The organism is Paenibacillus sp. MAEPY2 (genome assembly GCF_000499205.1).
In the GTDB taxonomy this organism is placed as follows: domain Bacteria; phylum Bacillota; class Bacilli; order Paenibacillales; family Paenibacillaceae; genus Paenibacillus; species Paenibacillus vandeheii.
Map to the genome: position 1 here is coordinate 1 of NZ_AWUK01000001.1, position 114,088 is coordinate 114,088.

Annotated in this window: 136 protein-coding genes and 2 pseudogenes (1 of these 138 cut by a window edge); 122 read left to right on the forward strand and 16 right to left on the reverse strand. The window is 44.6% G+C overall.

All coding sequences use genetic code 11. The features are described 5' to 3' along the window. The 4 genes from P364_RS0100005 to P364_RS0100020 form a co-directional block, all read left to right on the forward strand. On the forward strand, positions 1-709 hold a 709-nt coding region (locus P364_RS0100005), incomplete at its 5' end, for a DUF4935 domain-containing protein (protein ID WP_029880604.1). A gap of 143 nt (positions 710-852) precedes the next feature. After that, positions 853-1,629 carry a hypothetical protein gene (locus P364_RS0100010; RefSeq protein WP_024628127.1) on the forward strand — a complete coding sequence of 259 codons (777 nt, stop codon included), beginning with the start codon at positions 853-855 and terminating at the stop codon, positions 1,627-1,629. A 220-nt stretch (positions 1,630-1,849) separates the two neighbouring features. Then, the gene (locus P364_RS35965) at positions 1,850-2,443 is read left to right on the forward strand and encodes a restriction endonuclease (RefSeq protein WP_052016435.1); all 594 of its coding nucleotides are present in this window, start codon (positions 1,850-1,852) and stop codon (positions 2,441-2,443) included. A 145-nt stretch (positions 2,444-2,588) separates the two neighbouring features. Next, a complete protein-coding gene (locus tag P364_RS0100020) occupies positions 2,589-3,104 on the forward strand; it encodes a hypothetical protein (RefSeq protein ID WP_024628129.1) in 516 nt (171 codons plus the stop codon). Positions 3,105-3,279: 175 nt separating this feature from the next. On the opposite strand, the gene P364_RS0100025 is transcribed toward P364_RS0100020, so the two are convergent. Continuing rightward, entirely contained in the window at positions 3,280-3,531 is a 252-nt protein-coding gene (locus P364_RS0100025) for a helix-turn-helix domain-containing protein (RefSeq protein ID WP_024628130.1), read from the reverse strand. A 163-nt stretch (positions 3,532-3,694) separates the two neighbouring features. On the opposite strand from P364_RS0100025, the gene P364_RS0100030 reads away from it, so the two are divergent. Continuing rightward, complete coding sequence (locus P364_RS0100030) at positions 3,695-3,880, forward strand: hypothetical protein (protein WP_024628131.1); 186 nt, start codon at positions 3,695-3,697, stop codon at positions 3,878-3,880. A gap of 36 nt (positions 3,881-3,916) precedes the next feature. Then, complete coding sequence (locus P364_RS0100035; protein WP_024628132.1) at positions 3,917-4,243, forward strand: hypothetical protein; 327 nt, start codon at positions 3,917-3,919, stop codon at positions 4,241-4,243. 104 nt (positions 4,244-4,347) lie between these two features. On the opposite strand, the gene P364_RS0100040 is transcribed toward P364_RS0100035, so the two are convergent. The 3 genes from P364_RS0100040 to P364_RS0100050 form a co-directional block, all read right to left on the reverse strand. Then, on the reverse strand, positions 4,348-6,030 hold the full coding sequence (locus P364_RS0100040; RefSeq protein ID WP_024628133.1) for an ABC transporter substrate-binding protein: 1,683 nt from the start codon (positions 6,028-6,030) through the stop codon (positions 4,348-4,350). Positions 6,031-6,319: 289 nt separating this feature from the next. Next, positions 6,320-7,930 (reverse strand): response regulator transcription factor, encoded by a 1,611-nt coding sequence (locus P364_RS0100045; protein WP_024628134.1) that lies wholly within the window; start codon positions 7,928-7,930, stop codon positions 6,320-6,322. A gap of 230 nt (positions 7,931-8,160) precedes the next feature. Further along, on the reverse strand, positions 8,161-9,969 hold the full coding sequence (locus P364_RS0100050; protein WP_024628135.1) for a sensor histidine kinase: 1,809 nt from the start codon (positions 9,967-9,969) through the stop codon (positions 8,161-8,163). 275 nt (positions 9,970-10,244) lie between these two features. Between P364_RS0100050 and P364_RS0100055 the strand changes: the two genes are divergently transcribed. The 4 genes from P364_RS0100055 (at position 10,245) to P364_RS0100075 (ending at position 13,917) form a co-directional block, all read left to right on the forward strand. Then, positions 10,245-11,102 (forward strand): ABC transporter permease, encoded by an 858-nt coding sequence (locus tag P364_RS0100055; RefSeq protein ID WP_413379527.1) that lies wholly within the window; start codon positions 10,245-10,247, stop codon positions 11,100-11,102. A 15-nt stretch (positions 11,103-11,117) separates the two neighbouring features. After that, on the forward strand, positions 11,118-11,990 hold the full coding sequence (locus P364_RS0100060; RefSeq protein WP_024628137.1) for a carbohydrate ABC transporter permease: 873 nt from the start codon (positions 11,118-11,120) through the stop codon (positions 11,988-11,990). A 177-nt stretch (positions 11,991-12,167) separates the two neighbouring features. Next, positions 12,168-12,719 (forward strand): copper amine oxidase N-terminal domain-containing protein, encoded by a 552-nt coding sequence (locus P364_RS0100065; protein WP_024628138.1) that lies wholly within the window; start codon positions 12,168-12,170, stop codon positions 12,717-12,719. 556 nt (positions 12,720-13,275) lie between these two features. Next, positions 13,276-13,917, forward strand: coding sequence for a FusB/FusC family EF-G-binding protein (locus P364_RS0100075; protein ID WP_024628140.1), 642 nt, complete (start codon positions 13,276-13,278; stop codon positions 13,915-13,917). A gap of 102 nt (positions 13,918-14,019) precedes the next feature. Here P364_RS0100075 and P364_RS0100080 read toward each other — a convergent pair whose 3' ends face one another. Beyond that, positions 14,020-14,607, reverse strand: a complete 588-nt coding sequence (locus P364_RS0100080) for an NAD(P)H oxidoreductase (RefSeq protein ID WP_024628141.1) — start codon at positions 14,605-14,607, stop codon at positions 14,020-14,022. A 245-nt stretch (positions 14,608-14,852) separates the two neighbouring features. Between P364_RS0100080 and P364_RS0100085 the strand changes: the two genes are divergently transcribed. The 18 genes from P364_RS0100085 to P364_RS0100180 all read left to right on the forward strand — a co-directional run bounded on the left by P364_RS0100085 (position 14,853) and on the right by P364_RS0100180 (position 27,654). Next, a complete protein-coding gene (locus tag P364_RS0100085) occupies positions 14,853-15,251 on the forward strand; it encodes a winged helix-turn-helix transcriptional regulator (RefSeq protein ID WP_024628142.1) in 399 nt (132 codons plus the stop codon). Next, on the forward strand, positions 15,252-15,728 hold the full coding sequence (locus P364_RS0100090) for an NUDIX hydrolase (protein ID WP_152532653.1): 477 nt from the start codon (positions 15,252-15,254) through the stop codon (positions 15,726-15,728). Between the two features lie 556 nt (positions 15,729-16,284). Further along, positions 16,285-16,800: a hypothetical protein gene (locus P364_RS0100100; protein WP_024628144.1), complete on the forward strand. Its 516-nt coding sequence runs from the start codon at positions 16,285-16,287 to the stop codon at positions 16,798-16,800. Positions 16,801-16,874: 74 nt separating this feature from the next. After that, positions 16,875-17,738, forward strand: a complete 864-nt coding sequence (locus P364_RS0100105; protein ID WP_024628145.1) for a DUF4085 family protein — start codon at positions 16,875-16,877, stop codon at positions 17,736-17,738. Positions 17,739-17,760: 22 nt separating this feature from the next. Continuing rightward, positions 17,761-18,066, forward strand: a complete 306-nt coding sequence (locus P364_RS0100110; protein ID WP_024628146.1) for a hypothetical protein — start codon at positions 17,761-17,763, stop codon at positions 18,064-18,066. 86 nt (positions 18,067-18,152) lie between these two features. Continuing rightward, on the forward strand, positions 18,153-19,571 hold the full coding sequence (locus tag P364_RS38440) for an HAD-IIIA family hydrolase (protein WP_268870885.1): 1,419 nt from the start codon (positions 18,153-18,155) through the stop codon (positions 19,569-19,571). Positions 19,572-19,642: 71 nt separating this feature from the next. Continuing rightward, positions 19,643-20,206, forward strand: a complete 564-nt coding sequence (locus P364_RS0100125) for a MepB family protein (RefSeq protein WP_024628147.1) — start codon at positions 19,643-19,645, stop codon at positions 20,204-20,206. Between the two features lie 260 nt (positions 20,207-20,466). Further along, entirely contained in the window at positions 20,467-20,883 is a 417-nt protein-coding gene (locus P364_RS0100130) for a MerR family transcriptional regulator (protein ID WP_024628148.1), read from the forward strand. A gap of 25 nt (positions 20,884-20,908) precedes the next feature. Then, positions 20,909-21,880: an aldo/keto reductase gene (locus P364_RS0100135; RefSeq protein WP_024628149.1), complete on the forward strand. Its 972-nt coding sequence runs from the start codon at positions 20,909-20,911 to the stop codon at positions 21,878-21,880. Between the two features lie 404 nt (positions 21,881-22,284). After that, on the forward strand, positions 22,285-22,668 hold the full coding sequence (locus P364_RS0100140; RefSeq protein WP_024628150.1) for a hypothetical protein: 384 nt from the start codon (positions 22,285-22,287) through the stop codon (positions 22,666-22,668). 139 nt (positions 22,669-22,807) lie between these two features. After that, positions 22,808-23,848: a hypothetical protein gene (locus P364_RS35970; RefSeq protein WP_024628151.1), complete on the forward strand. Its 1,041-nt coding sequence runs from the start codon at positions 22,808-22,810 to the stop codon at positions 23,846-23,848. A gap of 16 nt (positions 23,849-23,864) precedes the next feature. Further along, entirely contained in the window at positions 23,865-24,371 is a 507-nt protein-coding gene (locus P364_RS0100150; RefSeq protein WP_024628152.1) for a DUF6985 domain-containing protein, read from the forward strand. 163 nt (positions 24,372-24,534) lie between these two features. Further along, on the forward strand, positions 24,535-24,924 hold the full coding sequence (locus tag P364_RS34940) for a hypothetical protein (RefSeq protein WP_328285941.1): 390 nt from the start codon (positions 24,535-24,537) through the stop codon (positions 24,922-24,924). A gap of 16 nt (positions 24,925-24,940) precedes the next feature. Continuing rightward, complete coding sequence (locus P364_RS0100160; protein WP_024628153.1) at positions 24,941-25,681, forward strand: ATP-grasp domain-containing protein; 741 nt, start codon at positions 24,941-24,943, stop codon at positions 25,679-25,681. 44 nt (positions 25,682-25,725) lie between these two features. Next, entirely contained in the window at positions 25,726-26,103 is a 378-nt protein-coding gene (locus P364_RS0100165) for a hypothetical protein (protein WP_024628154.1), read from the forward strand. 12 nt (positions 26,104-26,115) lie between these two features. Further along, a complete protein-coding gene (locus tag P364_RS0100170; RefSeq protein WP_024628155.1) occupies positions 26,116-26,403 on the forward strand; it encodes an SHOCT domain-containing protein in 288 nt (95 codons plus the stop codon). Between the two features lie 559 nt (positions 26,404-26,962). After that, on the forward strand, positions 26,963-27,175 hold the full coding sequence (locus P364_RS0100175; RefSeq protein WP_024628156.1) for a hypothetical protein: 213 nt from the start codon (positions 26,963-26,965) through the stop codon (positions 27,173-27,175). A gap of 62 nt (positions 27,176-27,237) precedes the next feature. Further along, positions 27,238-27,654 carry a hypothetical protein gene (locus P364_RS0100180; protein ID WP_024628157.1) on the forward strand — a complete coding sequence of 139 codons (417 nt, stop codon included), beginning with the start codon at positions 27,238-27,240 and terminating at the stop codon, positions 27,652-27,654. A 100-nt stretch (positions 27,655-27,754) separates the two neighbouring features. Here P364_RS0100180 and P364_RS0100185 read toward each other — a convergent pair whose 3' ends face one another. After that, a complete protein-coding gene (locus P364_RS0100185; RefSeq protein WP_024628158.1) occupies positions 27,755-28,723 on the reverse strand; it encodes a cation diffusion facilitator family transporter in 969 nt (322 codons plus the stop codon). A 304-nt stretch (positions 28,724-29,027) separates the two neighbouring features. On the opposite strand from P364_RS0100185, the gene P364_RS0100190 reads away from it, so the two are divergent. The 21 genes from P364_RS0100190 to P364_RS0100295 all read left to right on the forward strand — a co-directional run bounded on the left by P364_RS0100190 (position 29,028) and on the right by P364_RS0100295 (position 47,091). Further along, positions 29,028-29,705, forward strand: a complete 678-nt coding sequence (locus tag P364_RS0100190; RefSeq protein WP_024628159.1) for a response regulator transcription factor — start codon at positions 29,028-29,030, stop codon at positions 29,703-29,705. Continuing rightward, positions 29,702-31,078 carry a sensor histidine kinase gene (locus P364_RS0100195; protein WP_024628160.1) on the forward strand — a complete coding sequence of 459 codons (1,377 nt, stop codon included), beginning with the start codon at positions 29,702-29,704 and terminating at the stop codon, positions 31,076-31,078. Before P364_RS0100190 ends, P364_RS0100195 begins: the two co-directional genes overlap by 4 nt. Positions 31,079-31,144: 66 nt before the next feature. Then, complete coding sequence (locus P364_RS0100200; RefSeq protein WP_024628161.1) at positions 31,145-32,269, forward strand: ABC transporter permease; 1,125 nt, start codon at positions 31,145-31,147, stop codon at positions 32,267-32,269. Continuing rightward, on the forward strand, positions 32,266-32,943 hold the full coding sequence (locus P364_RS0100205) for an ABC transporter ATP-binding protein (protein WP_024628162.1): 678 nt from the start codon (positions 32,266-32,268) through the stop codon (positions 32,941-32,943). Before P364_RS0100200 ends, P364_RS0100205 begins: the two co-directional genes overlap by 4 nt. Positions 32,944-33,099: 156 nt before the next feature. Next, complete coding sequence (locus P364_RS0100210) at positions 33,100-33,642, forward strand: NUDIX hydrolase (protein WP_024628163.1); 543 nt, start codon at positions 33,100-33,102, stop codon at positions 33,640-33,642. Between the two features lie 116 nt (positions 33,643-33,758). Beyond that, positions 33,759-34,847, forward strand: coding sequence for an L-dopachrome tautomerase-related protein (locus tag P364_RS0100215; RefSeq protein WP_024628164.1), 1,089 nt, complete (start codon positions 33,759-33,761; stop codon positions 34,845-34,847). A 235-nt stretch (positions 34,848-35,082) separates the two neighbouring features. Beyond that, positions 35,083-35,634 (forward strand): hypothetical protein, encoded by a 552-nt coding sequence (locus tag P364_RS0100220; RefSeq protein WP_029880608.1) that lies wholly within the window; start codon positions 35,083-35,085, stop codon positions 35,632-35,634. Beyond that, positions 35,624-36,667, forward strand: a complete 1,044-nt coding sequence (locus tag P364_RS0100225) for an alpha/beta fold hydrolase (RefSeq protein ID WP_052016437.1) — start codon at positions 35,624-35,626, stop codon at positions 36,665-36,667. Before P364_RS0100220 ends, P364_RS0100225 begins: the two co-directional genes overlap by 11 nt. A 47-nt stretch (positions 36,668-36,714) precedes the next feature. Then, positions 36,715-37,218 (forward strand): GNAT family N-acetyltransferase, encoded by a 504-nt coding sequence (locus tag P364_RS0100230; RefSeq protein WP_029880610.1) that lies wholly within the window; start codon positions 36,715-36,717, stop codon positions 37,216-37,218. A gap of 61 nt (positions 37,219-37,279) precedes the next feature. Next, positions 37,280-38,257 (forward strand): GNAT family N-acetyltransferase, encoded by a 978-nt coding sequence (locus P364_RS36695; protein ID WP_081717878.1) that lies wholly within the window; start codon positions 37,280-37,282, stop codon positions 38,255-38,257. Between the two features lie 3 nt (positions 38,258-38,260). Beyond that, on the forward strand, positions 38,261-39,268 hold the full coding sequence (locus P364_RS0100245) for a phosphotransferase (protein ID WP_024628168.1): 1,008 nt from the start codon (positions 38,261-38,263) through the stop codon (positions 39,266-39,268). Between the two features lie 45 nt (positions 39,269-39,313). Next, the gene (locus P364_RS0100250; RefSeq protein WP_024628169.1) at positions 39,314-39,607 is read left to right on the forward strand and encodes an RNA polymerase alpha subunit C-terminal domain-containing protein; all 294 of its coding nucleotides are present in this window, start codon (positions 39,314-39,316) and stop codon (positions 39,605-39,607) included. A gap of 445 nt (positions 39,608-40,052) precedes the next feature. Then, a complete protein-coding gene (locus P364_RS0100255) occupies positions 40,053-40,559 on the forward strand; it encodes a DUF2569 domain-containing protein (protein WP_024628170.1) in 507 nt (168 codons plus the stop codon). A gap of 79 nt (positions 40,560-40,638) precedes the next feature. Next, positions 40,639-41,253, forward strand: a complete 615-nt coding sequence (locus tag P364_RS0100260) for a histidine phosphatase family protein (protein WP_024628171.1) — start codon at positions 40,639-40,641, stop codon at positions 41,251-41,253. Positions 41,254-41,489: 236 nt separating this feature from the next. After that, positions 41,490-42,146 (forward strand): pyridoxine/pyridoxamine 5'-phosphate oxidase, encoded by a 657-nt coding sequence (locus P364_RS0100265; RefSeq protein WP_024628172.1) that lies wholly within the window; start codon positions 41,490-41,492, stop codon positions 42,144-42,146. A 21-nt stretch (positions 42,147-42,167) separates the two neighbouring features. Further along, positions 42,168-42,476, forward strand: a complete 309-nt coding sequence (locus P364_RS0100270; protein ID WP_024628173.1) for a hypothetical protein — start codon at positions 42,168-42,170, stop codon at positions 42,474-42,476. A 68-nt stretch (positions 42,477-42,544) separates the two neighbouring features. Beyond that, a complete protein-coding gene (locus P364_RS0100275; RefSeq protein ID WP_024628174.1) occupies positions 42,545-43,114 on the forward strand; it encodes a GNAT family N-acetyltransferase in 570 nt (189 codons plus the stop codon). Between the two features lie 29 nt (positions 43,115-43,143). Beyond that, on the forward strand, positions 43,144-43,773 hold the full coding sequence (locus P364_RS0100280) for a hypothetical protein (protein WP_024628175.1): 630 nt from the start codon (positions 43,144-43,146) through the stop codon (positions 43,771-43,773). 125 nt (positions 43,774-43,898) lie between these two features. Further along, entirely contained in the window at positions 43,899-44,867 is a 969-nt protein-coding gene (locus P364_RS0100285; protein WP_024628176.1) for a radical SAM protein, read from the forward strand. Between the two features lie 206 nt (positions 44,868-45,073). Further along, positions 45,074-46,075, forward strand: coding sequence for a phosphodiester glycosidase family protein (locus P364_RS0100290; protein WP_024628177.1), 1,002 nt, complete (start codon positions 45,074-45,076; stop codon positions 46,073-46,075). A gap of 2 nt (positions 46,076-46,077) precedes the next feature. Continuing rightward, positions 46,078-47,091: a bifunctional glycosyltransferase family 2/GtrA family protein gene (locus P364_RS0100295; protein WP_024628178.1), complete on the forward strand. Its 1,014-nt coding sequence runs from the start codon at positions 46,078-46,080 to the stop codon at positions 47,089-47,091. Positions 47,092-47,433: 342 nt separating this feature from the next. Here the strand turns inward: P364_RS0100295 and P364_RS0100300 are convergent, their stop codons facing one another. From P364_RS0100300 to P364_RS0100310, 3 genes are read right to left on the reverse strand one after another with little or no spacing between them, the layout of a single operon-like run. Further along, positions 47,434-48,891: a PTS transporter subunit EIIC gene (locus P364_RS0100300; RefSeq protein WP_024628179.1), complete on the reverse strand. Its 1,458-nt coding sequence runs from the start codon at positions 48,889-48,891 to the stop codon at positions 47,434-47,436. 30 nt (positions 48,892-48,921) lie between these two features. Beyond that, positions 48,922-49,428, reverse strand: coding sequence for a PTS sugar transporter subunit IIA (locus P364_RS0100305; RefSeq protein ID WP_024628180.1), 507 nt, complete (start codon positions 49,426-49,428; stop codon positions 48,922-48,924). Then, entirely contained in the window at positions 49,425-50,309 is an 885-nt protein-coding gene (locus tag P364_RS0100310; RefSeq protein ID WP_024628181.1) for a PRD domain-containing protein, read from the reverse strand. The genes P364_RS0100305 and P364_RS0100310 overlap by 4 nt, the downstream gene beginning before the upstream one ends. Positions 50,310-50,575: 266 nt before the next feature. Here P364_RS0100310 and P364_RS0100315 point away from each other — a divergent pair, with 266 nt between their 5' ends. From P364_RS0100315 to P364_RS0100330, 4 genes are all read left to right on the forward strand, one after another. Further along, positions 50,576-51,133, forward strand: a complete 558-nt coding sequence (locus P364_RS0100315) for a glycerol-3-phosphate responsive antiterminator (protein WP_024628182.1) — start codon at positions 50,576-50,578, stop codon at positions 51,131-51,133. Between the two features lie 195 nt (positions 51,134-51,328). Continuing rightward, positions 51,329-52,150 (forward strand): MIP/aquaporin family protein, encoded by an 822-nt coding sequence (locus P364_RS0100320; protein WP_024628183.1) that lies wholly within the window; start codon positions 51,329-51,331, stop codon positions 52,148-52,150. Positions 52,151-52,186: 36 nt separating this feature from the next. Continuing rightward, positions 52,187-53,680 carry a glycerol kinase GlpK gene (gene glpK, locus P364_RS0100325; RefSeq protein WP_024628184.1) on the forward strand — a complete coding sequence of 498 codons (1,494 nt, stop codon included), beginning with the start codon at positions 52,187-52,189 and terminating at the stop codon, positions 53,678-53,680. 257 nt (positions 53,681-53,937) lie between these two features. Then, positions 53,938-55,575 carry a glycerol-3-phosphate dehydrogenase/oxidase gene (locus P364_RS0100330; RefSeq protein ID WP_236642162.1) on the forward strand — a complete coding sequence of 546 codons (1,638 nt, stop codon included), beginning with the start codon at positions 53,938-53,940 and terminating at the stop codon, positions 55,573-55,575. 278 nt (positions 55,576-55,853) lie between these two features. Here the strand turns inward: P364_RS0100330 and P364_RS36700 are convergent. Then, positions 55,854-56,153 (reverse strand): annotated as a pseudogene (locus tag P364_RS36700) (LrgB family protein); the annotation flags it as partial. Between the two features lie 172 nt (positions 56,154-56,325). On the opposite strand from P364_RS36700, the gene P364_RS0100335 reads away from it, so the two are divergent. From P364_RS0100335 to P364_RS0100570, 45 genes and pseudogenes are all read left to right on the forward strand, one after another. Beyond that, positions 56,326-56,754 carry a VOC family protein gene (locus tag P364_RS0100335; protein ID WP_024628186.1) on the forward strand — a complete coding sequence of 143 codons (429 nt, stop codon included), beginning with the start codon at positions 56,326-56,328 and terminating at the stop codon, positions 56,752-56,754. Positions 56,755-56,774: 20 nt separating this feature from the next. Next, positions 56,775-57,101: a DUF962 domain-containing protein gene (locus tag P364_RS0100340; RefSeq protein ID WP_024628187.1), complete on the forward strand. Its 327-nt coding sequence runs from the start codon at positions 56,775-56,777 to the stop codon at positions 57,099-57,101. Positions 57,102-57,142: 41 nt separating this feature from the next. Continuing rightward, positions 57,143-57,853, forward strand: coding sequence for an AAA family ATPase (locus P364_RS0100345; protein WP_024628188.1), 711 nt, complete (start codon positions 57,143-57,145; stop codon positions 57,851-57,853). A 31-nt stretch (positions 57,854-57,884) separates the two neighbouring features. Then, the gene (locus P364_RS0100350) at positions 57,885-58,370 is read left to right on the forward strand and encodes a DinB family protein (RefSeq protein WP_024628189.1); all 486 of its coding nucleotides are present in this window, start codon (positions 57,885-57,887) and stop codon (positions 58,368-58,370) included. Beyond that, complete coding sequence (locus P364_RS0100355; protein ID WP_024628190.1) at positions 58,367-58,855, forward strand: cysteine hydrolase family protein; 489 nt, start codon at positions 58,367-58,369, stop codon at positions 58,853-58,855. The genes P364_RS0100350 and P364_RS0100355 overlap by 4 nt, the downstream gene beginning before the upstream one ends. 204 nt (positions 58,856-59,059) lie before the next feature. Next, positions 59,060-59,575 carry a GNAT family N-acetyltransferase gene (locus P364_RS0100360; RefSeq protein ID WP_024628191.1) on the forward strand — a complete coding sequence of 172 codons (516 nt, stop codon included), beginning with the start codon at positions 59,060-59,062 and terminating at the stop codon, positions 59,573-59,575. A 32-nt stretch (positions 59,576-59,607) separates the two neighbouring features. Continuing rightward, positions 59,608-60,015, forward strand: coding sequence for a hypothetical protein (locus P364_RS0100365; RefSeq protein WP_024628192.1), 408 nt, complete (start codon positions 59,608-59,610; stop codon positions 60,013-60,015). Positions 60,016-60,087: 72 nt separating this feature from the next. Next, entirely contained in the window at positions 60,088-60,570 is a 483-nt protein-coding gene (locus P364_RS0100370; RefSeq protein WP_024628193.1) for a hypothetical protein, read from the forward strand. A gap of 77 nt (positions 60,571-60,647) precedes the next feature. After that, complete coding sequence (locus tag P364_RS0100375) at positions 60,648-61,112, forward strand: NUDIX domain-containing protein (protein WP_024628194.1); 465 nt, start codon at positions 60,648-60,650, stop codon at positions 61,110-61,112. Positions 61,113-61,148: 36 nt separating this feature from the next. Next, complete coding sequence (locus P364_RS0100380; protein WP_024628195.1) at positions 61,149-61,535, forward strand: hypothetical protein; 387 nt, start codon at positions 61,149-61,151, stop codon at positions 61,533-61,535. A gap of 62 nt (positions 61,536-61,597) precedes the next feature. After that, a complete protein-coding gene (locus P364_RS0100385; RefSeq protein ID WP_152532654.1) occupies positions 61,598-62,221 on the forward strand; it encodes a hypothetical protein in 624 nt (207 codons plus the stop codon). A gap of 375 nt (positions 62,222-62,596) precedes the next feature. After that, a complete protein-coding gene (locus P364_RS0100395) occupies positions 62,597-63,079 on the forward strand; it encodes a GNAT family N-acetyltransferase (RefSeq protein ID WP_024628198.1) in 483 nt (160 codons plus the stop codon). A gap of 93 nt (positions 63,080-63,172) precedes the next feature. Continuing rightward, complete coding sequence (locus P364_RS0100400; protein WP_024628199.1) at positions 63,173-63,676, forward strand: DUF4188 domain-containing protein; 504 nt, start codon at positions 63,173-63,175, stop codon at positions 63,674-63,676. A 58-nt stretch (positions 63,677-63,734) separates the two neighbouring features. Next, on the forward strand, positions 63,735-64,244 hold the full coding sequence (locus P364_RS0100405) for a hypothetical protein (RefSeq protein ID WP_024628200.1): 510 nt from the start codon (positions 63,735-63,737) through the stop codon (positions 64,242-64,244). Between the two features lie 186 nt (positions 64,245-64,430). Continuing rightward, the gene (locus tag P364_RS0100410; RefSeq protein ID WP_024628201.1) at positions 64,431-64,877 is read left to right on the forward strand and encodes a LytTR family DNA-binding domain-containing protein; all 447 of its coding nucleotides are present in this window, start codon (positions 64,431-64,433) and stop codon (positions 64,875-64,877) included. Further along, a complete protein-coding gene (locus P364_RS0100415; protein WP_024628202.1) occupies positions 64,874-65,284 on the forward strand; it encodes a hypothetical protein in 411 nt (136 codons plus the stop codon). Before P364_RS0100410 ends, P364_RS0100415 begins: the two co-directional genes overlap by 4 nt. 15 nt (positions 65,285-65,299) lie before the next feature. After that, entirely contained in the window at positions 65,300-65,719 is a 420-nt protein-coding gene (locus tag P364_RS0100420) for a hypothetical protein (RefSeq protein ID WP_024628203.1), read from the forward strand. Between the two features lie 14 nt (positions 65,720-65,733). Then, positions 65,734-66,090, forward strand: coding sequence for an immunity protein Imm33 domain-containing protein (locus tag P364_RS0100425; protein WP_236642159.1), 357 nt, complete (start codon positions 65,734-65,736; stop codon positions 66,088-66,090). 47 nt (positions 66,091-66,137) lie between these two features. Further along, a complete protein-coding gene (locus P364_RS0100430) occupies positions 66,138-66,497 on the forward strand; it encodes a hypothetical protein (protein WP_024628205.1) in 360 nt (119 codons plus the stop codon). Positions 66,498-66,731: 234 nt separating this feature from the next. After that, a complete protein-coding gene (locus tag P364_RS0100440) occupies positions 66,732-67,226 on the forward strand; it encodes an HAD family hydrolase (RefSeq protein WP_024628206.1) in 495 nt (164 codons plus the stop codon). After that, positions 67,223-67,750 (forward strand): hypothetical protein, encoded by a 528-nt coding sequence (locus P364_RS0100445; protein ID WP_024628207.1) that lies wholly within the window; start codon positions 67,223-67,225, stop codon positions 67,748-67,750. Before P364_RS0100440 ends, P364_RS0100445 begins: the two co-directional genes overlap by 4 nt. A 38-nt stretch (positions 67,751-67,788) precedes the next feature. Beyond that, positions 67,789-68,661 carry an adenylyl-sulfate kinase gene (locus P364_RS0100450; RefSeq protein WP_024628208.1) on the forward strand — a complete coding sequence of 291 codons (873 nt, stop codon included), beginning with the start codon at positions 67,789-67,791 and terminating at the stop codon, positions 68,659-68,661. After that, positions 68,658-69,017: a YcxB family protein gene (locus P364_RS0100455; protein WP_024628209.1), complete on the forward strand. Its 360-nt coding sequence runs from the start codon at positions 68,658-68,660 to the stop codon at positions 69,015-69,017. The genes P364_RS0100450 and P364_RS0100455 overlap by 4 nt, the downstream gene beginning before the upstream one ends. 79 nt (positions 69,018-69,096) lie before the next feature. Beyond that, a complete protein-coding gene (locus tag P364_RS0100460; protein WP_024628210.1) occupies positions 69,097-69,282 on the forward strand; it encodes a hypothetical protein in 186 nt (61 codons plus the stop codon). Positions 69,283-69,396: 114 nt separating this feature from the next. After that, positions 69,397-69,963 (forward strand): histidine phosphatase family protein, encoded by a 567-nt coding sequence (locus P364_RS0100470; RefSeq protein ID WP_024628211.1) that lies wholly within the window; start codon positions 69,397-69,399, stop codon positions 69,961-69,963. Positions 69,964-70,169: 206 nt separating this feature from the next. Further along, positions 70,170-70,364: a hypothetical protein gene (locus P364_RS35975; RefSeq protein WP_161634237.1), complete on the forward strand. Its 195-nt coding sequence runs from the start codon at positions 70,170-70,172 to the stop codon at positions 70,362-70,364. 32 nt (positions 70,365-70,396) lie between these two features. After that, on the forward strand, positions 70,397-71,035 hold the full coding sequence (locus P364_RS0100480; protein ID WP_024628213.1) for a Type 1 glutamine amidotransferase-like domain-containing protein: 639 nt from the start codon (positions 70,397-70,399) through the stop codon (positions 71,033-71,035). A 19-nt stretch (positions 71,036-71,054) separates the two neighbouring features. Then, positions 71,055-71,946, forward strand: a pseudogene (locus tag P364_RS34945) (PhzF family phenazine biosynthesis protein). 26 nt (positions 71,947-71,972) lie between these two features. Next, a complete protein-coding gene (locus P364_RS0100490) occupies positions 71,973-72,764 on the forward strand; it encodes an aminoglycoside adenylyltransferase domain-containing protein (RefSeq protein ID WP_024628214.1) in 792 nt (263 codons plus the stop codon). Between the two features lie 61 nt (positions 72,765-72,825). Next, complete coding sequence (locus P364_RS0100495) at positions 72,826-73,281, forward strand: GNAT family N-acetyltransferase (protein ID WP_024628215.1); 456 nt, start codon at positions 72,826-72,828, stop codon at positions 73,279-73,281. A gap of 58 nt (positions 73,282-73,339) precedes the next feature. After that, positions 73,340-74,143 (forward strand): inositol monophosphatase family protein, encoded by an 804-nt coding sequence (locus P364_RS0100500; protein ID WP_173405198.1) that lies wholly within the window; start codon positions 73,340-73,342, stop codon positions 74,141-74,143. Further along, entirely contained in the window at positions 74,143-74,994 is an 852-nt protein-coding gene (locus P364_RS0100505) for a GNAT family N-acetyltransferase (protein WP_024628217.1), read from the forward strand. The genes P364_RS0100500 and P364_RS0100505 overlap by 1 nt, the downstream gene beginning before the upstream one ends. A 28-nt stretch (positions 74,995-75,022) precedes the next feature. Next, a complete protein-coding gene (locus tag P364_RS0100510) occupies positions 75,023-75,625 on the forward strand; it encodes an HD domain-containing protein (protein WP_029880618.1) in 603 nt (200 codons plus the stop codon). Between the two features lie 46 nt (positions 75,626-75,671). Further along, positions 75,672-76,121 carry an NUDIX hydrolase gene (locus P364_RS0100515; protein WP_024628219.1) on the forward strand — a complete coding sequence of 150 codons (450 nt, stop codon included), beginning with the start codon at positions 75,672-75,674 and terminating at the stop codon, positions 76,119-76,121. A 243-nt stretch (positions 76,122-76,364) separates the two neighbouring features. Next, complete coding sequence (locus P364_RS37715) at positions 76,365-76,523, forward strand: hypothetical protein (RefSeq protein ID WP_173405199.1); 159 nt, start codon at positions 76,365-76,367, stop codon at positions 76,521-76,523. Positions 76,524-76,632: 109 nt separating this feature from the next. Beyond that, positions 76,633-77,409, forward strand: coding sequence for a hypothetical protein (locus P364_RS0100525; RefSeq protein WP_024628220.1), 777 nt, complete (start codon positions 76,633-76,635; stop codon positions 77,407-77,409). 64 nt (positions 77,410-77,473) lie between these two features. Next, positions 77,474-78,166, forward strand: coding sequence for a hypothetical protein (locus P364_RS0100530; protein ID WP_024628221.1), 693 nt, complete (start codon positions 77,474-77,476; stop codon positions 78,164-78,166). Between the two features lie 73 nt (positions 78,167-78,239). Further along, positions 78,240-78,668 (forward strand): hypothetical protein, encoded by a 429-nt coding sequence (locus P364_RS0100535; protein ID WP_024628222.1) that lies wholly within the window; start codon positions 78,240-78,242, stop codon positions 78,666-78,668. 297 nt (positions 78,669-78,965) lie between these two features. Next, positions 78,966-79,526, forward strand: a complete 561-nt coding sequence (locus P364_RS0100540; protein ID WP_024628223.1) for a GNAT family N-acetyltransferase — start codon at positions 78,966-78,968, stop codon at positions 79,524-79,526. Positions 79,527-79,639: 113 nt separating this feature from the next. After that, positions 79,640-80,140, forward strand: a complete 501-nt coding sequence (locus P364_RS0100545) for a PH domain-containing protein (RefSeq protein ID WP_029880619.1) — start codon at positions 79,640-79,642, stop codon at positions 80,138-80,140. Then, on the forward strand, positions 80,137-81,672 hold the full coding sequence (locus tag P364_RS0100550) for a PH domain-containing protein (RefSeq protein ID WP_024628225.1): 1,536 nt from the start codon (positions 80,137-80,139) through the stop codon (positions 81,670-81,672). The genes P364_RS0100545 and P364_RS0100550 overlap by 4 nt, the downstream gene beginning before the upstream one ends. Before the next feature lie 96 nt (positions 81,673-81,768). Then, positions 81,769-82,131: a DUF3139 domain-containing protein gene (locus P364_RS34950; RefSeq protein ID WP_024628226.1), complete on the forward strand. Its 363-nt coding sequence runs from the start codon at positions 81,769-81,771 to the stop codon at positions 82,129-82,131. Positions 82,132-82,142: 11 nt separating this feature from the next. Continuing rightward, on the forward strand, positions 82,143-82,922 hold the full coding sequence (locus P364_RS0100560; RefSeq protein WP_024628227.1) for a Cof-type HAD-IIB family hydrolase: 780 nt from the start codon (positions 82,143-82,145) through the stop codon (positions 82,920-82,922). A 103-nt stretch (positions 82,923-83,025) separates the two neighbouring features. Next, positions 83,026-83,196 carry a YHYH domain-containing protein gene (locus P364_RS37235; protein ID WP_094030689.1) on the forward strand — a complete coding sequence of 57 codons (171 nt, stop codon included), beginning with the start codon at positions 83,026-83,028 and terminating at the stop codon, positions 83,194-83,196. Between the two features lie 289 nt (positions 83,197-83,485). Continuing rightward, positions 83,486-84,148 (forward strand): HAD family hydrolase, encoded by a 663-nt coding sequence (locus tag P364_RS0100570; protein WP_024628228.1) that lies wholly within the window; start codon positions 83,486-83,488, stop codon positions 84,146-84,148. A 139-nt stretch (positions 84,149-84,287) separates the two neighbouring features. On the opposite strand, the gene P364_RS0100575 is transcribed toward P364_RS0100570, so the two are convergent. After that, the gene (locus P364_RS0100575; RefSeq protein ID WP_236642158.1) at positions 84,288-85,448 is read right to left on the reverse strand and encodes a glycosyltransferase family 4 protein; all 1,161 of its coding nucleotides are present in this window, start codon (positions 85,446-85,448) and stop codon (positions 84,288-84,290) included. Positions 85,449-85,690: 242 nt separating this feature from the next. Between P364_RS0100575 and P364_RS0100580 the strand changes: the two genes are divergently transcribed. From P364_RS0100580 to P364_RS0100590, 3 genes are read left to right on the forward strand one after another with little or no spacing between them, the layout of a single operon-like run. Further along, positions 85,691-86,260: a DMP19 family protein gene (locus tag P364_RS0100580; protein WP_024628230.1), complete on the forward strand. Its 570-nt coding sequence runs from the start codon at positions 85,691-85,693 to the stop codon at positions 86,258-86,260. Between the two features lie 25 nt (positions 86,261-86,285). Next, complete coding sequence (locus P364_RS0100585; protein ID WP_024628231.1) at positions 86,286-86,822, forward strand: AAA family ATPase; 537 nt, start codon at positions 86,286-86,288, stop codon at positions 86,820-86,822. 12 nt (positions 86,823-86,834) lie between these two features. Continuing rightward, complete coding sequence (locus tag P364_RS0100590) at positions 86,835-87,122, forward strand: hypothetical protein (RefSeq protein ID WP_024628232.1); 288 nt, start codon at positions 86,835-86,837, stop codon at positions 87,120-87,122. Positions 87,123-87,220: 98 nt separating this feature from the next. Here P364_RS0100590 and P364_RS0100595 read toward each other — a convergent pair whose 3' ends face one another. Next, positions 87,221-87,994 (reverse strand): sporulation protein, encoded by a 774-nt coding sequence (locus P364_RS0100595; protein ID WP_024628233.1) that lies wholly within the window; start codon positions 87,992-87,994, stop codon positions 87,221-87,223. Positions 87,995-88,221: 227 nt separating this feature from the next. Here P364_RS0100595 and P364_RS34955 point away from each other — a divergent pair, with 227 nt between their 5' ends. The 9 genes from P364_RS34955 (at position 88,222) to P364_RS0100645 (ending at position 94,092) form a co-directional block, all read left to right on the forward strand. Further along, complete coding sequence (locus tag P364_RS34955) at positions 88,222-88,737, forward strand: class I SAM-dependent methyltransferase (RefSeq protein ID WP_236642161.1); 516 nt, start codon at positions 88,222-88,224, stop codon at positions 88,735-88,737. A gap of 333 nt (positions 88,738-89,070) precedes the next feature. Further along, positions 89,071-89,610: a GNAT family N-acetyltransferase gene (locus tag P364_RS0100610; protein ID WP_024628234.1), complete on the forward strand. Its 540-nt coding sequence runs from the start codon at positions 89,071-89,073 to the stop codon at positions 89,608-89,610. Between the two features lie 49 nt (positions 89,611-89,659). Then, entirely contained in the window at positions 89,660-90,184 is a 525-nt protein-coding gene (locus tag P364_RS0100615) for a YfiT family bacillithiol transferase (RefSeq protein WP_024628235.1), read from the forward strand. A 36-nt stretch (positions 90,185-90,220) separates the two neighbouring features. Continuing rightward, positions 90,221-90,727, forward strand: a complete 507-nt coding sequence (locus P364_RS0100620) for a GNAT family N-acetyltransferase (protein ID WP_029880621.1) — start codon at positions 90,221-90,223, stop codon at positions 90,725-90,727. A gap of 257 nt (positions 90,728-90,984) precedes the next feature. Further along, on the forward strand, positions 90,985-91,704 hold the full coding sequence (locus P364_RS0100625) for a class I SAM-dependent methyltransferase (RefSeq protein ID WP_024628237.1): 720 nt from the start codon (positions 90,985-90,987) through the stop codon (positions 91,702-91,704). 142 nt (positions 91,705-91,846) lie between these two features. Then, positions 91,847-92,479 carry an SDR family NAD(P)-dependent oxidoreductase gene (locus P364_RS34960; RefSeq protein WP_236642157.1) on the forward strand — a complete coding sequence of 211 codons (633 nt, stop codon included), beginning with the start codon at positions 91,847-91,849 and terminating at the stop codon, positions 92,477-92,479. Between the two features lie 203 nt (positions 92,480-92,682). Beyond that, the gene (locus P364_RS0100635; RefSeq protein ID WP_024628238.1) at positions 92,683-93,168 is read left to right on the forward strand and encodes a GNAT family N-acetyltransferase; all 486 of its coding nucleotides are present in this window, start codon (positions 92,683-92,685) and stop codon (positions 93,166-93,168) included. Between the two features lie 19 nt (positions 93,169-93,187). Continuing rightward, on the forward strand, positions 93,188-93,613 hold the full coding sequence (locus P364_RS0100640; protein ID WP_024628239.1) for a GNAT family N-acetyltransferase: 426 nt from the start codon (positions 93,188-93,190) through the stop codon (positions 93,611-93,613). A 41-nt stretch (positions 93,614-93,654) separates the two neighbouring features. Then, positions 93,655-94,092, forward strand: a complete 438-nt coding sequence (locus P364_RS0100645; protein WP_024628240.1) for a GNAT family N-acetyltransferase — start codon at positions 93,655-93,657, stop codon at positions 94,090-94,092. 145 nt (positions 94,093-94,237) lie between these two features. Here P364_RS0100645 and P364_RS0100650 read toward each other — a convergent pair whose 3' ends face one another. From P364_RS0100650 to P364_RS0100660, 3 genes are read right to left on the reverse strand one after another with little or no spacing between them, the layout of a single operon-like run. Further along, on the reverse strand, positions 94,238-95,695 hold the full coding sequence (locus P364_RS0100650) for an erythromycin esterase family protein (protein ID WP_024628241.1): 1,458 nt from the start codon (positions 95,693-95,695) through the stop codon (positions 94,238-94,240). 60 nt (positions 95,696-95,755) lie between these two features. Then, positions 95,756-95,959 carry a helix-turn-helix transcriptional regulator gene (locus P364_RS0100655; protein ID WP_024628242.1) on the reverse strand — a complete coding sequence of 68 codons (204 nt, stop codon included), beginning with the start codon at positions 95,957-95,959 and terminating at the stop codon, positions 95,756-95,758. Between the two features lie 21 nt (positions 95,960-95,980). After that, positions 95,981-96,487: a DUF6773 family protein gene (locus tag P364_RS0100660; protein ID WP_024628243.1), complete on the reverse strand. Its 507-nt coding sequence runs from the start codon at positions 96,485-96,487 to the stop codon at positions 95,981-95,983. A gap of 295 nt (positions 96,488-96,782) precedes the next feature. On the opposite strand from P364_RS0100660, the gene P364_RS0100665 reads away from it, so the two are divergent. Together P364_RS0100665 and P364_RS0100670 are read left to right on the forward strand one after the other, a co-directional pair. Next, positions 96,783-98,003, forward strand: coding sequence for an RtcB family protein (locus P364_RS0100665; RefSeq protein ID WP_029880622.1), 1,221 nt, complete (start codon positions 96,783-96,785; stop codon positions 98,001-98,003). 213 nt (positions 98,004-98,216) lie between these two features. Beyond that, entirely contained in the window at positions 98,217-99,395 is a 1,179-nt protein-coding gene (locus tag P364_RS0100670; RefSeq protein WP_024628245.1) for a DUF4272 domain-containing protein, read from the forward strand. Positions 99,396-99,502: 107 nt separating this feature from the next. Here the strand turns inward: P364_RS0100670 and P364_RS0100675 are convergent, their stop codons facing one another. Further along, positions 99,503-100,543: a LacI family DNA-binding transcriptional regulator gene (locus P364_RS0100675; protein WP_236642156.1), complete on the reverse strand. Its 1,041-nt coding sequence runs from the start codon at positions 100,541-100,543 to the stop codon at positions 99,503-99,505. Positions 100,544-101,061: 518 nt separating this feature from the next. Between P364_RS0100675 and P364_RS0100680 the strand changes: the two genes are divergently transcribed. The 10 genes from P364_RS0100680 to P364_RS0100725 all read left to right on the forward strand — a co-directional run. After that, complete coding sequence (locus tag P364_RS0100680; RefSeq protein ID WP_029880623.1) at positions 101,062-102,444, forward strand: extracellular solute-binding protein; 1,383 nt, start codon at positions 101,062-101,064, stop codon at positions 102,442-102,444. 116 nt (positions 102,445-102,560) lie between these two features. Next, a complete protein-coding gene (locus P364_RS0100685) occupies positions 102,561-105,488 on the forward strand; it encodes an extracellular solute-binding protein (protein WP_024628248.1) in 2,928 nt (975 codons plus the stop codon). Between the two features lie 75 nt (positions 105,489-105,563). Then, on the forward strand, positions 105,564-106,475 hold the full coding sequence (locus P364_RS0100690) for a carbohydrate ABC transporter permease (protein WP_029880624.1): 912 nt from the start codon (positions 105,564-105,566) through the stop codon (positions 106,473-106,475). A 2-nt stretch (positions 106,476-106,477) separates the two neighbouring features. After that, entirely contained in the window at positions 106,478-107,341 is an 864-nt protein-coding gene (locus P364_RS0100695) for a carbohydrate ABC transporter permease (protein WP_024628250.1), read from the forward strand. A gap of 11 nt (positions 107,342-107,352) precedes the next feature. Beyond that, complete coding sequence (locus P364_RS0100700; RefSeq protein ID WP_024628251.1) at positions 107,353-108,819, forward strand: NHL repeat-containing protein; 1,467 nt, start codon at positions 107,353-107,355, stop codon at positions 108,817-108,819. After that, positions 108,800-109,420 (forward strand): YIP1 family protein, encoded by a 621-nt coding sequence (locus tag P364_RS0100705; protein WP_024628252.1) that lies wholly within the window; start codon positions 108,800-108,802, stop codon positions 109,418-109,420. Before P364_RS0100700 ends, P364_RS0100705 begins: the two co-directional genes overlap by 20 nt. A 14-nt stretch (positions 109,421-109,434) precedes the next feature. After that, entirely contained in the window at positions 109,435-112,020 is a 2,586-nt protein-coding gene (locus tag P364_RS0100710) for a DUF5696 domain-containing protein (protein WP_024628253.1), read from the forward strand. After that, a complete protein-coding gene (locus tag P364_RS0100715; RefSeq protein WP_024628254.1) occupies positions 112,017-112,916 on the forward strand; it encodes a carbohydrate ABC transporter permease in 900 nt (299 codons plus the stop codon). The genes P364_RS0100710 and P364_RS0100715 overlap by 4 nt, the downstream gene beginning before the upstream one ends. A 32-nt stretch (positions 112,917-112,948) precedes the next feature. Continuing rightward, positions 112,949-113,959, forward strand: coding sequence for a carbohydrate ABC transporter permease (locus P364_RS0100720; RefSeq protein ID WP_024628255.1), 1,011 nt, complete (start codon positions 112,949-112,951; stop codon positions 113,957-113,959). A gap of 103 nt (positions 113,960-114,062) precedes the next feature. Continuing rightward, positions 114,063-114,088, forward strand: partial view of a glycosyl hydrolase gene (locus tag P364_RS0100725; protein WP_081717880.1) — the start only. It continues 961 nt past the right edge of the window; the window shows 26 of its 987 coding nt (coding positions 1-26); the start codon lies at positions 114,063-114,065; its stop codon lies off the right edge, out of view.

Genomic DNA, 114,088 nt, shown 5'->3' on the forward strand with positions numbered 1-114,088 from the left:
AATAAAAGATGCAATTATTTGGAGTTCTTTTTTAAGTTATTTAGAAAAAAACAAAACATATGAGAAAATTATTTTTGTTTGTAATGATAATGACTTTATTAATTTAAGTACCAACACATTTCATGAAGATTTAATCGAGGATATCAAATTAAAAGGTATAGCTACAGAAATAATAATTCTAAGAAATATTCATGAGTTAGTTAAGTTTTTAATAAGCCCTAGTGTTCCATATAGTGAAGAGCAAGATTTTATTGCAAATGAAGTTAAAAGAGTTCTGAAGTACAAAAAGTTCTCCATTTTTGATCAGCTAAAGACTGTTCAAGTAGAAACCGACTCCATAATAACGCAGCTTATAAATACATATTTAGATAACGAGTTGGAAGGTGTATTGGAACTTGAATCAATAACTATTAATCCTAAAAATCAAATTGAATTTATGTATGAAGTGAAGTTTTTAGATGATAATCTTGCATATGTTTTCTTTACGGAAACTTACAATGCAGGTTTCCAATATATAATTTCATCTAAACATTATGATTCTAACTTAGAACATGGAAAAATAATCGAACAATTTGATATAGAGGGCTTCTATTATTATGTAATCAATGAGTCCCGAGATTGGAAATTTGATTTTGAAGTTGCATTTGATTGTAAGACAGGTGATGTGTTTGAAATTAACCGATTTAATGATGGAACACTGATTGAATAGAATAATAGTAGCATGGACATCAGATAACATAATATTTACGCATTGGACATCCGTCCTTGGTCTGGCATTCGCCAGGACACCCAGCGTACGCTGGGTCGAGAATATAGGAATGTTATCAGAAAAATCTAAGGGGAGGTCTTCGAATGAGATTAAAAATGAATTTACTTGAGAATGCATATGATTTTTTGAATTCTTCACTTTCCTACTACAGTTATGCTGAAGAAGATTTTAGAGCGTGGAAAATTGCTTTTATTAATATTGTACAGTCAATAGAGTTAATGACTAAAGAGAAACTTAGACGTTCAAACAAGTTTCTGATTTATGAAAATATAGATAATCTTAAAAATACTATTTCATTTTCATTGGCATTAGATAGAATGATTAACATTCTTGAGTTACCTCTTGAAAAGAATGACGTTCAAAAAATCAAAAAGGCTATAGCACTAAGAAACCAAATGATGCACTTTGAAGTGGATTTACCTGTTCAAGAACTAAAATCAAAGTATTCAGTGTTATTTGAGTTTGCAACTTCATTTCATTACAGATTTCTGGATGGTGAATTACATAATTTCATAGATGAAGGATTATGGGAAGAAGAAGCTGAATTGATGGCTTTCTTCAAACAAGATTTTTTTATTTATAACTCCGAAGAGGTACATCGATTATTCCCAAAAGATTTTATAGAATCAAAATATATTGAAGAATATCTGATAAAAGACGAAGCTTATCCTCGAATTAGATATGGTGAAGAGAAGTATGAAAGAGGATTAAGACATACTAGGGAAAAAACTTGTGCTGATTGTATGGTTAAACAAGGTGAATTTCATGTGCCGGGATGTGACTGGGAGCAATGCCCAAAATGTTTTGGACAAGCAATTGGATGTAGTTGCAATTTTGAGGAAGAAGAGATTGTAGGATGATTCTATAGAAGAGATTACATCTAACATAATATTCACGCATTGGGCATAAGCCCTTGGTCCGGCAGAAGAATTTCAGGAGCGCAGAGGCAGCCGGGCACATCCGACTAACTCGGACGTCGTGAATACGGGAACGTTATGTGAAAACCTATCAAGTGCTTTTTAAAGTCTGAAAAATAAAGTTGAATTTAAGTTGAAGGCCTCATAGAAATGAAAGTAGGTGATGGAAATAAACCCATACCGTAAATTTGTCGCTAGCATTTCAGCTACGGATTTTGAAAAATATTGTCTTGAAGTGTTAAAGGCTTATGCTGAGGCTGAAGATCTTAAGGATTTCTCAATACTTCATAACCAAAAAGTTCAGACCAACGATGGAGAGTATCAAATAGATATTATGGCTGAATTCATGGCCCTATCTGTAAGTTTTAAAGTTATTATTGAATGCAAGCGTTATACAAGACCTGTAGAACGTGAAAAAATCGTGGTTTTAGCGGATAAGGTACGAAGTATAGGAGCACATAAAGGAATATTAATTTCTACTTCTGGTTTTCAAAGCGGAGCAGCGGAATATGCAAAGCAGCATGGAATTGCTTTGATACAAATATTTGATAAGTTCGTTATGCATGTTCAAGCTTCTAGCGATCCTCAAGTGAACCCTATTCTCGCAGAGTTTATTGAACGATCGCCTGAGTTTTATGCCTACCAATGGAATACTAATTTAATCGATTTTCCTGATAAAAAGATATATCCGTCAGAAAGAATGTTGTTAAAAATAAGGAAGGAGATAATGAAAAGAATTCCTAAAAGCAGTGAGTAAAAAATAACTTTGGATAGAATTTTACATAACAAAATTTTCACGCTACGGACATTTGCCCTTGGTATAGCAATCGTCAGTCACCCAGCATATGCTGGGTAGTGAATACAGGAACGTTATGTGAAACCCCAGTGGAAGGAGAATGAAAATGGCTGAATTAGGAGAAGAAATAGTGAGAAATTTTCTAGAAAACAGAGGGTTTCAAGTGAATAAGATACCTGAATCTCAAAACAAAACACCTGATTTTGAAGTATATAAGAACGGTAAGTTAGTATTCTATTGTGAAGAAAAAACCTTGGATAAGGACGATTTTGAAGGTTGCAAAAATGATTCGACATACAATGCAATTACAAGACATTTTCATACAGCTGCAAAGCAATTTGAAAGTATTAATCCACATAATCAAGTACCCAATGTCCTAGCTATTGTTAATCTTGATACTATGAAGGATTGTCACGATTTATTTATTAGCTTGACTGGACATGCGTTATTAGAAAGCGGAAAGTATTTAAAAATCAGGAATGTCAATGATTATACTAAGAAAGATATGAATTATATAAATCTATGTTTGTGGTTTGATAAAGAGACATTTATTAAATACTTATGGAGAGATGACAAGGAAAACACAGATAGGAAAAATATTGAAATCCTATTTAACAATTAATTCTGAGATATCATAGAGATCACATCAATGTACGAAGGTCAAATCTAAAATTTGATTTAGTTGTTGCTGGTACGTTTGGAATTAAGTGAATATAATACTGATTCATGTTTTAAATGATAAGAAAAATGCTTAGAAGTACCAGCATTGATGGGAGTGGCGTGCGTGCAACCTTACTTTACTCTAATTCTTCCCCAAGCAAATACCCCACAGATACTTCTAAAGCTTTAGCAATCATCACCACTTCATAATCTTGAACAAGACGATATTGACCCTCCAGACGTGATAGACTAGTTTGACTGATATCCAAACCCAATGTTTGCAATCTGGCGAGGAATTCTCGTTGTTTGATGCCCTTACTTTTACGAATAGATACGACTCGGGAGCCGATGATATTTTTGTCACCAGGTGGTTCTTGTCTATGCTTCATTATGTACACCCCTCATTTCAACCAAATTGTATGAGAAATAATGGTTGTTTTAATGCGGATATCGAATTAAAATAAAATAAACCGATAATCGCATTAAAATGACTGCTCATTTCTAGCATTAACAAGACTTGGCGCAGTTTAGACCCATCTGAGAGGTGGATGTATGAGCCGGTTGCTTGACTTATTGGAAGAGGAACGGCGCAAGCTTAATCAGCTTGGAGAGGCATCCTTGAAGCAAGCGATTCCGTTGTGGGAGAACCCTGAGGTTCAGGAACAGAGCCGGAGGGTGGATGAACTGGTGGCACGAGTGAGTGAAATGAAGGCGAGACATAGCCGAGTTGCACGATGATGAGCGAGGTACATAATGCTTAGGGGAGGAGAAAAAATGGATTTTCCACCGTGGATGCAACGAGCGATTCAGGCAAGGCTGGAAGAGGTATCCGCCCAGATTGAGCAAGATCCTGAATTTTGTCGTGAACGTGGGGAAACAGACGAAGCGTTTGGAGCTTTGTTTGCAGGCAAGAATGTTGAGCAGACACCTGAATTTACCGAGTGGGAGAATCGTTACATTGTCAGCAAAGGCATAGAGAATGAGCGGTTGTACATGCAAGGACTGAGGGACGGTATTCAGCTCACAGTTTCCTTGCTGGGTCAGTCGATGTTGGAGGAGAGCCATACAAAGGCTCATCAAACCACTGACGCGAACCTATAAGCTAGGGGAAGCGATCTCAATCTCTACCTAAAAAAACAGCCGAAGCGTGTAACTATCGCTTCGGCTGTTTTTTTTAAACTCTCTACTTTTCCAAAATCCAATTCTTACTTCGCACTTACCGATTTAAACCAATCATTCACTTCTTGCGTGATCTGATCACCGCCATTGGATTTCCAGTTGGCGACGAATTGGTCAAAGGCATCAATCGGCAGTTGGCCGTAGATGATTTTGTTGAAGGTTTCCATTTCGGACTGGCGGAGCAGGTTCCATTTGGATACCATGGTTGGTGTGGCTGCGCCAGTGAAATAGTTTTGTTTACGGATGTCGATCTGGGACATAACGACTTTACCTGCATACCAGTTTTCCGGTTTACGGAATTCGGCCATTTGTTTCTCGTAAGGTGTTTCAGGCTTCTCGCCGTTGGCCAGCTTCACGAGTGTTTTCATGTACAGATCCGGGATACGTGCTGGGCCTGTCAGGAACGGGAATTCGTTGGAGAAGTCTTTGATCTTCTCTTTGTCACTGGTCGGTTGTCCGTCAATGATATCCCAGTCGTAACCTTTGGCGAAGCCGTATTCATACTCACTGCCCGCAGCCGGGTTAGCCAGGTTATCGAGCAGGTAGTTGTAGTACAGGAAGATGGCTTCTGGATGCTTCGCATCCTTGTTGATCATGATACTTGCGTTGACACCAGAGTTCTGCCACTTCGTACCAATCTTACCGTCTGGGCCAGCCGGAACAGGGTAAGCTTTATATTTTGAGCCAGGTACGTTCTTCAGCAGGTCAGGTGCAGGCCAGTCGGGTACCCAGTTTGCGCCAGGCAGAATGCCTGCTTGGCCTTTCGTCCAGCTTTCAGCGGATTTACCTTCGTCCCACAGGGCGGAGTCGGCGTGGATATAACCTTTGTTCATCCATTCAGCCAGCTTGGCAAGGGCTTGTTTCGCACCCGGGTTAACGGAGCCGTACTCCAGATTGCCGTTTGCGTCTTTGTTCCATTGCTCCTCGATTGTGCCGTATGCCCCGAACAACCAGTCGAGTTGGCCCATCCAGGTGTTGGTGTTATTTTTCAGCGAGATCGCCAGTGGGAATACTTTGTCTGGAGACAGACCGTCCGGGTTCTCGTTTTTGAATTTGTCCATGATGTTCTCAAGGTCTGCAATGGTTTTCGGAGCTTCCAGCTTCAGCTTCTCCATCCAGTCCTCTCGTAGCCAGAGCAGCGTATCGTCGTTATCGGTGTACTCCATGATCGGCATGTTGTATTTCTTGCCGTCCTTGGTGAACGGATACCACAGTTCAGGATGTGCTGCTGCGTGATCTTTCAGGGTCTGACTCGCGTACTTGTCGAACAACTCATCGATAGCGATGAATTGACCGGAGTCGATCAACTGATTGGTCAATACCGCATTGGTGGGTACGGTGACGAAATCTGGCAGCTTCTCGCCCGAAGCGATCGCCAGTTGCAGCTTTTGTCTGTATTGATCGTCATTGGCCGGATACCAGGTATCTTTATGCTTCATACCGAGCGTTTCCAGCATCCAGCGATCGTGAACGTTATTTTCTTTGGTATCCCCTTGCACGTATTTCTTCGGCATCAATACCGAACTGAATTCGATGGGTGGGTCGTATTTTCCTTTGGCAAAAGCAGCTTCTGCTTCAGCTGAACCGACGGTCGCCGGTGTATCATCTTTGGTACCATTGTCACTGGCTGTATCGCCACTGCCGCACGCAGTGATCGTGATGAGCGCGATAACCATGAGCAGTGACCACCATGTTTTGAATTTGATCATTGTTCAATCCCCCTACGATGTATGATCTTTACAAGTGTAACTGTACCAATTTGGACGGGAGGGCATCTATATGAGTTTGTTAGTTTCGATAGGACTCTATTAGTGCAAGTTCAAAAAATTCGGTTTTCAGTACCGAGAAGATGGGATAAAGCTAGAAATGGAGTAGCGGAGCGTAGGATGACTACGTGAGCAACGGACATTTCGGCTGAATCCCATATTCGATGCTGATCATGCCTTCAGGCATGATTCGTAATCAAAAGCGAAATTTTTGAACAACCTCTAAATTATGTTATTTATGCTGGTCTCGGTACTCTTGCGGTGTGACGCCGAACTGGCGCTTGAACACTTTAATAAAATAAGCAGGATCCATATATCCAATCTCCATGCTGATTTCATATACCTTTTTGGTGGTCGTAACCAGCTTGTGACAGGCTCGATCCATACGCAGGCGCGAGATATAATCACTGATGCCTTCGCCCGTTTCGATCTTATATATCTTGGACAAATGAGTCGGATGCAGATTAACATGGTCGGCCAGTACACGCAAAGAAACATCCAGATGCAGGTTCTTATCCGTAAAATCCTGAATCTTCTTCACATACTCGGAACGAATGTCCTTGATCTCGTTGGACGTGCCTTCCTTGAGTTTGCCAAGCACACTAAGCGACCATTTGCGCAGTTTACTGATGGTGGTGAAAGCTTCCCCGCTCTGTAACCACTCGATATCGTCACCCATTAAATTAGCCAAAGTTAGCCTGTTTCGGTGTGCGAGATTGGTGAACGAAGCCGTAATCAAAAAACCAGCCTCCATACAATGCTCCCACGATTCCGACCATTTCTCATCCAACTCCGCACAGACGGCTAGTATTTTTTCTTGTGCCGCATCCCATTGACCACTCTCTAATAGATGAATGAAGGTGGGTGGGGTATACAGGACATCCAGCGGACCTTGTGCCGACGGAGTTTCCACGTCGCTGACCCGCATGACGAATTCACGCTCGTCGCCGACAATTTGCCGGAAATAAGCAGAGGCTTGCCGAAAACGATCATATAGCTGATCTGGAAACGCGAACCATTCGGTGATGACGATGGAGAGGGAACCCTTCAGGAACTGCTTAACTTTGGACTGAAGTTGTACCGAAAGCTTCTCCAGTATGGTTTCTTTGCCAATGTCGGTATCGTTCTCTTTCAGTTGAAGCAGAAACACCAGATATCCATGCTCCTCCTTCACGCCCCACACTTCCATAAACTCACCCATAATCTCTTCCGCCATATTGATGACCGCATATTCGAGCAAGGTTTGATCATTATTGTCATATTGGCCGAATTCTTCTTCCATACGTACAAGCATTAATGCACAATCCCCGGCGTAGAAGGGCAGATCGTAATTGGCAAGTTTCCGTGCCCATTCGCTGGAGGCAATTCGATGTCCCTGTAAAGCCTCAAGCAATAGCCGACCCCGCAAATGCGGCAGATTCTCCCGCAGGGTAAACTGGGTTCGTTTCAGTGAGCTTACGAGTTCCCATTCGGTGTTTAATTGATCGATGGCCTTCTGAACGGCACCCATCAATTCATCGTCTGTGGGTGGCTTCAGCAAGTAATCAACGGCCTCGAACTGGATGGCTTTTTTGGCGTAATCGAATTCGGAATGTCCGGATAAAAGAATGCACTTTATTTTTTTGTCACGGACTCTGATCCGTTCGATCAGTTCAATACCAGTCATTTCAGGCATCTGAATATCCGAGATCACAATATCTATAGGGTGGGTATCGATCAGTTGAAGTGCTTCGTGTGCCGAGTATGCTTTATGCACCTGTTCGATCCCCAGCGTATGCCAGGGCTTAGTCATGGAAAGGTTATCTACCCAATGTGCTTCATCGTCTACGATGATCATTTGCATGTTGTTTGTCTCCCTTGGTGGTTGAACTAAGGCATATTCACACTTGCCACTCCGATGACAGAACAACCTTCCGATCGCTGTTACCCCCAGATTTTTGATTTACTTTTACAAAGGTGAAAATCTGGGGATAAAGGCGAACGCTCCGCTTCTTCAGGTTTTTTCTGTCCTCTACGTTCACGTGCAAATGGTTAGTTCAAAATTAAATCGTCAATTTATTGTTAGTATCGATATCATTTAGAATCGGTATTTCCTTTATCGGAATCAGTATCCTCTTTTGGGATCTCCCAGATCATCTCGGTTCGGAATCCGCCGAGAGGGGATGGGCCGAATAGAAGGTAGGATTGATTGCCGAATAAGTGCATGATTCGCTGATTCGTGTTCCATAGGCCACAGCCCATTTCCTCCTGCAGCGGCTGCTGCATTTTAAGATTCAAAGCCTCCAACTGATCCGGGTTCAAGCCGGGTCCATCGTCATCAATGTGAATTTTGCAGAACCCGTTCGAGCTCTCACCAGTAATTCGAATTTCACCGGATGAATAAGACTTCGCCACGCCATGAATGACCGAATTCTCCACAATGGGTTGCAGCATTAATCGTGGTACGGACTGGGCTAGCATATCCTCAGGGATGTCGATGTGGTATTCAATTCTGCCATTACGCAGCTTCTGGATATCCAAATAGTTAACGAGCAGATTGATTTCTTCCTTCAGAGAAGATGTTTCTCGCTCCACTCGTGTCGTATAACGATAGTAGGCACTAAGGTTATGCGCCATGGAGACGACGGCTTGCTCGTCCTTCATCTGGGCCATGTTGATGATATAGCCAAGACAATTATATAGAAAATGAGGATTGATCTGCGCCTGTAATTGTTTCAGCGTAGCTTCCTTGGCCCTGATTTTTTCCTGGAACACGTTCTCGATCAGGTCTTGAATCTGATGGGACATATCATTGAATCGATGGAACAAAAACGAGAACTCATTCTGATCCTTGCTATGCAGACGTACGGAATAATCTCCGCGCTGCACGCGGCGTAAGCCTTGGATCAGCTTTTTGATCGGATATTGAATGTTTCGATATAACAGGATTGAAGCGGAAATGCCCACCACGAACAGCAAAATCATAAAGAGATAGAACAAGTTCCGACTGAGCGATATCGGTTGAAGAATCTGATAGAGTGGTACCACGTCGACCAAATGCCAATCCAGATAGGAGGATTTCACCGAGCTAACGAGATACTTTTTCCCGTTCAGCTTGACGACATCCTGTGTGGTGTCCTCGGACGAGTGTTCATCCAGATAACGAATGAGTTCTTCGGATAGCTGCTTGTCTGCACTGCGGTTTAGAATGGGCGAATTTCCTTTGTGATAAAAGAAAGGATCACCTTGTCCACCTTCCTTATACGTATCCAGCATGTTCTGAATATTCTCATAACTGAAGCTGGCTTCGATCACCAGGTTGCTTCCCGTCAACATGCCCGGCTGGGCCAAGGAATCCGTAAAGAACCAGTAAAAGGATTTCATATCCTCTTTTGACTCGGCACCATCACCGTAAGTCCATTGTCCGCTCATATTTCGTTTCAGGTAATCCTCATCATACCCGGTTGTTCTATTATAGTTGGCAATGACATCTTGATTCTGCTGTGAATGCACAGCATATCGAGTAGGCCATATATCGGTAACCCCGGCTTGCAGCATCAGCTTTTCCTGAATGACATATCGGGTCTGCATCTTGTCATAACGATCATTCCAAATGTTCAAGCCATTGAATGCTCTGACATTGGGATCTCTTGTAAGAATAAGACTGAAATCCATCATCTGATTAATGCGGGAATCAATCTGACTGGATAAAAACGTGAGCTGCTTCGTATTGGAGACCTGTAGTTCTTTACTTACAACATCATAAGTGACATTGTTCGAATAGGTATACATGATAATAATGGGGATGAACAGGAGGATAATTAAGCAGTTTATTTTGGCAAACAGACTAAACCGGGATCTCGTCGTTTTTTCAAATAATGTTAAGCGCTTCCATATATTCATAAATGTCTCCTTTTAATACGTATGTGAACAACCTCTTCAGATGATATTCCTAACAAAACACTATGAAGCCTAACAATGTTATATAGTCAGACCTGAGAAATGCCTGATACTATTTATATCAGAGATCCCCATTACACACAAAAACTTTTTTTTGGGAACAGGAGCGCGCTATGGAGGCTAATATGGAAGCTAACCGGGTACCTCAAGCGGACATTGGGAGCAAGCCGAACAGAAAAACAAAAAAACGCTATAAACAACCATGGATTCTGCACTTAATGGTGTTGCCGGCGGCTATTATGGTCTTTATTTTTTCATACATTCCGATGTCCGGGATTTTGATGGCATTTCAAGATTATAAACCTGCACTTGGTTTTTTCGATTCCGAATGGGTCGGGCTGAAGCATTTCAGATATATGTGGGAAAATGATTATTTCTTGCAAATTACGTGGAATACGCTGTTTTTTGCCTGTTCCAAGATCATCATGAATCTCATTATTCCGTTTGTCTTCGCCTTATTGCTTAATGAGGTACGGAAGATGGCGCTGAAAAGAACGATTCAAACGCTCGTATATTTGCCGCACTTTTTGTCTTGGGTTACACTGTCAGGCATTCTGATCGACATTCTGGCCCAGACGGGTATTGTCAATCAGTTCCTGGTCTCGGTATTCGGCATCAAGCCGATCTTCTTTCTTGGGGATGGCAGCTGGTTCCGATTCACCATTATTGCGAGTGATGTCTGGAAAGAGTTTGGATTCAACACGATCATCTTCCTCGCGGCACTGTCCGGCATTAATCCGTCACTCTATGAAGCGGCTGAAGTGGATGGGGCGGGACGCTGGAAGCAAACGATGTATATTACCATCCCGGCACTTATTCCAATTGGGATCGTAATCGCAACCCTGGCACTGGGTAATGTGCTTAACGCTAACTTTGACCAGATCTTTAACTTATATAGTCCATTGATTTACCAGCAAGGGGATATTATCGATACGTTCGTATACAGAGAAGGTCTGCTAAGTGGGCAGTTCAGCTTCGCTACCGCGGTGAATCTGTTCAAATCGGTCATTAGCTTGATCCTGATTGTGATCTCCTACCGACTGGCTTACCGATTCGCTGGATACCGAATTTTCTAGAAAGGATGACGAGACATGTATCATAAAACGATGCCTTACCGCATATTCAGCATAATCAACAATGTGTTACTGACCATCCTTTCACTGCTCTGCTTGCTGCCATTGTATCACTTACTTATGGTATCGCTTAGCTCAACTGCACCTGCAAACGCTGGACTCGTTACGTTCTGGCCGATTGGTTTTACACTGGAGGCGTATGCCAAGACGTTTGCTAACAGCAATTTCCTTTCCTCCCTGTGGGTGTCCGTAGAGCGGACGGTACTGGGAACAGGGCTTGCGTTAATCGTCAATACGATTGCAGCATACGCGCTCTCCAAGGAGACGCGGGTGTTCCGTGCACGCAACATCTATCTATGGTATTTTGTCATCACGATGCTGTTCAGCGGTGGCCTCATTCCGGGGTATATCCTGATTCTGAAGCTGGGACTGATGAATACTTTGTTAGCATTGATCCTGCCGGGTTTGGTTGCGGTGTTCAACATTATTCTGCTGCTGAATTTCTTCCGTACCGTTCCCAAGGATCTGGAGGAAGCTGCATTTATCGATGGGGCAGGGCACTTGCAGACGTTTATCAAAATCTATCTGCCCGTCTCCGTACCTGTCATTGCAACGGTGTCCCTCTTCATGATGGTTGGGCATTGGAACTCGTACTTTGACGGGATCATCTACATCCGTGATGCGGAAAAGCTGCCACTGGCGACATTCATGCAGACGATCATCGTTCAGGCGGACATGTCGAAGCTCGATCCGGAAGCTGTAGCGAACCTGTCCAAGCGGACCATTCGGGCTTCACAGATCTTTATCAGTGCGCTGCCAATCCTGCTTGTGTATCCGTTCCTGCAACGTTATTTTGTAACCGGGATTGTGGTTGGGGCTGTGAAGGAGTAGTTGAATGTAGGGGTTAGAATAGGGTTTGTAAAATGGAGTCACTGAACTGGGGAAGGCCAGGGAGGAGGCTTCTTTTTTGTTATGGAATAGATGTATATTACCTTTAATTGAATAAAATGGTACTATGAGAGTTGATTAAGAGCATGAGTCATTTACCAATAGGAGGATGTGGACAAAGTGAAGAAGATTATGGTTGTTACCCTTGCTTTGACGTTTTTGAGCGTATTCATGACTTTTACAGCCACAAGCGCACCGAAAAAGATCAATATATTACTTAATGAAAAAGAACTAAAGACTCAAGCAGGCGCTGAAGCTCCCAAGAAATCAATTGAAGTTATGGTTAACTTGGAAACATTTCAATTAGTAGAGGCAAATGATTATATCATCTCTGACGGCCACATACTCGTTTCGCCAGCCTATATTACGAATGTACTAGATTTCGATGTGCCTGGTAAAGGGATATGGTGGGATAACGAAGCCAAAAGTGTAATATTTGCATATGTCGACAAAGATGATTATCCAAAACCAAGGTTAACTTTTAAGGTGGGGGAAAGCTCTTTTACCGAGTTCGACAAGCAAATTGAACTAAAGAGTAAAGTATTAATGGTAGATGGAAGAGTTTATTTGCCGTTAAGAGCAATTAGTGAAGCATATGGTAAGGAGGTTCATTGGGAATACAATAACAGCAAGAACATGGTTCGAATAACTGCGAAGAATAACTTGCCATGACTTTTATGCAGAACAACAGGTTTTAAAGGAAGTAATGTTTTAGTCTGAAAGAATGATTTCCAGGGAAGCTAGGAAGCAACCAGACACACTTAGCATTCACAGAATCGTTAATACAGGAACGTTAAGTGATTTCGTTAAGCTGAAGACATCCAGGCTCGATCTCAAATATGTTTTTACGTTTAACCAGATCGTTGGATACTTAGAGACATCAGTCGATATGGGATTATTGAATATGAGGTATGTAAAGATAAAGTATAATTTGTAGGCTATATTTCTGAAAAGTGGAGATCGGAACGAAGCCCGTTGCCCATACACTCCCAATCCTGTTATAATTCCGATATATCTATCGTATTGGGGGTTATGACGTGGCAATATGGATGATGCCGGATTGCTCGTTCGCTAGAAAGCCTTACGCAAAGCCTGAATAGGGGCGGACTTTGTGTAGGGCGCGACAAAATGAGATCGTATGCCCTGGAATCAACATCAACATCATGGTTCAACCCGCAGGCTTTGCACCTTACTTTATTTTCATAATAAAAATAAGGGGCTGAAAGCCATGCAAACACCATTTATTCATAATCATCAGTTCAATTATATTCAAAAACAAGCTGATTTCCTGCTTAAAACGCTGCGCTCGGTCGTGGACCCCAAAGTATTGGATACGGTCCGTTATACCGTCAGCACGAATGCCGTTGGCATCTTCAATGATCTGACGCCGGAACAAAAGCAACTGCTAGAGCAGTTATCCACGTATGAGAAGACACATGAGTTGCAGACCTATCTGAACCAGCTGGAAGCATATCTGATTCCATTTCCGCAAGTATCCGCGAAGCAGATTCAGAAGCTGTTTCCCAAGGTAAAGAAGCTCAAAGTGCCGGATCTGGAATCCATCGATTACGCACGTACAACTTATCTGAGATGGACCGACATTGCTACCGATCGCTTGTTCATCGTGTATCCGCACGAAGGCAGATTCCTCGGAATTGAGGGGCGGCTTACAGCCACGAACAAGAAAGGGTATTGCATGTTCTGTCATCGCCATCAGGAGCTCGGGTTCTTCAACGTGAAGACCAAGAGTTATACGCCGGACAACATTTCTTCCGTGGCCCAGTACGTATGCATGGATAACACAGCTTGTAACCATAGCATCACCGATACTAGTATGTTGGAGAAGTTTCTTCTCTCGACCGTAAAATAATTGAATCTAAACAAACAGGGTCGCTCTTTGGAGCGACCTTTTTGCTGTGTTCAAGCGGAATTGGGACGTCAGGTGTCATATCAATGTAGCACTATAAAGCCTTTATAGCATCGAAGGATCATTGGCGTAGTTCAGTCCCAGGTTATGCGCATGGTTCAGCAGTGCCTCATAATGCTCAGGCTTGGATTCCAACGTTTCATATAAAAACTCAACCCTGGATCGGGACACGCCGCAATAATCGGCAATTCCCACATTGAGCAGATTGGCGATTGATTCACCATAGTTGCGCTTCTGCATCTGTTGTTCCGTCACACCCGAAAGGGCGATCCACAATATTTGCTGATGAGGAAGTTTCTTCGCGCCGTAGGCAAACCCGTTGTTCATGACACGATCCACATAACCTTTCAACATGGCTGGCAGATGCCACCACCAAAGAGGAAACACAAAAGCCACAGCATCGTGCTTCTTCAATCGTTTCATTTCAGTTTCAACCTCAGGCGAGAACACCTGATTTTCTTGGGTATAGTCTGGTTCGTCTATCTCACGAAGAATCGGGTCGAATCCAATTCCGTGTAAATCCAATATCTCATAACCGTGACCAGCCTCGGTAAGACCTTTTGCAAAACGTTCAGCTACCTGGAAGGTCAAGGAATCTTTTCTCGGGTGGGATACTACAACGAGTACGTACATATTAACTTTCACTACCTTTCTGGATTGCAGTCTTGTAGCCATAATTCAATGGCTGATGCTATTATAAACAGGTATGAGAACATCTGGAAGTACGCACTTTGTTGTTCTATAGGAAGAATGAAGTGCCATAGGAACATCAAAGTACCCTAAATGGATGCCTCGAAATGAGCTTAATAATAGAAATAAGAACAGCAAAAAGATTATATTTTCATCTGGGATACAACCGGATATGGAGGGGTTCAAGAATGACAGAACATGGAGAAACGGGTGCTCCAAAGAAATATAAAGTAGGTGTGGAAGCGGCCCTGGAAGTGATGGGTGGGAAATGGAAGCCCTTAATCATTTATCACTTGATGACCGGACGTAAACGCACGTCAGAGCTTCGACGATTGATACCGGACATTACGCAGAAGATGCTGACAACACAGCTCAGAGGTCTGGAAAAGGACGAGATTGTGCAGCGCAAGGTATATTCGGAGGTTCCTCCCAAAGTGGAATATGAGTTAACGGACTACGGCTGGGGACTCAAGCCTGCGCTGGACCATCTATGTTATTGGGGAGAAGAGCATCTGGATAAAATCCATGGGGATAAATTTAAAGTTCTGGAAGACTTTGATTCCGAAGAGAAGGGGTCGGGAAGATGAATGGTGCGGAGCACGCGAAACAGGCAGTGCCCTTTCGTTGTGAAGGCGTGGCAGAAGAGCTTCGATCAATACCGCGTACTGATGCTGAAGCGGGCTGGCCGTATGTTGCACAATGAGTGGTGTTATGTGGGTGGCGGGATAGAAAAGGGCGAGAAGGCATGGGAAGCTGCACTCAGAGAAGTTCATGAGGAAACAGGCATTACGGAAGTGCGGTTATACTCTGCCAATCAATTTGAACAATATTACTCACCCACGGAGGATTATATCTATACCGCTCCCGTATTCGTAGGATATGTGGAAGAAAGCCAGCCTGTCCGGTTAAATCATGAACATACCGAGTACCAATGGATGACGTTTGACGAGGCCAAAGACAATGCGGCATTGCCCGGAATAGATGACATTTTGCATTTTGTTGAAAAGCATTTTGCCAGAAAAGCCCCTTCCGAGTGGCTTCGAATTAATAGAGAGAAAGATTAGGAGGTGGAACTCATCACATACAAGACGATTTATCCAAGAGCATGGTTGAGCCTATTATGTATGTTGGTCATTGAAGTCATACTTTTGAGGGATGGTATGTACGATAAAAATGGTATTCTGAGGTACTCCCTGATCGTAATAGTGACCTTTATTCTCGGTTATATCGTTTTTCTGATCTGGCGTTTATTGTTCACTAAACCCAGTATTACGCTGGAAAGCGATCATGTGATTTCTACGAAACATCAGAGATATGATGCATCTCAGATTGAGTGTGTTTATGTGAATTATAGGCGGATTGGCATCAAACTCTATGGTAAACGGTTAGTGCCGGTGGATTTATGCTTTTATTTCCAAAGAAATCAGGAGACCGAAGGATTAGAGGAGTTACATGAATGGGCAGCACGAAATCATAAAGATATGAAACACAAGTTCTTTCAAACCTTAGCGTAGACTTGTACGTTTATTTTATTGAGACCGTCATGTCTTGGGGATGATGAGGGCGTAATGTTGTTCACTTTTGCCGAAATAAAATTTAAGTTCTGGAGGTGTGCACACGTTGATAACAATAGAACAATTTCTAACAAGTGATTGGTATAAAAACGTTATTGCTGAGCTTATTCTGCTTAAACCTCACGTCAAGTTTGTTGAACATGGCAACTATGAAGCAGAGCTATTAATGGATTCCTTTAGAGAACGGAAATATGTTCTTGAAGGCATGGGCACTTCTCTTCCAACAGAAGAAGAATGCATCCAGTGGTTAATGGAGCAATACAACGAGGACAAAGCTAACATTATGTCTTATGTTGAGGCTCGCGTAACATTTAGTGAGCAATTAGACGATGATCCTGACGGGGAATTCCCAGAGGGGGAGGAGCCTGATGAAGGAGACCGATCTGAGGTTGTTGAGGTTTTAGGTTTTACAAGGTCTGTAATTGCTAACACGATCATTGAATATGATATGGTCAAAAATCATCCTAAACAATTAACAGCGTTTTTTAAACGCACACGAATTCCGGGTGCAGCTATGTTTTCATCACAAATTAAAAAGGTATATGCTTCGGTAGCAAAGTGATACAGCCGCTTACTTACATCTGCAAGCGGTGAATTTTAAATGTCTAATCCAGAACATCAGCAGGAGGGATGCTCATGAAATATCTAACGAAAGAATGGTATGAGCTTTGTCAGCAGACACATCTTCATTTTGGTTTAAGAGTACATAACGGAGCTTACGAGTTCGATGAGAATCTATTTTTGAAGCTGTATAAAAGAAAGGAAAAAGCGCATGTGAAGCAGGAACGAGAGATATATAATTTGGACCCACGTTTCATGCTCGAGCATGATGGACAGGTGCTCACTCGCGTAGACAAAGCTTTCGGTGAGGAAGAAGTGAAAGAAGAGGATCAGATCGTTTACCACATGCCTCCGGAAGAACGAGCGCATATCGAGAAACTCATTGCCGAATATGATGTCCGTCCTCCGTTTGATGAGAAGAAATGCAAGGAAGAGTACAAAGAATCGATGGAGTGGAATTTTCAATACAAGGCGGAGAATTTGCCAAAGGGATTCGTTGAACAAATTGCGGATATCCGTGTATTTACGTTGGGTTATTGCACGAGAGAAGTTATGCTACAGCTAAAGAAACAGAGTGCAGAAAATAGGAGAGAGATGGACCGCGTATCAACCGAATTCAGGGAAGTGATGATGGCACAGGATATCCCCGATGATATACATAGCCGGGTTCAATTTCATGATTGTACGGTAACGGAACTGCTAACGGGAGATGAAGTGGTTATTCGTTTTGACACTCGTGGGGGCTTTACCAATATAAATAAACTTACGCTGGTTGCACCCGAAATCATCAAGCAAGAGGGTGAGATTGTAGGCAGCTACTGGCTGTATCAAGAGCTGTATCGGATCGATAACGGATATGAGCTCAATGTTCTATTTGGTGGTGCGAATATGCCTGAGCTGATTGTTCGCTGTGCTGACATTCTCGGTGAGGAAGAATGAGAGAGAGCAAAAGGGGATGAATATGGAGGAAATAGAGATAGAATGGACCACCAGTACCTTTGGTTATTTATCTATTCCCGTATTTGTCGTGGGCATTGCGTGTTATTTTTTTTCTGATTTTCTATACAAAATATTTGTTCTGATGAGATATCGAGGAATAAAACCAAATCACGAGTTTGAAGATATCCCACCTAATAGTGATATCCCTAAACATATAGAAATAATATTAAAAGCACTAGGCACCATTATGGTTATCCTGGGGATAATATGGTTTTGGTTTTCAGAAGAGTTTTACGACTTATTATTTTTAAAAACAGCAACACCATAAGCAGCAAGATGATAGCAAGCATATTATCGATGAGAAAGTATAGATGAACGACACGACTTGAAATTTTTCTAAGAAAGGAACAGACCATGATGAAACCACAGGGGAACGTACAAGCTGTTTTTATAGACAGAGATGGAACAATCGGTGGTACAGGTCATTTTATTCATCCGAGAGATTTCAGATTATACCCAAATGCTCAAGAAGCATTTATGCGTTTGAAACGAGAAGGAATTATGGTACTGGCGTTTACGAATCAATACCGAATCTCACGTGGAGAAGCAAGTGTTGAGGATTTTGAAGAGCAATTTCGCGAGTACGGATTCGATCACTCCTATATATGTCCGCATGAGCAAGAATGCAGCTGCAGAAAGCCTAAACCCGGAATGTTATTACAGGCCTCAGAGGAACACGGTCTGGATTTATCCAAATGCATAGTTATTGGAGATGTAGGAGATACAGACATGCTTGCTGCCCATGCCGTAGGTGCGACAAAGATCATGGTAAGAACAGGCTGGGGAGAATCTTCATTAACCAAATTCAGAGACAAATGGACGGAGACCGAACCTGATTATATCGCAGAAGATATTTGGAATGCAGTACAATGGATCATTCATGGAAGGGAACTATATGAGGAGAACCATATGCTAATCAATCCAACGATTAATGAGATCAATAACTTATTCAAGATGCATCATATCAACGAAGAAATATCTGAAATTCAAAGTTTGTCAGGTACCACAGCTGGACGTGTTTATCGGTTGACTACGAGTCTGAATAAGCACTATATTCTGAAATCAGATGAACCCGAACAGATTCACATTGCCCAGCAGTTTTTGAATACGTATAAGAATTCGTCGTTATTGCCTGAAGTTTTGTTGACTGATCCCGACAACACTTATTTTATTTACACCTATATGGAAGGAACGACCCATTTCAACCGGGGACAAAAAAGAGACTGGTTAACTCGTTTGGTGAAAGAACTATTCAATACATATATGCGTTCTTCAGATACGAAATCATGGGGCAGAATAGAGTTCCCACAGAGAACCTGGAAAGAATTCAATCAGATCAGCATTCATGAAGCAAAGATGAATATCGGAAGTATTTTAACGACAGATGATTATAATCTGGTTCAATCCAAAGTGGATCGGCTGTTTCATGAGGAAGAAGAGAAGTTTCTTTTACATGGCGATACGGGGGTTCATAATTTTGTATATGATCAAAATGAACTCATCGGCGTTATTGACCCATCTCCAATGGTTGGACCTATCCTCTATGATTTCTTGTATGCTTTTAGCTCTTCGCCGGATGATATCAACACCGAAACATTATTTGCTACGTTCGAACTGTTAGAGCAAGTAGATATGGAAAAATCCAGATTGATAGAGGAAGCTCTGGTCCATCTATATTGCCGAATTGGGCTGAGTAACAAGCATCATCCTGATGATCTGCCTGAATACTTGAAGGCATGGCAGGAATGGAAGCGATTATGTCAGGAACTTTGAACTAGCAAACTTTTTACAGCTATCGCAAATGCCTTAGTTCAGACTATACAAGACAGGAGAGATATCACAAGTTGGATAACAAAAGTAGTTTGAATCGTCCGAATATTTGGACGACCCCAGATATATTTCATGGCGACTTACTTGCCAGTAAAGAACTCATCTATGACAGGTGTGGCTTTGTTTGCTCACAACCACATGAAGAAGCACAAAATGCTGAATACGGGGCGTATGTGTTCACCTTAAATTCTCTCTCCATTCGATTTCGCGTCGCCAAAACCACGCCAACCAAGATCGGACAATTTGTTACCCTGTGGCAGCGGAGTGAGGATAGATCGACACAGCCATATGACGTATCAGATCCATCAGATATGTATGTCATTAGTACGCCCACAGGCAGCCACTTTGGTCAATTTGTATTTCCAAAGCATGTATTGTTACAGCGAGATATCATATCGGATCAAGGCGAAGGTGGCAAGCGGGCCATACGTGTATATCCGCCTTGGGACAAGCCAACAAGTAAGCAGGCTCAAAAAACGCAACAGTGGCAACTGGAATACTTCATGGAAGTACCTTTTACCGAACCGTTGAACTGTGATCAGGCCCGGGTACTTTATGGCACCGAACAATTAAAGTAAGTGAAACAATTGCTCAGATTCTCCAAGTTCTTCTCCTCCGAATCCCAGCTTTTCACCGATCTTTTCTACATATCTCCTCTATTCGTTATTTCCCAGTACTGAAGCGTGTGCTATGTCCTCCATTTGTTAAAAATAGTGAACGTCAGTTCATTTAATTTTTTTTGAAATTTGTGCTTGCCTTAATGTGAACATTAAGCCTTAGGATGTAAAAGAACCGGCCAAATGCATCCCAAAATGAATATAAAGGAGGAGTCAGCATTATGGCTTTTTCGATAAAAGAAGCTTCGGAGCGGCTGGGTTGTCCTGCACATAAAATTCGTTACTACGAGAAGGAGGGACTGCTCCCTTACATTAGGCGGGATCAACATGGAAATCGGATGTTCGAGGAAGAACACCTCGATTGGATGAGATTGATGTCCTGTTTCCGGGCAACGGGTATGAAAGTATCTACACTGAAACATATGGTTAGTCTGGCACTGGACGGGGATTCAACCATTCCACAACGGAAAGCGATCCTTCACGAATATAAAGAAGAATTACATCGCCGCCAACTTGAAATTGCCGAAGCACTTGCAGCGGTAAATAACAAATTGACGATCTATGAAGACATAGAGACAGGAAAGCTTCCTTCAGAAAGCAAGTTGCTAGACCAAATGGAAAGCATCGGTAAAGACTAATATGAACGGATGGAGAGATGGAGAAATGAAGCAAAGAGTGCTGGGAAATAGCGATATAGTCGTATCTTCGATTGGATTGGGAATTATGGGCATGTCTCCGGGGATGTATGGAGAAACCAATGATGAGGAGTCAATAAAGACCATCCATCACGCGTTGGAGATTGGTGTTACACTGCTAGATACAGCAGATGTGTATGGTAATGGTCATAATGAAGAACTACTGGGGAAAGCGCTGATGGGTCGTCGCGATCAGGCCATTATTGCTACCAAATTTGCGTATACCCCGAACTATGAAACGTTGAATGGCCATCCGGATTACGTGAAAAAGGCTGTAGAAGCAAGTCTTCGCAGGCTGGACACCGACTATATTGATCTGTACTACCAACACAGGGTAGATCCTCAGATTCCGATTGAGGAAACCGTTGGTGCGATGGCTGACTTGGTTAAAGAGGGTAAGGTCCGCTGCCTTGGCTTGTCGGAAGCATCGGCTTCCACTTTACGCCGTGCACACGCCGTTCATCCGATTTCTGCGTTGCAGAGCGAATATTCCCTGTGGAGCCGGGATATTGAGGACGAGATTCTACCGACTGCGAGGGAATTAAATATTACTCATATTGCATACAGTCCATTAAGCAGAGGGTTTATCTCAGGTGAGATACGGAAATTCGAAGATTTGCATGTTAATGATCTGCGCAGATATATGCCGAGGTTCCAAGGAGACAATTTCGCCAAAAATATAGAAGTTGTGGATAAAATCAAAGAGATCGCGATGGAGAAGAGTTGTACGCCTGCACAATTGGCTTTAGCTTGGACTATGGCTAATTACGCATTGCCGATTCCGGGAACGAAACGAATCAAATATTTGGAGGAAAACGCGAACGCTGCAACGCTTGAACTAACGCCTGATGACTTAGCTCGCATTGAAAAGGTCAGTCCCCAAAATGAGGTGCATGGAACACGTTATATGAAAGAAATGATGACTCAGCTCAATGGGTAAATAATGTCCTTATAACTTGTTATCCGTAGCGAAGTAGTTGCTCAGTAAAATACAAATATTGAATACAAATAGAGACTCTCCTTTAGTGAAAGTCTCTATTTGTATTCATTTCCAATCGAGAGATACGAATGTTGATAGAGCGAGTGGATTCCATAGATCATATGAAGAAGCTACGATGTTTGCGAGGTGGTTAAAGAGTGTAGGACCATGTGGAATGTTGATAGTGGACAGGCAGGGGAGTCGAAAAGGCAAAAAAGAAAGTATGATTTAGAGGAATATCCTGTATAATTTAGAGAACAATCATGTCTGCATTTCTGTAGAGAATGAAGGATCTACGATTGGAAAATAAGGCATCCCTATTATGGGAGTGATTCTACTGCCACTTTGAATACTGGAGTGTGGTTATGATCGTATTAACGTCATCAATAGCATTTACCATCCTGATCCTAATCGTGATTCTCTTTCAGGTTGCTTTAGCAGTAGGTGTGCCGTGGGGAGAGTATGCCATGGGTGGGAAGTTTCCCGGGAAATACCCCCGATCCATGCGATTTGCCTGCTTGTTTCAGATTACCATTCTAGCCTTTATCGCTCTAGTTGTCCTGAGTAAATCAGGTCTGCTCTTGCTTGGATGGTCTACGTTTGCAGATACGGCGATTTGGTTTATTGTTGCGTATTTGGTGCTGGGTACGATATTAAACCTCATTACAAGAAGCGTATGGGAACGAAGAATCTGGGCTCCCGTAACTTTGCTCCTACTTTTAACCAGTGTAATCATAGCCATCTCATAACAATGTGCCGAAATGAAATGCACGACCTTACAGCCCTGGCATTTATGCCAAAGGGCTCTTTAATAGTTGTGGGTCGTCATTTATACTAATGGGAGTTTAGCCCATACATAGAAAAGATCAACGGAGAGGAGAGGCCACGATGTCGCCTATCTACTACTACCTAGCAGCAGGTGTATTGGTTGTTGCAGCATATTTATTTTGGCGTAAACTCAGGATTTTTCGTCCAGCAGGAAGCCGCAAGAAGCACACGAAGATTACCTATAGACGAAAAAAAGTGCCTATGAATCTTGGACTTCGTGAAGAAGTCTCCTATGAGCAAACCGTTCAACAATTGGAAAAGAGCTTCAATAAGCATTTTGCCAATAAACTCAAGATCCGAATTCAACAGGAATATCCCCATATGAAAACGTTGGAGTATCGTTGGAAACTGCTGGAGCTGAAGCGGTACTTCATTATGGCTTCTTTGCTAAAGCAGGTGCCGATGTTCAGCGAAGAGGTAGACGAGCTATGGCATGAAATGTTGATGTTTACCAAGTCATATGCAGACTTTTGTGCGGAATTTATGGGTTCCACGGTACATCATGAGCCGACCGTTACCCGCCGCGAAACGCCAGGAGCAAGAGCCTGGTTTGACTGGGTGTATTGCCAATTATTTGAGTTCACTCCCTATAGCTCCGCGATCTGGGGTGATTTCTTCAGCTATCCGTTATCCAGTGATATGCAGAAGCTGATCGCGCATGGCAATCAATCTGAACTGGTGAACCAACTCTTTCATGCTAGACGCATGCAGGAGGATCCTGAAGCTGCGGGGGTTATTACCTACTTGATTGAACGACTACAAAGGTCAGCAAGCCTGAGCGAGGAAGAGCTATCTCTTGAAACTTCGGGTGGGAGCGATGTGGCTCTCATCATGGCTAGTGCCATGGTGTATCACTCTATGCATCACGAGCCGACATATGGAGTGCATATGGGGCGTCTGGAGCAGGAGATTCTTCCACAGGAAAAGGCCGCCTATGGTGCTTCGTCAAGCAGTGGTTGTACGAGCAGTTCCAGCTGTTATGCAGATCATTGTACTGACAGCAGTGGCTCCTCAGGAGATTCCGGATCATCCTCTGGGTCATCATCCGATTCTTCCTGCAGCTCATCCAGCTGCTCATCTTGTGGCGGTGGTGGAGATTAATGAAGGAGGGAAAGGCATGACCGAGAGATTTCATTTGGAGCGTGTTGGCGCAGAAGATCCTGTAGATGAGAGTCGATTGTCCGGATTTGGGATGCTTGATTTGTTCCAATGCGAGGTTGAGTATCACTTTAGTACGGAAGGTATGAGTTTGGAAGAAGCAGAGTTATATATCCAGAACGTGCTGAATGACTTGCCGGATGAAACCATTAAAGACATATGCAAGCTAGCATGTGAATGGAAAACGGAGAAAATGTCGAGTGATACCGCGGACTATCCTGCTGGTTTGGCTGAAGCTGAGGGTAGGGACATTTTGGCGTTTATGTCGGTTGGTGAAGTTGAACTATATCGAAATCCTTACGACCCGAACGATAAGACCTTCGGAGCGATCCTGGGTGGAGGCACCGAATGGGACGCTGAAAATGGCATGGAAATCGTTATACACGGCGATAAGGTTCTTGAGTTGAGTGAGTATTTGGGCTACGGCGAATTTGCAATTTGGACTGAAACGAATGAAAACGAGTAAGTTCAGAAAGGATTAATAAGCATGGCGAACAGCGTATCAATGCCACGGAAAACAGAGTCTGTAATTTTAATCCATACGCATATCTAATGGGTTAACGTCAGTTTTTATAGAGGTGTTATCGATCAGTGGATCCATGTTTGCGAAGACGAATTGGGAGAGAGAGATGACGATCTGGTTGGCGCAGCAGGATCAGTCCATAGTTGGAATAGGGACGGTCGGTTTTGACATCGATGAGATGCCTTGGACTATAGACACTTTTGAAGAAGAAAAAGATTTTATGCTGCGCATGATCTCGAATGCAATCAAGGGAACAGGGTGGGAAAAATTAAGTTATGAACCACGTAAAGACTGGGTTATACACTGTTTGGAGCAATTTCGGCTAATTATTCATGCTTTTGATAAACAGAGTGTTGATATGAATAATTACCTGGAATGGTCCGAGATCGAAGAGGATGATGATCGACCGACTATTCCAAGAGGTTACCCGAAATGCGTAAAACATGAAATCTATTTGTCATGCCATGGTTGTATTTTATGTAACAATGGAAGTTAGTGAGGGGGGAAACTGAATGAGAGCCTATATCCAGACAGAAAAGAATGGCGATTTCTACAATGTAAATGCGTTTATTGCTAATGAAGGCTTCAGTACACTGGGATGGGAGACCATTAAGTTTTTTGACATACAAGAGATCGAGGATAACCATCCGGAAAGCTTGGTCGTTGGTGGAATTGGGAATGTAAGAGAGCGTCTTGAGCAATTGGGATTGGAAAGAAAACAAGGAGAAATAGATTATCCAGACGTCTTGGCAGGTTACCTGGGTAGAAAAGTATGGAGTACAACGATCCAGGAACTGTTTCAACATCAAGAGAATTGGCATGTGTTCATTAAGCCAAAAGATGTCACCAAAAAGTTTGCAGGAAAAGTGGTAAAAGAATACATAGATTTTATTGGACTGGTGGAAGAGAATGAGGATACAGGGATATGGTGTTCCGAAATCGTTGATTTCAAAACCGAGTGGCGCTGCTTTATTCGATATGGAGAAATTCTTGACATTAGACGCTATAAAGGGGTCTGGGATTCACAATTGGATACAAGCGTCATCGAAAGGGCAGTTAGCGATTTTAAGGATGCACCCGCTGCATATGGTATGGATTTTGGCATGGATCAGGAAGGAAACATGAAATTGGTAGAGATCAATGATGGCCATTCTTTAGGGACTTACGGAATAAGCCCTTTAAATTACGCGAAATTCCTCTCAGCCAGATGGGCAGAACTAACAGGGACTTCAGATTACCTAAGAGCCTTGTAGTCTAGAAATACCTAATCCTCATTTATCTAAAAGGAGGAGGGCTCATGAGAAACTCCAAGTTTACACCGTATTTAAGTTTTATTGGTTGTGGGTTAATTATCATGACACTGGCCATAAATCTTATTTTTAAATATGGAAGGGGATTGGATGAAGGTTCCCTTATGCTATTGTCGGTTGCCAATGCAGTGTCATTGTTTTTCACTTTAGTATGGGGATTGTTTGGGATTATTGAGTTGTATTTATTATTGAAATCGAATAAGAAACTTAAATCCCGATTGCATAATGGGAGGATCAGTAAAGAAGAGTTTATGAAATTAGCCAAAAATCATAAATTCAGTTTCGTTGTAAATATAAGTTATCTAGCTATGCTTTTAATTCAACTTGCATATGTCATTATGAATTGGGACGAGGTTAATGTTTAGGAGGAATTATAATTGAAAGCATTGTCGATCATTGGTATTGTGTTATTTACATTAACGTTTTTTATGATATTTGGACTAGGGCCAGAAGATCCTGATGGCGCAGCAATCTTTGGACTTTTCAGTATGCTGTACGCCATACCTTTCTCAATTGTAGTTTTGGTTAGAGCAAATAAATTAAAAAAACCACGTGTAAATGTTCACGAACAGCTTCTGCAATTAGGTGAGTTGAGAGAAAAAAATATCATTACTGAGTTTGAATTTGAGCAAAAGAAAGAGAAGCTGTTCTCTAAAATTAAGTAGTTCAGAGACAACTACATACCAAAATGGAGACTTACCTAAGATAAGAGTTATCAGGGAGGGTCTCCATTTTAATAATATCTTCGTTAATTAAATAATCTAAATCGACCTTACTCGTTCGTAATATTTATTGTTTCATCGATATTGGTCTTACCATCCCTTCCCAATGCCTGCACAACCATGTGGTGATGCAAAGACTTACCCGCAATATTCCACGTTATCTTCCAACCATCGTTCCCATTAGTATCGTAGCCAATTAGTTCTCGTTCTCCCCAAGTCTCTGTCCCTGTTGGAACGGCCCAGAAAAGAAGTGTTTCCGCGTTGGTCGCCTCAACTGTGACATTTAACTCTGTGCTATCTGTAGGAACTATAATCCAACCTTCTTTTTCGGGAAAGTTAGTCTCATGCTCTATTTGTCATGAGTATTACCTCTTTCTATATAGTGGTATTCACAAATCCTTCAGAGTAATTCCGTAACACTTGGTTTGACAATACGTTATATGCATGTAAACATAACAGTTAATAATTACAGTTTAAAATTAGTAAGGAGTTGTAAATCAGGATGGAACTCTTTGGAGCATTTATAGCTTTGATCCTATGTTTTATTGTGTTTTTTATCGTTGTAGCAGTTATACGCTATGCTATAGATTCATCAAAAACATCGAAAAGACTTGAGGATCTAATAAAAGAAGTACACTATTTGAGAACTGAAATTAAAAAACAAAATAACAATAAACAAGGTGATAATAAATATATTATTGACGAGAAAGTATAGGATGCCTATTCAAGAAGCCATACCTTGCATCATGCAGGTCGTATTATAGAAGGAGGATTAAGATGCAAAGTGATTTAATTGAACTCTTGGAAGAGAGGGATGAGAGGTACAAATGTTATGTTTTGAAATATACAGTCCAAATATTTAAGCAATCCATTAAGGATGAAGATTTAAAGGATGTCCGAATCTATATATCGACGACTATTCAGCTAGATGCAATTGCTGATTTAATAGATTCATATCTTCATTGGTTTACGGAGTGTGAGGCCGTATTTCGAAAATACTATGAGAACGAACTTCGTGAACAAGTACATAAGGATTGGTTTAATGAAATTGAAGTATATCGCGTGGACATCACATTTAATAGCAAAGAGGACTACGGAGCAACGATAGCCTGTGGAGACAATGTATTACAAGGTCACATTATGATTATTGATTTTGATCGAGAGCAAATCCAGGCGATCCACTTAAATGGATAGGCTATAACACCCGAAAGGAATTAAAGTTACGTGCAAAATGAAAAACAGGACTATTCCTCTAACGGGAATAAGTCCTGTTTCCATTTGCAACTACTCATACTCAATGATGATGATGCGCATGGGCATCCGGTGTTTCACCTTTGACGGTGCATAATATCGAGGTGTCGTGAAGATGCTTCTCAGACTCGACCTGCAAGGTCACATGCTTGATTTCTTTATGCTCCAGCAAATGCTCGATCTTCTGAACAAGCAACTCGGATGCATATACATCCATCGTTCCATCCACCACGATGTGAGCAGTCAGTGCGTTCAAGTTGCTGGTGATGGACCAGACATGCACGTCGTGAACGCCTTTGACACCATCTACCTTCTGAATCGTTTGCACAAGGTCACTCACATCGACATTCGCGGGCGTTCCCTCCATCAAGATATGCAAGGATGATTTGGTGACGAAGAATCCACTGCGCAGGACCAGTACGGCAACAATGACACTCGCGAGTGGATCGGCCCAGCCCCATCCGAAGAACATCATGAGCAAAGCCGCAACAATGGCGCCAACCGATCCCAGCATATCGCTGATGACGTGGAGATAAGCTCCACGCATGTTCAGGTTTTTCTCGGTGTCACTACCGCGCATCATGATCCATGCCACCAGAATATTGATAAGCAAGCCAATGATGCTGATGATCAACATGCCGACCGTTGCGACTTCTGGCGGGTTGATGAAGCGACCAATCGCTTCGTAAAAGATGTAGAGGGAGATAGCGATTAAGGTGACCCCATTTAACGTGGCTGCCAAAATCTCAAAGCGTCTGTACCCGTACGTTTTGCCTGTGTTCACCGCTTTTTCGCCAAAGGTGAACGCCAGCAAGGCAATCCCCAAAGCTATGGAATCAGACAACATATGACCTGCATCGGAGATGAGGGCCAAGCTGTTCGTCATGAATCCGCCAACGGCTTCAACAATCATATAAACGGTAATAATAATGAAGGAAAACAATAGTACTTTTTTGTTATTGGTATGAGCATGATTGTGTCCATGGTCATGATTGTGGTGATGTCCGGACATATGAAATCCTCTCCTTTGGAGCCGTGCTCCGGTATGTAATATGATTTCTTTTGTGACTAAAAGTGATTCTCGGCAACGATTAATTATTTAAAAGTGAACATATGAGCAACTATTCATATGTTATGTTTTTATTATAGGTGCGCCTAATAATAGTGTCAACCAGCTTTGAGAAAATATAAACATGACCGGTGCGCTCATTGCATGTTCGCTGGCGATTTATGTTGCTTTTGTGCTACCATCTGAGCAGGATCAAAGTCGCGGAAACTATATCAATAGAACTTACAGAAAAGGGGCGGACAACGACATGAAGAATCTGCTTCTGGCGGACGATGATGCCAATATTAGAGCACTTCTCCGGCATGTCATGACCAAGGAGGGGTACCGGGTGCATGAAGCACAGGATGGAGTGGTAGCGGTCAAGGTTATGCAAGAAACGCCGATCGATCTGGCGATTCTGGATGTGATGATGCCAGGTATGGACGGACTGGAGTTATGCGATTTCATTCGCCAGCATTATGACATTCCGATCATGCTGCTGACAGCACGAGATCAGCTATCCGACAAGCGGGATGGGTACTTAAGAGGTACGGATGAGTATGTGACAAAGCCGTTTGAACCCGAGGAACTGGTCTACCGGGTCAAAGCATTATTTCGCCGGTACCATCGCACGTCCAGTGATATCATTCGCATGAACCGCATCGTAATTGACCGGAACAATGTGGAGGTCTCCGACGGGCAATCGATTCTTTTTTTGCCAATGAAGGAGTTCGAATTGCTCTCCCAGCTGGCTCAATTCCCAGGCCGTTTGTTCTCGCGTGATGAACTGATTCGGTTGGTCTGGGGAGCGGATTACGAAGGAGATGATCGCACCGTGGATGTGCACATTAAGCGGCTGCGTGACCGTTTTGCCGATTATGCGGATGATTTTGTTATTCAGACGGTACGGGGGATTGGTTATAAGATTGAGGTGAAAGCGCATTGAGATCACTGTACTTTCGGGTATTCCTGATTACGATCGCGGTGATTCTGGTCAGCGCCATGCTAGGTTTTCTTTTATCCAATATTTATTATCATGCGAAGCTGAAGTCTTTCAATGATGAGAAGCTGGTGAGCATCGCAATGCAAATGAAGCAGTTTGTGGAGCAAGAACCCGCTACGGTGGAGCATTATCTGAATAATGCCGCAGCGCTCGGTTACGAAATCTATGTGACGGATGGAAAAGGGAAGGACCAATTCTATGGTCGTGAATTCCGCCAGAAGGATCTGGACAAGCAGGCTGTAGAACGGGTGCTGGGTGGTGAGGTTTACCACGGCGTCGCCGAGTTTCCCAGCAAACCGTTCATTACCGGGTTCTTTGATAATCAACTGAGCAATACCGTCGGTGTTCATCTGCAGATGGGCACTGCAAGTTATGCTCTGTTTATGCGTCCGGATGTCATTTTGCAATTCGGTGAACTGCGTATCTTTTTTGCGCTGATTGGCGCGTTTACGGTGGGCATTAGCATCCTGCTCTTCTTGATCAGTACCCGCTATCTGGTGAATCCGATTGAACGTCTGTCGGAGGCGACCAAGCGCATTGCCCAAGGGAACTATAATCTGAAATTACGTACCACGCGGCGCGACGAGATTGGACAGCTGGCCCAGCATTTCATGACCATGAGTCGTGAGTTGGAACGGGTAGATCAGGCACGTCAGCAGTTTGTATCCAATGTATCACATGAGATTCAGTCGCCTCTGACCTCCATTCAGGGATTTGCCCAATTGGTGGGGGATCGCGAACTGCCTGAACAAGAACGGGAGCACTATGCCTCGATTATTGAGGAAGAGAGTCGTCATCTGTCTTTGCTGAGTAAACAGTTGCTGCTGCTCTCCTCCCTTGAACAAGGCCATGAGGATTTGACGAAAGTGAAGTTCTCTCTGCAGGATCAGTTCCGCCAAGCGGTTCAGGTGCTGCAATGGCAGCTGGAAGAAAAAGAGCTGCTTCTACGGATTTCGGTACCCGAATCCATCCAGCTATATGGCAATGAAGTGCTGCTCATGCAGGTCTGGATGAATCTGTTGGGTAATGCTGTGAATCATCTTCCACAGGGGAGAAGCATCGAAATTCGTGCCGAGGAGATCAATGCCCAATGCATAATCCATATTCGGGATACAGGGGATGGGATTGCGGCGGAGCATTTGCCTTTCCTGTTTGATCGATTCTACCGGGTAGACCGTGCAAGAGAGCGTTCTTCCGGCCGAACCGGGCTTGGACTTGCCATTGTGCAGAAAATTATCCGAATCCATGACGGCACGATTGAGGTGTCCAGTTCAGCTGAAGGAACGGTCTTTACCGTGACGCTCCCGCAGATGTAATCTGTTATTCATTTGCCGTTCATTTTCGCCTCCTATACTTGGGTTATCAAGAGGAGGTCAGAGAATATGTACTTGGCTATTAGAGAGATGAGGTTTGCCAAAGGGCGGTATGCGTTAATTGCTACAATTATGGTGCTTGTTTCATTTCTGGTTTTATTTGTAACAGGTCTAGCACAGGGGCTGGCGTATGACAACGCGGCTTCGATCAAAAATATGGCAGCAACCCATTTTGTTCTGGAGCAGGATTCGAATCATCGTTTTACCCGGTCCCAGTTGGGGCAGGATGAGCTTGAACAGACGCGCTCCGTGGTAGGTCAAGAGAACGCTGAGCCGCTGGGTGTAAAAATGACAACCGTCAGTCCAGCTGGCGACACGAAGAAGGTCGATGTAGCGCTGTTCATGGTGAACCCGGAAGGCTGGCTCGTTCCAACCGTAACCGAAGGATCACCAATCAAGGATCTGAAGAATGGACAGGTTGTGGTGGATCACACGCTGTCTGAAGACGGCGTGAAGATTGGAACAGTACTGGTGGATAAAGCTTCGGGCAGGGAGTGGACGGTGGCCGGATTTGTGCAAAATGAGTCTTACAGTCACTCACCCGTTGTGTTCCTGAACGAGCAGGAATGGCTTGCTATTCAAGCCGGGTTACGTACTTCTCAAGGAACAGCGGACTCGAATGCTCCGGTTTACAGTGCCATTGCCATTAAGGGTGCAGGCGAGAAGGTGGACAGCCTTGGTGCGGCATTACCTAAGACGGAAGTGATTACGAAGTCCGATGCGGTATCGGCCATTCCTGGTTACAAAGAAGAGCAGGGCTCCCTGCTCATGATGATTGCCTTTTTATATGTGATCTCGGCGTTTGTGCTTGCGGTATTCTTTTACGTCATAACGATTCAGAAAACGAGTCAATTTGGTATTTTGAAAGCTATTGGAACACGAAATTCGTATCTGGCCGGCAGTGTATCATTACAAGTATTGGTCCTGTCCGTCGGCAGTCTGGTGATTAGTGTTCTGCTGGTTCAGCTGTTTGCGTCCATCTTGCCAGCTTCGATGCCGTTTCAATTAGGCTTGTCCACATTGGCCCTGACCTGCGCGTTATTTGTGATCATGTCTATGGCGGGTTCGTTATTCTCGGTGTGGAAGGTTACCAAAATTGATGCGCTTGATGCGATTGGGAGGACAGCAGCATGAGAAACCGATTGGTATTGCAGGGAATTACTCAGACCTTTGAAGATGGCGGGGTCAGACGGACGATATTGGATAAGCTGGACCTTGAGGTTGCCGAAGGGGAACTCGTCGCAGTGATGGGGCCTTCCGGCTCGGGTAAAAGCACATTTCTGTCCATTGCAGGTGCACTCCTTGAACCGACGAAGGGGCAGGTTCTGCTGGATGGAGCATCGATCATGGGCAAAAACACGCAGGACATTTCCGATGTGCGGCTTCAGCAGCTTGGGTTTATTTTTCAAAGCGCCAACCTGATTCCTTATCTGAAAGTGGAAGAACAATTGGCACTTGTCGCGAGGCTTGCTGGAACGGACAAGAACAAGATCGCGAAGCGAGTCGATGAGCTGCTTGATACGGTAGGCTTAACCCATCGGCGTAGGGCATATGCAGAGAAGCTGTCCGGCGGGGAACGCCAGCGGGTTGCCATTGCGAGAGCATTGATGAATGATCCAGCCGTATTGCTCGCGGATGAGCCGACAGCCAGTCTGGATGCGGAACGCGGACTGGATATTGTGAGCATGATTGCACGGCTCGTGAAGGAGCAAGGCAAGAGTGCGGTGATGGTTACGCATGATGAGCGGATTTTGCCGCTATGTGATCGGGTTCTATTTTTGGAAAATGGGAAACTCGTACACCATTAGCGCATGTGTAAACATGTTTTAGTTCAACTGATATAACCTTAGAAGGTCCATGGATTCCCGATGGGAAAGGTGGCCTTCTTTTTTCTTTTTTGATCTATAATGAAGGATAGAATATAGATGGAAGATTTATTTTACATAGAAAGGATTGGATAGAAGATGAAGACTTTGGATCAGGAACAATTCCCGGCGCTCAGTACATCGATTCATTGGGGGATTGTTAAAGCGGAGTTTAAACTGAATGACATCGTGGATGAAACGCTGGTAAGCAATGTGAGTATCATCCCGTTTGTCGGGGAACAAGTGGTTGTTTTTCAGATCGATAATGGGAAATGGGAGTTGCCCGGAGGTACGTTGGAGGCAGGAGAGAATTATATGGATGGACTGAAACGTGAAGTGATGGAGGAGCTCGGAGCCAAATTGATCACGTATCAGTTGTTTGGGCAATTTCATTGCATGTCGAGTGCGTCTGAACCGTATAGACCGCATATTCCGCATCCTCATTTTGTGAGACTCATTGGCTATGGAGAGGTTGAACTTGTGGGCCAACCGTTAAATCCGGTGGATGGGGAACAGGTGATTGCCGTAGAGGTTGTAGATATTGGTGAAGCGATTAAGAGATTTGAAGAACAGAATAGATATGACATTGCGGAAATGTACCAATTGGCTTATGTGCTGCGCGAAGGAAGCAAACGTGAGTAGCAAGAGACATGTTTCGGTTAGAAAAAGAATAATTAAGAGCCAGGCATTAGACAAAGTCTTAAACATATGATTAGGTAATATCTATTCAATTATGTTGGGGAGGATATCCTAAAACTATGTTACCTATGGAGGAATATTTCGGAAAGTTAGAGCTCGTTTTTTCATTCTATGGGGCTATGCCTACAGGCGTTAGTGTATCAGAAACTGGGCGCATCTTCATTTGCTTTCCGAAATGGGGAGATGACGTTAGATTTACGGTAGCGGAAATTGTTGAGGGTCAGTTGCAGCCTTATCCAAATTTAGAAACGAATTTGATAAACCCTTTGAATATCAGTATGTCCTTCGTCAGTGTCCAAAGTGTAATTGCGGATGGAAGGGGAACTCTGTGGGTATTGGATACGGGTGCACCAAATTTTTCTGAGCCTGTTAAAGGAGGAGCCAAATTAGTCGCTGTAGATTTAAAAACAAATACATTAAGAAAAGTATATACGTTTGCAGAAGATGTAGTTTTGCCGACAACGTATCTGAATGACGTCCGATTTGATTTTCGTGTGGGTAAAGCAGGTTACGCCTATATAACGGATTCTTCTTCCAGAGGTCCAGGTGCTATTATCGTTGTTGATTTAGAAAACGGAAATGCGTATAGACGGTTAGATGGAGCAAGGTCAACCTCACCCGATCCGTATTTTGTGCCGAAAGTGGAAGGTAAAATTTTGATGAATCGAAACACGGATGGTTCGACATCTCCCTTTCAATTGGCCTCTGATGGTATAGCGATTTCCCCAGATGGAAAAATGTTATTTTACTGTCCACTATCCAGTCGTTATCTATACTCGATCTCAACAGAAGCCCTAAGAGACAGAACGATACCGGATTTCAATTTAAGTTATCTTGTGCAGTATTGGGGAGAAAAGGGTGCATCTGATGGATTGATAACGGATGCAAAAGGAAACGTTTATGCTGGTGACTATGAAAACGATAGTATTCGAAAAATATTGCCAAATGGAATAATGGAAACCATCGCACATGATCCGAGAATTTTATGGCCGGATACGTTTTCTATTGGTCCGGATCAACACTTATATGTAATTGTGAACCAATTACATAGACAGGCAAGATTTCATTATGGAAAAGACATGCGACAAAAACCTTATAGTTTACTTCGTTTGAAAATTGATGAATTACCTGCTCCTACCTTTGGATAAATGTATCCCACTTACAAAGCAGACTCTATTTGTGTAGAAAATGCATTTTATAATTTTATGGTTTTAAAGATTATGAAGGCTGTCGAGCGGCAGCCTGTTCAACTAACAGAGTTATAGGTAAAACAAGGAAATATATGTGGAATTCTAGAATATTTAAATTCAGTTTATTATATCGTTTTTTAGGCCTGATCCAATTTGTTAGGAGTGATAACGAGTGCGTATCGAAAACGAGAAAATGTACCCTGAGTGTGAAATGATTAAGAGGACAGTAGAGGTTGGCGGACTTACAAAAAAGCAACTTTTTCAAAAATTGCAACAAAACTCTATCATGATGAATGAATTGGGAGAGAAGCTATTAATTGATGATCAATTTACAACTTCTGATACAAAGTACAGTCTGCAGACCGTTGAACTAACCGTTGGTGAACTTGGTTTTCCTGATGGAGCTACTACGGGTCAGATCTTTAAAAGAGCAAGCGAATTAGATTTGGAATTGTGCCCGCTTGAGCTGGGGCCTCACCTAAGACTGGTGTATCTGGATCAGCCTGAAGGTTATTCGGTAAATCCTATACAACGACATCGAGCTCCAGTGGGCTCTATCACAATTGCATCAGAGATACTAACCGAAGACGAAGATTTTCCGAGTGGGTTTTATCTTAGACGAATTAACGACGTGTTGTGGCTGCGTGGATACCGTGCTGATCATCTGCACGTTTGGAACCCTGATGATCATTTTATCTTTAGTCAAACCAAAAAGACCTTGAAGGAAATTGAAAATGGTGCGTAAGAAGTCGATTAAAATATTCAGACGCGCCATAGTTAGTATCCTTTTAATCGTAATCCTCGCTCTGATCTTTCCCACATGGACCCCTGGGATCAAGGGAGAGAATAGTATCAGCACGTTAGGACAGGTTGAGATCAATGGTGCAGGTCATGAGGTTATGATTCGCGGGACGGACCGGAACAATCCGATTCTTATTTTCGTGCATGGTGGTCCTGGTTGCTCCGAGATTCCTTATGTAAGGAAATACCAAGAGGAGTTGGAGAAACATTTCACCATTGTGCATTATGATCAGCGTGGAAGCGGAAAGTCATATCATTTGTTGGAGGATTATTCAGGTTTGACCTCGGATATGCTTGTCGATGATTTGCTCGCTTTAACGGATAATGTTACTAACGAGCTGGGACAAGAGAAGGTTGTGCTGGTCGGTCATTCATTTGGTACATACATAGGAACAAAAGCGGCAGCCAAAGCACCGGACAAATTCATGGTTTATATAGGCATTGGACAAATGGCGGATACTCCTCAGAGTGAGCTGGATAGTTTGGAATATACGATCACGCAAGCGAAACAAGCAGGCAATACAGAAGATGTGGAAAGTTTGGAGCTTCTTCGCCATTCAATCGAGCGAGGAGAACAGTACACGCCAAGAGATCTGGTTCGCAAGTATGGCGGTGCAGCCAGGCTGATTGACGATAACAAGGATTATACGCTTGGCTTTCTACTGGGAACCGAATATAATGCGCTGGATGTGATTCGGTATTCCATGGGAGTACAGGCTACACAGGAAATTCTCATGAAGGAAGAATCTGCCAACCATTTGCCAGACATTGTAGATCAACTGGAGCTTCCGACTTATTTTGTTATGGGGAAATATGATTATATGACATCTGTGAAAGCGGCACGAGAGTATTTCAATATACTTGGAGCTCCCGAAAAAGATTTTGTTGTATTTGAAGAGTCGGCCCATTACCCACAGTTCGAGGAGAAAGAACGATTTGCAGCGTGGTTGATCGGGATAGTAGACCGTTTGAAATAAAGTAATTCAGGGAAAAGATTTTGACTTTGAATAAGCGAGGGATCTTGATGGAGCAACTTAATACTAAACTCACAACTAGACTTGCATTACCGGAGGAAGCACCAAGTGTGTTGAACCTATGGCAAGAGTCTGCTCGGTGGCTGAACTCCAAAGAGATATATCAATGGCGTCCGGAGTACTTCAATTCGGAACAAGTCATTGAATTCATGAATGATGGATCAGAAGTATATCTTGCTGAAATGAATCATGAAGTCGTAGGCACGTACACCTTAACATGGTCAGATCCCTTGATTTGGAAAGAACTCGACAACACCAATTCCGGATACATACACCGATTCGCAGTGAATAGAGATTTGAAAGGACAAAATATAGGCCTACTCCTTCTAAAATCAGCAGAAGAGAATATTAGACATAAAGGCAAGACCTTGATCAGGCTGGATTGCATGGCAGATAATCTTAGACTTAATCAATACTACAAGGATTATGGATTCCAATATATCCGAAGAGTGGAACTGGGGAGCTGGAGTGCCAGTCTATATGAAAAACAATGATGTTGTCCTCTATACAGTTTCGTTTCGTTAAGTCGTACGTGTATAAGAAGGGGGTCTATTTATGCTTTTATCCTATTATCCAATGAGATTAATTGATGCGGAAAGAATCGTTACCTGGAAGTATGATCATGAATACGAAATGTACAGTTTCTCTGATTCCGATGAAGATATTCATGAGTTGATGAATGGAGAGTACTTTTCAGTCCTGGATGAACGGGAGAGGTTAGTAGGATTTATTTGTTGCGGGGGATCAGCTCGTGTGCCGGGAGGAACCGCAATCGGACTGTATCAAGAAGAAAGATATCTGGATATAGGCCTCGGATTAGATCCAGATCTGACAGGGCAAAAGATAGGATCTGTATTCCTTAAACAAAGTTTAGTATTCTTGCAAAACCAATTTAAACGTTCTCAGTTTCGGCTGGTTGTCGCCTCATTCAATGAGCGAGCAATTAAAGTGTATGAGCGGACAGGCTTTAAAAGAGATAAGGAGTTTTATAGCAAAGTGAATGACGAAGACATGTTATTTATCAGTATGAAAATGAAAATGCCAGTCTACTCTTTTGAAGAAATAACAGAACAGGATTTGACTGAGGTCAGGGAAATATATAATTACTATGTATCCAACACGACCATCTCATTTCATACCGAGGAATTGACTCTGGAAGAAATCAAAGCATCTGTCATGAACCCAAATCCGCGGTTTAAATCGTTTGTCATTAATGAAAAGAACGAAATGAAAGGCTACGTGCTAATTACCCAATACAAGAGCAAACAAGCCTATGATTTCTCGGCTGAAGTAACGATTTATTTGAAACCGGGCATCGTAGGGAAAGGTATTGGCGGAAAAGCGTTAAGTTTTATAGAGGATGTTGCACGTGAGCAAGGATTCTACACATTGATTGCTACCGTTTGTATGGAAAACACACGCAGTATATCCTTATTTGAAAAGCATGGATATGAGCAATGTGCGATGTTTAAAGGCGTGGGATATAAGTTTGAGCGAAGACTGGATATTGGTAGTTTTCAAAAGGTGTTATAGCCTATGAATAATATTCAATATAATCTAAAATTCGAAAAACTCATCACTGAATTAGATCTTGGTGAGTTGATCAGTAAGCCCAAGGCAATCTCGGGTGGGCTTTTACATCGCATGTATGCCATTGAAACCACGCAAGCTAAATATGCTGTGAAAGCACTGAATCCTCAAATTATGAGTAGACCTATAGCTATGCAGAATTATATCCAATCCGAAAAAATAGCAAGCTTGGCAGCAAATTTTATCCATGCTCAACCTGCCAAAGTGATAAACGGTTCTTCAATGCAAATATTAGATAATCAATGCTATCTTATATTTGACTGGATTGATGGTGAAAGTTTGGAGCTTCATGAACTAACCGAAACTCATTGTGAGCATATGGGCATGATTCTTGCGGATATTCATAAAACTGATTTTTCGCAACTTCAAATTCCTAATCTTCAGTTGGATCATTCGAAAGAAACAGATTGGACTTATTATCTAAACAAAGGGCAGAAAGAAGACTCTGATTGGACGCTTCTATTAGGTAATAACCTTCAAAAGCTATATGAGTGGAGTGCTCAGGCAAAAAAATCATCAGTCATGCTGGGATCAGATACAGTTATTAGTCATAGAGATCTGGAGCCTAAGAACGTGATGTGGCAGCAGAACAATCCCATCATTATTGATTGGGAATCAGCGGGTTATATCAATCCGATGCATGATCTGGTGGAAACAGCTATGTATTGGTCTGTAGATCACACCGGAAACGTGTGCAAAGAAAGGTTCATAGCTTTTATAGATGGATATCGGTCTCGAGTTGGGAATTTAAACGCCAATTGGAGAATGGTTCTCGAAAATGGTTTTGCCGGAAAGTTGGACTGGCTCGAATACAGTCTAAAACGCTCCTTGTGGATTGAATGTACTGACAATGAAGAACAACAAATGGGAACATCACAAGTTACATGGACTATAGAGGCTTTAAAACAATACGAGGATATGATCTCAGATGTTGAGAACTGGTTGAGTATCTAAATCCGAGATAACTGTTATCTGATAAAACGGAAAGGAGAGACTCACATGGCAAAAACTAAAGGAACATTAAGAACATGCGAACAAGGGCATGCCTATTACAAAAGTAGCGATTGTCCAACCTGTCCGGTCTGTGAGAAGGAACGAAAACCGAAAGAGGGATTTCTTGCATTGCTGTCTGCACCCGCCAGACGAGCGCTGGAGAATCAGGGAATTATAACGTTGCAGCTACTCTCGCAATACACTGAAAAAGAGATTTTGAAGCTGCATGGAATTGGGCCATCAGCGATGCCAAAACTTCGACAAGCGCTCGAAGAAGAGGGATTATCCTTTAATAAGTAACCCTCTTCTTTTTTAATTTCCACTAATCCAAACCGGAAACCATTTCCTCAACCGTTACCTGGTACAACAGATTCCTTTAATAGAGGAGTAAACGGATCTGCCTTGCTTGAACGTTATATGCAGATATGCCATCTCTGCACGAGTTAAGTACAGTATGGTGGAAGAATACGTTGCTGAACATGGCAGAAGTATAGCTAAGGTTTTCATTTTCCGAATCATGACCTGAATTGGTGAATTTTGTATCGTTTTACTCCTCTGTGATGTACAATAAAGAAGTTGTGACAAAACCCGATAACAATGAAAGGTAGCAGCAGGGAGCTATCAGGGAAGTACTAGACAGATACATACAGAGTATCAAAAGAGGTTGAAAGTAACACGTAGCATGTTGAGAACTACAGTAGAGTAATCATCTCAGAATGACAAAACAGAATAAGGAGTGTTATTAGTGGAACCACATGTAGAGGAGTCGAAGGTAGACTATCGACCATTAGGTGTATCGGGACTTGGGGGATGGTTGATCCTCATTCAAATCGGACTTTTTCTTACAATCATTTTGCTCGCAATACAACTATTTCAATATAGTTTGCCAGCAGTGACTACAGAGTCATGGGAGTTGTTAACTTCAGATCAATCGGACTATTATCACCCGTTATGGGGCCCGGTCATCATTTTTGAAACAGTATATAATGCGCTATTTTTAATGTTTAGCATATACACTGTCATTGCTTTTTATAGAAAAAAATCGATATTCCCTCGTCTTATGATTATGTTTTATAGTGTCAGTCTAGTTGTGGGTATTATTGACTATTTATTGCTGCTTCAGATTCCGATGGCCAGAGAGCTTGAAGATGGGAGTTCGGTAAGAGATATTGTAAAGTCGGTACTTACCTGTGCCATATGGATTCCTTACTTTATTAAATCAGAACGAGTTCATAATACGTTTGTCAGATAAAAACATAAGCCCCGACCTAAGATGGAAGATTTAAGGCCGGGGTTTGTTATAAGAGGATTCAAATTGAGGAGGAGAAATCTTGAAGATTTTCTTAGTAAGGCATGGGATGGATGAGGAGGGATACAGAGGTGGCTGGAGTCAGCGAGGACTCATTGAGCAAGGTATTATTCAATCGGAGAGGCTCGGAGTTTATCTGTATCATCATTCAGAGCAATATAAGATCAATACGGTGATTAGCAGTGACCTCCCACGTGCAGTACAGACTACAAAAGAGCTTGAAAAAAGGCTGGATATAAAAGCGCATTACCTGAAGGACTGGAGAGAAATGAACAACGGAGATTTGGCTGGCATGCCAAACAAGGAAGCTGAAGTGAACTATGCAGGAGTTTATTTTAACAAGCTTGGAATGGATACCCCGTTTCCAGGAGGAGAAAGCCCTCGAAATTTTTATAACAGAATATGTACATCCTTTCGAAATTTATGCCAGAGTATAGAGGAGCACAAGGTCGAATCCAATGTTCTGTTGGTTACGCACGGTGGAGTAATTAACATACTTTATTATCTCTTAGGACACCAAAATTGGACTAATACATCGGAGTTTCATTCTATAGGGAATACCAGTGTTCATACGGTTGAAAAAGGACTAAATGGTTGGGAGTTTAGCAGCATGAATATGATGAATCATCTAGGTTAGAAAATGATGAGATAAGCCATAATGGATTTTATCGAATTGATGCCAATCTAATTCTATTAAAAGAAGTCACCAAAGACGAGATTATATCCACCATAACTAGACTATACCTGGAAGATTATTATAGAGAATTGAAGCCGTTGGATGAAGGAAACGTAATGAGTTTAAATCTTATAAAAATAAATTACGTTCAATTACGCTACAATGGAATGAAATGGAAGTCTAAGGAGGTTGTCGATATGAGTGATAAACCGAGTGATTTGTTGCGCGGGTTGAAGTCCTTGTCTGGACCTTTTCCGTCTTGGGATACCGAGCTGTTACCGGATCGACCTGGGGAGCTTTTTTTGGATTGGCTGAGACTGGCTATTGATTATGAGGTGAAAGAACCTCATGCGATGACGATCTCGACAGTGGACTCGAATGGTTTTCCAGATGCACGAGTATTAATCTTGAAAGACTTAGTTGACGAAGCTTTTTATTTTGCATCTGGCTCGGAGAGTCGAAAAGGTCAGCAGCTGGATAAAAATCGGCAGGTGGCACTGACCTTTTATTGGCCAGCCCTAGGCAGACAGATTCGAGTAAGGGGGACCGCTGAGGATATGGGAGAGGAAGCGGGGGCGGCCGATTTTAGGAAAAGATCGGTAGGGGCACGCGCAGTTGCGATGACAGGAAGGCAGAGTCAGGAGCTTGAGAGCGAGGAAGAATTGGAACGTGCCATTACCGCTCAGAAGGAACGAATCAGCCAAGATCCTGATGTTATTACGCCGAATTGGAGACTGTACGCCGTGAACGCACAGGAAGTTGAATTCTGGCAGGGAGACCCGGAGCGGAAGCATCTGCGAATCCAATATGTTCTGCATCAAGGGCAATGGAAGCACCAGAAGTTATGGCCGTGATTTTATAAAGGGGGAATATGTGTGAGTCGTAGAACTACAGGGACACTTCTGCTGGTCATAGCGGCATTTCTGTACGGTGTTCGATATTTAACTGCTGCTATTTTTGGTTCTGGTGTAGCTTCATGGAGTTCGGACTTGTTCCAGGAGATGTTGAATTATGTTGGGACTGCTCCGAGAAATTGGAGTATAGTTGCTTTAATCCTGGGGTTGTTCTATTTAATATGGGCGGAATATGAAGCAACCAGCTCCAAGATCAAAGAAAGTATCAAGCGATTTGTGAGTCATGGAATTGTAGATCAAGAAGCGGAAAGCCGGAACAACACAGAATAACGGGACAAAGTGATTCCTTATAAGCAACGGCAGCAAAACTAATTTGAATAACCCGGGGAGGCATACAAATGAAGTCTATTGAAAGCTATTTCGACCCATTTCCGGTATTGGAAACTGAACGAACCTTCCTTAGACCCATTACCTATGATGATCTGGATGAGATGTACCGTTATTGCGCGGTTCCTGCTGTATCCGAGTACACAACCTGGGATGCACATCAGAGCAAGGAGGATACCAAAGCCTTTATTGATTTTGTCATGAGTCGATATGAGGTGGATAAGCTGGGACCATGGGGGATCGAGGATAAACAAACGAAGAAGCTGATTGGCAGTTGCAACTATTTGGGGTGCGACAGCAACAGTATGAGGGTGGAATTGGGTTATGTGTTATCCAACGAGTACTGGGGTCGAGGCATCATGACGGAAGCGGTTAGCCGAATCATTCAATTTGGATTTGAAGACATCGGGTTGGAACGAATTCAGGCTAAATGTCTGGTCGGAAACATCGGTTCCGCAAAGGTCATGGAAAAGACCGGCATGAAATTCGAAGGAGTTTTACGGAATTATATGAAAATAAAAAACGAAATTCAGGATTTGAAAATGTATGCGATGACCAGAGAAGATTTTCAATTGTTATAACCTGCTGAACATGTTTGAAAGGAATGTTAATGTTGACCAAAGGAATACTATTTGTTGTTCTTTTTATGACTCTTTTAAGTAACTCTGAAGTATCCGATAGTCTGTCCGAAGTCTCTAATCTGCCTCCTGCGCCTATGATATTTACAGAAGAAGAATTTAAAGTTCAGAATAAAGCAAAGAATATCACCATTCAAATCGGAGATACTCGAGCAGAGGTTGAGCAGCAGTTGGGGAAACACGTGGATTATTATTATCATACGAATGTTTACCAATACACAGGTATGTGGATTCATTACAAAGAAGGAATTGTGGATGGAATCGTGATCGATGATGCGGCAGCAAACTCCAAAAAATATAAAACGCCAAGTGGCATAGGTTATGGCAGTACAATTCAAGAAGTAATCCAGCAATACGGAAAGAAAGCCTTTATTGATTCTAATCAAAGAAAAGTACGCTCAATTACGTATCTCATGGAGAGAGATAAACAAGGCAACTACAGTGTAATAACGTCATTTGATAAATTCGCACTTGAAGGAGGCTATGAAAATTTGATGATTTTATCCATGGTGCTTGATCAGCAAAGACGTGTGTCATTCTTGATGATCGCAGACTATGAATTTGCATATCATCCTGAACATAGATGGACTGAAACTCAATAAAATGGCTGGGGGTTACTCTGTTCTTCACATCCCAACGTACATAATGTCATATCGAGCATCGACCGGGATCCGCTATAATCTCCAAGTTGAAAAAACATGGATAAGGAATCGGGAGGCACATCAAATTGACAGCGAAAAACAGATATAAATCACTGGAGCTTGAAACACCCGGCGTATATGAATTGGAAGGACTGGAGGTCGGTGTGACCTCCAATTGCAATTACAAATGCGACTATTGCTGCGCATACAATCGGGACGATGGGCAATGCATAAGCGGTCAGGAGGTTATCCGAATTATCCGTGAACTTCCTCAGCTCAAGCGGGTGCGTTTATCCGGGGGAGAGGTGACCCTGAAATATCAGGGTTGCCTGGAGATTGTGAACTATTGCGGGGCACATGGCATCGACACGCAGTTAAATACCAATGCCAGCCTGCTGACGGAAGAACGAATTCATGCCTTGCGTGATGCGGGCTTATCCAATATTCATATTTCGTTCAATTATACGGACCCGGATGCATATGCCGCCTATTATCGTGTACATCCCCGCATGTATGAGCGATTGGAGCACAACATCCGTCTTTGTACTGAGGCGGGGCTGGAAACCGTATTGGAGACGCTGCTATTTGAAGGTACCCAGGCAAACATGCAGGCCATTAGCGATAAAGTCTATGATCTGGGTGTACGCATCCATGAAATCCAGAACAGCATCTTGATGCCGCATAGCCAGTGGAGCCAGATTGTCACCAAGGAGTCACTCATCCACTCCGTAAACGAGCTAATCAAGCACAAGAAGCAAGATATGACGTTATATTTTACCTGTATGGTTCGTTTTGCCGAAAAATTGGGTTTGAATGAACAGCCGGGTGTGTACTTCTCCAATTGTGTGGATGGAACCAAACAGCTTCATTTGCATGGCAACGGGGATATTCTCATTTGTGAGTTATGCCATCCAGTTGTCATTGGTAATATCTATCAGGGAACGTCCTTGAAGGATATTTATACCAAACAGCCGCAATCGTTAACGGATTATCTGGAAAAGCAGCCCTGCCCTGCATACGATGCTCTTTTTGCAGGCGAACAACAACGTTTATAAAAGGCGGTTCAACTCTGAACTGTGCCTGTTGGGTTTATACATATGTAGGATAAAATCCATTCATCATCATTTAATCAGAAGGTTGCATGATCTCCTCGACGGAGACAGCGCGATCTTCTTTTTTTGCGTTCTCATGTTTCAGATTCATTTAAGCTATCCGACCTATCATGAGCCTTAAGAACTTTATTAAGAGGTGAATTTCACGTATGACGATGCACAGAGAACCCAACCAGCGCAACAATGAGAACAACAAACTTAACACGAAACCCAAGTCCAGACGGAAATGGATGATCCTTACGCTTGTCATCATACTGGGGCTAGGCACAGTGATATACAGTTTGGCGAACCGGTATTTGATTCGACATGTAGAAGTAGTAGTGGCAGACGATAACACTGCAGCGGTCAGCAGCGATTCAAACACGGCTGAGGTTAACGCAACCGAAGTGAATGCAACGTCAGATGACTGGAACTACTCCAGCGATGATATGCAGGTCAAGATCGACAAAGTGCAGACGAGTTCCGGCTCGGACCAGATTACGTATTACGTCGCAGATGTACAGATGACGGACGCGAGCAGTCTGAAATCGGCTTTGGCAGATAACAGCTTTGGCACGAATATTACCGAAAACACTTCAGAAATTGCAGCGGCCAACAATGCGATCTTTGCAATCAATGGAGACTACTACGGTTTCCGCGACGATGGCGTGATTATCCGTAATGGTACGGTATATCGGGATGATCCGGTGCGTGATGCGATGGCGCTATTCAGTGACGGTACGATGAAGACGTACAACGAAACGGAAGTTTCCTCATCGGAACTGCTGGCAGAAGGTGCGACGAATACATTATCTTTTGGACCGATTCTGATACAGAACGGTGAGATTGTAAGTGATTTTAGCAGTGTGAAAATTGATAACAACTTTGGTAACCGATCGATCCAGGATGCGAACCCAAGAACCGGGATCGGTATGATTGCCCCCAATCATTATATGTTCGTTGTGGTGGACGGACGGCAGGATGACAGCCGCGGCATGACACTCGCTGAGCTTGCAGATGTCATGAAAGGTCTTGGAGCAACAGAAGCCTACAATCTGGACGGCGGCGGTTCATCCACCATGTACTTCATGGGTCGGGTTGTCAACAATCCACTGGGCAAAAATCAGGAACGTGGCGTAAGTGACATCCTTTATCTGAAGGAGGGGCAATAATCATGACGATATTAATTCCATCATACGAACCGGATGTTCGTTTATTAAATCTCGTTTTACAGTTGCAGACGTTTAAGTTAGGACCCATTGTTATTGTAGATGATGGCAGCGGCCCAGGTTATCGGGGGATTTTCGAGACGGCAGAAGCCTATGGGTGCACGGTCCTGACACATACGGTCAATTTGGGCAAGGGACGTGCGCTCAAGACAGGCTTTCAACATATCAAGGAACATGGGCCACAGGGCGGAATTGTGTGCGCGGACAGTGACGGACAGCATCTCCCACATGATATCAAACGCATTTTTGATGTACTATTGGAGCAGACCATCCCCGGCATGGTACTGGGTAGCCGTCGTTTTAGTGGAGCCATTCCAGAGCGCAGTCGTTTCGGAAATACGGTCACACGAGGTGTCTTTTCTCTCACAACAGGTACTAAAGTATATGATACACAGACAGGCCTGCGAGGTTTTCCGTACTCCATGCTGGACTGGCTGTGTCAGATTCCGGGGGAACGATTTGAATACGAGATGAACATGCTGCTAACAGCGCATAAAGAAGGGTATGAGATTACGGAAGAGTTTATTGATACGGTCTATCTGGATCATAACAAATCCTCTCATTTTCGCCCGTTGGTCGATTCATTCCGCATTTATATGCCGATTCTGATGTTCAGTACGTCTTCGGTGTTATCGGCCCTGATTGATTTTGGCTTATTGTTCGTGATTCAATATTTCACGCATAATCTGTTCCTATCGGTGGTTGCAGCGAGACTTTGCAGCTCCATCTTCAACTATACGATCAATCGGAAGTATGTATTTTCAACCGGGAAAACGTCTAGGGTCCGTCAGTCTTTACCGAAATACTTCTCGCTGGTCATTCTGGTTCTGCTGTTAAATTACGGATTGCTATACTTCTACAATGAAAAGCTCATTATCCCGCTGATTGCAGCCAAGCTGTTAACCGAGGTGTCGATCTTTGTGTTCAGCTATTGGGCGCAGCGCAGATTTGTGTATTAAACTCAAACTCAGAGAGAGTAAGCATACCGCTTGCTCTCTTTTTTTCAATCAAAACCGTTTCATGTTAACTGTGTTATGGGGTACGATGGAGGTAGTTGGGATTTTCCTCTAATCGCAGTTGCCCCCAAATTTCAAATGATGTTTTAGCCGAAGAAATTAGGGGGCAAAGGCGAACGCTGACGCTTTTCCGGAATTGCTTCGTGCTCACCCCTACCTCATAAACCAAAAGAAGACATGGCCACTCGAAAGAATATCTGCGCTTCTTGGTTAACAAAAAAAGGTCGAGAACAGGGTGAACCTACCCTTGTTCTCGACCTTTTTAAACTCAAAGGAGGACGAGCGTTACATCAGCTTCTTAATCTCATCCTTCAGAATTTCGGACTGGGTGCCGAAGATGACCTGCACAGCTCCGCCACCGAGCCTCATGATGCCGGAAGCGCCAAGCTGTTTGAGCGCCTGGTCGTTGACGGCTTTGTCGTCCCTAACAACAAGTCGGAGGCGAGTGATGCAGGCGTCGATGCTCTCGATATTATCTGTTCCCCCGATCTCGGCGAGCACTTTGCCAGCCTTGGTGTCGGCAGATGCCGCTGCCACGGCGGAAGCATCAGTGGGGACATCGGCATCATCAGCGTCATCCTCGCGCCCCGGCGTTTTCAGGTTGAACTTCACAATCATGAACCGGAACAGGAAATAATAGACGACCGCAAATGCGAGTCCGACCGGGATCATGAGCAGCGGATTGGTCGACAGCTTCATGTTCACGAGGTAATCGATCAGACCTGCCGAGAAGGCGAAGCCCAGCTTAACATTCAGCAGGTACATGATCAGGGCCGCTGCACCGGTAAGAATAGCGTGCACCACATACAGCAGAGGCGCCGCAAACATGAAGGAGAACTCGAGCGGCTCGGTAATACCCGTTAAGAACGAAGCCACCGCTGCGCCGATAAAGATCGAAGCGACCATTTTGCGCTTTTCAGGCCGGGCTGTATGAATCAAGGCAAGCGCCGCCGCCGGAAGAGCGAACATCATAATCGGGAAGAATCCAGACATGAACATGCCTGCCGTAGGGTCTCCGTTGAAGAAGCGGGTCAGGTCGCCGTGCACGACTTCCCCGGCTGCATTGGTATAATCTCCGATCTGGAACCAGGCGATGGAGTTGAGGACATGATGCAGACCGAGCGGGATGAGCAGGCGGTTGGCGATCATGAACACCATGGAGCCAACGCCGCCAAAGCCTACAATCCAGGCGCCGAAAGCGCCGATGGCATCCTGAATCGGGCTCCAGATCATGCCGAACAGGATGGCCAACACCAGCATGGAGCCGGCGGTGACCATCGGCACAAAGCGTTTGCCGGAGAAGAAGCCGAGCCAGTCAGGAAGCTTGATATTGTGGTATTTTTTATACATATAGGCTGCAAGTAGTCCGGCAAATATCCCGCCCAATACGCCCATATCCAGTTTGACATCGTCAGGAATATAGCCGAATACACCTGGAACGGCTCCCAGAATCCGCGTCAGCACCATATAAGCGATCAGGGCGGAAAGCGCGGCGACCGCATCCCCCGCCAGTCCGATTGCCACCCCGATGGCGAAGATGAGCGCAAGGTTGCCGAAGATCGCCCCCGCCCCCTCATTCAGGAATGGAACTACATACTGATTGAGAAATCCCCCTATCACGGGTCCGAGCGGAATGTCCTTTTCATAATTAAGAAGACCCAAGCCTTGAAGAATACCTGCCGCAGGCAGGGTTGCTACAGGAAGCATCAGGGATCTTCCCAGCTTTTGCAGTACTTTCAGCATATTGTTCTTCCTTTCTTTTCCAGATTTATGTTATTTGGGCAAGCTGACTTTCATGATAGTTCCCAAGCCTGCTTCTACATTGCCATACTCCGGGTGTGACTCCCACGGCTGTTCTGCCGCATTCGCAACGATGACAGGGGTGATGACCGGATAACCGGCCGAAGCGATCGCATTCAGGTCAAATTCGATCAGGGTCTGACCGACAGCGACCTGATCCCCGGTCTGCACTTGGGGTGTGAAGCCCTGTCCTTTCAGGCTGACAGTATTCATACCGATATGCAGCAGCAGCTGCAGCCCGGAAGCATGCTCAATCATTACGGCATGATGCGATTTGATCAGGTGCACCACAGTGCCGTCGATAGGGGCGACCAGCCTGCCCTCCTGGGGAATCACTGCAACTCCCGGTCCCATAAGTCCTTGCGCGAACGCTTCGTCAGGCACTTCTTCCAAACTGACGCAGGTTCCGGTGAGTGGGGAGGCGACGGATATCGTCTCAGATGTTTTGGCAGATTTGTTGTTTTTCCATTTCCAGATCATTGTGTGTTGTCCTTTCTGTTGTTGGTTTTGGCATGGGTTTGAAAAAGTCGGTATAAATGCATGGCGAGAAAAGCCGTTTCTTCCTCGGGTACCTCTGTACCCAAATCCTCGGCCATTACAGCGCTCATTTTTCTGGCCAGCTGGTATTCGGACGGATACTCATTTTGCACATATGGTGCGAAGGTGGGGGCCGTCATCGGCTGCTGATACAGGCGTTCCATGGAGAAGCGCAGGTGTATCATGAGTCTTGCCTGGCTAAGGCTGCCCTGCTCAAAGCGAACGCCACCCTCCTCTTCAATAATGGACTGAAGCTTGCTGATCACATTTGATACCTTAACCAGCTGTCCGACAGGAACGTGGTTTACGGAGGAGTACACATGGTATGTCAGGAACCCGGCCTCATCCTCCGGGACCTCTACGCCAAAGGCCTCTCCGATCATGGCCGCTGCTTCCGAGGCGATTTCGAATTCTTTCGGAAAACTGAGCTTTGTCTCCATAAGGAAAGGATTCAGAATCTCCATCCCGTTGCGGATCCGATATAAGGTGAACTGAATATGACTCGGAAGAGCAAGGTAGATCTTGTCATTCAGCTTGCCGGGAAACTGCTCAGTGATGAGACGGATAATCCGGTCAGAGATGTCGATGACATTCGGGTCCAAGTCCTTCATCAGCTCCTGCGCCTGCCCCCATTCCTCCCGGTCCTCCAGCCGGAACCTTTTCTCAATCCGAGGATCATCGGCCTGAACGGTGCTTTCCCCCTTGAACGCAAATCCCAACCCTTTGCCGATCAGCACGTACTCCTTGGTATTCTGGTGCGACCGGGCCAGAACAATATTGCTGCCGACGACCCGCTCCACCTGCAGCATCATTCCTTTACTCACGGTTCACCGCCTCCTCGTTTCTAAAGTTAACGCTTTCATTCAGGAACGACAAAAAGAGCCAAGAAGCGAGTATGGTCTCGTCGCTTCTTGGCTCATGCCCTCTGGGGTGGTAACACGCCAATTCATTTTATGTTTTTATATAATACGTTCTTCCTACATCATATAGGAGCTGATATGACTCCGTCAACCATAATTTTGTCATCCGTCTGTTCGTCGTTTAATATAGGGAATGTGTAAATGAAAAGGTACCCTATAGGAGGCGAGACATGGCTTTTTACGGACAGCAGATTATACCGGCTGCCAAGAACATGAAGCAGTTTGAAGCGATATTGGATAGTGATTACAAGTTCGGAGTATTTCTGGATACGCATGTGGCGCAGCTCCGCAACCTGTATCAGATGGCCCGCGGCAGGGAGAAGAATATGCTTCTGCATGCCGATCTGGTGCAGGGTTTGAAGAACGACGAATATGCGGCACAGTATCTTTGCCAGGAAATAAAGCCGTTTGGCATCATTTCCACCCGCGCCGGCGTCATTACAACAGCCAAGAAGAAGGGGATTTTGGCCATTCAGCGCCTGTTCATGCTGGATACGATTGCGCTGGAGAAGAGCTACTCGCTGGTCAAGAAAACACAGCCGGATTTTATTGAGGTGTTACCCGGCGTCATGTCGCAAATGATTCCCGAGGTCAGTGAGCGGACAGGCATTCCCATTCTTGCCGGAGGGCTGATCCGTACTGTCGAGGAAGTGGAATTGGCGCTCGCTGCCGGGGCTACGGCGGTCACCACCTCGAATAAGAGTCTGTTCGATCAGTACAGTCTGTGAAAAAAATCATGTTGACACCGCTTACATGTTACGATATGCTCAACTCAAGTTAATACACCGTGACGGAGACGAGGAGAGCCACACAGACATCCCATGCTGCAGCATGGGGGCGTTTTGTGACGGCTCTTCTCTTTTTTGTGCGGTTGGAAGTGGTTACACGAAGTTTGCTAGGGAAATTAAGGGGGGGATAGGATTATGACACCATTTTTAGCCGAATTGGTAGGCACAATGATTCTGATTACACTGGGTGCAGGAGTTTGCGCCGGGGTGACGTTGAATAAATCACTCGCGAAGGGCTCAGGCTGGATCGTTATCAGCATGGGCTGGGGACTGGCGGTAGCGTTTGCGGTTTATGCGGTTGGCGGAATCAGCGGGGCGCATCTGAATCCGGCGGTGACGCTGGCGTTGGCATTCCAGGGATCGTTCCCATGGGCAGACGTACCTGCGTATATTATCGCTCAACTGATCGGGGCAATGGCCGGTGCAGCGATTGTCTATCTGCATTACCTGCCGCACTGGAAGGCCACCGAGGACCCGGGCGCGAAGCTGGGCGTATTTGCCACCGGGCCGGCGATTGATCATCCGTTTTCGAATGTGCTTAGCGAGATGATTGGGACGTTTATTTTTGTGCTCGCTCTCCAGGCTATGGGGGCTAACACTTTCACAGAAGGGCTTAATCCACTGCTCGTCGGTTTCCTGGTCGTCAGCATCGGTTTGTCCCTGGGCGGTACGACAGGTTATGCGATCAACCCCGCACGGGATTTGGGACCACGTCTTGCACACTTCCTGCTGCCGATCGCGGGCAAAGGAAGCTCCAATTGGAAATATGCATGGATCCCGATTGTGGGTCCGCTGCTGGGCGGTTCGTTCGGAGGTCTTTTTTACAGTGCTGTATTTAAAGGAGCCTTGATTCCGGCGTTCTGGGTGGTGCTGGTTCTGATCGCTGTTGTGCTCGTTATTGCTCTGCAGGCCGGGCGCAAGAATGGAGCAAAAACCGCAGGCAAGCTGGTAGCTTGATGATTGTTCAATTAACTATATAGGAGGATGTAATTTATGGAAAAATATATTTTGTCACTGGATCAAGGAACGACCAGCTCACGAGCTATTTTATTCAACCACAAGGGTGAAATCGTATATACGGCACAGCATGAATTCCCGCAATACTTCCCCCATCCCGGCTGGGTGGAGCAGAACGCCAATGAAATCTGGAGCTCGATTCTCGCAGTCATCGCCTCCTGTTTGTCCGAGTCGGGCGTCAAAGCCGCGCAAATTGCCGGCATCGGCATTACCAACCAGCGCGAAACGGTCGTGGTATGGGATAAAACAACCGGCCTTCCTGTATACAACGTGATTGTATGGCAGTCCCGCCAGACCGCCGAAATTTGCGAAGAGCTGAAAGCACAGGGATTGAACGACGTATTCCGCCGCAAAACAGGGCTGTTGATCGATCCGTATTTCTCCGGCACCAAGGTGAAATGGATTCTGGATCATGTGGAAGGCGCGCGTGAGAAGGCTGAACGCGGCGAGCTGCTGTTCGGCACGATTGATACCTGGCTGATCTGGAAGCTTTCTGGCGGCAAGGCGCACGTAACGGATTATTCCAATGCGGCCAGAACGCTGATGTACAACATTCATGAATTGAAATGGGATGAAGAGCTGCTGGAAATTCTGGGTGTGCCGCAAAGCATGCTGCCGCAGGCTCGCCCTTCTTCCGAGGTGTACGCTCATACCGTCGATTACCATTTCTTCGGCCAGAACGTGCCGATCGCCGGAGCAGCAGGCGACCAGCAGGCGGCTCTGTTCGGGCAGGCCTGTTATGACAAAGGCATGGCCAAGAACACTTATGGCACGGGCTGCTTCATGCTGATGAACACAGGGGATCAGCCGGTCGAATCCGAGCATGGGCTGATTACGACGATCGCTTGGGGATTGGAAGAGGGTAAGGTGCAGTATGCGCTGGAAGGCAGTATTTTTGTGGCAGGCTCGGCCATTCAGTGGCTGCGCGACGGACTGCGCATGTTCAAAGAGGCGAAGGATAGCGAAGCTTATGCTGCCCGTGTAGAGTCTACCGATGGGGTATATATGGTTCCAGCCTTCGTAGGGCTCGGAAGCCCGTATTGGGACAGTGATGTGCGCGGAGCAATGTTTGGACTGACACGCGGCACGACTAAGGAGCATTTCATCCGCGCCACGCTGGAGGCCCTGGCTTATCAGACCAGGGATGTGCTGACAGCCATGGAGAGCGACTCGGGTATCAAAATGAAGGCATTGAAGGTGGACGGCGGCGCGGTTCTGAACAACTTCCTGATGCAGTTCCAGAGCGATATTCTCAGTTCTACCGTGGAGCGTCCCGCAATTCACGAAACGACAGCTCTGGGTGCCGCTTTTCTGGCCGGTCTGGCTGTTGGCTTCTGGAAGGACCTTGATGAGCTGCGCGCGCACATGAAGGTGGAGCGGTCCTTTGAGCCGGCTATGGATGATGATACCCGGGAGCGGCTTTATGAAGGTTGGAAAAAGGCGGTTCATGCTGCTATGGCCTTCAAATAATAACCAGCTGAAAAGCGGCGGATTTATACTTTATTTTTCCGTAGCAGTATGTTACGATGAACCCAAGTTAATATCCTTGTCAGGAGATTCGGAGAGACCACGATACACCCGGCACCGCCGTGGGTGCAGTTTCGTGGTCTCTTTTTTGTCGTGCTATAGGATTATTTTGGGATAGGTGTATTTAAATAGAAATTGGAGGGGAATATATGACAACAGTTAAATTTGCGGGAAAAGAACGGGCCGAGCTGCTGCGGCGGATGGCTGGAGAGCATTTCGATGTGCTGGTGATCGGCGGCGGCATTACAGGAGCAGGGATTGCGCTCGACGCGGCTACACGCGGCATGAAGGTGGCCCTGGCGGAAATGCAGGATTTTGCGGCAGGAACCTCCAGCCGCTCCACGAAGCTTGTTCACGGTGGTCTGCGTTATCTGAAGCAGTTTGAAGTCGGGATGGTGGCCGAGGTTGGCAAGGAGCGGGCGATTGTATACGAGAACGGGCCGCATGTTACGACGCCGGAACGTATGTTGCTGCCGATGCATAAAGGGGGAACGTTCGGCAAGTTCACGACCTCCATCGGGCTGCAGGTATACGACCGGCTGGCGGGTGTCAAGCGCAGTGAGCGGCGGCGGATGCATGATGCACAGGAGACGCTCGCCAAAGAGCCGCTGCTGAAGCGTGAAGGCTTGAAGGGCGGCGGCACCTACGTGGAATACCGAACAGATGATGCCCGGATGACGATCGAGGTCATGAAAAAGGCGGTCGCCTCCGGCGCTCTAGCAGCTAACTATGCCAGGGTCTCCAAGCTGCTCTACGAAAATGGTCGTGTGATTGGAGCCCATGTGAAGGATCGTGCATCGGGCGAGGGCTATGATGTGCGGGCTACGCTGGTTATTAATGCGGCGGGGCCGTGGGTCGACACGATGCGTGAAATGGACGGGTCCAAGAAAGGCAAGATTCTGCAGCTGACCAAAGGTGTGCATCTGGTCTTCGATCAGCAGCGTTTCCCGCTGCACCAGGCGATCTATTTCGATACGCCGGATGGGCGGATGGTGTTTGCGATCCCGCGGGATGGCAAAACCTACGTCGGAACGACGGATACGGTATATAAGGCGGATACGGCCCATCCGCGAATGACTACGGCGGACCGCACCTATATTATCAATGCGATCAACTATATGTTCCCGGACGTGAAAATCACCGCTGAGGATGTGGAATCCAGTTGGGCGGGGGTACGGCCACTGATTTATGAGGAAGGCAAGGATCCCTCGGAAATTTCGCGCAGAGATGAAATTTGGGAGTCGGCATCCGGGATGGTCACTATTGCGGGCGGCAAGCTGACAGGCTACCGTAAAATGGCGGAGATGGTCGTGGATCGGGCAGCAGAGCTGCTGAAGAACCGGGCAGGTGCCTCCTATGGCGGCGCAGTTACCAGAGACTTGACCATGTCCGGCGGAGATGTGGGCGGTTCCAAGGGTTTTGAGGGCTTCGTGCGCTCAACTGCCGATAAGGGCGCTTCTCACGGAGTGCCACGCCAACTGGCGGAAGCCTGGGTCAAACGCTACGGCTCCAACGCCGAGCGGCTGTTCGCCATTGCCGCCCGGCCGAAGCAGGGCCAGGCCGAGGGTGCGCTTCCGGATGAGGTGCGAGTACCGCTGCTGTACGCCATGGAGGAGGAGATGGCGGTCACGCCGGCTGATTTCTTCATCCGCCGCACCGGCGCTCTCTTCTTCAATATTGCCTGGGTGAAGCAGTGGAAAACACAGGTGATTGGGCTCATGGCCGAACGGGCAGGCTGGAGTGCAGAGCAGCAGGAGTGGTACACGGAGGAGTTGGAGACGGAGCTGCATTATGCCGTGGTGCCTGAAGACGAGAAGAGTACTGTGTCGGTTGGATAGGCGGAGGAAGTCCCAGAAGCTCCATTGAACTGGGGCTTCTCTTTTTTTATGTGGTGAAACGCTCCGGGAACGAAGCATTCCTCCAATTGCTATTGATCCTCCGGGCCAAAGGCGAACGCTCCGCTTTTCCGGAATTGCTTCGTGCATATTCATAAATGAAGAAAATAGAAGGATTCGCTAATTAACAGGATCTTCTGTGATTCCGTAAAAAAGGTCGAGAACAGGAGCAAATTTACCTCTGTTCTCGACCTTTTGTTCGTGAATAGTCCATTACGCTGTTAGTGCAGGAGCAGTCGCACGAGGAACGACGCGATTGCCAGTGTGAACACTGCGGCCAGCACCATAGAGATGCTGGAGATCGTTCCGGTTAGCCGACTCAGCTCGAACGTCTTCGAGGTGCCGGTGCCTTGAGCAGCGTACTGAACAGAAACGCCGCGCGAGACCTCGTTGTCAAAGCGGAACAGGCGCATCGTAAGTGGCCCGATAATCAACCCGCTCAGTCAGGTCAGAATGACAAAGACAGCGGTAACGGTTGGATCGCCGCCGATGGTCTGCGACACGTTCATTGCAATCAGTGATTTTTTTGCAAAAGAAACAGGACACCATGCACCTCTTGTCTAATGGTTAAAGTACCCACAATAACCTGAAGAGGGGGTGTCCTTAACAACAATTGACGTAAACATGACTTATCCACAGGTTGGAGTTATCCTATTCCAAATTCATGTTAAAAAGATATGGGAGGAGAAGAATATGGTTCCACAGCGAGTGAGTCTGGTCACCATCGGTGCAATACATTTGCCTGAACTGCGTTCGTTCTATCAGAAGCTTGGCTGGAGTGAGACAGCAATCAGTTCAGATCAGTACAGTGTCTTTGAAACGACAGGTGTATTGTTATCGTTATATCCTATTCGGGAGCTTGAGAAAGATACGGGTATGACATTCAATGCATCTGGTGGATTGAAGGGAACTTTACTGGCAATCAATGTGGATAAAGCGGAAGATGTGGATGATACCATTGGGAAAATTCGTGAAGCCGGAGGGAATGTAATCAGAGAACCATATGACGCTGCCTGGGGCGGAAGAATTGCTTATTTTCTGGACCCGGAGAATAACTGTTGGGAAGTCACCTGGAATCCAACCGCCGTATTCGATGAAAAAGGAGCCATGATCATATTTTAAGGTGAAATGAGTGTTACCGCATGTTGAATCGTGTTCGCAAAGATTTGCGTTATTATCTTCAAGAACATCAGGATCGGAACAACCTCATCTTGCATTATTTCGCATTTTTGTCGGCGTTTGTAGCCTGGATTTTCTTGTTCATTAATATCAAAATCATGCTGGTTCTGGCTCTTCTCCATTACGCCCTGTCATGGATTGGGCACTTCTATTACGAAGGCAACAAACCAGCGGCTTTCCGATATCCGCATATCGGTTTTTATGCCGGGTTCACCTGGTTTTTTATCAAGACCATTGAGATCATCACCCGCAAAGAGATTATCCATCCGTGGATCAATCAAGAGGACTGAAACCAGCAGGAGTCCAACGTTATAAGAATAGGAGCGTGTCTATGTATCTTCGAAGTGTGGAGTTACTGTCTGATAAAGTGGAAAATCCGGATCAATATCCGTTTCATATACCGTCCATACAGTCATTGGAGCGATTGGAATTTAATAATAACATTTCTTTTTTTGTTGGTGAAAATGGATCGGGCAAGTCCACGCTGTTGGAAGGCATCGCTCATCAATGTGGATTTAATACAGCCGGGGGCGGGAAAAATAATGCATTTGAGATTGATGCTGCTGAATCATCATTAGGTGACTATTTGCGTCTAGCCTGGTTGCCAAAAATCACGAATGGTTTCTTCATGCGCTCGGAGTCCTTTTATCAATTTGCATCGCATGTAGATGAATTGGGGCCCGAGTCGCTCAGGTATTATGGCGGGCGTTCGTTGCATGAACAATCCCATGGGGAGTCTTTTCTCAATCTGTTTGTGAACCGATTCAATTCCAAAGGCATCTATCTGCTCGATGAGCCCGAAGCCGCCTTATCGCCAGCCCGTCAACTCTCCTTGTTGCGCATTCTTCATGATCTATCAGGCAATTCCCAATTTATTATCGCGACGCATTCGCCGATTCTACTGGGATATCCGGGAGCATGCATTCTGAGCTTCGACGATGGGATTCAGGAAGTGGAATATGAGGATACAGAACATTATCAGATCACCCGCAGTTTCCTGGAAAACCGCGACCGGATGCTGAACGAGTTGTTCAAGGACTAATTGTTATTTTGAAAGGAGACAGGGAGTGAACATGAGTACCAAATTGGTGTTGTTGGACCAACTGGCTGCATGTCATCATGACAAGAGCTGGTTTATGCCGCTGGAAGAAATGTTATGTGATATAACCGCAGCGCAGGCCTTATGGGTAAATGATGAGGGGCAATCAATCTGGGGGTTGGTGAATCATCTGACTTTCTGGAATGAAACCTGGTTGGAGCGTTTTATCGAGGGTGAAGTGGGTTTGGATAATAACATAAATAATGATGAGACGTTTATTGTAAACCCATCCCAGGTAAGTGAAGAAGATTGGCAGAAAAGTATTGAACACCTTGGAGCAACATTTAGTCGCTGGATTCAGGCTGTAGAGGATAGTGATGATGCAAAATTAGGGATGACCATCCCATCTTACTTCAATGCCCCATGGTGGAATGTCATATCCAATGTGTGTATTCATAATGCATATCATATTGGACAGATCATGATGCTGAGAAAGAAAGTAAGAGGAGAGATGATATGAAAATAGGTTTTCTGATCGTGGATATGCAAGAGAGTATTGTACGAGATAAGTTAGATCAAAAAGCAATAGACCGCGCTTGTGAATATATCAATCATGTCGCAGATATGCTTCGTTCGAGCGACCATGTGGTAGTTCATGTACAAGACGTGGAAGGGATGGAGGATTCAAATTCTGAAGCGTATCGTATTATTTCCGAGGTTGATGTGAATGAGAAGGATCTGACAGTTACCAAGGAAAGTTCCAATGCATTCTGGCAGACAGACTTGGAGCAGATTTTGAAGAGTCACGGTGTTGAGCTGTTAATCATATCGGGATTTGCCGCCGAGGAATGTGTTCTGTTCACCTACAATGGCGCGATGGAGCGAGGATTTAGACCTGTCATGTTGCAAAATGGGATTCTCAGCACGCATCCCGAAGCGGTGATTTCAACCTATAGAGACCGGAATGTGATTTCCTATCCTGTAGTTAATTATTTAATCAAGTAATTGAGAGTGCCATGGACGCGACGATGTCGTGTCCGTTTTTGGTTATACATAACCTTTTATGATGGAAAGGATTCTTCATCGTTTAAATTAAACTTTACCTATATTTACTGGAGTTGAAGCGATACATTTAAGTGGTAAGCAGGGGCGTGATATACAACTAAAGATGGGGAATTGTGGTTTATTAATAAAGTGAGGTGTAATGACATGAATGTACAGATCACCAGAATCGATAACAGTCAGAAAGAATTATTTTTAAACTTGTATAACCTTTATCTGTATGATCTTTCCGAATTCTCGAGTGAAGATTTGCTAGAAGAGGGGAAGTACGATCCGACGAATACCTATCTCTATCTGGAACGATCGGAATTACATCCGTTTTTTATCCATTATGAAGGAAAGGTAATCGGATTTGTGTTGGTTTGCTCTCCTCCATATGTAGATGAGGATGTCGACTTTACAATTCAAGAGCTATTTTTGGTCAAAAAGTTTCGCGGACAAGGATTAGCGGCTCAGGCGGTTGATCTGGTGTTTGCACAATTTCAGGGCAGATTCAGAGTGGAGCAACTGGCTAATAACCAATCGGCTGTTTCATTCTGGAAAAAATACTATGAACAACATCACATTGAATATGTAGAGTCTGAGTATAGCATTGAAATTGAAAACATCGCTGGCAGCCATCGGATTCTGTCTCAAACCTTTGTACGTGCAAGAACGGACTAGATTATGTGAATTGTGATAGGAAGGATGATTATTTGTTTGTTATAGTAGCTTCAAAAGGCAGGCTTAAGTGGATTTCAGGAATTTTTCAAGCAGAAGAGGTAGCGCTACATTACATGGAACAAATCCCCGAAGAGCTGAAAGAACACCAAAATTTAATTCACGTAGAGGATATGAAATTTCCTTTTTATATTATTGAGAGTCAAGGGGATTTTCTGTTTCTAACTAAAGATGAAGTGATTGTACTTTTCAATAATACAGACGTGTCAGAAGACGAAGATGAGGTGCACTTCAATATCTATACGGTTGATTCCGATTACAGACCGAAGAAGCCAGGCACAGACTATATGGGCATACTTCATCATGATCATGTGACCAATGAATTTATTGAGAGATACAAAGAAGAAGGAACAGAGATTTTAGTCAAAAAAAGGATCTTTTAGATTTCCGCATTTACCAATACATGGGTTATGATGAATGAAAATGAGCCCAATAGAGTACTGGGGGACTAAAAGATGCCTATGCATAATTTTATTATTGAAAATAAGTCAGAAATAAATGAATCTATCTACACCTCCTACTCATGGGATACTCATGGACATATACATAAAAGCGGACTAATGGTAGAGGAACATGTTGGCTTGGAGGATGAGTTCCTTTCATATATCCAGGATTCTCTTAACTGGCTGAATACGTGGAACCCATCTACCTGTAAAAAATGTAGTGGACTGAACAACTATGGAATAACGGTTATTGAAGAAAAAGATACTTTGTTGAAGTTTCATCAACTAATTCGCGCATGGATTGATGTATTCAACCTTGCTCCTGATCAGATCAAGCTTACAGGGGATTATTGTTTTGATGGAAATGAACAGAGGGGCTATTATGAGAAACTCATGTATAACAGAGTTGAATTGATAAACGAATTAAATAAGCTAGCCAATATGGCAAAAGATGCTGAGGTGAATGGGAAGTGCATTGTGCATTTTGGCATTTGATCTTCTAAAGTGAAATTTCTTATGGAACATTGCTGCTGACTATAGGAGAAGCGAGCCATTAGAGAGGAGCTTGATTAATGACAAGTCGCATTGTCGTTACTGGCGGAGCTGTTATTCGTGATCATACAGGGAGAATTCTACTGCAACAAAGATCAGATTATGGCGATTGGGGATTACCTGGTGGTGGTATGGAGCCCGGGGAGAGTATTGAAGAAACCATGATTAGAGAAGTAAAGGAAGAAACGGGACTTGTTGTGAGTTCATATGAACTGGCCTCCGTCTACACAGGTGAGAAAATGAAATATACATATCCGGATGGTAACGAGGTTGTATTTGTGATGTTTCTGTTTAACGTCACCGCGGAGTTGGATGGGAAACTTGATAAGGATCAAACAACTCTTTTATTTGAAGATGAACAGAATGAATCGCTAGAGCTTGTTTTTAAAAGTCTGGATGAAATTGATATTTCCACAATCAACAAGGTACAGAAGCCTGTATTTATAGATTTGATGCAAGGAGAGTCTGAGCTGCTACGAGTGTAATATGCATAAACAACTTAGCTAAATATCAAGTGGGGATTGATTATAATAAAAAATCTGGAGTTACTTAGCCCCTTTATTCTTGCATTTTCTGTTCAAGATTTGGAGTGGGTTGCTGGTGTTAATTTGTATATCAAACAAGATAAATATTATGAAAATATCATGATAGCAGACATTACATTTCTGATGAAATTCTCAAATGCAACTTATGAATTGCTTTTTAGATTCAATAACATTGAAAGTTTCCATTATCAGCCGAATGGTGTTCTAGTGAAGATTAGTGGTTTTAATATTAGAGATTTGAAAGACCACGGGTATCATCCGATGAAATATCTTGTTGAGGACTATGAAGACGGGGTATTGGGATTCTATTGTGAGGATATTGAATTGATGAGTGTGCAAGAGAGTGTGCACTTGGCTTTGTAAGTAATAAAACCATATTAGATTTTATTAAGAAAAGAGAAAGGAGTCCTTACATGCCTTGGCCCATGGTTCATTTTGCAATAACATCTGAATTATTATCTAATCCAACCCCTGAATTTATAGTGGGAAGTCTTGCACCTGACTCCATTCATGTGAGAACGAATGAAAGAGCCGAAAAGGCAAAAACGCATCTCATGCCAGAGGCAGGACAGTTCGCAACAGACGAAGAGCTCAGGGCATTTTTCAATTCCAACAAAGAACGCGCGCATAGTGATCCTAAGTTCATGCAATATTTGTGCGGGTACATCGCTCATGTATATACGGACCGGGTGTGGACTTTCGAGATTTATCCTGCATATGAAGTTCATCCGAATGGACGAAGTATTTATACGCAGGATGTTACGAAGCTAGAATTTATGATTTTGAGAAAAGGGACTGAGGGCCATGATTTATTGAATAAGCTGGAAGCAGGTAAAGCTTTTGACTTAGGCGGGTTGCTGGAGCAAGAGGTATATCAGTATAGAAAAGAAAAAGTAGAATTTTTGAATAACCTTGAAAATGAGCCCTTAGGTGATTTGAGCATATTATCTATGGAAGCTATAGAAGAGTTTATTCATACGACAGCCCGGAGACTGAAACAATTGTTTACAACGTGGGAGGTGTTTGAACATTTAGGTGGTATTGCTTAAGTAAGGGAGTGATATTTTGAAGGTATACAAGAAACAAGTTCGTAAAATAGTGATAAAGGACATTTTGTTCCTGTATGTTGTGGATGAGCAGGCACAAGATCTTATAATCCGTATATTTTCGAATACGTATAAATCTACATTTGTGGAGTTTGTTGTCCCTTGGGAAGATACGTGGGATATATTTGTCTATGAGCCCAAGCTGATTTCGAATCTCATTCAACACGCATTAAAACAAGGATGGGACTGCCACCAGAAAAATAATCGAATGAAATTCGACAACGCGACAAGTATCATAAGAGTATTAATGGCAGAGAGGGGGGGTTATACCATCTGATTTATTAGAAGGAGCTAACAAGGAAAGCAGAGGTGTTCAAAATGGAAAAACAATTTATCCTCGCCCCATATCATGAGAAGTACGATCAAGACTTGGCTAATTTTTCACTGAGTGATGAACAGGTTCAATTTACTGCAATGCCTGCGCAAGTGATTGAGGAGGCACTCCAAAATCCGAACAAATATCCGGTGGTGATTTTGAATGATGAGACTCCAGTTGGTTTCTTCATATTACATAAGCATTCTGAATACGTAGAGGAAAGGGATTATTCCCGAAAGATACTGGTACGCGCGCTATCCATTACGATGAAACATCAGGGGAACGGGTATGCATTGGCTGCGATGAGGGCTCTGCCTGAATTGGTTAAGCAGCTTGATCCGAAGCTCAATGAAATTATTTTAGCTGTGAATGAGGGGAATATTGCGGCACAAAAGCTGTATCTGAAAGTAGGTTTTCTGGATATGGGCGAACGGAAGATGGGCATTCATGGTCTTCAACTGATTTTGCAATATAGAATGGAGTAGGGCGAAACCGGGAATACGGTAATGCCAATATCATCAAGCACAATACACTCCGAACGGGCACTAATTATATATTTGATAAAAAGGAGGAGTCACATGGCGAACATACACAAGGGAAGATATTCAGCTGATATTGATGGAGAATTTGTTGTTTTTATTATTGGAATGAGAGTTAATCGCCTATGGGCCATACATAAGTGGTTGCCTGTTTTTAAATCCATGGGCCCGATGATCAAAGAACTGTACATGAACCCAGATACCGGGTTTCTGGGGACTGAATATTTTATGAGCTGGCGTGGAGTAACCCTGCTGCAATATTGGAGATCTTATGATGAATTGGAGAAATACGCACGAGGGGGCCTGCACCTGGAGGCATGGAAACGATTTAACCAATCCGTTGGATCGGATGGAAGCGTGGGGATTTATCATGAAACCTACAAAGCTCAACCCGGTTCACATGAGACCATATATGCGAATATGCCCAGATTCGGATTGGCTAAAGTATCTAATCATATTTCAGCGACAGGCAGGAAGGAAACGTCCAGACGTAGAATGGGTGGAGAGAATGATCCTGCAGTACAGTCACCGGAGAATCCTTAGCATATGACTCAAGTGAAGTTCGAATTTACAATCATCGCAAGTAGAGAGGAGCATGTTATTGAAAGTTAAAATCAAACCAGAAGATTTGGGTTCTGAGCAGCTTAGCTGGCTGTGCGTCCAACCGATGTTGATCTCCGTTCGTGGTAAAGATGTTGCAGCAAAAGTAGAGGTATACCGACAATTACATGAAGGACAACAAGCGATATTTTTATTCTATTCCTATCATAACCACACCAAGAGCTTGGCGGAGTTTTATTGGTTTTCGGCGTACAACATTATCGACATGAAGAGTTGGAATGGAATTAAGAATGGGATGCGCTACTTTAATCAACATGAAATGGTAACTTTGCTGGATGACATTGAGCGTCTGATTACAGATCAAAATAAAGTTGGAGACAAGTGGCGTGAGGTCCTGCCCACGAATTTGGAGAAAGACCCGATCCTGCTGCAAAGAACGGAAGAACTATACGTTAAATATCGAGCCGCGGCTCAGGAAGCTATTTTACACATAAATGAAATAATTCGGCAAAATCAGGAGATGTATCTGGAGAACAGTTCGGTAACCTGATTCCAGATGACAGTTTGAAAGAGAGACATGTAGGGCTACTCTTGAATGAGTAGTCCTTTTTATCGTGTCTGTACGTTGAAAAGTCAGTACCGATGTAACAAACCTGCAATTTCATGTAACAAAACGCAATACTGTGGGTTTGTTGTGGCTTTACTTGTAATATGAGTTGTGAGAGGAGGGCAACGAATGAAAGTCGTTTTTGAAGAGGAACTGTTAATGGAAAAAAGCATGGCCAAGGTCATAACCCATCCTGATGAGAGGTCCCATTGGGATAGTATTCAAGAAGCGATTTGCCAGTCTGAAACAAAACTTATTGTCATCAATGCTAAGAACAATCGCAATGTGCAGATCGAGTTGAGTTCGGTGGTTGCGATTGAATCAGAGGATCGATTGTGCTGTGTGCGTGTCATTACAGGCGAAAGGTACTTGCTCAACAAACGCCTGAAGTTTGTGGAAGAGGATCTGAGGTCATCTCAGTTGGTGAAAATCAATAATCAAACCATCATTAACACAGGGCATATCAGTGAATTCTCGTCAACAGACCATGCCAGGATCAAGGTTGATCTGAACGACGGATCCAGTTACTTTGTCAGTCGATTTTACATTAAAAATTTTAGGGGGAAATTATCATGATTAGTCAGTTGAAGCAATCATTTTTTCAAGTGTTTACGGTAACTTCGTTGTGGGTGACCTTGTTGCTCACACTATTCTCTAGTGGTCAGTCTTTTGAAATGAGTTACCTGTGGAATATTGCCGGGATTTCAGCTATTGCCGCTATACTGTTTGGCGTATTGTACAATGCACTGTGGAACTACTTTACGATGAAACCCGTGTGGAATATCATCATTTCTTCCACATTTAATATTGCAGGAGGCATGGCGATCGTATGGTTGTTTTCTACAGACATGTTCCTATTGATTGCTCCCTGGTTCCCTGGAATGTGGGTCTTATCCATCGTACTGCACATTATTGGTTTTTATTTCTATGCTAAAATGGATAGCAGGAAAAAAGCGGAAGAATTAAACAATATTCTGAAGTAAGCAAGGGGAACGAAGATGGACGAAGAAGAGATTTTGGAGTTGTACGGTTTAGATCCAGATACCAGACACAGGCAGCATATCAGGGAGTTGTTACAGCAAGAGATCGAGACTCATGAAGCAATGGATAATGAGTATCTCAAAACCTTATGTATTATGTTATTCTGCATCGGAAATGTAGAGGACACTGGGTTAATCTGGAAGGCAAAACGCAAGAATCAGGATACGGGCAGTTATATTGATGTGCAGCTTCTGTGTGGTGCCGGTTATGAGAAGACAGTGACTTATCTGGAGCAGAATCACGAGGAATCAGCGGGAGAGCAGCTGAACTATCTTAGACAGTGTGAGCAATATGACTTTGTTGATTTTTCCAAAGAGGAATGGGTCTCTAACTATAAACAATATTATGAACTGCTTTGTTCATATCCAACACGTTAGAAATGAGATGATCAATGATGACAAATACGGCTTCTATTGAGGAACAGTTGCAGATGTGCCAAAAATATAATGCAAACTATGTGCCCAGCGAATTGCACCATAAGATTGGAATCTCCTGGAACGTCAAAGAGAAGTTGGAACCGATCCATGGAATGCGTATTCAGCCCGAGGGAGATACAACCGGATGGTATATTTGGGCAGAAGAATATTCGGATGCAGATGATTTTTTTGTACCTTTACATGTAACACACATCGATGACTGGGACCTGAAAATCAAGAAGTACCTCGGACTTGCGCCGGGATGGCGGTTTGTGATTGCAGAAAATTATGAGGATGTATGGTTTGACGAGCAGTTGCTTAACAGGTCATAAGCAGAGCAAACAATGAGTTAAAATGGAACTTTGAGAGGAGTCATACAATGGCAAGTACGCATGATAACAAAGCAGCTAATTATAGAGCAAATGGGATTAGTAAATTAACCATGGCTATTAGTGTTGTAGTTATCATTATTGTGATTCTGGCTTTTACCAATCCAAGCAGAACAGATTTTTATAAATGGCTCGAAAACGAGCATGGTATACATGCCTCCTACGATGTCATTGCGGGAACAACATATACTCAGATCATGAACGGTCAGGAAAGGAGTCTTATTTTCAGAAGCGGACATATACAGCATGTGGGGATTTATACAACGTATGATGAGCTTTTTACGGATGCCGAAGGCAATGAAATTAGAATCAAAACCATAGGCATATTGAAAATGTTCTTTAAAAGATAGTTGGTTGCTGTGTTCAGATGTTGGAAAGCATTTATCGACTTACCACGCTTTTGTATGATGCAAGCATGCAGAGCAGCGTGGTTTTTGTGTTGAACAGAAGAAGTAAGGAGGAGGAGGATTACACTATTTGGTTCATTCGCAAATTCCACATTATGGGTTATGATGTACCTACAGAGAAAATTTAACATACATAGGAACTTTTTTGGATTAGCGTATTCCAGTGGGAGGGATAGATTGAAAGCTATTTTTCTTGATTTCTATGGGACAGTTGTTCATGAAGATGATGATATTCTTCCCGTTGCTGAGTCGCTTAATCAGGAACAGTTGGCTCATTGGCGTAACCCGGGCATATTTGCTGATTCAATTCCCTTTCTTCATTCTCTTGAAATCCCTATATATCTTCTTTCCAATATCGATACGGATGACGTGAAAGCTGCAATGAAGACACATAATATTGAAGTGGCCGGAGTAATTACCAGCGAGGATGTTCGTTCTTATAAGCCCAGGTCAGAGATGTTTGATGAAGCGATCAACAGGTATGGTTTGCAGCGAGATAAGGTGATCCATATCGGGGATTCTCTGGTCAGCGATGTACAAGGAGCGCAAAATGCGGGAATTAAGGCTGTCTGGTTGAATCGGAAAAGTAAATCTAAATGGAAACAGATTATACCGGATTATGAGTGCAAAGATCTTGGCGAAGTTGTGCATATGTTGGAGGGTTGGGCATGAAAAAGTTAACCGTGTTGTCTTTATTATTTCTGTTCTTAATCGCCTGTCAGGATAAAACAACCAATGAAGCTGTGCAGAAACCAACGATTCCAGTGACGGAAAGCGTTACTGATGAAGCAATCGAGCAGAAGGACGAAGAAGCAGAAGAACCCAAAAAAGACAAAGGCATTCCTCCTGTTTACCTTGATGAAACGAAGTATACAGGTGATGAACTGGAAATCGTCCAACTTATGAATTCCCGTATGCGTTATATGTGGGAAGAGGATGAGAAGGGCTATATGAGCCTTTTTGATCCACAATCGCCAGTCTCCGGTATGCCAGTTTCAAGCTTTTCAGGTTTTAAAGTTCGCAAGATCATCTCTATGAGTGAGATCACCATTCGAGAGCAAAAGAAGCTTTATGAGGCACTAGTGATGGTTACTGAATTAAGAGAGAACGAGGAGGAGGCCAGCTCTAGCATGGTGTTTCGGAAAAAGAAAGCGGATGGCGATGCTGCGAAATGGATTTTTGCAGACATCGATTAACAACAACTGAATGAAATGAAGTTAAGGGTGATGAAATCATGACAAAACAATTGATTCTTATTGAGGGATTGCCGGGTGCAGGAAAGTCGACGATTGCCAAGATGGTATCCGAGATTCTGATTGAGCAAGGCAAAAAGGTGCAACTCATCCAGGAAGGGAATCTGGATCATCCTGCTGATTATGATGGTGTTGCCTTTTATTCTGCGGAAGAGTTCAGGTCTTTGGTCGATGCTCACGAAACATGTAAAGATATATTGGAGGGCAAAGCAACAGCCTATCAGGAGGGTTTCCTGATTCCTTATCGCAAAATGAAAGAGGAGTTTGGAGTGAATTTCTCTGATCATGTGGTACAGGAGATATTTAGCAAAGATATTTACGAACTGCCTTTTGAACAAAATGTAAAGCTGATCACCGAAAAATGGCGAACTTTTACCGAAAGCGTGATAAGCACGGCTGATGATTCCATCACCATATTCGAATGTTGTTTTATTCAAAATCCACTGACCATAGGTTTGGTGAAAACCAATCAATCCAAAGAAGAAAACGTGCAATATGTTTTGGAATTGGAGCGCATCGTTCAACCATTAAATCCGCTACTAATCTACATTCATCAGGAGGATCTTGCACATACCTTTGACAAGGCAATCCAGGAAAGACCCAAGGAATGGTCAGATGGATTCATACAATATTACACGAATCAAGGATTGGGACACGCGAAAGGGTATCACGGTGTTGATGGCACAGTGAAGGTCCTTCAGGCAAGAAAAGAGTTGGAAACCGAGATTTATCATTTGCTGAAGATGGACAAACACTGGCTGGATAATTCGAAATATAATCGCGCTGCTTGTCAGGAGGAGCTAGAGGAGATTTTGGCAAGAGATACTAAAGAACGGAGAAAACTAGAAACATGATTCAAATTCACTTAACCGAAGAAGATTATTGGCAAATGAACAAATTCGCGATGATTAAACTGTATGGGAAAGGTATGCTGATTGCTGTGTGTCTTAAGAAGTTGGCACGTGAGAGCAAAGGGATACTGGGTGACCAAAAGCTTGTAATTACGGAGCAGGAAATTCGCTGGAGTAATGATATGACTGCAGGTACCACACAGTGGAAAGGTCTGGAGAGTTTCAGTGAAACGAAGCAATATTTTTATATATTCATTAATAAGGCGAGTGCGCATGTCATTCCCAAAAGATCTTTTGAAACTGAAGATGAAGCTGCTCATTTTGCAAAACAGGTCAAAGCGTATATGAAAGCTGCCTAAAGTTAATCTTGAGCAGATTAAAGTAAAAGTACGAGATTTCTTAGCACGGTAATACAGTACATAACGGAGGTTTATTTTCATGTTATTTCTCGAGGCAACACTAATCGTCATTACCGCTATATTGTTCATCGTAGGTGTAAGGAGCAAACGTAAAACATTGGTCAGATGGGGTATAGGGAGTTTAACTTTGTTGATTGTACTTTTTATTCCATCGTTTGTTAACGGATTTGTGGAGGGGTTATCCTCTGGCTGGTCGGCAAAGTAAACCTGGATGCATTCAAAAGGTATGGAGATTTATCCGGTGTTTTTGAAGAAGGATTTGTGCAATCTGAATGATACAGAAGGCATTAAGCATTACGTTCAGAAATAGGAGGAGCCTGTGAATATCACATTTATTCGTCATGGTCATGCTGAACATTTGCTTCATTATCCTCATCAGCTAGACCATTTGCATCCGGGACTTACTGAACAAGGAAAGAGGCAGGCGACTGAATTACGAAAGCAGATTAAAATCTTATCGGAAGACGTAGTTTTGGTGAGTCCTACGAAACGAACGATAGAAACGGCACTCATCTTAACATCAGGCGATAAACTGACAGTCTGTCCACTTGTTGGCCCAAGAATGTTCCCTCAAAACCCGGAGTCCCCCGTTCTGCGCTGTGACCAGATTTATTCTAAAGACGAATTAAATGCTCAGTACACGGGGCTACAAATTCTTGATTTTGAACTTGATTGCTGGCTGGATGGAATTAATCGGATGGAAGAACATCAATTTGCGGTTTATGCGGGACAGCTAGTTCAATGGTGTAGAGAGCACGGCGAGAGAACTTTTATCATTTCACATGATGGTACGATAACGAGTTACAGAGCTTTCTTTGGAGAGAAGGGGCTAACCCGAAATGAGTTTCTCGGTGAGGCGGGTCATTACACGATTAAAGATCTGTAAGCAAAAATAGAAGGTAGGGATTCCGTGAAATCATTCCATTTTCCATCTTAATAGCCAGTGCAATCTTGGGTATATCGTTTATCGTTGGCTGCCTGTTGCTATCTAATCAGGGGAGAGCTAATGAATCGGCTCAGGCAATGGAGCAGGAAGTGCCGAACAACAACAAACCATTAATGACAATCCCAGAAACGGCGGAGTATCTGAGTATGACTGAAGAACAGGTGATGGGCATTATTAAGGCTGAACAAGGAAGTTTCTCGACATCGGGTTTCTTTGAAGGAAAAATGTTTCCTTTCATCAAGGTTCAAGATCAATTTTTGGTTAGTAAAATTGAGTTGGAATTGTGGGCTCAGGACGCATCTTCAAGTCATAGAAGATATATTAATGGACAGATGCAATAGTCCTCTGGAAATTAAAAAAGGGAGAAATTCAGATGACCAAGCTGGTTTTGTTAAGTGATTTATATTTCGAATCTAACCATGAACTGGATCAGAGAATATTGAGCTTGTTCAACTCTGATCAGCCTTCCATCGGTTATATACCTTCGTGTTCCGACCCGGAACGGAAATATTTTGAGCATACTGTGCGTTACTATAATCAACTGGGAATCAAATCAATTGATTATTATGATCTGGACCTAGAATACGAGGAAAACAGATTCAATACCATTTTTGAAAACGATGCGATTCATTTATCTGGCGGAAATACATTCTTTTTTCTAAGTTTATTGCAGAAGAGAACTGCAATGGGATTGTTGCGTTCCTATGTGAATAAGGGCGGCATTCTGATTGGGGTTAGCGCAGGAAGTATTCTAACTACACCAACGATTGAAATGGCCGGATATGGGAAAGACGCAGACGAGAACCATGTTGGATTAATGGACAAGCAGGCTCTGGCGCTCGTTGATTTTGAATTTTCACCACATTGGGATGGCTCTGAGGAAACTCTGGATTCATTAAGAGATTACGTGCTTACCAACTCGACAACAATCTATGCTTGCGAAGATGGTGCTGGGATCGTTGTCGATGGTGAAGTAATAGAGTTATATGGCGATGTACGTCTTATAAACTGAAAAATAAGGTGGGTCTACAATGCGTGAAATCACTGTATATCATTATGATGCTTTTTCAAAGATTCCTGGTAAAGGAAATCCGGCCGGAGTTGTTTTTCATGCCGATGCGCTCAGTGAGGAAGCGATGCAGCAGATTGCGCTTAAAGTCGGCTTTAATGAAACGGTCTTCGTGATGAGTTCTGAAATTGCAGACGTTAGATTACGATATTTCACACCGGGACATGAGATTAATCTGTGTGGGCATGCCACGATGGCATCCATGTATGGGTTAAAGACTAAAGGGCTACTGGAGGATAAGCAGTCGGTCACCATTGAGACTAATGTAGGCCTATTGCCGATTCAGTTCCAGCAGGATGGCGATACGATCAACATTGAGATGAAGCAGGATCAACCCCGTTTCATGCCATTCCAAGGTGACATAGAGAAGCTGGCAAATTCCATAAATCTAACCACGGATGATCTTGATCTATCCACACCCATCGTCTATGGAAGTACAGGCACCTGGACGTTGTTGATACCGATTCGCAAACTGGCCTCTTTCCAACAAATGAAACCGGAATCACCGTTATTTCCTGAGATATTAGTTGAAAATCCGAAAGCTTCTTTGCACCCCTTTACTGGAAACCCGTGATTTAGATGCTCTAATGCATGCCAGACATTTTTCCTCCCCCTTTTCAGGTACTACGGAGGATCCGGTTACGGGAACAGCATCCGGTGTGATGGGTGCCTATTATTTGGAGTATATGAATTCTGAGATGCATCAGGCTCATTTTGCTGTGGAGCAAGGTCATGAGGTTGGTAGAGATGGGAAAGTTCATGTTAGCGTGGTCAGAAATGGACAGGACATGGATGTCAGAATACGAGGAACGGCTGTTTTTGTGGAGGAAATGAAAGTGGAATTGTATACGTAACAACGTAAATGAAGGAGTGGAGTTAGGTGGATGAACAGGCGGTATTACATACAGTTACCCTTTTGTTAAAAGAAGAATGCTCAGATTCCCTGGTGGGAATTTATTTACATGGCTCCATGGCTATGGGGGGATTCCATCCGAATCAAAGCGATATCGATATACTGGTGGTATGCCGGGAGCAGCTGTCTGCTGATACCTATCGGAGTATTGCGAAGCGATTGATGCACATCGAAGATGAAATGCATATTGTCCCAGGGTTTGAACTTAGTATTGTCTTGGAGTCTACGGTTGCTAATCTGACGTTTCCAACTCCATTTGAATTTCATTACTCGGCGTATTACCGGGAAAAGTATAGAACTGATGATCAATATCTTTGTGGTGGATACGAAGATCCAGATCTGGTAGCACACCTGGCTGTTATTGTTGACCGTGGAGTAGTGCTTGCTGGCAAAGCTATTAAGGAGTTATTCCAGCCTGTAAAACGTGAATATATGCTGGCCTCTATTACATCTGACGTTGGTTCAGCTCTGGAAGAAATAACGGAGAATCCTGTCTACTATGTTCTGAACCTATCACGGGTTCTATTGTATGTGAAAAATTCGGTAATATACTCCAAACGAGAAGCAGGCGAGTGGGCACTCATTCATATTTTACCGAAATACAAGGAAGTCATCTCACAATGTCTCGCAAAATATAACGGAGAGCGGGAAAGCGTGAATTTAAGTGATGATTTACTTTTGGATTATGCGAAGTACATGTTGAACGAAATTAAAGGTTTGGCGGAATCTGGTTTGGAGCATGGACGTGGAAAGCAATGAAGGACAAGGTTGAGCAGAGGCACAAAAATACACAAGAACATAATAAGGAAGGTAGATTCTGATGTTTGAAATTGTTGATATTCGGCAAAAGCCGGACATGCTGCAGGCAGCTGTACACTATTTTTGGAAGCAGTGGGGCTCGGAATCGAGCTACCATTTTTACCGGGATTGCATAGAACGTTCCGTTGAAACCGAGAGCGATGTGCCCCGATTTTATGTACTGTTGGATGGCGACAGGATTGTTGGAGGATATGCTCTGTTACGAAGCGATTTAAATAGCCGGCAGGATCTATTTCCGTGGTTTGCATGCCTTCATGTTGATCCAGAATACCGGGGCCAGAACTTGGGTGGGCAACTACAGAATCATGCGATTAACGAGGTGAAGGCGAAGGGGTACGACAAGCTGTATTTATGCACCGATTTGACGGACTATTATGAAAAAAATAATTGGGCGTATATCGGTAAAGGATATTTGCTTGATGATGAAGAGACTCGGATCTATGAAATTTGCATATAAAGGCGCACTTTAATAAAAAAACAAATGAGAGATACGGATCAAGTAACCGAACGGAGTGATGGTCATCGAACAAACCATACGTATAGCCCAAGAGATTGCGGAGAGAGTCGTTCGAAGAGCAGGGAAAGTTGCCCAAGATCATTTTGATCAGATCACCTGTGCAAAGGAGAAGGGCATCTTTGGCGATGTAGTTACTGCAGTTGATCATGAAGCAGAGCGGATAATATGTGATGAAATTAGCATTAGATTCCCCAATCATGAGATCCATAGTGAAGAGCGGGGGCATAACGGACAGAAGAGTGACTGGCTGTGGATGATTGATCCGCTAGACGGAACAAACAACTTTGCCATTGGTTTACCGATATTTTCTGTTTCCATTACATTAATGTATCGTTCAGAACCTGTCCTCGGGGTTATTTACGAACCTCTGGTGGATCGTTTGTTTGTGGTATCACGTGGGAATGGAGCAAGTTGTAATCTGAACCCTATGAAAGTCCAAAAGAAAGAGCAGATTCATAAAGGGACCATTGGCTGGATTCAGGGGCATCAGGTGCAAAATGAAGAGAAGGCAGTACGGCTACGTCAGCATCTGGATGTCCGCTTCAAACGAATGATTCGATTATGGGCTCCAACCCTACAGTGGTGCATGTTAGCTAAGGGGGATGTTGACGGCATTGTGCTCTACAATTCGGCAGGAGACGATTTGTATTCAGGCATATTAATGGCGAAAGAAGCAGGTGCCATAGTTATGGATTTTGAAGGTAATCCCTTTGAAGGTATGAATTCAGAGCCATATCTGATTGCCTGCCATCCGGATCATCGTGAATATTTCCTGAGTGTCGTTCGGGAGGGAATGAACTGATGATTAGCGAGCTTAAGAAGCATGAATTCTATAAGGTGATGCACTTCACGGACTTTAACAGCAATATTGAGGTGAAGGCTGTGGCATCTGGGTTGAATCCTGGCCGGATCTACGTTGATGATGCAGCGAATATCACAGCAGCTTTAATTTGGGTGAAGGGACAAAACGGTTTTCAGTTGATTGGAAACGCCAAAAGTAAACCCTTTCTGAACGATTTGGAAGAGTTCATGAAAGAACATATAGAACCTGAATTATTAAGATTAAATATCCATACAGTCGAAGTAGGTGTGGTGGATAAAAGATGGGAAGATGTGCTTCATCATATGGCCGCGAATAAAGAGGTCCATAGCAATATTCAGCATGTATTCACATTGGATTCAACCGAAGGAATGACTGAACATCGAAGTCATCAAGTAATTCATGGAGGGTATCCTTCTCAGAATGAGGCCGTCAGGCTTCTCAGATTAGACGAGACATTACTGAAAGTTGGAAAGTTCAATAATATGTCTTTTCTGAAGGATAAAATCTCGAGATTTTGGGATAACATGGATGATTTCTTGGAACATGGCTTTGGATACACTGCAGTACACAACGAGGATATCGCGAGTGTTTGCTTTTCGGCGTTTATATCAGATCAGTGGCATGCAATTGATATTGAAACTATCGAAGCCTATAAGAAAAATAATTATGGCAAATGGGTAGCGCGGGCTTTTGTAGAAGAATGCAGGAATAAAGGTATCCAGCCGTATTGGGACTGCTCCCCAGATAATGCAGGTTCAATCCGTTTGGCAGAGGGTGTGGGTATGTCACTGAACTTTGATTACAGAGTTTACTGGTACAATCTCTCTTGAAGGATTTGGAAAAAACACTGTGAGGAGAATGATCGTGAACGAATCATTGCAGGAACAGATTCAATTTCTTATTGAAATCGATAAACTGAAAACGATTGAACGAAAAACGAGAATTATCCATGGCGACAGACTCGAAAATGATGCGGAGCATTCCTGGCATCTGGCGATGATGGCCTTGATTTTGCAGAGCCATTCCAACAAAGAAGTGGATATTCTCAAGGTTATTAAGATGCTTCTGGTTCATGACCTCGTTGAGATCGATGCCGGAGATACTTTTGCCTACGATATGGTAGGGCATACGGATAAATATGACCGCGAGATTAAGGCTGCCCATCGATTGTTCGGGATATTGCCTGAGGAGCAGGCCCAAGAATTGTTGAACCTGTGGCTGGAGTTTGAGGCAAAGGAGACCAATGAAGCGCAGTTTGCCTCGTCGATGGATCGGTTGCAGCCGTTGATCCACAATCATCAGAATGAGGGAGATACGTGGCAGAAATACAATATTACAAGTGAACAGGTGTTAAATAGAAATCGTGAGATTGTGAACGGTTCCGAAACATTGTGGACATACGCACAGCAAATTATCCAAGATTCCGTAGACAAGGGAATCTTGACAAAATCCAAGTCATAGAGACACGTTGTTGAACTTATCTGATTACAGACGGGGGAGAATCTTTATGGGATATATCATGGAGTTGAGAAAGCTGGTGGGTTCGCGCCCTCTAATCATGGCTGGTTCATGTGTGTTGGTCTTTAATGAGCAGAGCCATCTGCTATTGCAAAGACGTACAGATAGTCTGGATTGGGGAACCATTGGCGGCTCGTTGGAACCGGGAGAATCTTTGGAGGAAGCTGCTGCCCGTGAATTATATGAGGAAGCTGGATTGAGAGCGGGTGCATATAAACTCATTACCGTTTTCTCAGGTCAGGACATGTATTACAAGTATCCGCATGGAGATGAGGTGTATAATGTCATGGCTGTCTATGAAGCTACTGAAATTCAGGGCGAACCAACCGTCATGGATGATGAAGGACTGGAACTGCGTTATTTTGATCTGAGTATGCCCATCCCAGAGATTAATCCATTCACGGAATATGTGCTGAAAAAAGCAGGATATATTAACTAAGAGTAGTGAACGTATTCAATAGAATAAGGCTCCAGTAAAGTCTTCCAGCCGGATGCCCGGGGGAAGATTTTTTTATTTTTAATGATTAGAATTCAGCCTATCAAGTATGAGGAATTTGATTGAAGAAAGTAAAGTAAGGTAAAATATGCTAAAATAGGCTGGTGAGTTAATAAGTTGGTATATTTATAAATTATGATAATCATATGAATTTTGAATTCATTACGGTGATAAAAAGGAGGAAGTATGATGAGTTTTTCATTCATTTCAACATTTGCAGTTTTATTTAATTTGGTGTTATTCGGATTGGGCGTATATGCCCTTATTTTATTTATCAAACTTGCTAAACGAGGGATTCAGGCGCTGGATATTTATTTATATGAGAAACGAGGAGAACGGTTCTAACCTGTAGAAATATCACTCAACAATAGAATTATCATTTTTCTCTCAGTGTTTTATTGTTGCTCTATTGATATGATTAACTCATCATTCAACTAAAGAGAGGGTAATTGACATGGATACTTTTTTAGAGCAAATCAACGAGTTGCAAGAGCTTCAAAAGGATTTGGTCAGTATACATCCCTTATTCAGAGAGCATTATCCTGTGGTTGTGGCATATGAAACTTTGTTATATATCTATGATTATTCGTCCAAGACGAAGCAATATGAATGGGTGAAAACCGTTCCGGATGATCTGAATATTCCCGATGAATGCCTGGCGGCATTTCCGGTGCATCACATGGATGAACGAATATGCGCAGTGGTGACAGATGCGGCGTTCCAAAATTTTGAGCAGAAAGTCTTCCTCTTTCATGAGTTTGTCCATTGTTACGTATATGAACAGTATCGCGACATTGGTGACCGACTTGAGATTAAACGCAGGATGGAGCAGATTAAACGTGTAACATGGGAACTGGATTATGAGTTTCCTTATGACAATGAGATCGTTGTTCAGCGGATCACTTCGTTGCTATCAGCTCTGAAGAGTAAGGATCTTTTGCAAGTGAAAGAAGCAAGAGTGGACCTGTTTAGCTCTTTGAGTGAAGAACAAGGGGAGTACTTCAACTGGCTGGAGTGGAACGAGGGTTACGCGAGATATATCGAGAATCTGATTCGAGTGAAATTGGGACTGGATATCAATCATCTTGGGGATTCAGCCCCGTTTAATCGTCTTGTTTTCTATGAATGCGGGTCGGAATACATAAACCTGCTCATTAATGAACAGCCGGATCTTCACACGGATTTGGAGCAGCTATTTGAGACAATACAAACGGAGCGAGTGCAGGCTTGAGCATAGACTACATTGATTTTCTTTTGTATGTGTAGCAGATTTTGCGAAAAAGGAGAATATCTCTATGCCACTGCCAATGGTTCATTTAAATGTTGCTGTTCTTTTTGCTGAAACCTTGCAAGGACATGTAGAACGAGGCCCGTTCTATCTGGGGAATGTCGCACCTGACTCTATTCATATGCGCGAGGGTTGGACAAGAGCGGATAAGGAAACCACTCATTTCAACCCTAAGGATAAGAATGAAGGACATTACGTTGAGCAACTAAAAGAACGTTATTCAACCTACATTCAACAGCACGCAGATGAGGGATGGAAGTGGTTCGTGCGGGGCTACTTTATGCATGTCCTGACAGACTTTTACTGGTTCCGTAGTGTTCATCCGAAATTTGTGGAGCAGGTTACTCTTGCGGATCAAAATTCGGGTGTAACCCGAACCAAGGATGAACTTGGGCGTCTGTATTACCGGGAGACGGATCAGATTGATTTTAATCTTTATCAACAGGCGAGTTGGAGTGAAGAAGTCTGGAAAATGCTTGAGATTGCACCTGGCTATGATGTTGCTGATCTGTTAACCTCAGAGGAGATTTTGCGCTGGCGGGATCGTACATTTTCCTTTTTTAATGAAAGCGCCAACGAACCCGGTATAGTTCCCAAATTCATTACGGACGTAAAGATAAGTGGTTTCGTGGCCACTACCGCCCAACGTTTAAAAGTGCTGCTCCAAGGGTGGGACTCCGAGTTGCGGTATACAACATAAGCATCTAGAGCTAAATCTAGATAATTACGTAGAGAGTTTACGCGGATGTCCTGAGTAAGAATCGGAGGTATATATGCAGATGAAAAAAGCAGGGATTCTCTTAGGTCTCTTCGCGATGCTCCTTGCAGCCTGTAACCATCCAAATGAAACTAATTCTAGTCCGAAAGAAGCTCTGCCTTCGCTCATTACATTAACCTGCAACCCGAACTTCACGATTGAAGCGTGTGAGGGTGTGAAAATCGAAGATCCGGTTGAGATTGGAATCATAATCGAAGCTATAAATAAAGCGGAGCGTATAGAGGGGATTCTTGATTATAGCGTGGAATACAAGATGAACTTAACAGATGCGGATGGCTCCTTAACCAAGTATGACTTTTCCATAGGCAAAGATCCCAAGCAGTCAGCCCTTCTGGTTAACCATGAGGATACCCACGTAGGATACAGCATACCCATCGAGAATTCAAACCAGGTAAGGAAATTGATCCAGAGTCATACGGACTAACATATAAGCCTACTGATTACATCGTTATGTCAGTTTACTATATAGGTTTAACAAAAAATTTATACGATAACGGAGAGGACAGAAAAAACCTGAAGAAGTGGAGCTAAAAGCTTTCTGAAAGAAAGCTGCATCGGAAGCATACGCTTCGCCTTTATCCCCGGATTTTCCCCTTTGAAAATAGGAATCAAAAAAATCTGGGGATAACAGCGATCGGAAGGTTGTTCTGTCATCGGAGTGGCAAGTGTAAATATCCTTTAGTTTAATTTATATAGCTGATCGAAACGGAGAGACGGTCATATGAGTCACCTGATTACCATTCAACCTTTAACATCATCGGATATGGAGAGTGCCTGCCAGTTATTCGAGACATCCATTACGAATGCATTTATACAAGAGGGGCTGGGTGCCCTGCACGAAGACATTCGGGATGAAATTGAACACAAAAAAGCGATGCTTCACTGCGCTTTGCATCCTGACAACAATAAGGAATCGAGTATCTTCTTTTTGCTCGCCAAAAGAGAAGACACCGTCGTTGGCACCATTTCCTATGGTCCTTGCGGTAAGGAGATTCAAGAATGCACAAACAACCAATTGAACCAAATAGGAGAACTGGGTAGTCTCTACGTTTTGCCAGATGTCCAAGGTCAGGGGATTGGCTCTGCTCTTATTCAGGCCCTGGCTACTGAACTTCAGCGGCGTAAGATTACGCAATTTTGTCTGGATAGCGGCTACCGGACAGCGCAGCAGAAATGGCAGCGAAAGTTTGGAGAACCCTATGCCGTGGCAAAGAACTATTGGGGTGAAGGTTCGGACCATATGGCATGGTTATGTGAAGTGAAGGATTTTGCTGCAAAATAAAATGACCCAGAGATGACGACCTGTGCTGAACAGGAGTCATCTCTTTTACTAATTGAATCTTTCTGCATCGATAGAGGACTATTCTTCGTACAGTAAGAAAAAGGAGTGAATATATGCAGTACATACAGTGGAATACGCCCGAGCAACGTTTATCGCCGGATGCCATAACTATATGGAGAATCAGTGCGATCATATCAAATGGAATAGGTCTGATCGTGCTTGCAGCACTGTTGGTTCTGGATTCCATTTATGGATGGAAGTCGTGGATTGATTGGTTACTGTGGGGAGTAACTGCCATTTCGGTGCTGTATGCCGTGTGGGAGATTTTTATTCGACCTTCATTGTTATACAAGCATTGGTACTACGATGCGAATGAGGAGTTCTTGCAATTGAAACACGGGGCTCTGAAGAAGGTGCATCAGATCATTCCCATGGCGAAAGTACAATCGGTTACTACGAACCAAGGTCCCCTTTTGAGAAAATATGGCCTATATTCCGTATCGGTCGGCACGATGGGGTCATCTCATAACATCCCGGCGTTGCCAGAGGAAGTGGCGCTTGAATTGCGCCATCAGATTGCATCCTATGCGAGGATTAACGAGGTGGATGAATGAACGAGACGAAAAGACAACACCCGTTAGCCATGCTCTGGAGTGTATGGAAACTGGTTAAAAATTCTTTTGCATTTATCGTTTTTTTATTTATTCTTCGTCATGGCTCGGCGTCCAACTGGATTATGTATGGCAGAGCTGCGTTTTATGTGGCTATGACGTTTAGTGTAATAGCCATCATATGGGGCTGGTTTACGTTACGTTATACCGCAGAGGATAAGGCTTTCCAGATCTACAGTGGGGTATTTAACCGCACAAGAAGAACGATACCCTTCACCAAAATTCAGAACGTGAACCGGCATACGTCGTTGTTTCATCGTTTGTTCAGAGTCACATCCATTCGTTTTGAGACGGGCATCAAGGGAGAAGATGCTACGTTTCAGCTGCAAGTCATTTCACTCTCGGAATCAGATCGGCTTGAAAAGATTGTAGCAGGACATATGTCGGAAGCAGATGCGACCAGTGATGTTATGGAACAACTCGTAGACTCAGAGAATCTGCCCGAAAACGTAACAACGGAAGAAGTTACTCCAGTGCCTGTAAAAGAGGAGCTTGAACGGACTATACATTACCAGTCCACCCGTAGAGATATATTCAAAGCATCGTTCACCTCACTCAGCTTTCTGGTACTTATTCCGATTCTGGGTTCTCTCTATTCGTCGATAAAAGATTTCTTTCCTGATGAAAAAGTGACGGAGAGCATCGTATTAACGTGGCTGGATACCTGGTGGATTACCGCATTGATTATCACGGGACTTATCGCTGTTTCCATTACGCTTGGTATAATTAGAACTTTTGTGAAGTATGGTGATTTCCAAATATCCTCAGATCGCAAACGAATCTATATTACGAAGGGCATGTTGGAACAGACCGCATTTTCGATTCTGAAGGAACGAGTCCAGGCGGTGAAAATCACGCAGTCTCCGATGAAAAGGCTGCTAGGACTGGCAGAAGTGGAACTGACGACAGCAGGTGGTTTGGGAGAATCCGATCAGGAGGTTAACTCGCTCTATCCTTTTCTGCCTGTAAAACAAGCTTACGATATGATCTCGGAGATTTTGCCATCCTATCAGGTTACAGAGGAGATGCAGAAGCTTCCACGAAAATCATTATGGCTGCGCATGCTGATACCAAGCTGGGTGTGGATCATTGCTACAGGTTTACTATTTTATTTCAAACCGGTGATTCTGGGACAGCATCAGGCGTGGTGGATGATTTCCGCTATTCTGTTACTGTGGGTTGTCATATGCAGATTAGCTGATTTTTTCCATACACGCTACGTCCTGAATCAGAACTTTATTCAGTTACGAACCGGCGCATTAACGTCAACATTATACATCTCCAAACGTGAGAAAGTCATTGAGGTACAAATCACCCGGAATCTGCTGCAACGCTGGCTTGGTGTCGCTTCGATTCAAACGGTAAACCGGGCCAAACCTGTTCTGCATCACACCGTAAACGATATTTCGCTTGAAGCCGTAGAATCGTTTCAGTTGTGGTATATGGAGCGGAGTCAGAACGTCCAGATTCGATAATGTAAAGGCTAGTGCAGGAAGACTATTAAGTTAACTGTGCACTTGCCTTTTTTATTGAAGATCGATGCTTAATTTGCTTAGCTTAGGAGGTATTTGATGGATAAGAGGAAAAAATACGTACTGCTAGGGATACTGACCTTAATGGTTATTTTGGTACTAACCCCATTTGTCTATGTTCAAGTAAACAAGCTGATTTATGCCCATAGAGTTACAGAATACTTAATTGAGGAAAAGAAATATACTCAAGAGGACATTGAATCCGTGGAAGGCATATGGAATGTTAAGCTTCCACCTTTTTCTGCCTTGGTTAAATTTAAAGATGAACCGGATGTTGAATATATTTATTTTGCTCATAATGAAGTCCTGCAATTTGGTTATCGTATCTCTGATGAAGCGAAAAGAAGAGGGAAAACCAAATCGGATCTAAAACATGTTGCACCAACAAATGACAGTGAGTAGGAGGCGTTCCATTGATTAAAATCGTATTTATGGACGTGGACGGTACGTTACTCAGTGAGATAGATCGAAGTCTCTCGCCAAGTACAGAGGAATCGATTCGAAATTTGGTTCGTAGGGGTATACAGGTCGTTCTGGTCACTGGCAGACCCTATAATTTATGCGGAGAGTTCAGGAAACTCGGAATGGATACCATAATCTCGGCTAACGGCGCATTGATTAAGAGCGGAGATGAAGTAATACATAAATCGGTGCTTTCTGCACAGATGGTTAGAGAATTCAGTGAATTTGCCGAGCTGAACGGAAGCAGTATTTCTTATTTTACAGAGTCATTCGCGATGAATGGATTATGCACAACGGATGTGCGTGTCATCGATGCATTGAGAGATACGCTCGGTCTGATGGAGTATCCGTTGACAATCAGTTCTTTGGAACAAGAAGTGTATTGTATTTGTTTATATGCCGATCAAACTGAAGCGGAGAAATTCCATTACCAATTTCCTACATTAAAATTCGTGAGGTTCCATCCTTATGTGTCTAACGTAATGGAAGAGAATGAAGTATCCAAATCGATAGCGGCAGAGAAAGTGCTCGCCCATCTGAATATTTCGAGAGAGGAAGCGATGGCTTTTGGCGATGGTGAAAATGATATCGATCTGCTAGAGTACGTTGGGCTCGGCATTGCGATGGGAAATGGAGGAGAGCGCATCAAACAAAGTGCGGATTATGTCACACTGCGAGCAAGTGAGGATGGCATCACACACGCATTGAATAAATTTGAAATCATAGAATAAGCAAATTTTGGAGTAATAAGGATATCCTTATTATGGGTTTTCATGTAGAATGATGGAGGAAGAATTAAGCCCTAAAGCATAGGGTGAGATCGAAGGGTGACGTATGAAAAAGGTTGTTATTGTAATTCTGTCTCTTGTCGTACTTATTGGTGTGTCTTCTTCTGCTTACGCCCATCCAGGCAGATTGGACAAAAATGGTGGACATAATTGTTCCGCGAAATCCAAACAAAAGGGCCTATGTACAGGATACCATTATCACAAAAAGAAGAAATGAAAATGAGTTTTACAAGGTAAACCCAGCCCTGGTCTATTCTATGGTTGGGTTTACATGTTTATTATTCATGGTAGTCGCAGCTAACAGAATAGAAGAAACATTACGTTAGAGGTGAACAGGTATTATGGGGTTTATTTGGGATCATTTGTGTAATTATTATGACGGTCACACTCATCAGCATAGAAAGTAAAACGAAACGGTTAATTCAAGAGCAGGCCGAAACCAATCGGAAACTGGAGTTGCTGTTGAGTAAAGAACGTTTGACAGACCAGACAGGAGGAGCATGACGATGGATCATATTAAAGCGATTATTTTTGATCTAGACAATACGATTCTCAACAGAATAAGTACCTTTGAAGGCTTCAGCCAGAGCTTGATCAACACTTATTTTGCCCATCTTGAGACTACGGATGATATTCTTAGACGAATTATTGAGCTGGATGAGGACGGTTACAAGGACAAGGATGTCTTGTTCAACGAGCTGCTCCATGAATTACCTTGGGCTGAAAACCCACCTCACGCGGAGCTTATGGAGTTCTATGGCAGAGAGTATGTGAGGAGTGCTGTTCTGATGGAGCAGGCGCAAGAAGTGGTGCAGCATCTAAGAGGAAAATATAAAACAGCTTTGATCACCAATGGTAAAACCGAGATTCAGTACGGTAAAATAGATCAGCTCGGCATCCGGGATGATTTTGATCATATTATCGTTTCGGAAGAGGCCGGGGTCAAAAAGCCCGATCCTCGTATTTTCAAATTGGCATTGGATCATTTCAACCTCTCTCCTGAGCAGTGTATCTACATTGGAGATCATCCGGTAAATGATGTTGAAGGCGCGGCAAAAGTAGGCATGAGCACGATTTGGATGAAGGTCAATCAGCCTTGGCAGGACAGCATTACAACAAAACCATTGCATACTATTGAGCATCTTGGTGAATTAAAAGGGCTACTCTAAGTGGAGACAGTCAGATTAGATTCAAAATTACACTACATAACAGAACAGCGAGGAAGGCGCGCATGAAGATCAGACAAATGGCAACGGCTGTTATAAAGAGCGAGGATGTTAGGCATCCCCGCTTTTTCCTTAATAATGTTCAAGCAGTGATGATTCGATCTTTCGTGCGTCTTCTCCGATTCTCAATTGCTTCCTCATAATCCCCGATTAACCCGTCAAAAATGTGATCCCACGAACGCTGCTCAGCAAGCTTTCGTCCTTCAATGCCCATATGTCTTAGTTGATCCATATGATCACCCCAGAGGCATATCTCCCGAATCAATGCATCCGCTTGGCCTGGCTCGAACAGAACACCGCTTCGATGATGTGCGACCAAGTCTTTTACACCGCCACCATTCGCTGCGAGAACTGGCAATCCTGAAGCCATCGCTTCCAGCACCACATTGCCAAATGTTTCTGTTGAGGAAGGAAACACAAAGAGATCTGCCGAAGCATACATAACAGCAAGCTCCTCACCATGTAGGTACCCTGTAAAGGTGACATTGGGCGGGGATTGCATACGCATTTTGGGAAGCAATGGGCCATCACCTACAATGATCCAGTGTACACGGAATTGCATATGTTCAGGTAACTGCTGCATGGCAAGCGTGAGGGTAGCGATATCTTTTTCTGGGGCAATTCGTCCTACGTAGAGTAAAATTAGAGGAGCCGTTATATTGTAGCGTGTACGGATATCTGAGCTTCGTTTATCTGGTGAGTACAGGTTGCAATCGATCCCGCGGGACCAGAGCTTTAGACGCTGAATACCTTTCGACTGCAATGAGTTTAAGGTCTCCTGAGACGGTGCTAATGTGGAGTCACAGGCCCGGTGGAACCACTGAATGTACTTCCAGTAGAGAGGAATTATGCTGTTCAACCTGTAGTATTCGAGGTAACGATCAAAGTGGGTATGGTAGGAGATGACATGAGGAAGCTGATGCTTGAGCGCATATCTGAGACCGAGAAGGCCCATATTGAATGGAGTGGCGATATGCAGCAGATCTGGCTGAAAGGCTTTTAACTCTTGATGGATGGATCTCCGATTAGGTAGGGCTATTCTACATTCCGGATAGAGGAAAAAGGGGATGTTGGTAACCGAACGAGCCGGTGCGGCGTGATTGCCTTCAATAACGGACTGCGGCGTAAGTAGCAGATGCTCAATTCCTTTGCGGTTTAACTGGTTACTTAAGCGGTGCAGCGTGCCGGCAACACCATTGGTATCCGGAACATAGGTATCGGTGAACAAGGCCAGGCGCATCATTACCCCTCCCATGACTCTTGATGAGACGATCATAACAGCGGATCATTTTCCAGAGGTCAAGTGAAGGTTAACTTTATCTGTATTTCGTGTAAAGTGTGTGGGCAGCGTGATCTGGTGCAAACATACATCGGATAAACTTATATCGTATATTCTGCTATGATGTATAGGCGTTTCGTTTTAGTGGACCCGTGTAAAATCATTCGTTCAACTTACATATAGAGAGTTATAGGAGGCAGAGAGAGATGAATAAATTACAGGAAGAATTACAGCAATTATTACCCTTGGATCAGCTTGAAAGCATGTCGGGTGAAGAAGTGGTGGGGAGCGTTGCCATGGATCTTTATCGTGCTGAATTTGCGACCATTCGGGAATGCGGACCGGATCTTCCACAGGTACTGCGAGATGCTATCCTGATCGTAGATCTGGATACAGAGCTGTCCATGAGTGGTATTACCGGTTTTCTTGAAAATGCGAGCGGACAGTTTCTGGGTGAAACGACGGAAGCGATGCAGCGCATAGGAAATGATGCAGATGCAGAGATCCTGAAGAACATTCAGCATATGTTATCCGAAAATGGTGTGACGCCTGAGCAATTAAGAGAAAATGTGAATGCACTCTCCGAACAGGATGTAACGACAGCCCTGAATACGCATGGTCAACAGATTCATGAGGTTTTGCAACGGGTGGAGTTGGAAGCGGGTCATTTAAGCATGCAATCGGATAATGAAGAGGTATTTGAACTCCTTTATCAATATGTAGAAACGAACAAAGATCGTCTGAAACAGGAGATGGAACACCTCTTGTCTAATTGAATCTGACACGTAGGAGAGTGTTACGATGATTGTGATGATTAATGGGGCATTTGGCTCGGGTAAAACCTCTGCTGCTACCAAGCTGCAGTCGCACATTCCGAACAGCATGATCTACGATCCGGAAGAGATTGGTTACATGTTAAGAGATCTGATTGTGGATGACGTGAAAATGGAAGAGGAGAAAACGGACGATTTTCAGGATATGGAGCTGTGGAAAGTCCTTACCGTGAAAGTCGCCTGTGAAATCAGGGAGAAGTATAACAAACATCTGATTGTTCCAATGACCATCTACAAGTCAGAGCAGTTCAATTACATCCATCGGGGTCTGAAAGAGTTAGATGCTGACCTTTTTCATTTCACTCTGATGACATCCATGGAAACATTACATGAGAGATTATTGAAGCGCGGGGATGAGCCTGGTGGATGGACTTTTATACAAGCGGTTAAGTGTGCCGAAGCATTCCACGGAGCACGTTTTGAAGAGTATATTCAAACGGACGACCAAACAACAGATGATGTGGTGGATTTTATAATTTCCAAAGTGTTATCAGACCGTAAATGAGGAGGCAAAAAGATGAGTATCAACAAACGATTAGGTGTGGAATCCCTGTTGGTAACTTTGCTGTTCACAATAGGTTTTATGGCTTGGAATGTCGTTCAAGGTATGCTAATGACGCTTAATCATGTACCTGAAATGAACAACGGTTCATCCGTCACGATGTTGCAGTCCGAGGTTGCTTTTGGCTTCATTGCCCGTTGGGATACCACTTCCATTCTGATCGCTACAGTCGGATTCCTCTTGCTTGCTGCTGCATATTATGGTCTTCGATCGGGGATGCAGCGCTGGACACAGCGTTCTTGAAGTAGGCTTGTTTATTTATTAGGAAGAACATAGACAAAAACAGTTCTATACCAGAGGTAGCTGGTAGAAGAACTGTTTTTTCGTTATTTTTTAATAGATTATAAATGCTTGGAAATGACTTCTTCCAGTCCTTGGGCGACCGATTGTGCACCCCGTGCAAGATGTCTCTCATAGAGATGCAGACGAACAAAGCTCTCATCCGTACCCATCGCTTCGGAGAAAATGCCACCGAGCCCACGTGCGCGGCGGTCAATCTGAAGCAGCAGTTCCATTGAATCTCCCATCGGGTAGAACAGTACTTCCAGCTCATCCAGATAGCCGCGGAACTTGCTCGTTGGCACGAATTCAAATTCCTGTACAAAGGGAAGATTGCCACCAAGCTTTGGGGCATAGTCGTTGGTCACTTCACGTAACTTAAAACCAAGGAGATCAATTGCATCAAGCACGGTATTCATATCTTTGGTAGGAACTACGTGTAGTCTGTCCCGGTCTGAGGGGTCCACGGCGCTTGAAATATCAAGGCCTGTTTCAACCCATACCTCTGCACGATGCAGTGTAATTGGAAGATTTTCAGGCAGATCATATGAGAAGGATTTCTCCAGTTTGGCTCCAGGTTGTAATAGGAACCCTTCTGTGAGTAAATATTTGGCTACAACGGCCGTTTCATTTACTTTCCGATCATTGTGCTCCCGTATGTAATGGGTTTTGATCGTAAGGTAGATTCGGTCTACATTCTGTTCTACTTCTCCGCCCTCGATGTAGACGATCCCTGAGATGATTCCTCCAGGCGTAACCTCAGGTGTATGTAATTCTGTATTTACTTTGGCTGCTCCAACACCTACACTGGCTAACATTTTCTTAAAAAAAGACATTCGTTCAACCTCCACATCCTATTGGTTTATCCAAGTGGAAAAAATACGACTTCGACCTTAATACGGCGCCTGTGAGAAAAGCGTTTCAAATTTTAACAAGTACAAGATGAGAATGATTAAAACTCTTTTTACGAGAAAAAAGATAATCTATCGAACAGGAAAATCGACTTGCCAGTGTCGAATGTTGTTTAATATGGGATTTTCTTCTGGAGGTGTATCTGTTGGGCATGGATTGGTATGACATGATTGCACGACGTAACGGAGGATACAAGGGCAGGTCTGTATTTACCTGGGAGGGTAATTCGGCAGAAGATGTATTTGAAGCGCGCTTGATGCAGTTGCTGCCTCAGCATAAATCCGTGCTCGATGCGGGTTGTGGTCATGGTGAATTTACATTAAAAATGTCGGCCTATACCAATCATATTACGGGTTTTGACAACTCGAAGGAACTGCTGAGTATTGCCCAAGCTGGGCTTGAGGCCAGTGACGCTGGAAATGTTGAATTTGTCTACGCAACAACCAAGACAGATTTGCCTTTCGAAGACGAACAGTTCGACCTGATCTATGACCGAAGAGGACCTACGTCCATTATTGAACATGGGAGATTGCTAGGAAAGGGTGGCTTGATCTTTGGCATTCATAACGATGTAAGCAAGATACAGGAAAGGCTGCACACGAATCAGTATGAAGACATCGAGATTGAGGAATTCAACGAGGCCATAATGGTTTTTCCTGATGAATAAGAATTCGCTATCTTTCTTTCCGATATTCCCGGAAACCCGGATTACACACGACCGGAGTACCATGAACAGCTGCAAGTGAAGCTGAAGGAAAATCGGATTGATAGGAGAATTGCTGTGCGTGAGCACAAATATATCTGGAAGGCCGTAAGGCGTTAAAGGAAAGGAAACTTAAACATGCGTAGGAGTACGATATTTTGGCTAACGGGCGGGTGAGGAGGCAGAATTGATTCGGCAACCGATGATCTATTATGTTCATCAGGAAAAAGTATTGGGCAAGGATCTGAGCTGGGTCTCGGGAGAGACTCTGGAAATCATTAAGGAGTATGCAGAGTGATGCTAATCTATGAATTGAATGAAATTACAGTGCGTTTATTGGATGAGCAAGATGAGCAGCACCTTGTTCGATGGTTGTCTGACCCAGCTGTGCTTCAATATTATGAAGGCCGTGATCGGCCGCATGATCTGAATTTGGTCAGAGAGTACTTTTATAGACAAGACGATACTGCACATCGTTGTATGGTTGAATACGAAGGTAAACCTATCGGCTATATCCAGTTCTATGAACTGGAGGAGGAAGAACGAAATGAGTATGGTTATGGAGATAGAGATGAAATCATCTATGGAACAGATCAGTTTATCGGAGAGGCTGATTACTGGAATCGCGGTATTGGCACACAACTGGTACAATCCATATTGGCCTATCTGGTTAACGAAAAGCAAGCCCGGAAAGTAGTTATGGACCCGCAATCGTGGAACGAACGAGCCATATCCTGTTACGAGAAGTGTGGTTTCAGGAAGGTCAGACTGTTACCAGAACACGAGCTGCATGAAGGGCAGATGAGAGACTGCTGGCTGATGGAGTATGCCCGATAGGCAGCGCGATATACCATGCTTAAGCCATTTAACCAAGGAGGAATGATCGATGGATTTGAGATACCCGATTGGATCATTTGAACATACAGGCGAGGTCACACCAGAGCAGCGGAAGCAATGGATTCAGGATATTGCCGAGTTGCCGGAGCGTTCCCGCGAAGCGGTCAAAGGACTGAGTGAAGATCAATTAAGGTTACCCTACCGGGAAGGTGGCTGGATGCTCAAACAGGTCATACACCATATGGCAGATAGCCACATGAACAGCATGGTTCGTTTTAAGCTGGCATTGACGGAGGATAATCCTACGATAAGACCATATTACGAAGAGCGGTGGGCTGAACTAAGTGATTCACGGGAGCTGGACGTCGAGTTTTCACTGCAAATCCTGGATGCTCTGCATCGTCGTTGGGTAGCGTTATTAAACACATTAACAGATGCAGACTATGCCAAAACCTTTTATCATCCCGCATCCAAAGAAACGACTAGACTGGACTATAATCTGGGCGTATATGCATGGCATGGAAGACACCATGTTGCCCATATAACCTCGCTAAGAAGCAGGTTGGGAATCTAGCATTGAAATAAATAACTTATTAAGGAGAATACACCGATGAACATACGTATCCGGCTTTTGAATGAGAGTGATCCGGTGGTAATTTCGCAGGCTTTTCAGGAACAGGGCTGGGCCAAATCGGCAGAGCAGTACATTCAATATCTGGCAGAACAGCAGAATGGTGAACGGGTGACTTTGGTAGCTGAGCTTAATGGAGTTTTTGCCGGTTACGTGAATGTATTGTGGAATTCCTGTTATCCGTCGTTCAGGAAACAGGGCATTCCGGAAATTAATGATTTCAATGTGCTGATTAAGTATCAGCGTCAGGGAATTGGATCACGTTTGATGGACCGGGCAGAGGAAGTGGTTCGGGAGAGAACTGATACTGCCGGGATTGGTGTGGGGGTGTTCTCCGATTATGGAAAAGCTCAAATTCTATATGTCCGTCGTGGATATATCCCGGATGGTCAGGGTATTCACAAGCTTGATCGTTATCTAAAGTGGGGCGATGAAACGATCATTGATGACGATGTGGTGTTATATCTAACGAAGAAGTTAAGCTGATCGAATCATGAATATAAATGACTAAAACGACATCCGGGAGATAGAGGATTTCTTTCTTCTGAAAGTCGTTTTTTCAACATGTAAATAGAACATTTTCGGCTAGAAAAATAGAGTTATATTGGATGGAAATGTTATAATAGAGGGTAGTAGATTTAGCGCAAAAAACGTGATGAAGCGGGCGGTTTAAAGGGAAAGAGATCGATACATAAGAGGGAATATATAGGATACTTTGTATGAATTCGAGGAGGAATGTGGTTATGGAGAAGACGATTAAAAATGTCCAGGATCTATATGACATGCTTGACGCCGAATTCAGATCAGCGAAGCAATTTTGGGAGCCGTTCTATGAAGATCGGAACCGGCCGATCCCCTTTTTTTTAAACAAACCGGATGAAAATCTGGTAGCGCATGTGAACTCAGGAATATTATCTGGGGGCAAAGCATTGGAGCTCGGTTGTGGCCCGGGAAGAAATGCAATATATCTAACACGTCAGGGTTATAAGGTTGATGCATATGATCTATCGGAGACAGCCATTGCGTGGGCCAAGGAAAGAGCAGTGGAAGAACAGCTTGACGTGAATTTTGAATGCAAATCGGTATTTGAACTTACACCACAAGAAGAATACGATCTCGTGTATGATTCGGGCTGTCTTCACCATCTGCTGCCACATCAGCGAATTCCCTACATACAGATGATTCACAACGGACTTAAACCTGGAGGATATTTTGGGATGACCTGCTTTGCTCCAGGATTTGGCGGTCAAGGTGGACCGGAGAGTGTATTGGACGATTGGGAGGTATACCGTGAGAAGTCGATGAAAGGCGGTCTGGCTTTTACGGAGGGCAAGCTTCGCTATTTGTTTGAAGATCCTTTTGAATGCGTGGAGTTACGCCCGATGAAGACGAAGGGACAGGATGATAAGTGTTTTGGTTTGCCAATTCTATGGGTGACGTTATGGAGAAAACCCAAAGTGTAGTCTGAAGTCATGGGGATCATAAATTGATTATCCAACCAATCTTGCACGGAGCAAGAGAAAGGCAGGAAACATATGGGACAAAGGTATTTTATTATTACAGGCACATCCAAGGGGGATTGGCAAACAGCTCGCGGAACTTTTATTGAAAAAGGGAGATTACGTCTACGGTATTGCACGTGGAACGTCTGGCTTGGAGGAAGCTTTCGAGCGTTATAAGCATATTCAGTTTGATCTTGCAGATATCCATACCATCGACGATCTTGTCTCAAGTATATTGGAACAGATTCCGCCGCAAGAAGTTGAATTCATCGGGCTCATTAACAATGCAGCCATGCTTGAGCCGTTGAAGCCGATCGATCAGTGCATCGCAGAGGAAATCCGCCAACAGCTGGATATCAGCTTGGCGGCACCCATGATCCTGACTTCCTCTTTTATACAGCAGACCAGTCACCTGAACGCACGGCGGAAAATTGTCAATGTATCGTCCGGGTCAGGAAGTTATCCGGCACCTTCGATGGCATCTTACTGTACCTCCAAAGCCGGGATGAACATGTTCACCCAATGTGTGGCGATGGAACAATCCGGGCAACCAAATCCCGTCGAAGTGATTGCATTCGATCCAGGGATGGTAGATACGGAGCTACAGGCTGTAGCAAGAGGAAAGAGTGCAGAGGAGTTTTCGTTATCTGGGTTATTCAATGAGGTATATGAATCAGGTCAGCTTCAGTCTGCTAGTGTGGTTGCAGAACAATTAATGGAGCGGTTGGAACAATAGGATATCCTGTAAAAGCTGCATAAAGACAGACCACGAAAATGCTTGGGTTGGAGAACCGCTCACGAATCTTTCACAGAGGAACTGTCGCACTTGGTTTGACAATCTGTCATATGGAATAAGATCATGTTAAAATATGCAAGAAACGAATGCGGCTGCGAGTGACAGCGTCAAATGATGATCAACTGGAAAGAAGGAACAATCTCATGTTATCGATTCATAAAGCGGAGTATCAACATAAATCAACATTGCGCAACCTGATGGAATTGTACAAATATGATTTTACTGAATATGACCCGGAAGACGTCAACGAAAACGGGTTGTATGAGTATGTGTATCTGGATCATTATTGGACAGAAGCGGGCAGGCATCCTTTTTTGTTCCGGGTAGAAGGACAATTGGTCGGATTCGCATTGATTCGTGAAATCGAGAGTGAACAGGGAATGAGCATATACGAAATGGCAGAATTTTTTGTAATGAAAAAATACAGAAAGATGGGCATCGGCGCGCAAGCCGCCATTCAGGTGTTCAATCTTTTTCCCGGGACATGGAAAGTAGCGGAGATGGAGACGAATGAGCCTGCTCAGATTTTCTGGCGTAAGGTCATTGCACGTTATACCCATAATAAATACCAAGAGGTTAGAGAGCCAGAGTGGGACGGTCCCATTCAGATATTTACCACGGAGTCATGACGAAAAGGGGGAGAAGAGATTGTCCAAAATCAACATCAATCCAAGTACTTCAGAGGATTCAGAATATGTTCGCCAGCAACTTATCGCATTTAATGCTGCGCATGTGGGCGAGGAATTAAGGCATCGTTACGAAGAATTGAATTTTAACATCAAAAATGACGACGGCGAGATTGTTGCAGGTGTGCTCAGTACACTTTGCTGGAACTGGCTGGAGATCGACATTCTTTGGGTGGATGCAGAGCAGCGGCATCAAGGTTACGGTTCCCAATTGCTACGTGAGATTGAACGTATTGCACGTGAGAAATCCTGTGATTTCATTCAACTGAACACATTCTCATATCAGGCACCTGAATTTTACAAGAAGCATGGCTATCAATTGATCACAACGATCGAGAATGCACCGACCGGACACCGCCATTATTATTTTAAGAAGGACCTAACTTAAGGCAGCATATGTGAAATAGGACAAAAATCAGGAGGGTTATCATGGTTACCATTAGAGCAATTGAACTTGAAGATTTACCGGAGCTAAGCAAGCTATACAACGAGTTGATGGGTACACCGACCAATGAACAGCAGATGCAGAAGATGTTTCACTATATCCAGCAAAATGGACACTACCATGTACTCGGGGCATTTTACAACGGGGAATTGGCCGGATCGGTTATGGGCATTGAATGTATGGATCTGGCGGGTCAGTGCAATCCCTTCATGGTTGTGGAAAATGTAATTGTATCCGATCGGGTACGCAGACAGGGAATTGGTCAGAAGCTTATGCTTCAGATTGAGCACATTGCGAGAGATCTGGGTTGTGAATATATGATTCTGGTGTCTGGCGATCAGCGCAAAGAGGCTCATATTTTCTATGAAAAACTGGGCTTTAAGGATGAGAAGGTTCAGGGTTACCGGAAGCATTTTAATTGACAAATTTTCCTGTTTTCGTGACGGAGAATAGGGAGTGTGATTAGGAAACACGTCGACGTGGGTGGGTGTTCTGGGGCGGTCAATCAGGGTAAGTAGACATGTGAAATGGAAAACAAAAAGAGAGCTGGCAGCTCTCTTTTTGTATTTATTCCTTACTTTGTTCTTTGGAACCAGATGAGGATGATCGGATATATTGCGGTGGATGAACATCGTCAATCATTAAAATGCCGTCATACTGATCGCGTGGGACAAAGCTCTCAGGGTATATGCCCCAGCTGTATGCAAATCGTGGTTCGAACATCCAGGAGTTCCCTGTTTCTCTGCTCTGATACCGCATATCCAAGAAGCTGTACTTTGCATTGGTCGCTGACATAATTCCTTCAATGGAGCCGGGTTCCGCTGGCTCAACGGCATGAAGTTCGCGGGCATTATCAGCCGTTTGACCGCTGGATGCATACAATCCAATCACATAACTTGATTGTTTCATTTCCTTCGAAAGTTTTTCTCCCATCAGAGCTATTGGATAGGGGGAGCCCATTACTTCGCTTTGCGCTTTACGGATGTGATCATTATGTCCCCATACGATGAACTTTTCGTTTGGATATACTTCGGTAGCGAGCCACATGAGATTGTCATGCATCGCCTGATCGCGCCATTCCATTGAATCAATAAATGACTCCAGTTTGCCTTCATTCATTTCCGCCATTGAACGGATCGAAAGATCGACATATTCCCTCGCGACACGAATTCGGTCATTGAGGCTTCGCTCCAGCAGCATGGCAAGTTTCGGTTGGTTCGGGTATTCTTTTTGCAGATGAGTCTGGTTCGCTTCGGTTTTCAGGGATTGAAGGACATCTTTGTATACCTGGATGATTTCATTTTTCTCAGCGCGGTAGGCTTTCAGATCCGTTCCTGCGGAGAATTCGGACAGTTTTTGTTCCGTTTGTGCGAGACGCTTGGCGAGCTTTTGATCCTTCAGCCAGTTACCGTCCAACAACGGGAATTGAAGTTGCATGTCGAAACCGGTCAGGATCAGAGGCTGTTCGGTTTGTGCGTTAGCTTTGAGATAATCGAACAAGGGCGTTATTTCCTTAGACCACCAGACACCAAAGATGGAGTTTTTCATTGTATGCTCCGGACTTTGCTGTGTTATCGTTGCATTGGCCAGCGATGTGTTGGAGAGACCGCTCTCAAAGGCAAGAACATTGTATCCCATTTCCTGATGCAAAAACTGGATTAGCCGGGTCTTCGCCAGATTAAATTCGGCAACCCCATGGGAGCTTTCGCCCAGAAATACAATTCGCTTGTCATACAGTAGAGGCTTCAGCATATTCAGATCCGAAAAGGAATCTGGCTCTTGACCTGTCTTCACAGGCTGGATGCTATCCAGTCGATACGCATGATCTTTGGCCCATTCGTTCCATTCTGCAATTTTCTCATCCGATGTTTTCGCGGATTGCACTTGGGTGACCTGACCTTGTATGGTTTCCATGGTAGATCCTACTGCCGCACCTACATGCCCTGTTGGATAGAGCGAACTCGCAAGTATCGCTGTAGTCAGTGCAAATACAGCACCCGTTTTTCTTTTACTGAAATAAGTCAAAATAATACCTCCTTCATCATGTGTGTAATCCTAAATGATTCAGTATTGGAACCATCCGGCTTATTCCTGCCCCTCATCCCAGAACAGGTCATTCAGGGTTCTTGAGAGAGCCTTGCATATGGCAATACATAAGCTGAGGGACGGGTTATACTTTCCCAGTTCGATGAGACCAATGGTTTGTCTCGATACACCAACGATCCGTGCCAGGTCGTCCTGTGACAGATCCTTTTCTACCCGGGCGACTTTTAATCGTATATTTTTCATGCCACTCACCCTTGTACCTTTCTATGAATCCCACTGATCTTTACGCGCTGCTTTTTGACTCGCCTTGTTTGCAAAGTGATGAACGATGACATTGAATCCCGCAAAGAACGGAATGTAAAGCAGCAGTGCAGTAATAAAAACCAGGAAGAAAAACCACCACTTCTCAGATGTCGTTTCCGCAAACAAAACGGAACTTCTTATGCCCATGAACAAAGCAATCGAAAGGCCGATAATTAAACCCGTGATCACACTGCGCAGGTTATATGAGATCTTGCTCGTCTGATCATGGACTTCAACTTCATCCGAATAAATGCCCAGCATGACGGAACGAACTCCGGAATAGATACTTCCTGAGAGAAGCACAATCAATTCCGTCAGCATGGAGGAAGATTCCCAATTGAGAAAGCTTTTGATTATGAGGGAGATGCCACAGATACACATGATTAACATGTAAGCTTCCTTGTACACCTTGTTTTTTAGATGGACGATACGCTCATCCTGATTGCCGCTTTTTTTGAACCATTTCATGCTGGACCTCTCCTTTATAAAGATTTCTGTACATGTGGGAAATATTCCCTATGGTCTTCATGATAATACTATTTGAGTCTTTTTGCAATATATATATGTCATTTTGTTCAGTATAAAATACAATGCAATAAAATTAAACAATCTCAGATTATATGATAATGTTAACGAGAGGTAGAGGGGATGCAATTGAAGGGGCAATGTGTATCCTCCAGCAGGAAGTGATTTACTGCCCATATGGCATATTTTTTGGTAATATATACAAAGTGTTTGTATAAGACAGGAGGTTAACCATATCATGCGTATCGTAGATAACATTAAAGTCTGGGGGGAACCGCTGGAGAATGCAGTAAGTCAAGCGGTGACTTGCTCGCAGCATGGTGATGTACTAGGCGTGGCACTAATGGCAGACCATCACAAAGGGTACTCACAGCCTATCGGGGGCGTAGTCGCCTACCGGAACATGATCAGTCCGTCAGGGGTTGGATATGATATTGCCTGCGGTAACAAGGCCGTACGAACCAACCTGATGTGGGATGATATCCGGGATCAGATTGCTGTTATTATGGATGATATTAATTCGACCATATCCTTCGGCGTAGGTCGCAACAATCCAACACCTGTGGAGCATGAGCTGTTCGATGATGCCAGCTGGAAGCTGTTTGATTCCATTGAGCCTGGATTACAGCACAAGTTGAAGACACTCGCGCGCAACCAGCTCGGGACAGTGGGCAGCGGCAATCATTTTGTAGATATTTTTGTGGAAGAGGCAACGGGTAAAGTATGGATTGCAAATCACTTTGGCAGCCGCGGCTTAGGTCACAAGGTTGCGAGTGGTTTTCTGAATTTGGCTGCCGGACGTAAGTTCAGTGGTAAAGCGCCGGGAGAATCGATGGATCAACCACCGACATTGTTTGACCTTAAGAGTGAAATGGGTGATATGTATTGGGACGGGATGACTCTGGCTGGCCGATATGCGTATGCAGGCCGAGATTATGTGATTGAACAGGTTCTCGGTATTCTGGGTGCGAGTGCGGAGTATTCGGTTCATAACCATCATAACTTTGCCTGGAAAGAACAGCATATGGGCGAAGAAGTCGTGGTGGTCCGCAAAGGAGCAACGCCGCTGGCACCGGGTCAGCTTGGGTTTGTGGGAGGCAGCATGGGAGATATCTCGGTAATCGTGGAGGGAATTCACAGCGAGGAGAATACCGAGTCGTTTCGCAGTACCGTGCATGGTGCAGGGCGCACTATGAGCCGAACCCAGGCGGCTGGCAAAATGAATTACAAGCTGCGTACCCGTATGGGTGGTGAGATTAGCGAAGAACAGATGCAGGCGGCAATTCGGGCCTATGGTGTGGAGCTGAGAGGTGCAGGAACGGATGAAAGTCCATTTGTGTACAAGAAGCTGCAGGACGTGCTGAATGCGCATGCTCATACCTTGAAAATTAACCATATCCTGCGCCCCGTGGGTGTCGCAATGGCCGGAGGCAATGAAATCGATCCATATAAGGACTAAATTATATATGTTCAACTAAACATTTACACAATAACGGAGAGGACAGAAATAACCTGAAGAAGCGAAGTGTTCGCCTTTATCCCTGGATTTTCACAATTGAAAAAGGAATCAAAAAAATCTGGGGATAACAGCGATCGGAAGGTTGTTCTGTCATTGGAGTGCCGGTGTAAATATCGTTAGTTGAACTTATATAAAAAGAAGAAGGTGAACCTCATGAGAAATTGTGCAATATACAGCTCCCAGTTTGATCTGGATCAATTGTTTGAAATGATTCAATCCATATACCCTGAGGATACCATTGAGCGTAAAGAAGATAAAACCCACATTCAAGTCACTCACAAGAAGCTGTTCGGTAAGAAAACGAAGGGCTTCAATATCATGACCAGCCAGACCCACCCTGAAGAATTTACCACAATGATTCAGGGGATGCTGGGCTTTCTGAGTCAGATTGAGGGAAAGAATGCTTCGCTACAGGAAAAGGTACTAATTAAATGCTCTACACTAAATATGGTTGTTGGCATCGAGACGGAAGAGGACATCTCCGAGGAGTTCTTCAATGAGTTATTACATCTGGCCGACGCCCTCGATGCAGTCATCTTCTGGGGTGGTGGCTCCCTACTGAATCCGCAAGGTCAGCTGCTGCTGGATGTCAACGGAGAATCCGAAGTAGAGGATTACAAAGTGACAGCGCACGCCAGTTTCCTGGATGATGTCAGACCACCGTCGCAATCTGCAACTCTGCGCAAAGAACGCTCCGAGCAGCTTCTAACAGAGCAAGGAATGCCATTCAATGTTCATCTGCCTGCAAGAGCGGGGGATGAGCATACAACGATCCGTAATGTTCAAGAAGTGGCAGAGCGTGCGGTAGCCCTCTGTATTGCAGCTCTCAAGGGTGAATGTCTTGGAGCCGGTGAAAGCGCAGAAGATACAGCGGCACTGGTCCAGGAAGTAATCGACAAGTATGATGCAGCTTCATTCTTTTCACCTGTGGAGAGAAGATTTGTGGAGCAGCATGGGGCAGAACATCAGGAGATTATATCCTTTTCATGGGGATATGAAGCTTATCATGTCATGTTATGGGCACTTGGCTACGTCAAGGAGCTTGGAGCTCCGGTAAGTCTGTGCAACGTGGGACAGGATGTAGGATATTTGCAGCAATGTGACGATGTTGAAGCCTTTGTAGCCGGGGCACGGTTTCGCTCCAAAAGCGAGATTTTGGACGCAGCGGACCTAATTTACCGGTATAACTGGGTGTGTGTGAACAGTCGTGTGAAGGAACAAATACCTCCAGCGAGTCTCAATGGCGGAGTGGCCTACGAACGTCACCGTGCCCTGAACTGGCTGATCTGTTATCTGGATCAGGACTGGGATGAAGTGCGGACAGATACGTAGCATGGACTCTTAGAATCTATTTTTATATGACATCCAAACTCAAATACCCCCAAGCCAGGCGAACACTGGTTATGGGGGTGTTTTGGCTTCTCTTGGTACCTTACCGTTTATCCGCTATGTCTGCCGTATTGTTCCCGAATCATAACATCTGCGAGAATCAGCTTTTTCTCTACGTTACTCTCCGGGTTCACAATACGCCATAACATCTGGTCCACTGCACGTGCACCAAGCAACTCCTTGTTTACATTCACCGTGGCGAGTACCGGTATATTGTCGTACACATTATCGAAACCGGTGACTACACACTGATCGGGTACGCGAATGCCCATACTCTCCAGGGCTTCAATGGTGTAGAGCGCAAAGAAGTCATTCGCACAAACAAAAACCTCAGGCAAGTTCTCTTCATTAATGACCGAAGTAAATGTCTTACGGAAGTCATCCACATCCGGGCTGTTCAGTTCCGGGATCTGATTCAGATTCAATCCATGTCCCATTAATACTGAAGTATAGGCCACCCAGCGTTCATAGAAGCTGTGAGCATCACTGGTATTTCCAACAAACTGAAACCGTTTGAATCCCTTGCGCAGAAGATAGAGCATAATGTCACGCATGGATGCAAAATTGTCGGTGAAAATACTGTCGCTGTGAAAAACGGGGTCCAGATGATCCACCAAGACGACGGGAATGCCCAGACGCTTGATTTCAAGCAAAATGGGTGTCGTGATGGAACCCACCGTAATAATGCCCCGAATGGCATCCGGGTTCAGTAATGTGAACAATTGATCCGCAGAAGGCTCTGTCAGGGTGAGGATATTGATGCCTTTCTGATTCAGTCGGGATGATATGCCGTTAAAGACAGGCCCCCAGTATACGGAATCCTGATTCTGATAACGAACATTGGGAAACAAAATCAAAATGGTTCCACTCCACCGTGTGTTCTGCGGGTCCTGAAGCTCATTGCTGCTATACATATCACCAGATAACATGCTGTTATCTTTGAAATATCCAAGCTTGCCAGCGGCCTTGAGAATAACATCCCGTGTCTGTTCACTAACACCTGATTTTCCGGACAGTGCTCGTGAGACCGCAAATTTCGACAGACCTGTAAAATGTGCAATTTCCTGAATAGTTACCTTCGTCTTCATCATACCATCCTTACACTCGTATTTCTGCCGTATTCCTTACATTGCTCAATAAAGCTGATTCTAGTATATCATGATGTATTTCTCTTAATCTAATAACGGCTGGAGAAGTTAAAATGTTAGTGTCCCATACTATGAAACGACGGAAATAGACCTCGGTGATGGACATGGTTCAGGAGAAAAGAAAGAATTTTGAATGAGTAATTATCTTTTTGTTATTTTTTAAAATAACAAAATAAGAAAAGTGATTTTCGTTTTGAACATAAATGTACTTAGAGTGATATCTGAATAATATGCTATTTCAAAAGGGTTTAAGCGATATAACAGCATTTTATCAGAATAAATAGAAAATGTTAACAATAAAAATGTTGACGCTTACATTGTGCTATGTTAAATTTTGTTTGTCAAAACCAAACAATAAAATAACAAATGGTGGTGGTCATCGGATTTCATTAGGGGGATTGGGAGTCAGGAGATTATGTCAGAGCATGATTTTATACACATTCGGGGAGGTTGTTACATTCATGATTAGAAAATGGAATATTTTGCCGCTCATGTTATTGGGCGTAATGCTTTTTGTATCCGCTTGCAGTGGTGGTGGGACAGCTCAGCCGAGTACTGATGAAACAACCAATTCAGGCAGCAGCACTGGAACTGGAACCGCCGAGACAGACAAAGAAGGTGGAACGGAAGAATTGGCAGTCGATGTACCGGATTTGGGTGGACGTGTCATCAAGGTTGCGGCCTGGTGGGATCTGAAGCCAGCAGGGGAGACCGCATCGGATAAAGCGAGACTGGATAAAATTGCTGAAGTCGAGAAGAAATACAACGTAAAAATCGAGTTCGTGAATGTGCCATTCGAAGAGTACATGAACAAATTCACAACGACTGCGCTGGCTGGCGAACCTTTCGCAGACATCGTTCAGATGGAATACAAATCCGCACTACCCGCCATCCTCAAAGGGCAGCTGCTGCCTATCTCCGAATTCACCACAGCCGAGAATAACATCAACCAAGAGGCAAACCTGATCGCGAAATATCCTGCTATAACAGGCAACTACTACGCATTTGATTCTCCGACCAGCATCGGTCTGGGACTTCACTACAACCGTGACTTGTTCAAGAAGCTGTCGTTGCCTGATCCTCAGGAGCTGTATAACAAAGGCGAATGGAATTGGGATAAATTCATGGAGCTGGCGAAACAGGCGACCAAAGATACGGACAACGACGGGAAAATGGACGTATACGGTTTCTCCGGCTGGGCCATTGACGCGCTTCGTCACTTTACTGCAGCCAATGGCGGCACGATCGTAGATGACGAGCACTCGAAAGAAGGATTATCTGATCCGAAAACGATTGAAGCTGCCGAATTCGTCAAACGCCTGTATAACGTGGAGAATGTCGTGAAAGTCAAAACAGGCGACAAAACGAACTGGGAGGAAAGCAACACGTTCAAGGATGGAGATGTGGCCTTGTTCACTGCTGCGGAATGGCAACTGGGCGATATCACCTTTGCTGCTGGAGTCGTACCGATCCCGAACGGCCCTCAGGGCAACAAGGATGTAACATACGCCAACAACGCGGCCTCAGCCAAATTCATTCCAAAAGGTGTGGAAGATCCTAAAATCGTATACAAAATCTATGAAGAGACTTTCGACATCCCGCAAATTGAAGAGTACCCAGGTCAGGATTACCTGGAAAGTCGTTATACCGACGAGAAGGACATCGCCATGATTCGCGAGCATATCGCGGGAACGGGCCGTATCCTGCTGGATGACGCCTATGCGGGTTATCCAATCGGTGACTATGTAAACGACATTATCAAAAACAATGCTTCCGTTACGGCAACAGCCGAAAAGTATAAAGCACAGGCACAAGCCGCTGTTGATAAGCTTGGCAAACCATAACACCGGCATGATTCAGACAGGGGTGCCTCGTGTCCGGGCTCGCGCACGGGTACCTCTTTTTCTGTATCACCGAATAGGCATTGCTGGCATCAGCCTTGATGAGGAGGGCTCGTAGGATGGCTGGAATTCTACAACGAAAGAAATGGATCCTGCCTATAGTCATTGCAGCAGCGGCAGCCTGCGTCATACTTTTGCTTACTTCCGGTGCAGGTGTAAAGAGTGCAGTTGTGCCTTCTGGCAGTTTGCCTGCTATTGAGGTGGATGCCATCTTGCAGCAGACGAGGCAGAAGAACGGATATGAACAATATCTGTCCCAAGCAGGCCAGGCCTCATTACCGAATGTGGACATGACCATTGAAGCAGGAGACTACATACGGGTAGAGGGTGAAGAGGTACGCAAGCTGAATGATTATGAGGGCAAGCCAGGTATATCGCTTCATACCGGGGAGACATGCGAGATCGACTGGGTCGTTGATGTGCCGGAAACCGGGCTGTACAACCTCTCTGCTGTCTATTTTCCCGTAGAAGGCAAGAGTTCCGCAATTGAGCGTGCATTGTATATTGACGGTGAACTTCCGTTTACGGAAGCCGCCTATTTGCAATTTGATCGGGTATGGGGCAATGAAAAGCAAGCCGTTGAACAGGATAATCAGGGCAATGATCTTCGCCCAAAACAAGTGGAGAAGCCCCGCTGGATGGAGGAAACATTTCAGGACTCGGACGGGTACGAACAGGCTCCATTCAAGTTCTATCTGGAAAAGGGAGAGCACACGTTAACGCTGAAATCCTCGCGCGAACCCATGGTGATTCGATCGATACGGCTATTCAATGAGAAACCAGCCGTTCCTTATGCAGATACCGCAGGGGCGCAGCAGACGGACTATTCCGATCAGCCTAAGGATGTGCTCATCCGAATTGAAGGGGAAGCGGCTGTTGCCAAATCTTCACCTACGCTATATCCAGCCAATGAAAGATCAAGTTCAGCCGTATCTCCGTACAGCGCTTCCCGGGTGCGTATGAATACGATTGGCGGCTTTAACTGGCGACTGCCAGGACAGTGGATTGAATGGGAAGTGGATGTGCCGGAGAGTGGACTGTATCATATCGGTTTTACCGCTCAGCAAAATTTTGTCAAAGGCATCTATTCCACGCGCAAGCTGACCATCGATGGCGAGATTCCGTTTGCAGAGATGACGAAGGCGCCGTTCCGTTACCAAAGTGATTATCGCATTGATGTGCTGGGCGGTGAGGAAGCTTACAAGTTTCAGTTGGATAAAGGCAAACATGTCATTCGGATGGAGAACAGCCTAGGCGACTTCGCGCCACTTATTCGCAATGTGGAGGACAGCCTGTACAACCTGAACTCCATGTACCGGAGAATCCTGATGATTACTGGCACCAAGCCGGATGAATTCCGGGATTATCGGGTGGAGAAGCAGATTCCGAATCTCCTGGAAGTGTTCAGCGGAGAAAGCAAACGTCTGAAGGAAGTGGCAGGGCAACTTCGTCTCCTGTCAGGACAGTCCAGCGATCAGGAAGCGTTGATCCAAACGATGGCCCAACAATTGGATGAAATGATCGATAAACCGGATACCATTCCGAGAAGACTTGCCGCTTACAAAACCAACACGGGCGGACTGGGGACTTGGGTGCAGCAGGCTCGCGAGCAGCCGCTTGAAATTGATGCCCTCTATGTAGCTTCATTAGACAGCAGTATTCCCGGAACAGGTATGGGTCCACTGGCGAAGCTCGGTCATGAAGCGAAGACATTCTATCATTCGTTCTTCATTGATTACAACCAGATCGGGAACGTAGCCACATCAGAGGATCAGCGCACGGTGACGGTCTGGATCGGCAGTGGCCGGGATCAGGCGAATACGATGAAAGCGATGATTGATGAGACATTTACATCGGAGAGCGGGATTAACGTCAATTTGAAGCTGGTCAACATGGGTACGCTGTTGCCGGCCACTTTATCGGGGGAAGGACCGGGTGTCGCGATGCAGATCGGCAATGATCTGCCCGTGAACTTTGCCATGCGGAACTCGGCTGTGGATCTCACCCAGTTCAGTGACTATAGCGCGGTGGAACAGGAGTTTAGAGACAGTGCCATCGTACCGTACGCTTATGATTCTGGTGTATACGCCTTGCCGGAGACACAGACCTTTAATATGTTGTTTTACCGTAAAGACGTGCTTGCAGAGCTGGGGCTTGAAGTTCCTCAAACGTGGGATGAGGTCGAGAGCATGCTCGCGATTCTGAGCAAAAATCATATGGAATTTGGCATGCCGGTAGTGGCCCAGGCCAACATGCAGGGTGTGAACATCCCACCTAACTCGCAGTATGCCACGATGCTGCTCCAGAACGGCGGCTCCTTCTACCGGAATGACGGCAAGGAATCGGATCTGGATTCACGCATTGGTATTGAGACATTTAAGAAATGGACAGAATTTTATACCGATTACAAGCTGGAGCGGGAATACGACTTTGCCAACCGTTTCCGAACAGGACAGATGCCGATTGGTCTGACAGATTACACGATGTATAACCAGTTGTCCGTATTTGCACCGGAGATCCGTGGATTATGGGGATTTGTTCCGATTCCGGGGACGGTGCAGCCGGATGGAACATTGAATCGGGACGTTCCGGGTGGCGGCAGCGCGGTCATGATGCTGGAAAGCGCCAAGGATCAGGAAGCCGCGTGGGAGTTCATGAAATGGTGGACCAGTACACCGGTTCAAGCCGAGTTTGGTCGCGAGATGGAAGGGCTAATGGGTGCGGCTGCGCGTTATCCGACGGCAAACATCAAGGCACTTGATTCACTACCGTGGCCTGCTGAGGATTATGCGAATCTGAAGGCACAATTCGAGACGGTGAAGGGCATTCCCGAGGTGCCGGGCGGTTATTTTACCGGACGCCATCTGTTCAATGCATTTTACAAGACGGTTGTGGGCCAAGTGGAAGCCAGGGAATCCATCATGGATTACACCCAGTATATTCAGGACGAGATTCGGATCAAGCGTAATGAATTTGGTCTTCCGTAAGCAGAGGGAGGGTTAACAGTGTCACAAATATCACTCCGAGATGGACAAAACAGTCCTCCTGAGAAAACACCAGGCATGGGTATGAAATCATGGTGGTCCTGGAAGCTCAAGGAAATGAAGGCCAGCAAACATTCCTATGTACTGCTCGCTCCCTACATGATTCTGTTCATCATGTTCACTGTAATTCCGGTGGTCATCTCCATCATACTCAGCTTCACCTACTTCAACATGCTGGAGTTTCCGCGGTTTATTGGCTGGCAGAACTATACCCGGCTGTTTCTGGAGGATGACGTATTTCTGATTGCTATCAAAAATACGTTGCTGTTTGCCATTATTACCGGACCCATCAGTTATATTGCCTGTTTCGTATTTGCGTGGATTATTAATGAATTAACACCCAGATGGAGAGCGTTCATGACGCTGATCTTCTATGCCCCATCCATTTCGGGGAATGTCTATTTTATCTGGCTCATGATTTTCTCGGGGGATCGCTATGGGATAGCCAATGGACTGCTGATTAAATGGGGATTTCTGCTGGAGCCAATTCAGTGGTTGAAAACGGAAGCCTACATTATGCCAATCCTCATTCTGGTGCAATTGTGGCTGAGTCTTGGCACAGGCTTTCTGGCTTTTATTGCCGGTTTGCAGACCGTAGACCGGACGTTATATGAGGCAGGCGCAGTAGATGGAATCAAAAATCGCTGGCAGGAGCTTTGGTATATTACCTTGCCTTCGATGCGCCCACAGCTGATGTTCGGTGCGGTCATTCAACTCACAACCTCGTTTGCCGTGGCCGATGTCTCCATTGCCCTGGCCGGGTTCCCGAGTGTGAACTATGCAGCAGAGACGGTAGTAACCCATTTGATCGACTTTGGTACAACACGGTTTGAAATGGGATACGCTTCGGCGATTGCAACCGTACTGTTCATGATTATGGTGGGCACCAACCTGCTGGTACAGAAACTGCTTCGAAGGGTGGGAGAATAGCTATGGCTGCAATTGCCACAGGCAAAAAGCGGGTAAACCGCTCTTTATCAGGAAGCATCTCCCTGTTTGTCCTTCTGCTCGTATTTGGTGCTTTCATGGTGCTGCCGCTGATCTATGCGATTAATAATGCATTCAAACCGCTGGATGAGATTTTTACTTTTCCACCAACACTATTTGTCAAAAATCCAACGTTCAGCAATTTCACTGATTTGCTGAATCTGCTGAGTGACTCGTGGGTTCCGTTCTCACGATATATATTCAACACGGTATTTATTACGGGCATTGGCATCGTGGGCCATGTGCTGCTTGCTTCGGCAGCGGCGTACCCGCTCGCCAAGCACAAATTTCCCGGCAAAGTGTTCATGTTTCAGGTCGTTGTGCTTTCCCTGATGTTCACACCCGCCGTGACGGCCATTCCCAACTATATGATCATGTCATGGCTGGGCTGGATTGACACATATTGGGCCGTCATTATTCCGGCATTCGCCTATTCATTAGGTCTGTATCTGATGAAACAGTTCATGGAGCAGATCCCGGATGCGTTGCTGGAAGCAGCCAAAATTGACGGTGCGAGTGAATATCGGATTTTCTGGTCCATTGTTATGCCAAATGTAAAACCAGCCTGGCTCACCTTGATCATTCTGTTGTTCCAGATGCTGTGGGGCAGTGATGGCAATGGATACATCTACAGTGAACAGCTCAAGACCTTGCATTATGCGGCGGGTCAGATCATTCAGGGCGGGATATCCCGGGCCGGGGCAGGTGCTGCGGTGGCGCTTATTTTGATGAGTGTACCCATCACACTGTTTATTTTCTCACAGAGCCGCATCATTGAGACGATGGCGAGCTCGGGCATGAAGGAATAAGGGGGAACGATATGGCACGCACAGTGAAAAGATGGCTTGTTCTCCTGGCGGCAGTATCGCTGCTGCTGGTGAATGCCGTGCCTGCGGCGGCCTCCCCGGCGCCGTATGAGAGCTATAACTACAACTACTGGAAAGAGGCTGTTCCTTCACCGGATGCCTACCTGCCTCAGCGAACTATTTCGGGCAGCGACCTGGGCATTGGTGGATTTAAGGACCCCGCTGATGTGAACGTCTCTGCCTCCGGGCAGATTTATATTTTGGATAGTGGCAACAGCCGAATTGTTGTGCTGGACGAGAAATATAAGCTGCTGCGGGTGATCGAAGGATTTATGATGGACGGCAGCAAGGAGAGCTTTAATGCTCCAGGTGGATTATTCGTAGACGAAGAGGAGCGAGTATACATCGCTGATACAGGGAACAGCCGCGTGGTTGTCCTGGATGCGGAAGGCCAGCTGATCCATACCATTACGAAGCCGGAGTCCGATATCCTCGCGACCCATTTTCAGTTCCAACCGCTGAAATTGACGGTGGATCGGGTAGGCCGGGTGTATGTAATTGCCCAGGGTGTGTACGAAGGAATTATGCAGTTTGACGAGCATGGGCAATTCATCGGATACGTCGGTACGAACAAGGTGGAACGCGACTACGGCGAATACATTTGGCGGATGCTCTCAACCAAAGCCCAGCGGGCGCAGATGGTTTTGTTTGTACCGACCGAGTTTTCCAATGTGGATATCGACGCCAAAGGGTTCGTGTATGCGACCAATATCGACCCGGGTTCCAGTGAACCGATTAAACGTCTCAATCCATCCGGCGAGGATGTGCTGAAGAGATTTGGTTACTTTGAAGTCAAAGGAGATATCCGATTCCGTAATAACCCGGGTCCGTCCAAACTGATTGATGTGAAGGTAATGGGCAACGGTATATACAGTGTTCTCGATGCGACACAGAATCGTGTGTTTACTTACGATGATGAAGGTCATCTGCTCTACGTATATGGAGGCAAAGGAAATCAAGTGGGAACGCTCAAAACACCAGTCGCCATGGAACAATCCGGGGATCATCAACTGGTACTGGATCGAGGGAAAAGCAATCTGGTTGTCTATGAGCCAACACGGTTTGGAGCCAGCGTGAATGAGGCGATTGCCCTTCATTATCAGGGTGAGGATACGGAGGCTGTTCATATTTGGAAAGAAGTGCTGAAGCTGAACGCGAACTATGATATCGCCTATATCGGTATCGGCAAATCCTTGCTAATGGAGAAGAAAAACGAGGAAGCTCTGGGTTACTTCGAACTGGGTATGGATCGCAAAAGTTACTCTGTCGCGTTCAAAAGATATCGGCGAGAGATGATGAAGGAGCATTTCGGCACCTTTCTGACGCTTGCCATCGCACTGATTTTCATGCTGATCCTGGTCCGAGTGGCGGTTAAATGGAGACGGAGGAGGCAGATTGACCGTGAAGCAGGATTACATTAGGTTTCCGCTGCATATCATTTTTCACCCCATTGATGCATTCTGGGATATCAAGTCGGATCAGCGAGGCAAGTTGACCGTTGCTTTTGGTGCACTGGCGCTTACTATCATCATGATGATTTTGCAAAAACAATACGCGGGGTTTCTTGTGAATTACATCGATCCTCGCACAATCAACAGCATAGGGGAGATGTCAACGGTTGCAGTGCCGTTCTTTCTTTGGTGCATAGCCAATTGGGCGGTAACCACCCTGATGGAAGGTGAAGGAAAGTTCAGGGAGATTTTTCTCGCAACAGGATACTCACTCATTCCGATTATTTTGATCTATATCCCGATGATTATTATCAGCCGGTTTATGGTACAGGAAGAGACGGCTTTTTATTATTTGTTTAATAGTATCGCGTTCTTCTGGTTTCTGCTGCTGCTCTTCATTGGCACGATGACGGTACACCAGTACACCGTGATCAAAACGATCCTGACGATGCTGCTAACAGTAATTGTCATGGGCATTATTGTGTTCCTCGGGGCACTGGTGTTCAGCATGTTGCAGCAGCTATATGAATTCGGTTACAACATCTATCGTGAGTTGATTTTTCGGACCTAAAGGAGGCGGCATCCGTGAACAAAAGGCAACGAATATATACGGTGCTGGCCAGTGGTGCTGCTGTGATCCTGATTGCGGCTGGACTGCTGTATATCAATAACAGGGGAGTACCTGCCGTGGAAGCAGCGGCTTATCTTGAAGCAACAACAGAGGCTGTATCAACCGAGACGGAGTCACTGCAATTCCTCACTGATTCTTCACAGGGTGTGCCGGGTATGCGACTGGTCGAAGAAGATCAGGAACTGGCGCTGTATTACAACGAGGAAACGACGGAAATTGCCGTTCGTGATGCAGCGAGTGGGCAGATATGGTACAGCAATCCGAAGGAAAGGTCTGCGGACGGTCTTGCTTCTGCTTATGAAAAGGAAGTGCTGTCCTCCCAGCTGAACGTGTCATTTCGGGATGCGATCGGTACGCTGGAGAACTTTCCAAACTTTAGCTCCAGTATCAGCAACAAACAGTTCGCCGCCGTCAATGTGGATCAGGGCATTCGCGTTACATACACGCTTGGGGATACCTCGCTCGGCATTGATGCCCTGCCCAAACTGATCAGCAAACAGCGTCTGGAGGAAAAGGTTCTTTCGAAACTGGATGCCACAGTGGCAAGATATACATCTGCTCGTTATTATCCAACCAAAACCAACCCGGATGTGCTGGAACGGTTGGATGGACAGATCTCAAAGCAGCTTGTGCTGAACAAGATGCTGGATGCCTTTGAGGCGGCGGGGTACACCGCAGACGATCTTGCTTTTGACAATAAGGAAAATGGAGTCGAAGGCGGGGGCACATCGGATAAGCCGAGCTTCGTCATTCCGGTGGAATATCGGCTGGATCAAGGCTCGCTGGTTGTAACCGTGCCGCTAAGTCAAGTGAAAGAGAACGGACAATACCGCATTCGCAATATCGATCTGCTCGCTTACTTTGGTGCCGCGGATACGAAAGGTGAAGGTTATATGTTTGTACCTGACGGTTCAGGCAGTCTTATCCATCTGAATAACGGAAAGGTCAAGGAGGAGCAGTACGTACAGCGTGTGTACGGTGCAGATCCGAATGACAATTCACTCAGTCGCCCGCAGGTCAGTGAATCTGTCCATATGCCTGTCTTTGGTTTGAAGAACGGTGAACATGCCTGGTTTGCCGTGATTGAAAAAGGGGACGGTATGGCCAGCATCTCAGCAGATATTGGAGGCAGGCAAAATAGTTACAACCATGTCTACGGCACGTTCTCCCTGCGGGGTGAGGATGAGCTGGAGATGTATACCTCACAAAAGATGCAGGAGATTCAGCTATTGAGCGAGGAACCGTTCCGTGGGGATATTCAGGTGCGATACCATTTCCTCAACGGCAAAGATGCCAGCTATTCCGGCATGGCTCGCTTGTATCAGCAGCAATTGGTGGGGCAGAACGTACTGAAACCGCTGGAAGCCGAGTCGGCATTGCCTTTTTACGTGGATGCGTTAGGTGCAGTGGACAAAAAAGCTTCATTCCTGGGTGTACCTTATCGGACCACATTGGCAATGACGACATATGAACAAGCGACCGAAATGGCTGCCAAGCTGCAGCAGGAGGGTGTGAATCGCGTGCAGATGCGGTATCAGGGGTGGTTTGGCGGAGGTTTCAGTCACCATACACCCACCCAGGTCAAGCTGGACAGTGAAGTGGGCACTCGGTCCGAGCTGTATGATTTGTCTGAACAACTGAAACAATCTGGCGGAGCGTTATTCCCTGATGTGGCGTTCCAGCGTATTTATCACGACGATTGGAACTTTGCTCCCTCCTCCGATGCAGCGCGATTTGTAACCAAGGAGACAGCTGAATTGTATCCCTACAGTCCAGCCCTCAACCGGATGGATCAGAGCAAAGACAGTTATTATCTGTTGTCGGCTGCCAAGCTGCCGTATGTGGTGAGCGAGTTTGCCGGGAAAATCAATAAACTGGAGCTCAGCGCATTATCTCTGCGTGATCTCGGGCAGGTGTTAAGTTCGGATTATCGCGATCGTCGTGTCATCCACCGGGAGACCGCGAAGAACATCGTGAAGGAGCAGCTGGGTAAGCTGCAGCAGGAGTATCCAAATATGATGTTATCCTCCGCTAACGCCTATGCATGGGGATATACGCAGCATATTGTGGACGCTCCCTCAGGCTCCAGCCAATTTAATATTACCGATGAGGAAGTTCCTTTTTATGAGATGGTCATTCATGGATACATGGATTACGCTGCTTCCGCAATGAATACTTCAGGAGATCAGGATCTGCGCAAACAGCTGCTTCGCAGTCTGGAGCTGGGCTCAGCACCGCAGTTTCAATGGACGTATGAACCATCATCCCAGCTGAAACTGACCAGTTATGATTCGGCATATGCCACTGACTTTGCCTATTGGGTAGATGACGCAGCTGCATTATACAAGGAAGCAAATGAGGTATTAGGGAATTTGAGGAACCAGCCAATAACCGAGCATGAACGAGTTCAGGAAGGTGTTGTACGAGTCACTTACAGTGGCGGTGCATCTATCTTGATCAATTACACGGACGATCCAGTAACGATGGATGGGATTACCGTTGGCGGGGCGGACTATGCAGTGGAAGGAGTGAACCGATGAGAACCCTTCGTTTATCGCTGAAATCCAGGAGAGCGCTGCTTGGACTTGCATTTATTTCGCCTTGGCTGATTGGTTTCATCTTCCTGTTCGCCACGCCGCTGCTGCAATCGATCCGGTTCAGTTTGAACAATCTGTCGGTTGCCCCAGGAGGATATGTACTGGATTTTGTAGGATTGAAAAATTTTAAGGATGCCATTCTAGTCGATGCTACATTTAACCGGATCTTGGTGGATTCGGTTGGAGCGATGCTGCTGAATGTGCCCATGATTCTGTTCTTCAGTCTGTTTACAGCGACCCTGCTTAACCAGAATTTCAAGGGCAGAACGATGGCGCGTGCCATCTTCTTCCTGCCGGTGATACTAGCCTCCAGTGCGGTGGCAGCGGCTGAGTCCGCAGGGTTGATCAATCTGATGGGGGACGCCAGTGCGATTGAATCGTCTACCGAAGGGGGAGCCTCTTTCAACGTCATTTCAATGGTGCGAATGCTGAATGATGTGGGACTGCCCATGGCTTATGTCGATTATATCGTGGAAGCCATTATGCGCATTTACAATATTGTCAGCAGCTCTGGCGTACAGATTCTGATCTTCCTTGCTGCGCTGCAATCGGTACCAGGTTCCATGTACGAAGTGGCCAAAATTGAAGGCGCAACGGCTTATGAATCATTCTGGAAAATTACGTTTCCGATGGTGAGTCCATTGATCCTGACAAATGTTATCTATACCATCATTGATTCCTTCGCAGGCAGTCCGGTGACCGAGGCCATCTATCAGACGGCGTTCAAAACCCAGAACTTCGGCTTAAGCTCGGCCATGTCCTGGCTGTACACCCTGGTCATCGGTCTGGTATTGGTTGTTGTCGGATGGGTACTGTCACGGCGGGTTCATTATAACTGAAAGTTAACGAACGTTGAAGGAGGCATGAGACTATGGCTGTGTCGGGAACGGATCGCATGGTGGTGGTTCCGAAAGAAAACTACCGCATGCAGAGGGTACGAAACAAGACATCGGACCTCCTGTATTCCATATTCAGATATGCACTGGTTATCGGTATTTCATTTATTATTTTGTATCCGTTATTTCTTAAAATCTCGGTTGCGTTCAAGGATAAACAGGATATCTATAATCCGACTATCTATATGATTCCTCAGCATTTTACGTTGGATAATATCAAGCTTGCGGCACAGGTGATGGATTATTTGCCTTTGCTGGCGAACACGCTGTTGTTCGTCATGATTACAACGCTGCTCACAGCCATATCCTGTGCGTTAGCCGGGTACGGCTTCGCCCGCTTTTCTTTTCCTGGCAGCAATGTGCTGTTTGTGTTGGTCATCCTCACCATTCTCGTTCCGACGAGCACCCTGATGGTGCCGATGTATCTGCATTTCCGTAACTTTGACATCCTGGGGATGGTTCATCTGTTCACGGGACGAGAGGGGATCAATCTGCTGAATACATACTGGCCGTCCATGATTACCGCGGCTACGGCAGGTGGGCTGAAGGCAGGGCTGTTCATTTATATTTTCCGCCAATTCTTCAAGGGCATGCCCAAGGAAGTTGAAGAAGCTGCGCTGATCGATGGAGCAGGTGGGTTTCGGACCTTTGCCCGAATCATGCTGCCGAATGCCATTTCACCGCTAATTACGGTCATTCTGTTCTCTTTTGTCTGGCAGTACAATGATACATTCTATTCGGCGCTATTCATGAGTGAAAGTCCACTCATCTCACTGAAGGTGGCATCATTGCCTGCCCAAGCCAACCAGTTGATTCCCCAATTGATGGGTTTTGGTTCGAGCTCGGGGATGAAGGCAGATCCGAACTATGTTGCCATGATCGTGGATACAGGCATTCTGCTGGCGATTGCACCGCTCATTATTTTGTATTTGTTTGTACAGCGGTATTTCGTGGAGAGTATTGAACGCTCCGGGGTTGTTGGATAAGAAGAAGAGTAGGCGTTCGATTGCTGTACTCAACATATCTGATTGCTGATTGAAAGTTGGATGTTCAATGGGCTTGGACCATGCTATAGAGTGAGGGGGAGCTATGATGGAGAGCAAGATTAGCAGTAT

Coding starts and splice junctions, on each gene's coding strand:
- P364_RS0100280 (WP_024628175.1), top strand. CDS start 43,144: ATGTTGACCAAAGGAATACTATTTGTTGTTCTTTTTATGACTCTTTTA.
- P364_RS0100370 (WP_024628193.1), top strand. CDS start 60,088: ATGCCTATGCATAATTTTATTATTGAAAATAAGTCAGAAATAAATGAA.
- P364_RS0100460 (WP_024628210.1), top strand. CDS start 69,097: ATGTTATTTCTCGAGGCAACACTAATCGTCATTACCGCTATATTGTTC.
- P364_RS0100500 (WP_173405198.1), top strand. CDS start 73,340: ATGGTCATCGAACAAACCATACGTATAGCCCAAGAGATTGCGGAGAGA.
- P364_RS0100295 (WP_024628178.1), top strand. CDS start 46,078: ATGACGATATTAATTCCATCATACGAACCGGATGTTCGTTTATTAAAT.
- P364_RS0100225 (WP_052016437.1), top strand. CDS start 35,624: ATGGTGCGTAAGAAGTCGATTAAAATATTCAGACGCGCCATAGTTAGT.
- P364_RS0100035 (WP_024628132.1), top strand. CDS start 3,917: ATGGATTTTCCACCGTGGATGCAACGAGCGATTCAGGCAAGGCTGGAA.
- P364_RS0100545 (WP_029880619.1), top strand. CDS start 79,640: ATGCAGTACATACAGTGGAATACGCCCGAGCAACGTTTATCGCCGGAT.
- P364_RS34940 (WP_328285941.1), top strand. CDS start 24,535: ATGACGATCTGGTTGGCGCAGCAGGATCAGTCCATAGTTGGAATAGGG.
- P364_RS0100700 (WP_024628251.1), top strand. CDS start 107,353: ATGGCACGCACAGTGAAAAGATGGCTTGTTCTCCTGGCGGCAGTATCG.
- P364_RS0100505 (WP_024628217.1), top strand. CDS start 74,143: ATGATTAGCGAGCTTAAGAAGCATGAATTCTATAAGGTGATGCACTTC.
- P364_RS35965 (WP_052016435.1), top strand. CDS start 1,850: ATGGAAATAAACCCATACCGTAAATTTGTCGCTAGCATTTCAGCTACG.
- P364_RS0100200 (WP_024628161.1), top strand. CDS start 31,145: ATGTACTTGGCTATTAGAGAGATGAGGTTTGCCAAAGGGCGGTATGCG.
- P364_RS0100625 (WP_024628237.1), top strand. CDS start 90,985: ATGGAGAAGACGATTAAAAATGTCCAGGATCTATATGACATGCTTGAC.
- P364_RS0100575 (WP_236642158.1), bottom strand. CDS start 85,448: ATGATGCGCCTGGCCTTGTTCACCGATACCTATGTTCCGGATACCAAT.
- P364_RS0100670 (WP_024628245.1), top strand. CDS start 98,217: ATGAGAAATTGTGCAATATACAGCTCCCAGTTTGATCTGGATCAATTG.
- P364_RS0100660 (WP_024628243.1), bottom strand. CDS start 96,487: ATGAAATGGTTCAAAAAAAGCGGCAATCAGGATGAGCGTATCGTCCAT.
- P364_RS35970 (WP_024628151.1), top strand. CDS start 22,808: ATGTCGCCTATCTACTACTACCTAGCAGCAGGTGTATTGGTTGTTGCA.
- P364_RS0100415 (WP_024628202.1), top strand. CDS start 64,874: ATGATTAGTCAGTTGAAGCAATCATTTTTTCAAGTGTTTACGGTAACT.
- P364_RS0100550 (WP_024628225.1), top strand. CDS start 80,137: ATGAACGAGACGAAAAGACAACACCCGTTAGCCATGCTCTGGAGTGTA.
- P364_RS0100570 (WP_024628228.1), top strand. CDS start 83,486: ATGGATCATATTAAAGCGATTATTTTTGATCTAGACAATACGATTCTC.
- P364_RS0100590 (WP_024628232.1), top strand. CDS start 86,835: ATGAGTATCAACAAACGATTAGGTGTGGAATCCCTGTTGGTAACTTTG.
- P364_RS0100210 (WP_024628163.1), top strand. CDS start 33,100: ATGAAGACTTTGGATCAGGAACAATTCCCGGCGCTCAGTACATCGATT.
- P364_RS0100290 (WP_024628177.1), top strand. CDS start 45,074: ATGACGATGCACAGAGAACCCAACCAGCGCAACAATGAGAACAACAAA.
- P364_RS0100480 (WP_024628213.1), top strand. CDS start 70,397: ATGACCAAGCTGGTTTTGTTAAGTGATTTATATTTCGAATCTAACCAT.
- P364_RS0100020 (WP_024628129.1), top strand. CDS start 2,589: ATGGCTGAATTAGGAGAAGAAATAGTGAGAAATTTTCTAGAAAACAGA.
- P364_RS0100655 (WP_024628242.1), bottom strand. CDS start 95,959: ATGAAAAATATACGATTAAAAGTCGCCCGGGTAGAAAAGGATCTGTCA.
- P364_RS0100030 (WP_024628131.1), top strand. CDS start 3,695: ATGAGCCGGTTGCTTGACTTATTGGAAGAGGAACGGCGCAAGCTTAAT.
- P364_RS0100140 (WP_024628150.1), top strand. CDS start 22,285: ATGATCGTATTAACGTCATCAATAGCATTTACCATCCTGATCCTAATC.
- P364_RS0100615 (WP_024628235.1), top strand. CDS start 89,660: ATGGATTTGAGATACCCGATTGGATCATTTGAACATACAGGCGAGGTC.
- P364_RS0100350 (WP_024628189.1), top strand. CDS start 57,885: ATGAGTACCAAATTGGTGTTGTTGGACCAACTGGCTGCATGTCATCAT.
- P364_RS0100645 (WP_024628240.1), top strand. CDS start 93,655: ATGGTTACCATTAGAGCAATTGAACTTGAAGATTTACCGGAGCTAAGC.
- P364_RS0100450 (WP_024628208.1), top strand. CDS start 67,789: ATGACAAAACAATTGATTCTTATTGAGGGATTGCCGGGTGCAGGAAAG.
- P364_RS0100610 (WP_024628234.1), top strand. CDS start 89,071: ATGCTAATCTATGAATTGAATGAAATTACAGTGCGTTTATTGGATGAG.
- P364_RS0100680 (WP_029880623.1), top strand. CDS start 101,062: ATGATTAGAAAATGGAATATTTTGCCGCTCATGTTATTGGGCGTAATG.
- P364_RS0100665 (WP_029880622.1), top strand. CDS start 96,783: ATGCGTATCGTAGATAACATTAAAGTCTGGGGGGAACCGCTGGAGAAT.
- P364_RS0100050 (WP_024628135.1), bottom strand. CDS start 9,969: ATGAATATATGGAAGCGCTTAACATTATTTGAAAAAACGACGAGATCC.
- P364_RS36695 (WP_081717878.1), top strand. CDS start 37,280: ATGCTTTTATCCTATTATCCAATGAGATTAATTGATGCGGAAAGAATC.
- P364_RS0100160 (WP_024628153.1), top strand. CDS start 24,941: ATGAGAGCCTATATCCAGACAGAAAAGAATGGCGATTTCTACAATGTA.
- P364_RS0100180 (WP_024628157.1), top strand. CDS start 27,238: ATGCAAAGTGATTTAATTGAACTCTTGGAAGAGAGGGATGAGAGGTAC.
- P364_RS0100720 (WP_024628255.1), top strand. CDS start 112,949: ATGGCTGTGTCGGGAACGGATCGCATGGTGGTGGTTCCGAAAGAAAAC.
- P364_RS0100265 (WP_024628172.1), top strand. CDS start 41,490: ATGAGTGATAAACCGAGTGATTTGTTGCGCGGGTTGAAGTCCTTGTCT.
- P364_RS0100230 (WP_029880610.1), top strand. CDS start 36,715: ATGGAGCAACTTAATACTAAACTCACAACTAGACTTGCATTACCGGAG.
- P364_RS0100305 (WP_024628180.1), bottom strand. CDS start 49,428: ATGATCTGGAAATGGAAAAACAACAAATCTGCCAAAACATCTGAGACG.
- P364_RS0100165 (WP_024628154.1), top strand. CDS start 25,726: ATGAGAAACTCCAAGTTTACACCGTATTTAAGTTTTATTGGTTGTGGG.
- P364_RS0100685 (WP_024628248.1), top strand. CDS start 102,561: ATGGCTGGAATTCTACAACGAAAGAAATGGATCCTGCCTATAGTCATT.
- P364_RS0100330 (WP_236642162.1), top strand. CDS start 53,938: ATGGCTGGAGAGCATTTCGATGTGCTGGTGATCGGCGGCGGCATTACA.
- glpK (WP_024628184.1), top strand. CDS start 52,187: ATGGAAAAATATATTTTGTCACTGGATCAAGGAACGACCAGCTCACGA.
- P364_RS0100205 (WP_024628162.1), top strand. CDS start 32,266: ATGAGAAACCGATTGGTATTGCAGGGAATTACTCAGACCTTTGAAGAT.
- P364_RS0100525 (WP_024628220.1), top strand. CDS start 76,633: ATGGATACTTTTTTAGAGCAAATCAACGAGTTGCAAGAGCTTCAAAAG.
- P364_RS37715 (WP_173405199.1), top strand. CDS start 76,365: ATGATGAGTTTTTCATTCATTTCAACATTTGCAGTTTTATTTAATTTG.
- P364_RS0100250 (WP_024628169.1), top strand. CDS start 39,314: ATGGCAAAAACTAAAGGAACATTAAGAACATGCGAACAAGGGCATGCC.
- P364_RS0100695 (WP_024628250.1), top strand. CDS start 106,478: ATGGCTGCAATTGCCACAGGCAAAAAGCGGGTAAACCGCTCTTTATCA.
- P364_RS0100130 (WP_024628148.1), top strand. CDS start 20,467: ATGGCTTTTTCGATAAAAGAAGCTTCGGAGCGGCTGGGTTGTCCTGCA.
- P364_RS0100375 (WP_024628194.1), top strand. CDS start 60,648: ATGACAAGTCGCATTGTCGTTACTGGCGGAGCTGTTATTCGTGATCAT.
- P364_RS0100055 (WP_413379527.1), top strand. CDS start 10,245: ATGGTGTTGCCGGCGGCTATTATGGTCTTTATTTTTTCATACATTCCG.
- P364_RS38440 (WP_268870885.1), top strand. CDS start 18,153: ATGATGAAACCACAGGGGAACGTACAAGCTGTTTTTATAGACAGAGAT.
- P364_RS0100075 (WP_024628140.1), top strand. CDS start 13,276: ATGCAAACACCATTTATTCATAATCATCAGTTCAATTATATTCAAAAA.
- P364_RS0100715 (WP_024628254.1), top strand. CDS start 112,017: ATGAGAACCCTTCGTTTATCGCTGAAATCCAGGAGAGCGCTGCTTGGA.
- P364_RS0100420 (WP_024628203.1), top strand. CDS start 65,300: ATGGACGAAGAAGAGATTTTGGAGTTGTACGGTTTAGATCCAGATACC.
- P364_RS0100245 (WP_024628168.1), top strand. CDS start 38,261: ATGAATAATATTCAATATAATCTAAAATTCGAAAAACTCATCACTGAA.
- P364_RS0100275 (WP_024628174.1), top strand. CDS start 42,545: ATGAAGTCTATTGAAAGCTATTTCGACCCATTTCCGGTATTGGAAACT.
- P364_RS0100400 (WP_024628199.1), top strand. CDS start 63,173: ATGGCGAACATACACAAGGGAAGATATTCAGCTGATATTGATGGAGAA.
- P364_RS0100220 (WP_029880608.1), top strand. CDS start 35,083: ATGTACCCTGAGTGTGAAATGATTAAGAGGACAGTAGAGGTTGGCGGA.
- P364_RS0100425 (WP_236642159.1), top strand. CDS start 65,734: ATGATGACAAATACGGCTTCTATTGAGGAACAGTTGCAGATGTGCCAA.
- P364_RS0100345 (WP_024628188.1), top strand. CDS start 57,143: ATGTATCTTCGAAGTGTGGAGTTACTGTCTGATAAAGTGGAAAATCCG.
- P364_RS0100620 (WP_029880621.1), top strand. CDS start 90,221: ATGAACATACGTATCCGGCTTTTGAATGAGAGTGATCCGGTGGTAATT.
- P364_RS0100340 (WP_024628187.1), top strand. CDS start 56,775: ATGTTGAATCGTGTTCGCAAAGATTTGCGTTATTATCTTCAAGAACAT.
- P364_RS0100580 (WP_024628230.1), top strand. CDS start 85,691: ATGAATAAATTACAGGAAGAATTACAGCAATTATTACCCTTGGATCAG.
- P364_RS0100495 (WP_024628215.1), top strand. CDS start 72,826: ATGTTTGAAATTGTTGATATTCGGCAAAAGCCGGACATGCTGCAGGCA.
- P364_RS0100080 (WP_024628141.1), bottom strand. CDS start 14,607: ATGTACGTACTCGTTGTAGTATCCCACCCGAGAAAAGATTCCTTGACC.
- P364_RS0100530 (WP_024628221.1), top strand. CDS start 77,474: ATGCCACTGCCAATGGTTCATTTAAATGTTGCTGTTCTTTTTGCTGAA.
- P364_RS0100320 (WP_024628183.1), top strand. CDS start 51,329: ATGACACCATTTTTAGCCGAATTGGTAGGCACAATGATTCTGATTACA.
- P364_RS0100300 (WP_024628179.1), bottom strand. CDS start 48,891: ATGCTGAAAGTACTGCAAAAGCTGGGAAGATCCCTGATGCTTCCTGTA.
- P364_RS0100025 (WP_024628130.1), bottom strand. CDS start 3,531: ATGAAGCATAGACAAGAACCACCTGGTGACAAAAATATCATCGGCTCC.
- P364_RS0100150 (WP_024628152.1), top strand. CDS start 23,865: ATGACCGAGAGATTTCATTTGGAGCGTGTTGGCGCAGAAGATCCTGTA.
- P364_RS0100510 (WP_029880618.1), top strand. CDS start 75,023: ATGATCGTGAACGAATCATTGCAGGAACAGATTCAATTTCTTATTGAA.
- P364_RS0100355 (WP_024628190.1), top strand. CDS start 58,367: ATGAAAATAGGTTTTCTGATCGTGGATATGCAAGAGAGTATTGTACGA.
- P364_RS0100335 (WP_024628186.1), top strand. CDS start 56,326: ATGGTTCCACAGCGAGTGAGTCTGGTCACCATCGGTGCAATACATTTG.
- P364_RS0100410 (WP_024628201.1), top strand. CDS start 64,431: ATGAAAGTCGTTTTTGAAGAGGAACTGTTAATGGAAAAAAGCATGGCC.
- P364_RS0100445 (WP_024628207.1), top strand. CDS start 67,223: ATGAAAAAGTTAACCGTGTTGTCTTTATTATTTCTGTTCTTAATCGCC.
- P364_RS0100675 (WP_236642156.1), bottom strand. CDS start 100,543: ATGATGAAGACGAAGGTAACTATTCAGGAAATTGCACATTTTACAGGT.
- P364_RS0100060 (WP_024628137.1), top strand. CDS start 11,118: ATGTATCATAAAACGATGCCTTACCGCATATTCAGCATAATCAACAAT.
- P364_RS0100110 (WP_024628146.1), top strand. CDS start 17,761: ATGGAGGAAATAGAGATAGAATGGACCACCAGTACCTTTGGTTATTTA.
- P364_RS0100430 (WP_024628205.1), top strand. CDS start 66,138: ATGGCAAGTACGCATGATAACAAAGCAGCTAATTATAGAGCAAATGGG.
- P364_RS0100585 (WP_024628231.1), top strand. CDS start 86,286: ATGATTGTGATGATTAATGGGGCATTTGGCTCGGGTAAAACCTCTGCT.
- P364_RS0100105 (WP_024628145.1), top strand. CDS start 16,875: ATGAAATATCTAACGAAAGAATGGTATGAGCTTTGTCAGCAGACACAT.
- P364_RS0100535 (WP_024628222.1), top strand. CDS start 78,240: ATGCAGATGAAAAAAGCAGGGATTCTCTTAGGTCTCTTCGCGATGCTC.
- P364_RS0100385 (WP_152532654.1), top strand. CDS start 61,598: ATGGTTCATTTTGCAATAACATCTGAATTATTATCTAATCCAACCCCT.
- P364_RS0100690 (WP_029880624.1), top strand. CDS start 105,564: ATGGGTATGAAATCATGGTGGTCCTGGAAGCTCAAGGAAATGAAGGCC.
- P364_RS0100185 (WP_024628158.1), bottom strand. CDS start 28,723: ATGTCCGGACATCACCACAATCATGACCATGGACACAATCATGCTCAT.
- P364_RS0100315 (WP_024628182.1), top strand. CDS start 50,576: ATGGCTTTTTACGGACAGCAGATTATACCGGCTGCCAAGAACATGAAG.
- P364_RS0100215 (WP_024628164.1), top strand. CDS start 33,759: ATGTTACCTATGGAGGAATATTTCGGAAAGTTAGAGCTCGTTTTTTCA.
- P364_RS0100010 (WP_024628127.1), top strand. CDS start 853: ATGAGATTAAAAATGAATTTACTTGAGAATGCATATGATTTTTTGAAT.
- P364_RS0100395 (WP_024628198.1), top strand. CDS start 62,597: ATGGAAAAACAATTTATCCTCGCCCCATATCATGAGAAGTACGATCAA.
- P364_RS0100540 (WP_024628223.1), top strand. CDS start 78,966: ATGAGTCACCTGATTACCATTCAACCTTTAACATCATCGGATATGGAG.
- P364_RS35975 (WP_161634237.1), top strand. CDS start 70,170: ATGACTGAAGAACAGGTGATGGGCATTATTAAGGCTGAACAAGGAAGT.
- P364_RS34950 (WP_024628226.1), top strand. CDS start 81,769: ATGGATAAGAGGAAAAAATACGTACTGCTAGGGATACTGACCTTAATG.
- P364_RS0100040 (WP_024628133.1), bottom strand. CDS start 6,030: ATGATCAAATTCAAAACATGGTGGTCACTGCTCATGGTTATCGCGCTC.
- P364_RS0100635 (WP_024628238.1), top strand. CDS start 92,683: ATGTTATCGATTCATAAAGCGGAGTATCAACATAAATCAACATTGCGC.
- P364_RS0100085 (WP_024628142.1), top strand. CDS start 14,853: ATGACAGAACATGGAGAAACGGGTGCTCCAAAGAAATATAAAGTAGGT.
- P364_RS0100190 (WP_024628159.1), top strand. CDS start 29,028: ATGAAGAATCTGCTTCTGGCGGACGATGATGCCAATATTAGAGCACTT.
- P364_RS0100175 (WP_024628156.1), top strand. CDS start 26,963: ATGGAACTCTTTGGAGCATTTATAGCTTTGATCCTATGTTTTATTGTG.
- P364_RS0100090 (WP_152532653.1), top strand. CDS start 15,252: ATGGTGCGGAGCACGCGAAACAGGCAGTGCCCTTTCGTTGTGAAGGCG.
- P364_RS37235 (WP_094030689.1), top strand. CDS start 83,026: ATGAAAAAGGTTGTTATTGTAATTCTGTCTCTTGTCGTACTTATTGGT.
- P364_RS0100045 (WP_024628134.1), bottom strand. CDS start 7,930: ATGCAAATGATCATCGTAGACGATGAAGCACATTGGGTAGATAACCTT.
- P364_RS0100360 (WP_024628191.1), top strand. CDS start 59,060: ATGAATGTACAGATCACCAGAATCGATAACAGTCAGAAAGAATTATTT.
- P364_RS0100135 (WP_024628149.1), top strand. CDS start 20,909: ATGAAGCAAAGAGTGCTGGGAAATAGCGATATAGTCGTATCTTCGATT.
- P364_RS34955 (WP_236642161.1), top strand. CDS start 88,222: ATGGATTGGTATGACATGATTGCACGACGTAACGGAGGATACAAGGGC.
- P364_RS0100455 (WP_024628209.1), top strand. CDS start 68,658: ATGATTCAAATTCACTTAACCGAAGAAGATTATTGGCAAATGAACAAA.
- P364_RS0100595 (WP_024628233.1), bottom strand. CDS start 87,994: ATGTCTTTTTTTAAGAAAATGTTAGCCAGTGTAGGTGTTGGAGCAGCC.
- P364_RS0100515 (WP_024628219.1), top strand. CDS start 75,672: ATGGGATATATCATGGAGTTGAGAAAGCTGGTGGGTTCGCGCCCTCTA.